General features: G+C 70.7%; 110 protein-coding genes, 1 tRNA gene, 1 pseudogene and 1 riboswitch (1 of these 113 cut by a window edge). Of the genes and pseudogenes, 59 read left to right on the top strand and 53 right to left on the bottom strand.

What is annotated here, in order from left to right:
* Positions 1-105: 105 nt before the first annotated feature.
* The 4 genes from thpR (at position 106) to BM333_RS01030 (ending at position 3,378) form a co-directional block, all read left to right on the top strand.
* Complete coding sequence (thpR, locus tag BM333_RS01045; RefSeq protein ID WP_092306394.1) at positions 106-645, top strand: RNA 2',3'-cyclic phosphodiesterase; 540 nt, start codon at positions 106-108, stop codon at positions 643-645.
* Positions 642-1,178, top strand: a complete 537-nt coding sequence (locus tag BM333_RS01040; RefSeq protein WP_092306392.1) for a GNAT family N-acetyltransferase — start codon at positions 642-644, stop codon at positions 1,176-1,178. The genes thpR and BM333_RS01040 overlap by 4 nt, the downstream gene beginning before the upstream one ends.
* Before the next feature lie 82 nt (positions 1,179-1,260).
* Positions 1,261-2,496: an NAD-dependent epimerase/dehydratase family protein gene (locus BM333_RS01035; protein WP_092306389.1), complete on the top strand. Its 1,236-nt coding sequence runs from the start codon at positions 1,261-1,263 to the stop codon at positions 2,494-2,496.
* Between the two features lie 6 nt (positions 2,497-2,502).
* On the top strand, positions 2,503-3,378 hold the full coding sequence (locus tag BM333_RS01030) for a Rossmann-fold NAD(P)-binding domain-containing protein (protein ID WP_092306387.1): 876 nt from the start codon (positions 2,503-2,505) through the stop codon (positions 3,376-3,378).
* 115 nt (positions 3,379-3,493) lie between these two features.
* Here BM333_RS01030 and BM333_RS01025 read toward each other — a convergent pair whose 3' ends face one another.
* From BM333_RS01025 to BM333_RS00980, 10 genes and pseudogenes are all read right to left on the bottom strand, one after another.
* Positions 3,494-4,105: a DUF1134 domain-containing protein gene (locus tag BM333_RS01025; RefSeq protein ID WP_092306385.1), complete on the bottom strand. Its 612-nt coding sequence runs from the start codon at positions 4,103-4,105 to the stop codon at positions 3,494-3,496.
* Positions 4,106-4,215: 110 nt separating this feature from the next.
* A complete protein-coding gene (gene pheT / locus BM333_RS01020) occupies positions 4,216-6,639 on the bottom strand; it encodes a phenylalanine--tRNA ligase subunit beta (protein WP_092306383.1) in 2,424 nt (807 codons plus the stop codon).
* Positions 6,636-7,058 carry a hypothetical protein gene (locus tag BM333_RS01015; RefSeq protein ID WP_092306381.1) on the bottom strand — a complete coding sequence of 141 codons (423 nt, stop codon included), beginning with the start codon at positions 7,056-7,058 and terminating at the stop codon, positions 6,636-6,638. The genes pheT and BM333_RS01015 overlap by 4 nt, the downstream gene beginning before the upstream one ends.
* A 26-nt stretch (positions 7,059-7,084) precedes the next feature.
* Positions 7,085-7,483 carry a hypothetical protein gene (locus BM333_RS01010; protein WP_092306379.1) on the bottom strand — a complete coding sequence of 133 codons (399 nt, stop codon included), beginning with the start codon at positions 7,481-7,483 and terminating at the stop codon, positions 7,085-7,087.
* Entirely contained in the window at positions 7,483-8,559 is a 1,077-nt protein-coding gene (pheS, locus tag BM333_RS01005; RefSeq protein ID WP_092306377.1) for a phenylalanine--tRNA ligase subunit alpha, read from the bottom strand. Before pheS ends, BM333_RS01010 begins: the two co-directional genes overlap by 1 nt.
* Before the next feature lie 90 nt (positions 8,560-8,649).
* A complete protein-coding gene (gene rplT, locus BM333_RS01000) occupies positions 8,650-9,003 on the bottom strand; it encodes a 50S ribosomal protein L20 (protein ID WP_092306375.1) in 354 nt (117 codons plus the stop codon).
* Positions 9,004-9,107: 104 nt separating this feature from the next.
* Entirely contained in the window at positions 9,108-9,305 is a 198-nt protein-coding gene (gene rpmI, locus BM333_RS00995) for a 50S ribosomal protein L35 (RefSeq protein ID WP_092306373.1), read from the bottom strand.
* Positions 9,306-9,431: 126 nt separating this feature from the next.
* Positions 9,432-10,764 (bottom strand): annotated as a pseudogene (locus BM333_RS00990) (MFS transporter).
* 93 nt (positions 10,765-10,857) lie between these two features.
* Positions 10,858-11,379 (bottom strand): translation initiation factor IF-3, encoded by a 522-nt coding sequence (infC, locus tag BM333_RS00985; RefSeq protein WP_092306370.1) that lies wholly within the window; start codon positions 11,377-11,379, stop codon positions 10,858-10,860.
* Positions 11,380-11,501: 122 nt separating this feature from the next.
* On the bottom strand, positions 11,502-12,467 hold the full coding sequence (locus BM333_RS00980) for a glycosyltransferase family 9 protein (protein WP_092306368.1): 966 nt from the start codon (positions 12,465-12,467) through the stop codon (positions 11,502-11,504).
* 72 nt (positions 12,468-12,539) lie between these two features.
* Here BM333_RS00980 and BM333_RS00975 point away from each other — a divergent pair, with 72 nt between their 5' ends.
* From BM333_RS00975 to BM333_RS00965, 3 genes are read left to right on the top strand one after another with little or no spacing between them, the layout of a single operon-like run.
* A complete protein-coding gene (locus BM333_RS00975) occupies positions 12,540-13,292 on the top strand; it encodes an alpha/beta fold hydrolase (protein ID WP_092306366.1) in 753 nt (250 codons plus the stop codon).
* Positions 13,293-13,315: 23 nt separating this feature from the next.
* Positions 13,316-13,537 carry a hypothetical protein gene (locus BM333_RS00970; RefSeq protein ID WP_092307539.1) on the top strand — a complete coding sequence of 74 codons (222 nt, stop codon included), beginning with the start codon at positions 13,316-13,318 and terminating at the stop codon, positions 13,535-13,537.
* Complete coding sequence (locus BM333_RS00965; RefSeq protein ID WP_092306364.1) at positions 13,524-13,760, top strand: hypothetical protein; 237 nt, start codon at positions 13,524-13,526, stop codon at positions 13,758-13,760. Before BM333_RS00970 ends, BM333_RS00965 begins: the two co-directional genes overlap by 14 nt.
* Positions 13,761-13,767: 7 nt before the next feature.
* Here the strand turns inward: BM333_RS00965 and galU are convergent, their stop codons facing one another.
* Complete coding sequence (gene galU, locus BM333_RS00960) at positions 13,768-14,646, bottom strand: UTP--glucose-1-phosphate uridylyltransferase GalU (RefSeq protein ID WP_092306362.1); 879 nt, start codon at positions 14,644-14,646, stop codon at positions 13,768-13,770.
* A gap of 55 nt (positions 14,647-14,701) precedes the next feature.
* Positions 14,702-16,516 carry a glutamine--fructose-6-phosphate transaminase (isomerizing) gene (glmS, locus tag BM333_RS00955; protein ID WP_092306359.1) on the bottom strand — a complete coding sequence of 605 codons (1,815 nt, stop codon included), beginning with the start codon at positions 16,514-16,516 and terminating at the stop codon, positions 14,702-14,704.
* A gap of 156 nt (positions 16,517-16,672) precedes the next feature.
* Here glmS and glmM point away from each other — a divergent pair, with 156 nt between their 5' ends.
* Together glmM and BM333_RS00945 are read left to right on the top strand one after the other, a co-directional pair.
* The gene (glmM, locus tag BM333_RS00950) at positions 16,673-18,022 is read left to right on the top strand and encodes a phosphoglucosamine mutase (protein ID WP_092306357.1); all 1,350 of its coding nucleotides are present in this window, start codon (positions 16,673-16,675) and stop codon (positions 18,020-18,022) included.
* Positions 18,023-18,063: 41 nt separating this feature from the next.
* A complete protein-coding gene (locus tag BM333_RS00945; RefSeq protein ID WP_092306355.1) occupies positions 18,064-19,137 on the top strand; it encodes a YeiH family protein in 1,074 nt (357 codons plus the stop codon).
* Between the two features lie 9 nt (positions 19,138-19,146).
* On the opposite strand, the gene BM333_RS00940 is transcribed toward BM333_RS00945, so the two are convergent.
* Positions 19,147-20,643 (bottom strand): phosphomannomutase/phosphoglucomutase, encoded by a 1,497-nt coding sequence (locus BM333_RS00940; protein ID WP_092306353.1) that lies wholly within the window; start codon positions 20,641-20,643, stop codon positions 19,147-19,149.
* Between the two features lie 180 nt (positions 20,644-20,823).
* Between BM333_RS00940 and gpmA the strand changes: the two genes are divergently transcribed.
* Genes gpmA through BM333_RS00920 form a run of 4 tightly spaced genes read left to right on the top strand, consistent with a single transcriptional unit; the run spans position 20,824 to position 24,753 of the window.
* Positions 20,824-21,543 carry a 2,3-diphosphoglycerate-dependent phosphoglycerate mutase gene (gene gpmA, locus BM333_RS00935; RefSeq protein WP_092306351.1) on the top strand — a complete coding sequence of 240 codons (720 nt, stop codon included), beginning with the start codon at positions 20,824-20,826 and terminating at the stop codon, positions 21,541-21,543.
* Positions 21,544-21,545: 2 nt separating this feature from the next.
* Positions 21,546-22,184, top strand: a complete 639-nt coding sequence (locus BM333_RS00930; protein WP_092306349.1) for a bifunctional diaminohydroxyphosphoribosylaminopyrimidine deaminase/5-amino-6-(5-phosphoribosylamino)uracil reductase RibD — start codon at positions 21,546-21,548, stop codon at positions 22,182-22,184.
* A 50-nt stretch (positions 22,185-22,234) separates the two neighbouring features.
* Positions 22,235-23,524: a pentapeptide repeat-containing protein gene (locus BM333_RS00925; protein WP_092306347.1), complete on the top strand. Its 1,290-nt coding sequence runs from the start codon at positions 22,235-22,237 to the stop codon at positions 23,522-23,524.
* Positions 23,521-24,753: a pentapeptide repeat-containing protein gene (locus BM333_RS00920; protein WP_092306345.1), complete on the top strand. Its 1,233-nt coding sequence runs from the start codon at positions 23,521-23,523 to the stop codon at positions 24,751-24,753. Before BM333_RS00925 ends, BM333_RS00920 begins: the two co-directional genes overlap by 4 nt.
* 57 nt (positions 24,754-24,810) lie before the next feature.
* Here BM333_RS00920 and BM333_RS00915 read toward each other — a convergent pair whose 3' ends face one another.
* A complete protein-coding gene (locus tag BM333_RS00915; protein ID WP_092306342.1) occupies positions 24,811-25,281 on the bottom strand; it encodes an Hsp20 family protein in 471 nt (156 codons plus the stop codon).
* Between the two features lie 256 nt (positions 25,282-25,537).
* On the opposite strand from BM333_RS00915, the gene BM333_RS00910 reads away from it, so the two are divergent.
* The 3 genes from BM333_RS00910 (at position 25,538) to BM333_RS00900 (ending at position 28,434) form a co-directional block, all read left to right on the top strand.
* Positions 25,538-26,365 (top strand): class I SAM-dependent methyltransferase, encoded by an 828-nt coding sequence (locus BM333_RS00910; RefSeq protein WP_092306340.1) that lies wholly within the window; start codon positions 25,538-25,540, stop codon positions 26,363-26,365.
* Between the two features lie 84 nt (positions 26,366-26,449).
* Entirely contained in the window at positions 26,450-27,361 is a 912-nt protein-coding gene (locus tag BM333_RS00905; protein ID WP_092306338.1) for a class I SAM-dependent methyltransferase, read from the top strand.
* The gene (locus BM333_RS00900; protein ID WP_092306336.1) at positions 27,358-28,434 is read left to right on the top strand and encodes an alpha/beta fold hydrolase; all 1,077 of its coding nucleotides are present in this window, start codon (positions 27,358-27,360) and stop codon (positions 28,432-28,434) included. Before BM333_RS00905 ends, BM333_RS00900 begins: the two co-directional genes overlap by 4 nt.
* 11 nt (positions 28,435-28,445) lie before the next feature.
* Here BM333_RS00900 and hisN read toward each other — a convergent pair whose 3' ends face one another.
* Both hisN and BM333_RS00890 read right to left on the bottom strand, forming a co-directional pair.
* Positions 28,446-29,231 (bottom strand): histidinol-phosphatase, encoded by a 786-nt coding sequence (gene hisN / locus BM333_RS00895; RefSeq protein ID WP_092306334.1) that lies wholly within the window; start codon positions 29,229-29,231, stop codon positions 28,446-28,448.
* A gap of 158 nt (positions 29,232-29,389) precedes the next feature.
* Positions 29,390-29,767 carry a helix-turn-helix domain-containing protein gene (locus BM333_RS00890; protein ID WP_092306332.1) on the bottom strand — a complete coding sequence of 126 codons (378 nt, stop codon included), beginning with the start codon at positions 29,765-29,767 and terminating at the stop codon, positions 29,390-29,392.
* A gap of 181 nt (positions 29,768-29,948) precedes the next feature.
* Between BM333_RS00890 and BM333_RS00885 the strand changes: the two genes are divergently transcribed.
* The gene (locus tag BM333_RS00885; RefSeq protein WP_092306330.1) at positions 29,949-30,206 is read left to right on the top strand and encodes a GlsB/YeaQ/YmgE family stress response membrane protein; all 258 of its coding nucleotides are present in this window, start codon (positions 29,949-29,951) and stop codon (positions 30,204-30,206) included.
* Positions 30,207-30,291: 85 nt separating this feature from the next.
* Here BM333_RS00885 and BM333_RS00880 read toward each other — a convergent pair whose 3' ends face one another.
* The 3 genes from BM333_RS00880 to BM333_RS00870 all read right to left on the bottom strand — a co-directional run bounded on the left by BM333_RS00880 (position 30,292) and on the right by BM333_RS00870 (position 35,170).
* Complete coding sequence (locus tag BM333_RS00880; protein ID WP_177221770.1) at positions 30,292-30,966, bottom strand: hypothetical protein; 675 nt, start codon at positions 30,964-30,966, stop codon at positions 30,292-30,294.
* A gap of 133 nt (positions 30,967-31,099) precedes the next feature.
* Positions 31,100-32,932 carry a translational GTPase TypA gene (gene typA / locus BM333_RS00875; RefSeq protein ID WP_092306328.1) on the bottom strand — a complete coding sequence of 611 codons (1,833 nt, stop codon included), beginning with the start codon at positions 32,930-32,932 and terminating at the stop codon, positions 31,100-31,102.
* Between the two features lie 180 nt (positions 32,933-33,112).
* Positions 33,113-35,170, bottom strand: a complete 2,058-nt coding sequence (locus BM333_RS00870; RefSeq protein ID WP_092306326.1) for an OPT family oligopeptide transporter — start codon at positions 35,168-35,170, stop codon at positions 33,113-33,115.
* A gap of 164 nt (positions 35,171-35,334) precedes the next feature.
* Here BM333_RS00870 and mutM point away from each other — a divergent pair, with 164 nt between their 5' ends.
* The 3 genes from mutM (at position 35,335) to BM333_RS00855 (ending at position 37,649) form a co-directional block, all read left to right on the top strand.
* Positions 35,335-36,198: a bifunctional DNA-formamidopyrimidine glycosylase/DNA-(apurinic or apyrimidinic site) lyase gene (mutM, locus tag BM333_RS00865; RefSeq protein WP_092306324.1), complete on the top strand. Its 864-nt coding sequence runs from the start codon at positions 35,335-35,337 to the stop codon at positions 36,196-36,198.
* An 81-nt stretch (positions 36,199-36,279) separates the two neighbouring features.
* The gene (locus tag BM333_RS00860) at positions 36,280-36,819 is read left to right on the top strand and encodes a DUF1697 domain-containing protein (RefSeq protein WP_177221769.1); all 540 of its coding nucleotides are present in this window, start codon (positions 36,280-36,282) and stop codon (positions 36,817-36,819) included.
* A gap of 41 nt (positions 36,820-36,860) precedes the next feature.
* Entirely contained in the window at positions 36,861-37,649 is a 789-nt protein-coding gene (locus tag BM333_RS00855; protein WP_092306320.1) for an enoyl-CoA hydratase-related protein, read from the top strand.
* Here the strand turns inward: BM333_RS00855 and BM333_RS00850 are convergent.
* The 5 genes from BM333_RS00850 to BM333_RS00830 all read right to left on the bottom strand — a co-directional run bounded on the left by BM333_RS00850 (position 37,636) and on the right by BM333_RS00830 (position 42,010).
* The gene (locus BM333_RS00850) at positions 37,636-39,717 is read right to left on the bottom strand and encodes a glycoside hydrolase family 65 protein (protein ID WP_092306318.1); all 2,082 of its coding nucleotides are present in this window, start codon (positions 39,715-39,717) and stop codon (positions 37,636-37,638) included. The genes BM333_RS00855 and BM333_RS00850 overlap by 14 nt on opposite strands.
* A gap of 62 nt (positions 39,718-39,779) precedes the next feature.
* Positions 39,780-39,998, bottom strand: a complete 219-nt coding sequence (locus tag BM333_RS00845; RefSeq protein WP_092306316.1) for a hypothetical protein — start codon at positions 39,996-39,998, stop codon at positions 39,780-39,782.
* 2 nt (positions 39,999-40,000) lie between these two features.
* A complete protein-coding gene (locus BM333_RS00840) occupies positions 40,001-40,201 on the bottom strand; it encodes a hypothetical protein (RefSeq protein ID WP_092306314.1) in 201 nt (66 codons plus the stop codon).
* Between the two features lie 38 nt (positions 40,202-40,239).
* Positions 40,240-41,412: a zinc-dependent alcohol dehydrogenase gene (locus BM333_RS00835; protein WP_092306312.1), complete on the bottom strand. Its 1,173-nt coding sequence runs from the start codon at positions 41,410-41,412 to the stop codon at positions 40,240-40,242.
* 28 nt (positions 41,413-41,440) lie between these two features.
* Positions 41,441-42,010: an SRPBCC family protein gene (locus tag BM333_RS00830; protein ID WP_092306310.1), complete on the bottom strand. Its 570-nt coding sequence runs from the start codon at positions 42,008-42,010 to the stop codon at positions 41,441-41,443.
* A 167-nt stretch (positions 42,011-42,177) separates the two neighbouring features.
* Here BM333_RS00830 and rpsT point away from each other — a divergent pair, with 167 nt between their 5' ends.
* From rpsT to gyrB, 5 genes are all read left to right on the top strand, one after another.
* A complete protein-coding gene (rpsT, locus tag BM333_RS00825) occupies positions 42,178-42,447 on the top strand; it encodes a 30S ribosomal protein S20 (protein ID WP_092306308.1) in 270 nt (89 codons plus the stop codon).
* A gap of 470 nt (positions 42,448-42,917) precedes the next feature.
* Complete coding sequence (gene dnaA, locus BM333_RS00820; RefSeq protein WP_245777098.1) at positions 42,918-44,330, top strand: chromosomal replication initiator protein DnaA; 1,413 nt, start codon at positions 42,918-42,920, stop codon at positions 44,328-44,330.
* Positions 44,331-44,528: 198 nt separating this feature from the next.
* Complete coding sequence (gene dnaN, locus BM333_RS00815) at positions 44,529-45,647, top strand: DNA polymerase III subunit beta (protein WP_092306305.1); 1,119 nt, start codon at positions 44,529-44,531, stop codon at positions 45,645-45,647.
* Positions 45,648-45,760: 113 nt separating this feature from the next.
* Entirely contained in the window at positions 45,761-46,885 is a 1,125-nt protein-coding gene (gene recF / locus BM333_RS00810) for a DNA replication/repair protein RecF (RefSeq protein ID WP_092306303.1), read from the top strand.
* Positions 46,886-47,060: 175 nt separating this feature from the next.
* Positions 47,061-49,484 carry a DNA topoisomerase (ATP-hydrolyzing) subunit B gene (gene gyrB, locus BM333_RS00805; protein ID WP_092306301.1) on the top strand — a complete coding sequence of 808 codons (2,424 nt, stop codon included), beginning with the start codon at positions 47,061-47,063 and terminating at the stop codon, positions 49,482-49,484.
* A gap of 6 nt (positions 49,485-49,490) precedes the next feature.
* On the opposite strand, the gene BM333_RS00800 is transcribed toward gyrB, so the two are convergent.
* Positions 49,491-49,925: a surface-adhesin E family protein gene (locus BM333_RS00800; protein WP_092306299.1), complete on the bottom strand. Its 435-nt coding sequence runs from the start codon at positions 49,923-49,925 to the stop codon at positions 49,491-49,493.
* A gap of 65 nt (positions 49,926-49,990) precedes the next feature.
* Complete coding sequence (locus BM333_RS00795) at positions 49,991-51,160, bottom strand: DNA cytosine methyltransferase (protein ID WP_092306297.1); 1,170 nt, start codon at positions 51,158-51,160, stop codon at positions 49,991-49,993.
* A gap of 73 nt (positions 51,161-51,233) precedes the next feature.
* Between BM333_RS00795 and BM333_RS00790 the strand changes: the two genes are divergently transcribed.
* Positions 51,234-51,716 (top strand): hypothetical protein, encoded by a 483-nt coding sequence (locus BM333_RS00790; RefSeq protein ID WP_092306295.1) that lies wholly within the window; start codon positions 51,234-51,236, stop codon positions 51,714-51,716.
* A 3-nt stretch (positions 51,717-51,719) separates the two neighbouring features.
* On the opposite strand, the gene BM333_RS00785 is transcribed toward BM333_RS00790, so the two are convergent.
* Genes BM333_RS00785 through BM333_RS00770 form a run of 4 tightly spaced genes read right to left on the bottom strand, consistent with a single transcriptional unit; the run spans position 51,720 to position 56,179 of the window.
* On the bottom strand, positions 51,720-51,992 hold the full coding sequence (locus BM333_RS00785; RefSeq protein ID WP_092306293.1) for a hypothetical protein: 273 nt from the start codon (positions 51,990-51,992) through the stop codon (positions 51,720-51,722).
* Between the two features lie 14 nt (positions 51,993-52,006).
* Positions 52,007-53,782, bottom strand: coding sequence for an ATP-binding protein (locus BM333_RS00780; RefSeq protein WP_092306291.1), 1,776 nt, complete (start codon positions 53,780-53,782; stop codon positions 52,007-52,009).
* Between the two features lies 1 nt (position 53,783).
* Positions 53,784-54,305, bottom strand: a complete 522-nt coding sequence (locus tag BM333_RS00775) for a TOL_0243 family YfiR-like periplasmic protein (protein ID WP_092306289.1) — start codon at positions 54,303-54,305, stop codon at positions 53,784-53,786.
* Positions 54,306-54,307: 2 nt separating this feature from the next.
* Positions 54,308-56,179 carry a TOL_0244 family TonB-dependent receptor gene (locus tag BM333_RS00770; RefSeq protein ID WP_177221768.1) on the bottom strand — a complete coding sequence of 624 codons (1,872 nt, stop codon included), beginning with the start codon at positions 56,177-56,179 and terminating at the stop codon, positions 54,308-54,310.
* A gap of 236 nt (positions 56,180-56,415) precedes the next feature.
* On the opposite strand from BM333_RS00770, the gene BM333_RS00765 reads away from it, so the two are divergent.
* Genes BM333_RS00765 through BM333_RS00745 form a run of 5 tightly spaced genes read left to right on the top strand, consistent with a single transcriptional unit; the run spans position 56,416 to position 58,272 of the window.
* Positions 56,416-56,739, top strand: a complete 324-nt coding sequence (locus BM333_RS00765) for an ArsR/SmtB family transcription factor (protein WP_092306285.1) — start codon at positions 56,416-56,418, stop codon at positions 56,737-56,739.
* Positions 56,736-57,167, top strand: coding sequence for an SRPBCC family protein (locus BM333_RS00760; protein ID WP_092306283.1), 432 nt, complete (start codon positions 56,736-56,738; stop codon positions 57,165-57,167). The genes BM333_RS00765 and BM333_RS00760 overlap by 4 nt, the downstream gene beginning before the upstream one ends.
* Before the next feature lie 22 nt (positions 57,168-57,189).
* Positions 57,190-57,405 (top strand): hypothetical protein, encoded by a 216-nt coding sequence (locus BM333_RS00755; protein WP_092306281.1) that lies wholly within the window; start codon positions 57,190-57,192, stop codon positions 57,403-57,405.
* A 4-nt stretch (positions 57,406-57,409) separates the two neighbouring features.
* Positions 57,410-57,832 carry a DUF1801 domain-containing protein gene (locus BM333_RS00750; RefSeq protein ID WP_092306279.1) on the top strand — a complete coding sequence of 141 codons (423 nt, stop codon included), beginning with the start codon at positions 57,410-57,412 and terminating at the stop codon, positions 57,830-57,832.
* Positions 57,833-57,852: 20 nt separating this feature from the next.
* Complete coding sequence (locus tag BM333_RS00745; RefSeq protein ID WP_092307535.1) at positions 57,853-58,272, top strand: DUF1801 domain-containing protein; 420 nt, start codon at positions 57,853-57,855, stop codon at positions 58,270-58,272.
* Between the two features lie 13 nt (positions 58,273-58,285).
* Here BM333_RS00745 and BM333_RS00740 read toward each other — a convergent pair.
* Positions 58,286-58,362 (bottom strand) — tRNA-Arg (locus BM333_RS00740).
* A 173-nt stretch (positions 58,363-58,535) separates the two neighbouring features.
* On the opposite strand from BM333_RS00740, the gene BM333_RS00735 reads away from it, so the two are divergent.
* Positions 58,536-60,290 (top strand): gamma-glutamyltransferase family protein, encoded by a 1,755-nt coding sequence (locus tag BM333_RS00735; protein WP_092306277.1) that lies wholly within the window; start codon positions 58,536-58,538, stop codon positions 60,288-60,290.
* A 77-nt stretch (positions 60,291-60,367) separates the two neighbouring features.
* On the opposite strand, the gene BM333_RS00730 is transcribed toward BM333_RS00735, so the two are convergent.
* Positions 60,368-61,243 carry a lipid A-modifier LpxR family protein gene (locus BM333_RS00730; RefSeq protein WP_092306275.1) on the bottom strand — a complete coding sequence of 292 codons (876 nt, stop codon included), beginning with the start codon at positions 61,241-61,243 and terminating at the stop codon, positions 60,368-60,370.
* A 152-nt stretch (positions 61,244-61,395) separates the two neighbouring features.
* Positions 61,396-63,282: a ribonucleoside-diphosphate reductase subunit alpha gene (locus tag BM333_RS00725; protein WP_092306273.1), complete on the bottom strand. Its 1,887-nt coding sequence runs from the start codon at positions 63,280-63,282 to the stop codon at positions 61,396-61,398.
* Positions 63,283-63,551: 269 nt separating this feature from the next.
* Between BM333_RS00725 and BM333_RS00720 the strand changes: the two genes are divergently transcribed.
* The 3 genes from BM333_RS00720 (at position 63,552) to BM333_RS00710 (ending at position 65,461) form a co-directional block, all read left to right on the top strand.
* Positions 63,552-64,316, top strand: a complete 765-nt coding sequence (locus BM333_RS00720; RefSeq protein WP_092306271.1) for a phosphatase PAP2 family protein — start codon at positions 63,552-63,554, stop codon at positions 64,314-64,316.
* A riboswitch (yybP-ykoY riboswitch) is annotated at positions 64,296-64,398 on the top strand. It overlaps the preceding gene by 21 nt.
* Before the next feature lie 95 nt (positions 64,399-64,493).
* A complete protein-coding gene (locus BM333_RS00715; RefSeq protein WP_092306269.1) occupies positions 64,494-65,057 on the top strand; it encodes a TMEM165/GDT1 family protein in 564 nt (187 codons plus the stop codon).
* Positions 65,058-65,095: 38 nt separating this feature from the next.
* Positions 65,096-65,461 (top strand): VanZ family protein, encoded by a 366-nt coding sequence (locus BM333_RS00710; RefSeq protein ID WP_092306267.1) that lies wholly within the window; start codon positions 65,096-65,098, stop codon positions 65,459-65,461.
* On the opposite strand, the gene BM333_RS00705 is transcribed toward BM333_RS00710, so the two are convergent.
* Complete coding sequence (locus tag BM333_RS00705; RefSeq protein ID WP_092306265.1) at positions 65,440-66,210, bottom strand: metallophosphoesterase family protein; 771 nt, start codon at positions 66,208-66,210, stop codon at positions 65,440-65,442. The genes BM333_RS00710 and BM333_RS00705 overlap by 22 nt on opposite strands.
* A gap of 78 nt (positions 66,211-66,288) precedes the next feature.
* Positions 66,289-67,068 carry a nucleotidyltransferase family protein gene (locus tag BM333_RS00700; RefSeq protein ID WP_092306263.1) on the bottom strand — a complete coding sequence of 260 codons (780 nt, stop codon included), beginning with the start codon at positions 67,066-67,068 and terminating at the stop codon, positions 66,289-66,291.
* Positions 67,069-67,249: 181 nt separating this feature from the next.
* On the opposite strand from BM333_RS00700, the gene BM333_RS00695 reads away from it, so the two are divergent.
* Positions 67,250-69,442: an ATP-binding protein gene (locus BM333_RS00695; RefSeq protein WP_218151400.1), complete on the top strand. Its 2,193-nt coding sequence runs from the start codon at positions 67,250-67,252 to the stop codon at positions 69,440-69,442.
* Positions 69,443-69,480: 38 nt separating this feature from the next.
* Here BM333_RS00695 and BM333_RS00690 read toward each other — a convergent pair whose 3' ends face one another.
* Complete coding sequence (locus tag BM333_RS00690; RefSeq protein ID WP_092306259.1) at positions 69,481-69,747, bottom strand: hypothetical protein; 267 nt, start codon at positions 69,745-69,747, stop codon at positions 69,481-69,483.
* A gap of 91 nt (positions 69,748-69,838) precedes the next feature.
* On the bottom strand, positions 69,839-70,471 hold the full coding sequence (locus BM333_RS00685) for a glutathione S-transferase family protein (protein ID WP_092306257.1): 633 nt from the start codon (positions 70,469-70,471) through the stop codon (positions 69,839-69,841).
* A gap of 214 nt (positions 70,472-70,685) precedes the next feature.
* On the opposite strand from BM333_RS00685, the gene BM333_RS00680 reads away from it, so the two are divergent.
* Both BM333_RS00680 and BM333_RS00675 read left to right on the top strand, forming a co-directional pair.
* On the top strand, positions 70,686-71,291 hold the full coding sequence (locus BM333_RS00680; RefSeq protein WP_092306255.1) for a hypothetical protein: 606 nt from the start codon (positions 70,686-70,688) through the stop codon (positions 71,289-71,291).
* A 220-nt stretch (positions 71,292-71,511) separates the two neighbouring features.
* The gene (locus BM333_RS00675; RefSeq protein ID WP_092306253.1) at positions 71,512-72,561 is read left to right on the top strand and encodes a ribonucleotide-diphosphate reductase subunit beta; all 1,050 of its coding nucleotides are present in this window, start codon (positions 71,512-71,514) and stop codon (positions 72,559-72,561) included.
* Between the two features lie 7 nt (positions 72,562-72,568).
* Here the strand turns inward: BM333_RS00675 and BM333_RS00670 are convergent, their stop codons facing one another.
* From BM333_RS00670 to BM333_RS00650, 5 genes are all read right to left on the bottom strand, one after another.
* Complete coding sequence (locus BM333_RS00670; protein WP_092306251.1) at positions 72,569-73,333, bottom strand: molybdopterin-dependent oxidoreductase; 765 nt, start codon at positions 73,331-73,333, stop codon at positions 72,569-72,571.
* Complete coding sequence (locus BM333_RS00665) at positions 73,330-74,064, bottom strand: cytochrome b/b6 domain-containing protein (protein ID WP_092306249.1); 735 nt, start codon at positions 74,062-74,064, stop codon at positions 73,330-73,332. The genes BM333_RS00670 and BM333_RS00665 overlap by 4 nt, the downstream gene beginning before the upstream one ends.
* Before the next feature lie 50 nt (positions 74,065-74,114).
* Positions 74,115-74,555: a hypothetical protein gene (locus tag BM333_RS00660; protein ID WP_092306247.1), complete on the bottom strand. Its 441-nt coding sequence runs from the start codon at positions 74,553-74,555 to the stop codon at positions 74,115-74,117.
* A 76-nt stretch (positions 74,556-74,631) separates the two neighbouring features.
* Entirely contained in the window at positions 74,632-76,089 is a 1,458-nt protein-coding gene (locus tag BM333_RS00655; RefSeq protein ID WP_092306244.1) for a sensor histidine kinase, read from the bottom strand.
* A 40-nt stretch (positions 76,090-76,129) separates the two neighbouring features.
* Complete coding sequence (locus tag BM333_RS00650) at positions 76,130-76,852, bottom strand: TVP38/TMEM64 family protein (protein WP_092306242.1); 723 nt, start codon at positions 76,850-76,852, stop codon at positions 76,130-76,132.
* A 117-nt stretch (positions 76,853-76,969) separates the two neighbouring features.
* Between BM333_RS00650 and rpmH the strand changes: the two genes are divergently transcribed.
* The 5 genes from rpmH (at position 76,970) to BM333_RS00625 (ending at position 81,084) form a co-directional block, all read left to right on the top strand.
* Positions 76,970-77,104, top strand: coding sequence for a 50S ribosomal protein L34 (rpmH, locus tag BM333_RS00645; protein WP_003164000.1), 135 nt, complete (start codon positions 76,970-76,972; stop codon positions 77,102-77,104).
* 128 nt (positions 77,105-77,232) lie between these two features.
* Positions 77,233-77,643, top strand: coding sequence for a ribonuclease P protein component (rnpA, locus tag BM333_RS00640; protein WP_092306240.1), 411 nt, complete (start codon positions 77,233-77,235; stop codon positions 77,641-77,643).
* Between the two features lie 4 nt (positions 77,644-77,647).
* The gene (gene yidC / locus BM333_RS00635) at positions 77,648-79,444 is read left to right on the top strand and encodes a membrane protein insertase YidC (RefSeq protein ID WP_092306238.1); all 1,797 of its coding nucleotides are present in this window, start codon (positions 77,648-77,650) and stop codon (positions 79,442-79,444) included.
* Between the two features lies 1 nt (position 79,445).
* Positions 79,446-80,087: a ribosome biogenesis GTP-binding protein YihA/YsxC gene (gene yihA, locus BM333_RS00630; protein WP_092306236.1), complete on the top strand. Its 642-nt coding sequence runs from the start codon at positions 79,446-79,448 to the stop codon at positions 80,085-80,087.
* Between the two features lie 37 nt (positions 80,088-80,124).
* Positions 80,125-81,084, top strand: coding sequence for an alpha/beta fold hydrolase (locus BM333_RS00625; RefSeq protein WP_092306234.1), 960 nt, complete (start codon positions 80,125-80,127; stop codon positions 81,082-81,084).
* Here BM333_RS00625 and BM333_RS00620 read toward each other — a convergent pair.
* Positions 81,081-82,067: an LLM class flavin-dependent oxidoreductase gene (locus BM333_RS00620; RefSeq protein WP_092306232.1), complete on the bottom strand. Its 987-nt coding sequence runs from the start codon at positions 82,065-82,067 to the stop codon at positions 81,081-81,083. The genes BM333_RS00625 and BM333_RS00620 overlap by 4 nt on opposite strands.
* Before the next feature lie 95 nt (positions 82,068-82,162).
* Between BM333_RS00620 and BM333_RS00615 the strand changes: the two genes are divergently transcribed.
* The gene (locus BM333_RS00615) at positions 82,163-83,521 is read left to right on the top strand and encodes an alpha/beta hydrolase family protein (protein WP_092306230.1); all 1,359 of its coding nucleotides are present in this window, start codon (positions 82,163-82,165) and stop codon (positions 83,519-83,521) included.
* On the opposite strand, the gene BM333_RS00610 is transcribed toward BM333_RS00615, so the two are convergent.
* The 3 genes from BM333_RS00610 to BM333_RS00600 all read right to left on the bottom strand — a co-directional run bounded on the left by BM333_RS00610 (position 83,518) and on the right by BM333_RS00600 (position 86,312).
* On the bottom strand, positions 83,518-84,456 hold the full coding sequence (locus tag BM333_RS00610; protein WP_092306228.1) for a pirin family protein: 939 nt from the start codon (positions 84,454-84,456) through the stop codon (positions 83,518-83,520). The genes BM333_RS00615 and BM333_RS00610 overlap by 4 nt on opposite strands.
* A gap of 12 nt (positions 84,457-84,468) precedes the next feature.
* Positions 84,469-85,755, bottom strand: coding sequence for an SMP-30/gluconolactonase/LRE family protein (locus BM333_RS00605; protein WP_143105741.1), 1,287 nt, complete (start codon positions 85,753-85,755; stop codon positions 84,469-84,471).
* Positions 85,756-85,823: 68 nt separating this feature from the next.
* On the bottom strand, positions 85,824-86,312 hold the full coding sequence (locus tag BM333_RS00600) for an Lrp/AsnC family transcriptional regulator (RefSeq protein WP_092306223.1): 489 nt from the start codon (positions 86,310-86,312) through the stop codon (positions 85,824-85,826).
* Positions 86,313-86,459: 147 nt separating this feature from the next.
* Between BM333_RS00600 and BM333_RS00595 the strand changes: the two genes are divergently transcribed.
* The 9 genes from BM333_RS00595 (at position 86,460) to BM333_RS00555 (ending at position 96,079) form a co-directional block, all read left to right on the top strand.
* The gene (locus BM333_RS00595) at positions 86,460-87,695 is read left to right on the top strand and encodes a thiamine pyrophosphate-dependent enzyme (protein ID WP_092306220.1); all 1,236 of its coding nucleotides are present in this window, start codon (positions 86,460-86,462) and stop codon (positions 87,693-87,695) included.
* An 82-nt stretch (positions 87,696-87,777) separates the two neighbouring features.
* The gene (locus BM333_RS00590; RefSeq protein WP_218151399.1) at positions 87,778-88,902 is read left to right on the top strand and encodes an alpha-ketoacid dehydrogenase subunit beta; all 1,125 of its coding nucleotides are present in this window, start codon (positions 87,778-87,780) and stop codon (positions 88,900-88,902) included.
* Between the two features lies 1 nt (position 88,903).
* A complete protein-coding gene (locus BM333_RS00585; protein WP_092306218.1) occupies positions 88,904-90,622 on the top strand; it encodes a 2-oxo acid dehydrogenase subunit E2 in 1,719 nt (572 codons plus the stop codon).
* 3 nt (positions 90,623-90,625) lie between these two features.
* The gene (gene lpdA, locus BM333_RS00580) at positions 90,626-92,023 is read left to right on the top strand and encodes a dihydrolipoyl dehydrogenase (protein WP_092306215.1); all 1,398 of its coding nucleotides are present in this window, start codon (positions 90,626-90,628) and stop codon (positions 92,021-92,023) included.
* A 175-nt stretch (positions 92,024-92,198) separates the two neighbouring features.
* Complete coding sequence (locus BM333_RS00575; RefSeq protein WP_092306213.1) at positions 92,199-93,260, top strand: substrate-binding domain-containing protein; 1,062 nt, start codon at positions 92,199-92,201, stop codon at positions 93,258-93,260.
* A gap of 112 nt (positions 93,261-93,372) precedes the next feature.
* Complete coding sequence (locus tag BM333_RS00570; protein WP_092306211.1) at positions 93,373-93,672, top strand: hypothetical protein; 300 nt, start codon at positions 93,373-93,375, stop codon at positions 93,670-93,672.
* Positions 93,673-94,380: 708 nt separating this feature from the next.
* Positions 94,381-95,094, top strand: a complete 714-nt coding sequence (gene trhA / locus BM333_RS00565) for a PAQR family membrane homeostasis protein TrhA (protein WP_092306209.1) — start codon at positions 94,381-94,383, stop codon at positions 95,092-95,094.
* Positions 95,095-95,150: 56 nt separating this feature from the next.
* On the top strand, positions 95,151-95,735 hold the full coding sequence (gene phaR, locus BM333_RS00560; RefSeq protein ID WP_092306207.1) for a polyhydroxyalkanoate synthesis repressor PhaR: 585 nt from the start codon (positions 95,151-95,153) through the stop codon (positions 95,733-95,735).
* Complete coding sequence (locus tag BM333_RS00555) at positions 95,732-96,079, top strand: hypothetical protein (RefSeq protein WP_092306205.1); 348 nt, start codon at positions 95,732-95,734, stop codon at positions 96,077-96,079. Before phaR ends, BM333_RS00555 begins: the two co-directional genes overlap by 4 nt.
* A 130-nt stretch (positions 96,080-96,209) precedes the next feature.
* Here the strand turns inward: BM333_RS00555 and BM333_RS00550 are convergent, their stop codons facing one another.
* Positions 96,210-96,653: a hypothetical protein gene (locus tag BM333_RS00550; protein WP_092306203.1), complete on the bottom strand. Its 444-nt coding sequence runs from the start codon at positions 96,651-96,653 to the stop codon at positions 96,210-96,212.
* A 103-nt stretch (positions 96,654-96,756) separates the two neighbouring features.
* Positions 96,757-97,485: a glycosyltransferase family 2 protein gene (locus BM333_RS00545; protein ID WP_092306201.1), complete on the bottom strand. Its 729-nt coding sequence runs from the start codon at positions 97,483-97,485 to the stop codon at positions 96,757-96,759.
* 79 nt (positions 97,486-97,564) lie between these two features.
* Here BM333_RS00545 and BM333_RS00540 point away from each other — a divergent pair, with 79 nt between their 5' ends.
* Entirely contained in the window at positions 97,565-99,241 is a 1,677-nt protein-coding gene (locus BM333_RS00540) for an ArnT family glycosyltransferase (RefSeq protein ID WP_092306199.1), read from the top strand.
* Positions 99,238-100,176: a hydroxymethylglutaryl-CoA lyase gene (locus tag BM333_RS00535; RefSeq protein WP_092306197.1), complete on the top strand. Its 939-nt coding sequence runs from the start codon at positions 99,238-99,240 to the stop codon at positions 100,174-100,176. The genes BM333_RS00540 and BM333_RS00535 overlap by 4 nt, the downstream gene beginning before the upstream one ends.
* Here the strand turns inward: BM333_RS00535 and BM333_RS00530 are convergent.
* Positions 100,167-101,057 carry an oxygenase MpaB family protein gene (locus BM333_RS00530; RefSeq protein ID WP_092306195.1) on the bottom strand — a complete coding sequence of 297 codons (891 nt, stop codon included), beginning with the start codon at positions 101,055-101,057 and terminating at the stop codon, positions 100,167-100,169. The two genes, BM333_RS00535 and BM333_RS00530, sit on opposite strands and share 10 nt — an antisense overlap.
* A 154-nt stretch (positions 101,058-101,211) precedes the next feature.
* On the opposite strand from BM333_RS00530, the gene BM333_RS00525 reads away from it, so the two are divergent.
* Positions 101,212-101,784, top strand: a complete 573-nt coding sequence (locus BM333_RS00525) for a hypothetical protein (protein ID WP_092306193.1) — start codon at positions 101,212-101,214, stop codon at positions 101,782-101,784.
* Here BM333_RS00525 and putA read toward each other — a convergent pair.
* A complete protein-coding gene (putA, locus tag BM333_RS00520) occupies positions 101,781-104,903 on the bottom strand; it encodes a bifunctional proline dehydrogenase/L-glutamate gamma-semialdehyde dehydrogenase PutA (protein ID WP_092306191.1) in 3,123 nt (1,040 codons plus the stop codon). The genes BM333_RS00525 and putA overlap by 4 nt on opposite strands.
* A 111-nt stretch (positions 104,904-105,014) precedes the next feature.
* Between putA and BM333_RS00515 the strand changes: the two genes are divergently transcribed.
* Positions 105,015-105,476 carry an Lrp/AsnC ligand binding domain-containing protein gene (locus BM333_RS00515; RefSeq protein ID WP_425425108.1) on the top strand — a complete coding sequence of 154 codons (462 nt, stop codon included), beginning with the start codon at positions 105,015-105,017 and terminating at the stop codon, positions 105,474-105,476.
* Between the two features lie 90 nt (positions 105,477-105,566).
* Entirely contained in the window at positions 105,567-106,652 is a 1,086-nt protein-coding gene (locus BM333_RS00510; RefSeq protein ID WP_092306187.1) for a glycosyltransferase family 4 protein, read from the top strand.
* Here the strand turns inward: BM333_RS00510 and BM333_RS00505 are convergent.
* On the bottom strand, positions 106,649-106,840 hold the full coding sequence (locus tag BM333_RS00505) for a hypothetical protein (RefSeq protein WP_092306185.1): 192 nt from the start codon (positions 106,838-106,840) through the stop codon (positions 106,649-106,651). The genes BM333_RS00510 and BM333_RS00505 overlap by 4 nt on opposite strands.
* Positions 106,841-106,984: 144 nt before the next feature.
* The gene (locus tag BM333_RS00500) at positions 106,985-107,179 is read right to left on the bottom strand and encodes a hypothetical protein (RefSeq protein ID WP_092306183.1); all 195 of its coding nucleotides are present in this window, start codon (positions 107,177-107,179) and stop codon (positions 106,985-106,987) included.
* Between the two features lie 250 nt (positions 107,180-107,429).
* Between BM333_RS00500 and BM333_RS00495 the strand changes: the two genes are divergently transcribed.
* Positions 107,430-107,669 carry a hypothetical protein gene (locus BM333_RS00495; RefSeq protein WP_092306181.1) on the top strand — a complete coding sequence of 80 codons (240 nt, stop codon included), beginning with the start codon at positions 107,430-107,432 and terminating at the stop codon, positions 107,667-107,669.
* 505 nt (positions 107,670-108,174) lie between these two features.
* Here the strand turns inward: BM333_RS00495 and thiC are convergent.
* On the bottom strand, positions 108,175-108,607 hold the 3' end of the coding sequence (thiC, locus tag BM333_RS00490; RefSeq protein WP_092306179.1) for a phosphomethylpyrimidine synthase ThiC. Its footprint extends 1,544 nt past the window's final position; 433 of the gene's 1,977 nt are visible here — the last part of the coding sequence; its start codon lies off the right edge, out of view — the gene reads right to left on this strand; the stop codon is at positions 108,175-108,177.

Here is a 108,607-nt window from a genome sequence, read left to right as displayed (position 1 = left end):
TGGGCCGGGTCATCCCGGCCTTTGCGCAAATATTGGTCGCGAGGGCGTCCTCTGCAAGGAAAACCGGACTTGGGCGGGGCGGTTGCAGCCGCTACCAAGGGTCGCATGATCCGCCTGTTTACCGCCCTGTCGATCCCCGAGGACGTGGCCGCGACCCTGGCCCGCCGTCAGACCGGTCTGCCCGGGGCGAAATGGCGCACGGCCGAGCAGCTGCACGTCACCCTCGCCTTCTACGGCGACATCGACGAGCGTCGGGCCGATGATCTGGCGGCGGAGCTCAGCCGGGCGGCGAGCGGCGGACCGTTCGAGATCGTCCTGTCGGGCGTCGGGGCCTTCGGCGACGGTCACCGCACCCACGCCATCTGGGCCGGAGTCGAGCCGAACGAGCGCCTGTCGGTGCTCGCCGGTCGCTGTCGCTCGGCCGGGGAGCGCGCTGGAGTCGCGACCGAGCGCCGGGAGTACCGCCCGCACGTCACGCTCGCCTACCTCAAGCCGCAGACCAACCCGGACCGGGTCGGCGCCTGGATCACCGGGCACAACCTGCTGCGCTCGCCGCCGATCCGCGTTGATCGCTTCGGCCTCTGGTCCAGTCGCCTGTCGCACGAGGGCAGCCAGTATCAGCTCGAACGGGAGTACCTGCTGTGACCGGACCGGTGATCCAGACCGAACGTCTCACACTTCGCCCCATCGCCCTGGAGGACTTCCCCCGCTGGGCCGAGATGATGGCCGATCCGGAGGCGGCGCGGTTCCTGGGCGGCGCTCAGCCGGCGGCGACGGCCTGGCGGGGGTTCATGACCATGGCCGGGGCGTGGAGCCTGACCGGGGTGTCGATGTTCTCGGTGATCGAGCGCGACAGCGGCCGCTGGCTGGGCCGCATCGGACCGTGGCGGCCGCACGACTGGCCGGGGACCGAGGTCGGCTGGGGCCTGCACCCCGACGCCCAGGGCAAGGGCTACGGGGTCGAGGCGGCGATCGCGGCGATCGACTACGCCTTCGAGGTGCTGGGCTGGACCGAGGTCATCCACTGCATCGACCCCGACAATCTGCCCTCCATCCGGCTGGCCGAGCGCATCGGCTCGTACAACCAGGGCCCCACCCGCTTGCCGCCGCCGTTCGAGCAGCTGGCGATCGAGCGCTGGGGCCAGACCCGCGAGGAATGGCAGGCGCGCCGCCGCTGACCGGGGAACCGCGCCTTAAGGTCACGCTTTGACGGGCGCCGTCGTTCCGCTAGGCAGGACCGAGGAAACGAAGAGGACGGACATGCGCGTACTGGTTCTGGGCGGCGACGGATTCTGCGGCTGGCCCACGGCTTTGCATCTGTCCGCCCGCGGCTGGGACGTGCTGGTCGTCGACAACCTCAGCCGCCGCAACATCGACAACGAGCTCGAGGTCCAGTCGCTGACCCCGATCCGCACCATGGGCGAGCGCCTCGCCGCGTGGAAGGAGGTCTCGGGCCGCACCATCGAGTTCGTCAACATGACGGTCGGCAAGGAGTTCGATCGTCTCGTCGCCCTGATCCGCGACTGGAAGCCGGACAGCGTCGTCCACTTCGCCGAACAGCGTGCGGCGCCGTATTCGATGAAGAGCGCGCGGCACAAGCTGTACACGGTCGACAACAACCTGAACGCCACCAACCACCTGTTGGCGGCGATCGTGGAGAGCGGGCGGGACGTGCACCTGGCGCATCTCGGGACCATGGGGGTGTACGGCTACACCACCGCCGGGCTGCGCATTCCGGAGGGCTATCTGAAGGTGACGGTCGACACCGACTTCGGCCCGGCCGAACAGGAGATCCTGTTCCCGCCGAACCCGGGCTCGATCTACCACATGACCAAGACGCAGGACGCCCTGCTGTTCCAGTTCTACGCCAAGAACGACGGGCTCAGGATCACCGATCTGCACCAGGGCATCGTCTGGGGCGCCCAGACCGAGGAGACGAAGCGCGACGAGCGGCTGATCAACCGCTTCGACTACGACGGCGACTACGGCACGGTTCTGAACCGCTTCCTGATGCAGGCCGCGGTCGGCTACCCGCTGACGGTGCACGGCTCGGGCGGCCAGACCCGGGCCTTCATCCACATCCAGGACACGGTGCGCTGCGTCGAGCTGGCCCTGAAGAATCCGCCGAAGTCGGGCGAACGGGTCAAGATCCTCAACCAGATGACCGAGAGCCGCCGCGTCCGCGATCTCGCCGCCATGATCTCGGACATGACCGGCGTCGAGGTGCACAATGTGCCCAACCCCCGCCAGGAGGCCGACGAGAACGAACTGGTGGTGGCCAACGACCAGTTCCGCGAACTGGGCCTGAAGCCGATCACCCTCGCCGAAGGCCTGATGCAGGACGTCACCGAGATCGCCCGCCGCTACGCGCACCGCGCGGATCTGTCGAAGGTGCCCTGCGTGTCCAGCTGGAACAGCAAGCGGGCCGAGGCCCTTGCGAGCGAGCCGCCGGCGGTCGCCTCGGTGACGGCCGCGGCTCACGCCCGCTCGGCCTGAGGCGCGATGAGCTCACCCCCCGCGTCCCTGCAGCTGCTGGTCTTCGGCGGCGGCTGGCTGGGCCTCGCCGCCGCCCGCGAGGCGGTGCGGCGCGGCGGACGCGCCATGCTGACCAGCCGCGACCCCGCCCGGCGCGAGGCGCTGGCCGGCGAAGGCTTCGGTTCGCTCGACCCGGACGACGCGGCGGCGCTGGACCGGGCCGTCGCGGAGGCCACGGCCGTCCTCGTCACCGCCCCGCCCGAAGGCGATGGCTGTCCGGGCCTGAAGCGGCTCGTCCCCGCCCTGACCCGCACCGGCGCCTATCCCGACTGGATCGGCTACGTCTCCTCGACAGCCGCCTACGGCGACCGCGCCGGCGGCTGGGCCTTCGAGGACGATCCGCTCAACGCCGCCTCGTTGGAGGGCGCGCGGCGGGTGCGGGCCGAGCGCGACTGGCTGGACGCCGGACGGGGCATGGGCCTCACCGTGCAGATCTTCCGCCTGCCGGCGCTCTACGGCCCGGGCCGCTCGCCGCTGGACCGGCTGCGCGACGGTTCGGCGCGGATCGTCCGCAAGCCGGGCCAGATCTTCAACCGCATCCACGTCGACGACGCCGTGGCCGGCTTCTTCGCCTCCATGGCCCGCCCGCACCCCGGCCGCGCCTACACCCTGTGCGACGACGAGCCGACGCCGGCCGACGTTGTCATGGAAGGGGCCGCCCGCCGGCTGAATCTGCCCAATCCGCCGGAGGTCTCGCTGGACGATCCTTCGGTCAGCGACGCCATGCGCCGCTTCTACCGCGACTCGAAACGCCTCTCGAACGCCCGGGCCAAGGCCGAGCTGGGCTGGCGGCCGCGCTACCCGAGCTGGCGCGAGGGGCTGGAGGCGATGTTGGGTGGCTAGTGGCTAGTGACGAGTGGCTGGTGGGCAGCGCGAAGTCGTGCAGACGCGGGCGCCCATGCGCCTGACTCACAGAAAGTTCGGTCAGCCACCGGCCACCAGCCACCAGCCACTTCCCTCAGAACGGCAGGATGTTGCGCTGGCGGCTGTAGGCCATGGTGCCGACGTTGGCGCCGAGGCGCAGGCCGACGCCGGTGCGGATCGGGGCCAGGACGATGCCGTCGGCGCGCTGGTAGTTCACGCCCAGACCGCCGACCAGATAGGCCGAGCCTTCCACGCCGGGGTAGCGGCGGTAGATCATGTCGGGGTGGAACAGGCCGTAGACCAGGGTGAACACCCGGCTGCCGTTGCCGCCGACGTCCCAGCCGATCGAGATGCCCTGCCAGAACACCTCCTGAGAGGCCGACAGGTCCTTCATGTGCAGGGCGCCGCGGCCGTAACGCAGGCCGACGCCGACCGCGCCCGCGGCCTCCTCGCCGGCGATGTAGGCGGTCGGCCGGTCGCCCTGGTCGGCGAAGATGCGTTCGATCGCCCCGCCGATGGCCTCGGCCGCGATGCCCAGCTCCCGCGAGCCGGCGGCGACCAGTTCGTCGGCGGTGTAGGCGGGCGCCGTCTGGTCGGAGCGGATCGGATAGTTGGGGTCGGCCGGCCCGTTCGAGGCGCAGGCGGACAGGCCGGTGGCGCCGGCGCTGGCGGCGAGGCCCGAAAGGATCATCTGGCGGCGATGCATGCTCTGGCTCCGAAGGCGGGACGGTCCGCCCGACTCCCGCGGGCGCTCGACGTCACCGTCGCCGCTCTTTGAGTCAGCCTTGCGGCGGCGAGGTTAACCAGACCTTACGGTCACCCCCGGAGCGTCGCCCCCACCATGCCGGCCGCCGTCACGATCTTTGTCGACAGCGCCTCGATGTCCGCCTCCGCCAGCGTCGCCTCGCGCGGCTGCACCACCACCTCCAGCGCCACCGACTTCATGCCCTCGGGGACCCCCGGGCCGCGGTAGATGTCGAACACCCGCACTTCCGCGATCAGGGCCTTGTCGGCCCCGGCGACCGCCCGAAGGAGGTCGCCGGTCGCCCGGCCCTCCTCCACCAAGAAGGCGAAGTCGCGGGTCAGGGGCATCAACGGGGCCAGTGAGGCCGAACCGCGCGCCTTGGACGCCTTGCCGCGCGGCTCGGGCACGGCGTCCAGCACGATCTCGAAGGCCAGCATCGGGCCGTCGGCGTCCAGCGCCTTGAGCACGCGCGGATGCAGGGCGCCGAACTCCGCCATCACGTTCTTCGGGCCCAGCTGCAGCCGGGCCGAACGGCCGGGGTGCCACCAGTCGCGGTTCTGGCCCTGGACCAGTTGCAGCGAGGCGACCGGCGCACCCAGCTCGTCGAGCAGGGCCATCAGGTCGCCCTTCAGCGCGAACAGGGCGTCCTCGGCCGCCCCGCCCCAGTGGCGCGGCGATTTCGGCGCCAGAAGCCCGGCGATGACGGTGCGCTGACCCGTCGGGCTGTCGTCCAGATAGATCGGGCCGATCTCGAACAGGGCCGCGTCCGGATGGCCGCGGGCGGCGTTGCGGGCGGCCGCCTCGATGAGGTTGGGCAGGGCCGACGGGCGCATGCAGTCGAGGTCGGCGGCGATCGGGTTCTCCAGCGCCAGCCGGTCGCCGCCGCCGCCGAACAGGGCCGCGGTGGAGCGCTTGGTGAAGGACCAGGTGACCGCCTCGGCGTAGCCCATGGCGGCCAGCGCGCGGCGGGCGGTCCGCACCCGCGCCTGCCGCGGGTTCAGCACGCCCCTCGCCGGCGCTCCGAGGTCGGGCAGGGGCGTCGACGGCAGTTCGTCGTAGCCCTCGATGCGGGCGATCTCCTCGACCAGATCGGCCGCCCCCTCGACGTCGCGCCGCCACGAAGGCGGGGTCACGGTCCACGGGGCGCCGCGGCGCACCTCGAAGCCGAGCGCAGCGAGGATTTCCGCGATGCGGTCGTCGGTCAACGACAGTCCGGTCAGGGCGGCGACGCGCGCCGGGTCGAAGGCGAAGCCGGCGGGATCGGCGGGGGCCTGTCCGGCCAGCACGATCTCCGAGGCCTCGCCGCCGCACAGGTCGAGGATCAACCGCGTGGCCAGCTCCAGTCCGGGCACGACCGAGGCCGGATCGACGCCGCGCGCGAAGCGGTACTGGGCGTCCGAGTTCAGGCTGAGCGTGCGGCCGGTCTGGGCCGTGACGATCGGGTCGAACCAGGCGCTCTCGACGAAGACGTCGACGGTCTCGTCCGAACAGCCGGTCGACTCCCCGCCCATGACCCCGCCCAGGCCGATGGGCCGCTCGCCGGCGGCGTCGGCGATGACGCACATCGACGCATCGACCGCGTAGGTCTTGCCGTCCAGCGCGATCAGATGCTCCGGCGTGCCGGCGGCGATGCCCGCGGCGGCTTCCGAGGTCTGCCCGCCGCGCACCACGATCTCGGCCCCGACCAGCTTCGCCATGTCATAGACGTGCAACGGCCGGGCGCGGTCGTAGGAGACCAGGTTGGTGATGTCGACCAGCCGGTTGATCGGCCTGAGCCCGATGGCGGTCAGCCGGTGCTGCAGCCAGTCGGGCGAGGGACCGTTCCTGACGCCGCGGATGACCCGACCGGCGAACACGGGGCACATCTCCGGCGCCTCCAGGCGCACCGAGACGGGCGAGGGGAAGGTTCCGGCCACCGGCTCGATGGCCGGCGTCTTCAGCGTCCCCACCCCGGCGGCGGCGAGGTCGCGGGCGATGCCGGCGACGCCCAGCCAGTCGGACCGGTTGGGAGTGACCTCGAAGTCGATAACCGGCTCGGCGCCGAACACGCCGGCGGCCGGCTGGCCCACCTGCAGGTCGTCGTCCAGCTCGAGGATGCCATCGCTCTCGGACGACAGCTGCAGCTCCGCAGCCGAACACAGCATGCCGTGCGAGACCACGCCGCGCACCGGCTTCTCGACGAGGGTCACGCCGAGGCCGGGCACATAGGCGCCGATCGGGGCGTAGATGGTGGTCAGGCCCGCGCGTGCGTTCGGCGCGCCGCAAACGATCTCCTTCATGCCGTCGACGGTGTCGACCTGGCAGACCTGCAGCCGGTCGGCGTTCGGGTGCCGCCCGGCGGACACGATGCGCGCCACCGTGAACGGCGCCAGCGCCGCCACCGGGTCATGGACCTCCTCGACCTCAAGGCCGGCCATGGTCATCGCTTCGGCGACGGCGTCGATCTCCGCCGCCGTGTCGAGGTGTTCCTTCAGCCAGGAGAGGGTGAACTTCACGCCTTCGAACCCCCGGTCAGGCTGGACAGCGACTTGATGCCCGCCAGCTCCTCCAGCAGCTCGTCCGACCCGGTGAAGCCGACCTGGGCGAAGCGGCAGCGCACGAAGCGGCAGTTCGACATGCCGATCACCCCGGCCAGCTTCTCGCGGCTGACCGGCCGGTAGAGCAGGTTGCGCATGTCCGAGGTCGCCCCCATGGCGCAGCTGTCGAAGGTGGTGCCGTTCATCACCGCCATCACAGCCGGGCCCTCGATCAGGCAGTCGGTGAAGGTCTTGCCGTCGATCACGGGCTGGCCGGCGTTCCAGTGCTGCACCGCGAGCGAGGGCAGCCACACCGCCTCCTTCTCGAAGCTGGTCCGGGCCACCAGGGCGCGGCCGGCCGCTTCCTCGGCGGACATGGTCTCGGGGGTGTCGGTCATGGAGGTATCCTCGATACGGTTCGCGCTTAGTCGACGGTCCGGACCTGCTCGACCAGGGCGTTGAGCAGCTGATCGGCGCCGGTGATGCCGAGCGAGAAGAACTGGCAGTTCCTGAAGGTGCAGTCGCGCACCGGGATGGCCCCGATCGCCGTCTTGCCGTTCAGCGACCGGAACAGCATGCCGCGCATGTCGCCGCCGGTGGGGCCGAAGTTGACGCCCTCGAAGTGGGTGCCTTCCAGCACCAGCATCAGCGCCGGTCCCTCGATGGTGCAGTCGGTGAAGGTGCGACCCTCGATCACCGCCCCGCCGCCCGAGGTCACGCTGGCGCGGTAGAGATCGAACAGGGTGAAGCGCCCGCCGGTGATGTCCTTCGCCAGCGGGTCCAGCTGGCGCGTTTCCGTCGGGGCGGCCCGGGGGTCGGTCATCACGAGAGTCCGCTGGCGGGATTGGGAGCCTGGAAGGCCGAGAAGCCGTAGTGGGCCAGCCACCGGGTGTCGGCCTCGAACATCGGGCGCAGGTCGGGGATGCCGTACTTCAGCATGGCCAGGCGGTCGACGCCCATGCCGAAGGCGAAGCCCTGGTATTCGTCCGGATCGATGCCGCAGTTGCGCAGCACATTGGGGTGGACCATCCCGCAGCCGAGGATCTCCATCCACCCGTCGCCCTCGTTCAGCTTCAGCTCGCCGCCGGAGCGGTCGCAGCGGATGTCCATCTCGGCCGAGGGCTCGGTGAACGGGAAGTGGTGCGGCCGGAAGCGGGCGTCGACGTCGTCGACCTCGAAGAAGCGGGCGACGAAGGTCTCGAGGGTCCACTTCAGGTGGCCCATGTGCACGCCCTTGTCGATCACCAGGCCCTCGACCTGGTGGAACATCGGCGTGTGGGTGGCGTCGCTGTCCTTCCGGAAGGTCCGGCCCGGGGCGATGATCCGGATCGGCGGCTTCTGGCTCTGCATCGTCCGCACCTGCACCGGACTGGTGTGGGTGCGCAGCACCTTGCGCTCGCCGGTCTCCGGATCGGGCGTCAGGAAGAAGGTGTCGTGCATCTCCCGCGCCGGGTGTTTGGGCGGGAAGTTCAGGGCGGTGAAGTTGTGGAAGTCGTCCTCGATGTCGGGACCTTCCGCCACCGCGAAGCCCATGTCGGCGAAGATGGCGACCATCTCGTCCATCACCTGCATGGTCGGGTGCACGCTGCCCTTTCGGCGCGGCCGCGACGGCAGGGTCAGGTCGACGTGTTCGGCCTTCAGCCGGGCGTCCAGCTCGGCCGCCTCCAGCTCGGCCTTGCGCGCCGCCAGCGCCGCCGACACCCGGTCGCGCAGGCCGTTGATCATCGGCCCGCGTTCGCGCCGCTCTTCCGGGCTCATCGCCCCCATGCCCTTGAGCAGGCCCGAGATCGAGCCCTGTTTGCCCAGCGCCGCGACGCGCAGCTCCTCCACCGCGGCGGCGGTCTCCGCCGCCCCGATGGCGTTGATCAGGTCGAGTTCAAGCTGGGCGAGGTCGGTCATGTCGGCCTGTCGTCTAGCGGCTGCGGCGGAAAGCAAAAAGCCCCCCGGCGCGCGCCGGAGGGCTTTTGCGTCTTCCGTCTCCGGAAAAGCTTACGCCAGCGCGGCGCGGACCTTGTCGGCGACCGCCTTGAAGGCGGCTTCGTCGGCGGCCATGGCGGCGAGCACCTTGCGGTCCAGCTCGATGCCGGCCTTGCCCAGGCCGTGGATGAACTGGCTGTAGGTGAAGCCTTCCAGACGCGCGGCGGCGTTGATGCGCTGGATCCACAGGGCGCGGAAGTTGCGCTTCTTGGTGCGGCGGTCGCGGTAGGCGTACTGCCCGGCGCGGTCGACCGCGGCCTTGGCGGCGCGGATGGTGTTCTTGCGGCGGCCGTAGAAGCCCTTGGCCTGCTTCAGGACCTTCTTGTGCTTGGCGTGGGACGTAACGCCCCGGGTGACGCGAGCCATGATTTTTCTCTTCGAGAACCCCTATCGCTCGCGCCGCGGGCGCTCGCTGCATGAGGGGCTTTGGTTCAAACTGATGCGGTTGGAGATCGAGATGCGTGCGCCGATCAGGCGTACGGCATGTAGGACTTGATCTTCTTGGCGTCGGCGTCCGACATCACCGCGGTGCCGCGGTTCTGGCGGATGTACTTCGAGTTGTGGCTGATCAGCCGGTGGCGCTTGCCTGCCACGCCGGCCTTGACCTTGCCGCTCGCCGTCAGTTTGAAGCGCTTCTTGGCGCCCGACTTCGTCTTCAGTTTCGGCATTTTCACTCTCTCTTTTGAGAGGGCTACCGCCCTTCGGGCTGCTTGAGCCCAAGTTTGGAGACCCTGATTTAGAACCGCCCAGGCATGCCTGTTCGCCCGGCGGTCCGGTACGCGAAGGCGCGGCTTCTAGTCGAAGCGGGCCCGGAAGGCAAGCGGAGTCCGGGTTTGCGCGGCTTCCGCGAGGACGGCCGCCTCGCGTCGCCGGAAGGCCCGGCCGGCGTTGAGCGCCAGCACCGCCGCCGGCACGGTCAGGGCGGCGCCGACGAGGAAGGGCCAGTCGTGGCCGAGCACGGAGTACAGCGTCCCGGCCGCGATCGGGCCGAAGATGCGGGCGATCGACCCCGAGGCCATGTTCAGTCCCAACATCGCCCCCTGCCGGTCGGCCGGCGTCGAGCGGCTGATCAGGGCCGACACATTGGGCATGGCCAGCGACATGCCGGCGGCGCCGACCGCCATGACGATCGGGATGATCCAGCCCTGCACCACCGGTAGGGTCCACAGGCCGAGGTCGAGCGATACGGCGGGGAACCAGGCCACCGGCGCCACGACCTGCGCCACCAGCGAGCTCCCGAACAGCAGCATGCCGAAGGCCAGCACCGGCGCCTCGCCGAAGCGCCGCGCCAGCCGGCCGGCGAAGAAGCCTTGGTTGAGGGTCGAGACGATGCCCACGATCATGAAGGCCAGGCCGATCTCGCGCGCGTCCCAGGCGTACCGGTCCCCGGCCCACAGGCCGAACACGCTCTCCATGGCCGAGAAGCCGGCCATGTAGACGAGGGTGACCAGCAGCACCCGCGACACCACCGGATTGGCGCGCGCCTCGTGCAGCCCCGCGAGGAAGCGTGTGCGCGGGACGGACGGATCCGCCTTGGCCCGGCTCTCGCGCAGGAAGACGATCACGCCGACGGCGGCCAGCGCCGCCAGCCCCGCCGCGGTGAAGATCGGAAGCTGATAGCCCAGCCGTCCCAGCTGCGGCTGGGTCAGGAGCCCGCCCAGCCCCGGTCCGACGATGAAGCCCAGCCCGAAGGCGGCCCCGATCAGCCCCATCCGCCCGGCCGCTTCTCCGGCGGGGTGACGTCGGCGACATAGCCCTGGACGGTCGAGATGTTGCCGCCCCAAGGCCGGTGAACAGCCGCACCGCGATGGCCAGCCAGATGTTCGGCACGAAGGCCAGGGCCAGATAGCCGGCGGCGTTGGCGACGAGGGTGACCAGCAGCACCGGCTTGCGTCCGATGCGGTCCGACAGCCGTCCCCAGAACGGCTCGGCGAAGAACTGCCCCAGCGAATAGGCCGAGAACATCAGGGTGATCTGCCACGCCGCCGCGTCGAGGCTCAGCGCGAAGAACGGCAGCAGCGGCACCACCAGGCCGAAGCCGACCAGGTTGATGAACACCACGGAGAACAGCACAGCCAGCGCCGGCGCCTGGGGCTTGGACGGGGGCGGCGCGGCGGGAGGGGGCATGAGGCCAGCTTAGCCGGGAACGACCGCGCCGGAAACGAAAACGCCCCGGCCGTTTCCGACCGGGGCGCATCATGTTCCGTCTGAACCCGAAGCCTACCTCGGCGCCAGGATCATGATCATCTGCCGGCCTTCCATGCGCGGCGCGTATTCGACCTTGGCCACTTCCTCGAAGTCGGCCTGGACCTTGTTGAGCAGCTTCATGCCCAGCTCGGGGTGGGCCATTTCGCGTCCACGGAAGCGCAGGGTCACCTTGACCTTGTCGCCCTCCTCGAAGAAGCGCGTCATGGCCCGCGCCTTCACGTCGTAGTCGTGCTGGTCGATGTTCGGCCGGAGCTTGATCTCCTTCAGCTCGACGACCTTCTGGCGTTTGCGCGCCTCGGCCTTCTTCTTCTGCTCCTGGAAGCGGAACTTGCCGTAATCGAGGATCTTCGCGACCGGCGGGTCGGCGGTGGCGACGATCTCGACCAGGTCCAGCCCGGCCTCCTCGGCGGCCTCGAGGGCGGCGGAGGTGGGCATGACCCCCTGCTTCTCGCCGTGCTGGTCGATGAGCAGCACGCGGGGGGCGCGGATATCCTGGTTCATACGCGGCCCGTCCTTTACGGGCGGCGCTTGCATGGGACGGCGAATGGGCGTCGTTTCCTTATGTGGTCGAAGAAGGCGTGTTCTGACGAGGCGAAGCGCGCGACGGATCGCGGCGTTCCCCTCGGGTGGCTATATGACCGCGAAAGCCCCGTTCTTCAAGGTTGGACGGGCTTTTCCGGACCGATGAAGGCGTCGTGCAGATCGATCACGGCGGAAAAGACACGCTCGACGGTCAGGTCCTCGATGGGCGCGAATTCGCCGCGCGTCTCGTTGGACGCCACCGTCCGCGTGCGCGCGCCCCACGGGCCGTAGAGCCACCACTCGGTCGGCCCGAACAGGCCCAGGGTCGGCCGGCCCAGCGCCGCCGCCACGTGCATCAGGCCGGAATCGTTGCCGACGAAAAGCGCCGCCCGGTCGATCGCCGCGGCCGAGGCGAGGATGTCGCCCTTGCCGACGAAATCGATCGCCCGCTCGCCCGCGGTGTCCAGCGCGGGAGTCGCCGGCGGCCGGTCGCCTGGCCCGCCGACGGGCATGAAGCGCCAGCCGGCGAAGCGCGGCTCCGCCATCAGTTTCTCGACCAGCCGGCCCCAGCGATCGGCCGGCCAGCTCTTGCCGGGCTGATGGGCGATGGGGGCGAGGGCGAGGACGGGACCGGGACCCGCGCCCCCGGCGAGCTGCGGGTCGATCACCGCCGCCGCCTCGGCCCGGGCGCGATCGTCGAGGAAGATCTCCGGCTCCAGCGGCGTCTGCGAGCCCATCAGCCGCGACACCATCTCGACCTTGCGCAGGCCGGTTTCCCACGAGCGGTTGTAGACCACCCGCCGCCGCGCCGGCACGAGGTAGCTGAGCGCCGAGCCGCGGATGTCGATCGCCATCTCCCAGCGGGTTCCGACCGCCTGCTTCCACAGGTCCAGCCAGTGTCCGGCCAGCTTCTTCTTGTCGAGGACGATGACCCGCTCCACCCCCGGGGCCGAGCGGAAGAAGGGCGCGGGCGGTCGCCCGCAGGCGACGGTGATCCGCGCGCCCGGGATCTGCCGCCCGATCTCGCGGATCACGCCCGAGGAGATGACGCAGTCGCCGATGCGGTTGGAGGTGACGAACAGGACGTTCTTGTCGGACACGCTGGTATCGGCCTTCGCTTCGTGGGTCAGGGTTGGCTATCAGTCCCCGACCGAATTCGCGAGAGGAACGGCATGGACGACATCGAACGCCTGGCCCGGCCGGACGGCGAGACCCTTGCGCTGAAGCGGGTGCGGGGCGCGGCCCCGACGGTGCTGTGGATCGGCGGGTTCCGCTCGGACATGGAGGGGACCAAGGCGCTGGCGCTGGATGCGGCCGCCCGCGAGCGCGGCTGGGGCTACGTCCGCTACGACCATTTCGCCCACGGCGTCTCCTCGGGCGACTGGCGGCAGGCGACCATCGGCCGCTGGCGTGAGGACGCCATCGCCCTGGTCGACAGCCTGGAGGGCCCGGTGATCCCGGTCGGCTCGTCCATGGGCGGCTGGATCGCCCTGCTGCTGGCTCTGGCCCGCCCCGAGCGGCTGCACGGCCTGGTGCTGGTTAATCCCGCGCCGGACTTCACCGACCGGCTGATGTGGCCGGGGCTTCCGGACCACCAGCGCCAGACCATCCTGCGCGACGGCGAGACCCTGATCACCGAGGAAGGCCTCGGCGAATACGTCCTCACCCGCCGCATGTTCGAGGAGGCGCGGGACTGGCTCGTGCTGGACGGCCCGATCCCGATGCGGGCTCCCGTCCACATCCTGCAGGGTCGCGCCGACGACGTCGTGCCGTGGCGTCATGCCGCCCTGATCGCCGAACGGCTGAGCGGCGGCGACGTGCGGCTGGACCTGATCGAGGGCGGCGACCACCGCCTGTCCTCGCGCCGGGATCTCCTGCGCCTCGTGGAGGCCATTGAACGGATGCGCGCAGCGGCGCTTATATGAAGCGGACCTGCAAGGAGAACGCCATGCGTATCCCGATCGCCTGCGCCCCTCTCGCCCTCGGACTGGCCCTGTCAGCCTGCGCCACGGGGCCGGGCACGGACCACTACAATGAAGAACTGCGCCGTCTGGCGGCCGACTGCGAGGCCCGTGGCGGCATCCTGTCGCCGACCGGCAGCCAGTCGGGCCGGCCGCAGCTCGACAACGTCTGCCGGATCACGGGTCAGACCGGCCGTGTTCCGGGTTGAGGCCGCCCGGCGGACCGCCGCCGCCGCGGCGGCCTTGCTGCTGACGGGATGCGCCACGGGCGCGTCCGTCGGCTCGACCGCCGAACGTCTGGCCGAACTCGAGCAGGCCTGCCGCGCCCGTGGCGGCGTGCTCGTGTCGTCCGGCGGGCCGCCGACCGGCCGGCCCGAGGTGGACAACCATTGCCGTATCGTGGGCGGAGCCACGCGCCTTCCCGGCGGCTGAGGCGAACCTAGAGCAGGGCCTCGACCGCCGCGCGCGCCGCCGCCCCGAGATCCGGCCGCTTCAGCGCCAGGGCCACATTGGCGCGCAACAGGCCGATCTTGTCGCCGCAATCGTGGGTCACGCCTTCGTACTCGACCGCCGTGAAGGACTGGGTCTGCATCAGCTTCGCCATGCCGTCGGTGAGCTGGATCTCCCCGCCCGCCCCGCGCTCGGTGTTCTCCAGAATGGCGAAGATCTCCGGCTGCAGGATGTAGCGACCCGAGATCGACAGGTTCGACGGCGCCTCGCCGCGCGGCGGCTTCTCGACCATGCCCTTCATGCGGATGCGCCGTCCGTCGCGGGACTCCGGATCGACGATGCCGTACTTGTGCGTCAGGTCGTGCGGCACCTGCTCGACGCCGATGACGTTGCCGCCGACCTCGGCGTAGACGTCGGCCAGCTGCTTCAGGGCGCCCGGCTGGGCGTCGACGATGACGTCCGGCAGGATCACCGCGAACGGCTCGTCGCCGATGATGTCCCGGGCGCACCAGACGGCGTGGCCCAGCCCCTTGGGCTGCATCTGGCGGGTGAAGCTCATCTCGCCGGCGCTGGCCAGCTCGGCGTTCATCATCTCAAGGATGTCGGTCTTGCCCTTGGCCTCCAGCTGGGCCTCCAGCTCGACCTGGTGGTCGAAATAGTCCTCGATGGCCTGCTTGGCCCGGCCGGTGACGAAGACGATGTGCTCGATGCCCGCCTCGCGCGCCTCCTCGACGATGTAGCTCAGGATCGGCCGGTCGACGACGTTGAGCAGCTCCTTGGGCGTGGTCTTGGTGCCGGGCAGAACCCGGGTGCCGAGGCCGGCGACGGGCAGCACGGCCTTGCGGAGGCGGCGGTGGGTCGAGGTCATGCGATATCCTGAACAGCGAAGGCGGCGAGCCTAACGCATCGGAACGCCGAAGCGATCACTCCACGGTGACCGATTTCGCCAGATTCCGCGGCTGGTCGACGTCCGTGCCCTTCTCCACCGCCGTGTAGTAGGCCAGCAGCTGCACCGGAATGGCGTAGACCAGCGGCGCGATCAGCGGGTGGCAGTCGGGCGCGTCGATGCGGCTGATCCCGGCCCCGTGCGGATCGGGCGCGGCCTTCGGCGCGATCATGATCACCGGCCCGCCGCGCGCCGCCACTTCCTGCAGGTTGGAGGCGGTCTTCTCGAACACCTCGTCCAGCGGGGCGAGGGCCACGATCGGGGTGAGCTCGTCGACGAGGGCGATCGGCCCGTGCTTGAGCTCGCCGGCGGCGTAGCCCTCGGCGTGGATGTAGCTGATCTCCTTCAGCTTCAGCGCGCCTTCCATGGCCAGCGGGAACATCGCGCCGCGGCCGAGGAACAGCACGTCGGTGGCCTTGGACAGCTCGTGGGCGACGCCGCGCAGGGCGCCGTCCATCTGCACCGCCTCGGCGATAAGGCGGGGCGCCTCGAACAGCGCCTTGACCAGTTCGCCCTCGATCAGCGGGTCGATCCGCCCGCGCTGCACCCCGGCGGTGACCGCCAGCGCCAGCAGGGCCGCCACCTGGGCCGTGAAGGCCTTGGTCGAGGCGACCCCGATCTCGGGGCCGGCGTGGGTCGGCCAGACCACCAAGGCCTCCCGGGCCATCGACGACGAGTGCACATTGACCAGGGCCGCCGTCTTCAGCCCGTTGGCCTTGCACCAGCTCAAGCTGGCCAGGGTGTCGGCGGTCTCGCCCGACTGGCTGACCGCCACCGCCAGCGTGCCGGGCGCCACGGCCGGGTTGCGGTAGCGGAACTCCGAAGCGATCTCGACGTCGCAGGGCAGGCCGGCCAGACGCTCGAAGGCGTAGCGGCCGATCTGGCCGGCGTAGAAGGCGGTGCCGCAGGCGACGATCTGGATGCGGTCGACGGCGGCGAAGTCGATCTCGCCCGGCTTCACCCTGCCGTTCACGAAGTCGAGGTAGTGCGACAGGGTGTGCTGGACGCTGTCCGGCTGCTCGTGGATCTCCTTCTCCATGAAGTGCCGGTACTCGCCCTTCTCGACGAGGGCGGACGAGGCCGAGACCTGCACGATCGGACGATCCACCGCCTCGCCCGAGGCGTCGAACATGCGCGCGCCCGAGCGGTCGACGGCGACGTAGTCGCCCTCTTCGAGGTAGCTGATCTTCTGGGTGAACGGCCCGACGGCCAGGGCGTCCGAGCCCAGGTACATCTCGCCTTCGCCCCAGCCGACCACCAGCGGGCTGCCGCGGCGGGCGCCCATGATTAGCCCGTCCTCGCCCTCGACCAGGACGGCCAGCGCATAGGCGCCGGTCAGCCGGTCCAGAACCGTCTTGAAGGCCGCGACCGGGTCGTTGCCGCCGTTCAGGGCGCGGTCGAGCAGGTGGGCGACCACCTCCGTATCGGTCTGGCTCTCGAACACCCGGCCCTCGGCGGCGAGCTCGCCCTTCAGCTCGGCGAAATTCTCGATGATGCCGTTGTGCACCAGGGTTACCCGGCCCGCCTTGTGCGGGTGGGCGTTCTCGGTGGTCGGCGCGCCGTGGGTGGCCCACCGGGTGTGGCCGATCCCGATCGTCGACTCCAGCGGATCGGCGGCCAGAACCGTCTCCAGTTCGCGGATCTTGCCCTTGGCGCGGCGGCGCTCGATGCGACCCTCCACGAGGGCCGCGACCCCGGCGGAGTCGTAGCCGCGATACTCCAGCCGCTTCAGGCTGTCGATCAGACGGGGAACCGCCGGGCCGGTTCCGGTCACGCCGATAATGCCGCACATATGCCTGTTCCCACTCTGAGTTGCTCGGCGCGCCCCTCGCGCCGCCCGAAACTTCGGGCGACCTGCCCGCCGGCAGGGTTTATGTGATTGACGCGCGGAATGGCATCTGAAAAGCCGTTTCGCAAGGTTACGCTTGCAGAGACAGGAACTTACAACGTGGGCGAGAGACGCTATTTCGGCACCGACGGCATTCGCGGACGGGCGAACACCCACCCGATGACCGCCGAGGTGGCCCTGCGCGTGGGCCTGGCCGCCGGCCGCATGTTCATGTCCTCGGACGACCGTCGCCACCTCGTCGTCATCGGCAAGGACACCCGGCTGTCAGGCTATATGATCGAACCGGCGCTGGTCGCCGGCTTCTCCGCCGCCGGCATGGACGTGCGCACCTTCGGGCCGCTGCCGACGCCGGGCGTGGCCATGATGACCCGCTCGATGCGCGCCGACATCGGGGTGATGATCTCGGCCTCGCACAACTCCTACCTCGACAACGGCATCAAGCTGTTCGGTCCTGACGGCTACAAGCTGTCCGACGCGGTCGAGCTGAAGATCGAGTCGATGATGGACCAGGCGCTGGACGCTGATCTGGCCCCGCCCGACGCCCTGGGCCGGGTCAAGCGCATCGACGACGCCCAGGCGCGCTACGTCGAGATCGCCAAGGCCAGCTTCCCCAAGGGTCTCAGCCTGCAAGGCCTTCGCATCGCCGTCGATTGCGCCAACGGCGCCGCCTACAAGGTCGCCCCGACCACCCTTTACGAGCTCGGCGCCGAGGTCTGCGCCGTCGGCGTCGAGCCGAACGGCCTGAACATCAACGCCGAGTGCGGCTCGACCCATCCCGACGCCCTCGCCGAGGCGGTGCGCATGTACCGCGCCGACATCGGCATCGCGCTGGACGGCGACGCCGACCGGGTCATCATCTGCGACGAGAAGGGGCAGGTCGTCGACGGCGACCAGATCATGGCCATGGTCGCGCTCGACTGGGCCCGCCGCGGCCTGCTCAAGGGGGGCGGCCTCGTCGCCACCGTCATGTCCAACCTCGGGCTGGAGCGCCGGCTGCAGGCCGAGGGCCTGACCCTGGAGCGGACCAAGGTCGGCGACCGCTACGTCATGGAGCGGATGCGCGAGAAGGGCTTCAACCTGGGCGGCGAACAGTCGGGCCACATCATCCTGCACGACTACGCCACCACCGGCGACGGCCTGATGTCGGCCCTGCAGGTGCTGGCCGTGCTGGTCGAGAGCGGCCGGCCGATGAGCGAGCTGGCCAAGCAGTTCGACAAGGTGCCGCAGCGGCTGGAGAACGTCCGCTACAGCGCCGGCAAGCCGCTGGAGAGCGAGGCGGTCAAGGCCGCCATCGCCGAGGCCGAGGCCCGTCTCGCCGGCGTCGGTCGCCTGCTGGTCCGCCCGTCAGGCACCGAGAAGCTGATCCGCGTCATGGCCGAGGGCGACGACGAGGCGCTGGTGAAGTCTGTGGTCTCCGACGTCGCGGCAGCGGTGAAGGCGGCGGGGTAGGGCGGCTCGACCGCGCCCCCGCTCCGGCGCAGTCTCTCCCGATGATTCCCGCTCCCGCCCCGGCTGACCGGCGGTCCCCCGCGGCCTACGTCCTGGCCCTGTTGCCGGGCCTGCTGCTGTGCGCCGCCGTCACCGGCGCGGCGCTCGGCGTCGAGACGCTGGAACTGCGGCTGTTCGGGCGGGCGTGGCTGGACGCGGTCGTTCTGGCCATCCTCATCGGGGCCGCGATCCGCACCGTCTGGACGCCGCCGGAGGCCCTGCGGCCCGGCGTGGCCTTCAGCGCCCGCACCCTGCTGGAGATCGCGGTGGTCCTGCTCGGCGCCTCGATCAGCGCGGCGACGGTGATGGCCATCGGTCCCGGCCTGATGCTGGGGGTGGTCGGCGTGGTCGCCGTCGCGATCGCGGCGGCCTACGGCCTCGGCCGGCTGCTGCGCCTGCCGCACCGGATGGCGATGCTGATCGCCTGCGGCAACGGCATCTGCGGCAACTCCGCCATCGTCGCCGTGGCCCCCGTCATCGACGCCGAGCCGGAGGAGGTGACCGCCGCCATCGCCTTCACCGCCGTGCTCGGGATCGCGGTGGTGCTGCTCCTGCCGCTGCTCGCCGCGGCGCTGGAGATGGCGGAGCTGCCATACGGGGTCGTCGCGGGCCTGACCGTCTACGCCGTCCCACAGGTGCTTGCCGCCACCATGCCGGTGGGCGCGCTGGCGACCCAGACCGGGACCCTGATCAAGCTGGTGCGCGTGCTCATGCTGGGCCCGGTGGTGCTGGCCCTGTCGCTGGCCGTGGCGGCGCGGGCCGGGCAGGGCGGCTCCGGAAGCACGCTGACCCGCCTGCGCGCCGTGCCCCTCGGCCGGCTCGTGCCATGGTTCATCGTCGGCTTCCTGCTGATGATGGCCGCGCGCTCGCTCGACCTGATCCCGGCCGCCGCCCTTCCGCCGATGGACCAGGCGGCCACAGCCCTGACGGTGATCTCCATGGCCGCGCTGGGCCTCGGCGCCGACGCCCGCGCCGTGGCGCGCTCCGGCCCGCGCATCGCGGTGGCCGTCACCCTGTCGCTGCTGGTGCTGCTCGGCCTGGCGCTGGCCCTCGTTTCGCTGCTCGCCGTGGGCTGAAGCGTCGCCTCAGATTTCCTGGTTGTAGGCGCCGATCTCGCCGTACTTCGCCAGCCGCGGCTTCACCTCGTCGCGGAACAGGGCGCGCATGTCGTCCTCGGAGCGCATGCTCTCGACCACCACCACCAGCTCCGGCTTGTTCGACGAGGCGCGCACCAGCACCCATGAGCCGTCCTCAAGGTGCACCCGCACGCCGTTCACGGTGATCGCCTCGACGATCCTGCGCCCGAGGATTTCGCCGCCAGAGGCCGCAAGGTCCTCGTACTCCTTCACGATCCGCTCCAGCACCTCGTACTTGAGCTCGTCGTCGCAGTGCGGGCTCATGGTCAGGCTGGTCCAGGCGTCCGGCAGGGCCGCCTTCAGCTCGCTCAGCTTCTTCCCAGGATTGCGGTCCAGCATGGCCAGCACGGCGCCCGCGGCCACGATGCCGTCGTCGTAGCCATGGCCCAGCGGCCCGGCCATGAAGAAGTGGCCCGACTTCTCGAACCCCGCCAGCGCCCCGACCTCGGCGGTCTTGCGCTTGATGTAGGAGTGGCCGGTCTTCCAGTAGATCGTCTCGGCCCCGTTGGCCTTCAGCACCGCGTCCGTCTTGTACAGGCCGGTCGACTTCACATCGACGACGAAGGTCGAGTTGGGATGCAGCTTCGACAGGTCGCGGGCCAGCATCAGGCCGATCTTGTCGGCGAAGATCTCCTCGCCGGTGTCGTCGACCACCCCGCAGCGATCCCCGTCGCCGTCGAAGCCCAGCGCCAGATCGGCCCCGGTCTCGCGCACCTTGTCCGCCATCTGGACCAGCATGGCGTGGTCCTCGGGGTTCGGATTGTACTTCGGGAAGGTGTAGTCGAGCTCGGCGTCCATCTCGATCACCTCGGCCCCCATGCGGCGCAGGGCCTCGGGCGCGAAGGCCCCGGCCGTGCCGTTGCCGCAGGCGGCGACCACCCGGATCGGCCGGCTCAGCTTCACCTTGCTGATCTCCTCGAGGTAGCGCTCGCGGAAGTCCTCGACCCGGGTCAGGGTCCCGCCGCTCCGCGCCTTGCCCTCGCCGCCTAGCACGATGTCCTTCAGCCGCCCGATCTCGTCCGGGCCGAAGGTCAGCGGCGGATTGGCCCCCATCTTGACCCCGGTCCAGCCGTTCTCGTTGTGGCTGGCGGTGACCATGGCCACGCACGGGGCGTCGAGGGCGAACTGGGCGAAATAGGCCATCGGCGACAGGGCGAGGCCGACGTCCAGCACCTCCATGCCGCCCTCGAGCAGGCCCAGCGTCAGGGCCTGTTTCACCGCCAGGGAGTAGGAGCGGAAGTCGTGACCGACCACGATGCGCGGCGTCTGGCCGATCTCGTGGATGTAGGTCGCCAGCCCCAGGCCCAGCGCCTGGATGCCCAGCAGGTTGATCTCCTTCTCCAGGATCCAGCGCGCGTCGTACTCCCGGAAGCCCGTGGCCTTGACCAGCGGTGTGGTCTCATAGGCGGCGGTGTTCGGGCGAAGGTCGGCGCGGGGTTTCTGCATCGGAGATCCTGATCTGCCGGAGGTTGCTTGAAGCGAAGCTTTCGCCTTCTAGCCTCCCGTGGGTTGGCGCCGCAACAACGCCGCAGGGCCCGCACGGGTCCCGGGAACCCGCCGCCCCGCCGAAGCTTGACCCTTCCGGACCCCGGGCCTACCCCGTCGCGGTCGCCCACGGAGACCTGCATGCCCCGACTGATCCTGCTGCGCCACGGCCAGAGCCAGTGGAACCTCGAGAACCGCTTCACCGGCTGGGTCGACGTCGACCTGACGGCCGAGGGCGAGGCGCAGGCGCGGCGCGGCGGCGAACTGATCGCCGAGGCGGGCTTCAGGCCCGACGTGATGTTCACCTCGGTGCTGACCCGGGCGAAGCGCACCGGCGCGCTGGCTCTGGACTCGGCCGGCCTGAAAGACGTGCCGGTGGTCGAGGACTGGCGGCTGAACGAGCGCCACTACGGCGGCCTCACCGGCCTGAACAAGGCCGAGACCGCCGAGAAGCACGGCGCGGACCAGGTGAAGATCTGGCGACGCTCCTACGACGTGCCGCCGCCGCCGTTGGCCGCCGGCGGCGAGTACGACTTCGCCGCCGACCCGCGCTACGCCGGCCAGACCATCCCGGACACCGAGAGCCTGAAGACCACGCTGGACCGGGTGCAGCCCTACTGGGACGCCGAGATCGCGCCGCGGCTCAAGGCCGGCGAGGACGTGCTCATCGCCGCCCACGGCAACTCGCTGCGCGCCATCGTCAAGCTGCTGTTCCGGGTGCCGGACGACGCCATCGTCGGGGTCGAGATCCCGACCGGCAATCCGCTGGAGATCGATCTCGACGGCGAGCTGCGGCCGACCGCCGCCCGCTATCTCGACGCCGACCGGGCCCAGCCCCTGCCGGCCCTGCCGGAAGCCTGAACATGACCAGCCCGAAGCAGGTTTCCGACGATATCCGCTTCATGGGGCGGGCCATCGCCCTGGCCAAAGGCCGCATGGGCCAGACCTGGCCCAATCCCGCGGTCGGCTGCGTCATCGCCCGCGACGGCGAACTGGTCGCCGAAGCCGCCACCGCGCCGGGCGGCCGTCCCCACGCCGAGGAGCAGGCCGTGCCGGCCGCTGGAGATCGCGCCAGGGGGGCTGTGGCCTACGTCACCATGGAGCCCTGCGGCGCCCGCTCATCGGGCCGGACCTCCTGCTCGCACTTCCTGATCGAGGCGGGCGTGACGCGGGTCGTGGTCGCCGCCGTCGATCCATCGCCCTTCGCCTCCGGCCGCGGCGTCGAGCGGCTGGAGAAGGCGGGGCTGGAGGTCGAGACCGGGCTTCTCGCCCAGGAGGCGGCGGTGCTCTACGAGGGCTACCTTCACCGGGTCGAAACCGGTCGGCCGATGGTCCGCATCAGCGACGATGGCGACGGCTTCGACGCCCGCTTCGCCGCCTCGCCCAAGGCCGATCTGGCCACCGAGCTGAAGCGCCTCGGCGAGGCCGGCTACACCCGCCTCTGGGTCGCCCCCGGCGAACTCGCCGACGCCCTGCGCGAGCAGGGACTGCTGACGGCCTGATCCGCCCCGCGGGAACCCTTCCTTAAGCGGGAGCGTGCCAATCTGGCGCAATGTCGGGCAACGCCGCGCAGACCATCGTCAGAAGGCGCATCGAGCAGGCCGAACTGGACGCCATCTGCGCCCGGCACGACCGTCTTTGGCAGGCCCGGCCCGGCGGCGCCCGCGCCGTCTTCGCCTGGATGGATCTGTCCGGCCTGTCGCTGGCCGGCCGCAACCTCGCCGACGCCGACTTCGCCGCCGCCTGCCTGATCGGCTGCGACCTGACCGGGGCCAAGCTCGACAACGCCACCTTCTTCGGCGCCGACATGCAGGACGCGGTGCTGGCGGACGCCTCGATGCGCCGCGCCGACCTCCGGGGCGCGTGCCTCCGGGGGGCCGACCTGACCGGCGCCGACCTGTTCGAGGCCGATCTGCGCGAGGGCGCCATCGCCGCCGCCGACGCGCGGCTCGGCTTCCGGGTGATCGAGGCGCGCAGCCACAAGGAGACCGAGGCCCAGGGCGCCTGCCTCGCCGGGGCCAACCTCGAGCGCTCCAAGCTGACCGGCGTGGTCGCGGTGGCCGCCGACTTCACCGACGCCGTAATGAAGGACTGCAAGCTGGTCCGCGCCAACCTGAAGCAGGCCAGCTTCCGCGGCGCCGACCTTGCCGGGGCGGACCTGTCCGGAGCCGACCTGTCCGGAGCCGATCTCCGCGACGCCGTGCTGGTCGGGGTGAAGGCGACGCTCTGGCGGACGGACGGCGCCGACATGTCCGGCGCGCTCACCGACAACCGCTCGGCCGGCGCGCCGGTGGGCAAGATGCCGGCGGCGGAAATGCTGGCCGAACACGCGCAGTGGTGTGAGACCGGCGGCGCGGCCGGCTGCCCGTCCGTCTTCGACGGCGTCGACCTCCGGGCCCTCGGCTCGATCCGCGGCTACAACCTCACCGCCCTGTCGGCCAAGGGCGCCGTGTTCTACGGCCTCGACATGGAGGGCGTGCAGCTGCAGGGCGCCCAGCTCGAGGAGGCCGACCTCCGCTCGGCCAATCTCCGCGGCGCCGACCTGCGCGGCGCGCGGCTGAAGCGGGCCCGACTGAATGGCGCCGATCTCCGCGAGGCCCAACTGGGGCCCCTGCTGATCGCCGTCGACCGCCTGCTCCCGGCCGACCTGACGGGCGCCTGCCTCAGGGGGGCGGATCTCTCGGGCGCCGAGCTGAAGCGCGCGAACCTGACCGACGCCGACCTGACCCGGACGGTCCTGCGCGGCGCCTGCCTGAAGCAGACCGTGCTCGACGGCGCGATCACCCGCGGCGCCCGGGGCCTGGAGACCCAGCCTCCATTCGACCTCGAGGCGGCCGGATGACCTTCGTACGCCGGGCCCTGAGCCAGGGCGAACTGGACGTCATGGCGGCGGCCCACGAGCGGCTGCTGGCGGGCCGGCCCGGGGGGCGGCGGCTGTCGCTGAAGTTCGCCGAACTCAACGGTCTCGACCTGTCCGGCCGCGACCTGCGCGACGTCGACTTCACCGGCTGCGCCCTCGAGGATGCGAAGCTCGTCGCCGCGCGTCTGGACGGGGCGGTGCTGTTCTGCTGCGACCTGCGCGGCGCCGACTTCAGCCGCGCCAGCATGGTGCGAGCGGACCTGCGCGGGGCGAGCCTGCGCGGGGCCAGCCTGATGGGCGCCGACCTGACCCGCGCCGACTTCCGCGAGGGGGTGCTGGCCGTCCCGCACGCCACGCGCGGCCTCGCCGCCATGCGCCACGAGACCCGCCGCGGCGTCGCCGACGGCGCCACCTTCGCCGGCGCGACCCTCAACGGATCCCTGCTCGACGGCGTGACGGCGTTCCGGGCCGACTTCTCCGACTGCTCGATGAAGGGCGCGACGCTGACGGGGGCCAACCTGCGCGACGCCAACCTGAGCGGGGCCATGCTCGAGGACGCCGCGGTGGACGGGGCCAACCTGTCCGGGGCCCAGCTGAAGGGGGCGGTGCTGACCGGCGTAGCGGTGGAGCGGGCCAGAACCGAGCGCGCCGATCTCACCGGCGCGCTGCGCGCCCCGACGGCGGAAGCGCTGGAGCAGGCCGCGACGCTGCTGGAGCGGGCGCTGGACGCCAACGCCTGGGCCGAGAGCGGCGGCGTGCTCGGCGCGCCGGCCAACTTCGACGGCCTAGATCTGCGGCCGCTCGGCGACCGGCTGCGCGACCTCAAGATGCCGGGCCTGAGCGGCCGCGGCGCCTGTTTCGTGGGCATGGATCTGCGGGGGGTGGCGTTGCAGGGCGCCTGCCTCGAGGACGCCGACCTGCGCGGCTGCGACCTTCGCGGCGCGGATTTGCGGGCCGCCCGCATGAGCCGCGCCTTGCTGCACAAGGCCGATTTGCGCGGAGCCCTGCTTGAGCCCCTGCCGCTGGGCGGCGGGCGAACCGCGCCAGCCGTGCTGCACGGGGCCGGACTTCGCTACGCCCGGCTCGAAGGGGCCAGCCTCGCCGGGGCCCGGCTCGACGGGGCCGACGTCTCGGGCGCCCGGATCGACCCCGGCGCCCTTGACGAGGCTCAGCTCCTGTCGCTGGCTCCCGCGCCCGCCGCGGCGGCCTGAATTGAAAAAGGGACGGCGCGTGCAGCGCCGTCCCTCGTCACCTCTTGGCTGGAAGGCTCAGGCCGCCCGGGCCTTCTTGCCTTCGATCAGCGGCTGGGCCGAGCCCGTGCCGATCTCGATGCGACGCGGCTTGAGCGCTTCCGGCAACTCGCGGGCCAGCTCGATCGACAGCAGGCCGTTGACCAGATCGGCGCCTTTCACCACCACGTAGTCGGCCAGCTGGAAGCGCCGCTCGAAGTCGCGCTCCGCCAGGCCGCGGTGCAGGAAGGTCCGCTCGCCGCCATCGTCATTGGCGGACTTGCGGCCCGTGACCGTGAGCAGGTTCTCCTTCACCTCGATGTTCAGCTCGTCGGGCTTGAAGCCGGCGACGGCGATCTCGATGCGGTAGGCGTTCTCGCCCGTGGTCTCGATGTTGTAGGGCGGCCAGCCGTTCTCCTGACTGGTGCGCGCGGCGCTCTCCAGCAGGCTGGCCAGTCGGTCGAAGCCGACGGCCGAACGGTAGAGCGGCGAGAAGTCATAGGTACGCATGTCATCCTCCTGAGGATCAGCAAGGTTGAACCGGCCCCGCGGTTTGAGCCCGGACCGGCGGTGGGGGTTCGGCCCGCCCGGCCCGTATGCGGCGCCGGTCGTTCCGGAGGACCCGAAGTGGCGTCCTCGCCCATGGATTTGGGGCGCATCCGGCTCGCGTCAAGGGCGCGTCACGCCGCCTCGCCCCGGTGATGCCGCTTGCCCCGTCGCCCCGGCTCGGTAAGGGTTGCGGACCCGATTTTCCGGAGCCCGATCCATGCGCCTCCTCGCCCTCGCCGCCGCCGCGGCGCTCGCCCTGCCGGCCGTCGCCTCCGCCCAGGCCCTGCCCGCCATGCCGTCCCTCGACGAGACCCCGGGCCAGCGCACGGCCCGCCGCGCGGCCATGCGACCGCCCGAACTGCAGGAGGACGCCGCCCTGCAGGCCGCCGTCGCCTCCGAAACCCGCCCCGCCGCAGACCGCGCCCGCGACGCCTTCCGTCATCCGTTCGAGACCCTGACCTTCTGGGGTCTGCGTCCCGGTCTCACGGTGGTCGAGATCGAGCCGGGCCGCGCCGGCTGGTGGCGCAACATCCTCGAGCCGTACGCCGCCGCCACCGGCGGGACCTATGTCCCGGTCAACCGTCCCCTGGAAGGCATGGGCGTGGAGGACGGGACGGCCGACATGATCATCGTCGCCCGCGCCCTGCACAACTGGCACCGCAGCGACCGGACCGCGCCGTACATGCAGGCCTTCTTCAAGGCGCTGAAGCCCGGCGGCGTGCTGGCCATCGAACAGCACCGCAGCGCCGAGGGCCTGAACCCCGACGACACCGCGCCGACGGGCTATGTGTCCGAAAGCCACGTCATTCACGCCGCCCGGGCGGCCGGGTTCGAACTGGATGCGCGCAGCGAACTCAACGCCAATCCGGCCGACGATCACGACCATCCGTACGGCGTCTGGACCCTCCCGCCCACCCGGGTCAGCGCCCCGCGCGCCAACGTCGCCACCGACCGCCCGACGCCGCTCACCGATGCGGAACGGGCCGAGTACGACGCCATCGGTGAAAGCGACCGGATGACGCTGCGATTCCGCAAGCCGGGCTGATGGAGCGGCTTTTGACCCGGCGCGGGAACAGGGTTAAGCCCGGGGCGTCGGGGCGGGCGTACTTCTGCCCCGCGGGGGTCGTGCATGGGTGAGAAATTGGACGGTTGGCGCCTGACGCCGTCGCGCCGGCGTGTTCTGTCAGGTTCGGCGGTCGCCGCCCTTGTGGCGCTCACCGGCTGCGGCCGCCGCGAGGAGACCGCCGAGCCGCCGCCCGAGCCCACCGGCCCGCCCAAGGGCTCGCTCGAATGGGCGGTGCAGGGGCCGTGGCGGGCGCAGGATCGGGACCGCGATCTGTGGCGGCATCCGATGGAGACGCTGCGCTTCTTCGGCCTGCAGCCGCGCATGACGGTGATCGACTTCTGGCCCGGCAGCGGCTGGTACACCGAAATACTGGCGCCCTATCTGGCGGAAGGGGGCGGCAAGTACATCGCCGCCGGATTCCAGACCGGACCCGGGGCCGATCCGGCCCAGGTCGCCCTGATGGCCGCCTTCCAGGAACGCTTCGCCAACGACCGGACTCTGTACGGCGAAATCGAACTCAGCGCCTTCGGGCCCACCTCCGGCCCCGTCGCGCCGGCCGGCACGGCCGACCTGGTCCTGTTCATGCGCAACATTCACGCGTGGATGGCGGCCGGCATCGCAGAAAAGGCGTTCGCCGACGCTTGGGCCGCGCTGCGTCCGGGCGGCGTGCTCGGGGTGGAACAGCATCGCCTGGGACCGGACGAGGACCAGGATCCGGCGGCGGCGAACGGCTACGTGCAGGAGGCGTTCGTCCGGCAGCTCGCCGCCGAGGCGGGCTTCGCCTTCGTCGCCGCGTCCGAAATCAACGCCAATGAAAGGGATACCAAGGATCATCCATTCGGCGTCGACACCCTGCCGCCCATGCGCCTGACCGCGCCGCGGGGCTCGCCGCCCGACCCGACCTTCGACCGTACGAAGTACGACGAGATCGGCGAAAGCGACCGCATGACCTTGAGATTCAGGAAACCCGAGTGAGCCGAGCCGCCGCCTACGCCGCCAACGCCCCGCTGATGGGAGTTCCCGGCGCCTCGGCGCCGCCCGGCGGCGCGGGCGAGTGGTTCCGCGGCGCCGGCGGCCTGCGGTTGCGCGCCGCCTTCTGGACGCCTTCGGCCCTCGTCGCGCGCAAGCCCCGCGGCACCGTGGTGATCAGCCCCGGTCGCACGGAACCGATCGAGAAGTATTTCGAACTGATCGGCAATCTGCTGGCCCGCGGCTGGTGCGTGCTGGCCCACGACTGGCGCGGCCAGGGGCTGTCCGCCCGGTTGCTTCCCGACCGGCTGAAGGGGCACGCCCGGGCGGTCGAGGAGTTCGTCGACGACTACGCCCGCCTGCTCGAGGCCTTCGAGGACCGCGCCCCCCGGCCATGGGTGATGATCGGCCATTCGATGGGCGCGACCCTGAACCTGCTGACCCTCCAGGGCGGCGAGGAGCGCTTCTCGGGCGCCCTGCTGACCAGTCCGATGCTGCGCATCCGGACCGGCAAGCGGTCGATGTGGTCGGTCAAGCTGGCGGTGCGCTGGAACCTGCGCCACGGCAAGGCCGGCGACTATGTGCTCGACGACCCGGACGATCCGTTCGACCACACCTTCGAGAAGGACGCTCTCACCACCGACGAGACCCGCTACGAACAGTGGCGGCAGCAGCTCTACGCCTGCCCCCATCTGGCGGTGGGCGGACCAACCTGGGGCTGGCTGGCTTTCGCTCTCGACGCGGGAGAGCGGGCGCTCAAGCCCAAGGCGCTGAAGTCGGTCCGGATTCCGGTGGCGGTGGTGCAGGCCGCGGATGACGATCGGGTCTGGAAGCAGACCAACAAGTGGGCGGCGAAGCGCCTCGGCCGCGGTCGCTACGTCGAGGTTCCGGGGGCCCGGCACGAGGTCGTCATGGAGACCGACGACAAGCGCGCCGTGCTGCTCGAGGAGTTCGACGCCATGGCCGCCTACGTCTCGCCGGTCGAGGATCTGGCCCCGACGACGGCCCCGGCCGCCCCGGCGACCGCGCCGGATCTCGGTATTCCGCCCGAAACCTCGCCGACGCCGACCGCCGCCTGACCACCGGTCGGCTAGAGGGCCGCGCGGCGCAACGAGACCAGCGCCTGCTCGCGGATGCGGGCGTCGCCGACCGCGAGGATCTGGCCGTTGCCGTCCGGCGCGCCGCCGCGCCAGTCGGTGACCTCGCCGCCGGCCGCCTCGATCACCGGAACGAGCGCGGACCAGTCCCAGACCTTCAGCCCGCTCTCGGCCACCAGATCCACCCGTCCGGCCGCCAGCATCGCATAGGCGTAGGCGTCGCAGCCCAGACGCGCCAGCCGCGCGGCGGCCCGGACCTGGGTCCAGGCACCCAGCTCGGGGCCGGTGAACAGGTCCGTGTCGGTCGTCGCGATGACGGCGTCCGTCAGCTGCCCGCACGAGCGGGTCTCCAGCCGGGTCTCGTCCGCGCCCTTGAGCAGGCGGGCCCCCGACGGACCGCCGATGAAGATCTCGTCGAGGTAGGGCTGGCCGATCACGCCCACGGTCGGCCGCCCGGCCGCGCGCAGGGCGATGAGGTTGGTCCATAGCGGCAGGCCGGCGATGAAGGCACGCGTGCCGTCGATCGGGTCCAGCACCCAGACGTGCTCGGCGTCGGGCCGGTCCTCGCCGTACTCCTCGCCCACCACGCCATGAGCGGGGTAGCGCGCCTCGATCAGACGGCGGATCGCCGCCTCGGCCTCACGGTCGGCCTGGGTCACCGGGTCGAACCCCGCGACCCCGCCCTTGTCGCTCTCCTCGCAGGGATTGCGGAAGTAGGGGAGCGACACCCGGGCGGCCTCGCGGGCCAGCTCGACGGCGAACAGTTCGTACTCGGTCATGGGAACCAGTGGCTGGTGGCTGGTGGCTGGTGGTTGGTGATTAGTGACATGGCGGCATCCTCGCCAGCGTCACCGTTACTCCCCGCAGCCGGAACGAGAGCCGCCCAACCACTAACCACCAACCACCAACCACCAACCACCAGCCACCGGCCACGTCTTCAGGCCGCCTCGCCCTCGCTGTGCAGCGACTTGGCGAGGTCGAGCAGCCGCCGGCGCGGCTTCTCGTCGAGCTGGTAGTAGGCCTGGATCAGGTCGAGCGTTTCCTTGCGGGAAAACATCTCTCCGCCCTGGTTGGCGGCCTCCCGGCGCTCGATCGCCTCCTCGAGGCCGTCGTAGAAGTAGCTGACCGGCGACTCCAGAGCCTCGGCCAGCTGCCACAGGCGGGCGGCCGAGATGCGGTTGGCGCCGCACTCGTATTTCTGGATCTGCTGGAAGCGGATGCCGACCTGGGCGGCCAGCTGCTGCTGGGTCAGGCCCAGCAGGCGGCGGCGGCGACGCAGGCGACGTCCGAGGTGAAGGTCGATGTCTGAAGCCATGATCCCGGTTCCCCTTGCGCCTGTCCCGAAGCGGGACGGCTCGCCCTTCACGCGGCAAGCGGCGTGCCGGGCTCCCTCGTCGGGGGAGAACGATCGAGCAGCGTTCGGCCACGCTTCCGCAACCGTTACGCTGGCGGCGCATTAAGGCCGCATCGACCATCGCCTTGGAAGGAGCGCGAGTATGAGTGGATTTGGCATCATCGCCTGGATCTTGATCGGCATCGTCGCCGGCTGGCTGGCGGAACAGATCATGGGCCGCAATCATGGCCTGCTGACCAACCTGATCGTCGGCGTCGTCGGCGCCCTGATCGGCGGCTTTCTCTACAACACGCTGCTGGGCGGCGACGCCGGGGGCAACTGGATCATCGGCATCATCGTCGCCACCGTGGGCGCGATCATCCTGCTGTTCCTGCTGGGACTGGTGAAGCGACGCGCCTGACGCGAGGTTTCGCCGGATGAAAGAAGGGCGGCTCCGCGAGGAGCCGCCCTTTTCCATGGTCGGGATCAGGTTTCCATGGTCGGGATCAGGCGTCCGGCTCTTCGTCCGTCGGCTCTTCGTCGGTCGAACCGTCGTCCGGAGTCTGACCCGGGGCGCCGGCCGCGGCCTGACCGTGGTTGGCGTGATCCGGCGGCGTGCCCTCGCCCGGCGCGGGCGGCTGGTCGGGCGACGGGGCGGTCGCGGGCTCCGCCGGCTGGGCCGGTTCGGCCGGTTGCGCCGGTTCAGCCGGTTGGGCCGGTTGCATCGGCTCCGACGGATCCGCAGGGGTCGCCGGCGTGGCCGGAGTCGCGGGCTGGGCCGGCGTGGCCGGGTCCGGCGGCGCGGCCTCGGTCTCGGTCGGAGCGGCCTCGGTGATCGCCGGGGCGGCCATGAAGTCGCCGCTGCTGAAGTCGACCACGATGGCGTCGCCGTCCTGGCGGATGCCGCCGATCGGCACGCCGCGCAGCTGTCCGTCCGACCCGCGCACGGTCAGCTCCTGACCGCTCGGGCCGTTGCGGACCCCTTCGAGGCGGCCGAGCTCGGCGCCGGCGGAATCACGAACCACCGAGCCGGGCTGAAGCGTCAGCTGCTGCGGCTGGGCGGCCTGTTCGGCGGCCTCGGGGGCCGGCGGAGTTTGCGGGGCCGTGCTGTCCTGGGCGATCGCCGGAGCGGTCATGAGGAACAGGCCGGCGACCCCCGTGAGGAGCGCGGTCTTACGCATGTTGTCAGCCTTGGTCTGGCGCGGGCATGGCGCCCGCGGTCAGACAACTCGCGCTGTTTCGGTTCGTTTCGGCTGCCCCGAAATGACCTTGGCCTCGCCGGAATTGGCCGATTTCCGCTCGACGAGCGCCCGATCAGTCCTCGCGAACGCGCTTCTTGCGGAAGCTCGGGTTCAGCACCGCCTTGCGCAGGCGGATCGACTTCGGCGTCACCTCGACCAGCTCGTCGCTCTCGATGTAGGCGATGGCCTGTTCCAGCGACGGGCGGCGCGGCGGGGTCAGGCGCACGGCCTCGTCCTTGCCGGCGGCGCGGACGTTGGTCAGCTGCTTGCCCTTGATCGGATTGACGTCGAGGTCGTCCGAACGGCTGTTCTCGCCGATGATCATGCCCTGGTAGGTCTTCTCGCCGGCGCCGACGAACATCACGCCGCGCTCCTCGAGGTTCCACAGGGCGTAGGCGGCCGTCTCGCCGTCGGAGTTCGAAACCAGCACGCCCTTCAGGCGGCCCTCGATCGGCCCCTTGTGGGGTTCGTAGTGGCTGAAAACGCGGTTCAGCACGCCGGAGCCGCGGGTGTCGGTCAGGAACTCGCCCTGGTAGCCGATCAGCGAGCGCGAGGGGCACATCAGCTGGATGCGGGTCTTGCCCGCGCCCGACGGCCCCATGTCCTTCAGCTCGGCCTTGCGGGCCGACAGCTTCTCGATGACCACGCCGGTGTATTCGTCGTCGACGTCGATGACGACGTCCTCGATCGGCTCCAGCCGCTCGCCGTTCTCGCCGGTCTGGTAGACCACGCGCGGCCGGCTGATGGAGACCTCGAAGCCCTCGCGGCGCATGTTCTCGATCAGCACGCCCAGCTGCAGTTCGCCGCGGCCGGCGACCTCGTAGGCGTCCTTGCCGCTGGTCTCGGTGACGCGGATGGCGACGTTGCTCTCGGCCTCCTTGAGCAGGCGATCGCGGATGACGCGGCTCTGCACCTTGTCGCCCTCGCGGCCCGCCAGCGGGCTGTCGTTGACGCCGACGGTCATCGAGATGGTCGGCGGGTCGATCGGCTGGGCGTCCAGCGGCTCGGTCACCTCCAGCGCGCAGAGGGTGTCGGCCACGGTGGCCTTGGACATGCCGGCGATGGCGACGATGTCGCCGGCCTCGGCGCCCTCCTCGACCGGCTGGCGCTTGAGGCCGCGGAAGGCCAGCACCTTGGTGATGCGACCCTGTTCGATCTGCTTGCCGTCGCGCGACAGGGCCTTGATGGCCATGCCGGGAACCGCCTTGCCGCTCTCGATGCGGCCGGTCAGCAGGCGGCCGAGGAACGGATCGCTCTCGATCAGCACGTTCAGCATCTGGAACGGCTTGTCGACGTTGCGGGCCACCGGCGGCGGCGGGACGTGGTCGACGATCAGGTCGAACAGCGGGGCCAGGTTGTCGGACGGCTGGTTCAGGTCCAGCGTCGCCCAGCCGTTGCGGCCCGAGGCGTAGATGTGCGGGAAGTCCAGCTGCTCGTCCGAGGCGCCGATGGCCGAGAACAGGTCGATGGTCTCCAGGTGCACCCGGTCGGGATCGGCGTGGGCGCGATCGACCTTGTTGATGCACAGGATCGGCTTCAGCCCCATCTTCAGGGCCTTGGTCAGCACGAACTTGGTCTGTGGCATGACGCCTTCCTCGGCGTCGACCAGCAGCACGCAGCCGTCGACCATGCCGAGGATCCGCTCGACCTCGCCGCCGAAGTCGGCGTGGCCAGGGGTGTCGATGATGTTGATCCGCGTCTCGCCGGCCTTGCCGTTCCACAGCACCGAGGTGGCCTTGGCGAGGATGGTGATGCCGCGCTCGCGCTCCTGGTCGTTGGAGTCCATGGCGCGCTCGGTGGTCGCCTCGTTGGCGCGGAACACGCCCGACTGGGCCAGCAGCTGGTCCACCAAGGTGGTCTTGCCGTGGTCGACGTGGGCGATGATGGCGACGTTGCGCAGGTTCATTTCGGACTCGGGCGGACTGTGTTCGGTCGCGGAATGGTCCGCGCCGCTGCAGGTAGGGGCGTGATTGCGGGAAAGGCGCGCCTCTTACAGGCGCGAACGGCGAAACGCCAGTGCGCGGGGAACACGCACTGGCGTCGCCGGGACGTATGGCCGCCGAAAGCGGCGGGTTGAGGGCGCCCCCTAGACCTTCGCCGACCGGCCGCGGACCCACAGGTACAGGCCTGCCGTCAGGGCGATGAACGCCGCCAGTCCGGCCATCATCGCGGGCCAGGCCGCGCCCTCGGGCAGGACCACGGCCCATTCGCCGTTCTGGGTGGCCACGATGATCCCGGCGTTGAGCACGCCGAACAGGCTCTCGCCGACGATCAGGCCCGAGGCGAGCAGCACCCCCATCCGCCGGCCGACGTCGGCGAAGCGGGTCTTGCGGATGCCCTTCTCGTAGATCCAGCCGGCCACGGCGCCGACCACCAGCATCGTGGTCACCGCCGCCGGCAGGTAGAAGCCGATCCCCACGGCCAGCGGCGGCAGCTTGACGCGGCCCTTGCTGGCGCGGGTCAGCACCTCGTCGAGGATGATGATCACCACCCCGATGGCGCCGCCGAGGCCGATCAGGTCCCAACGGAGGTCGCCGCCGATCACGCCGCGCGCCAGCGCCGAGATCAGCGTCGCCTGCGGCGCCGCCAGGGTGGTGGCGTTCTCGGCGATGGCCGGCGGCCCGCCCTCGAAGCCGAAGGCCTGGTTGAGCAGGTTGAGGATCAGGGGGATGACCAGCGCCCCCGCGCCGACGCCGACGATCAGCGCCGTCTGCTGGCGCCACGGCGTCGCCTCGACCAGCTGCGCCGTCTTCAGGTCCTGCAGGTTGTCGTTGGCGATGACCGCCACGGCGAAGACCACGGCGGTGACGATCAGGGCGAAGGCGATGATCGACGGATCGGCGGGCAGGCCGGCCAGCGCCAGCACGCCCAGCATCAGCAGCGAGGCGATGACCACCGCGAGGATGCCGACGCCCGACACCGGGCTGTTCGACGAGCCGATCAGGCCGGCCATGTAGCCGCAGATCGCGGCCACGGCGAAGCCGATGATCACCACATAGACCAGGCCCCCGCCGACCAGCAGCCAGGTCGATCCGGCGAGGGTCGGCGAGCTCTGCGCCAGCCAGGCCAGCAGGCCGGCGATGCCGACCAGGCAGGCCACCGAGATGGCTCCGACGAGGTTGATCGGAATGTCCTGCTCGACGCGGGCCAGCGTCTCGCCGCCCTTGCGCCGGGACTGGGCCGCCAGCGCCGAGGTCAGCCCGCCGACCAGCGGCCCCGCCAGCTTCATCAGCGTCCAGATGGCGGCCACGCCGATCACCCCCGCGCCCATGAAGCGGACTTCCTGTCCCCAGACGGTCCCGGCCAGCTCCTCCGCCGGCGCGCCGGCGGGCAGGGTCGAGGCGATCGAGGGGATGCCGTTGGCGGTCAGCCACGCCACCGTATCGGGCGAGGTGAGGATCGGCACCGCGATCTCCCAGGCCAGGATCAGGCCGAACAGCTGCGCCAGGCCGACGGTCAGGCCGATCAGGTGGCCGGCCCCGAGCAGGGCGAACTGCATGCCGAAGCCGATGCCGGTCGCCCCGCCGCCCAGCGCCGCCGGCAGCTTGACGAAGCGCGCCGCCTCGGCCGCGAACAGCCGCGCCGCGACGCCGATGGCGTAGGCGGCAGAGACCACGGCGCCGGCGATGACGACCCACAGCCCGGCCTTGTTCTCGCGCACCGCGCTCTCGGACTGCTCGGCCCCGCGCGAACCGACCTTCAGCACCTCGGCGGCCGCGCGGCCTTCGGGGTAGGGCAGGTCGCTGTTGACCACCAGCGCGCGGCGCAGCGGGATCGAGAAGGTCACCCCCAGCACGCCGCCGAGGGTGCAGATCAGCACCGACTCCCAGAAGGGGAAGCCCGTCCACCAGCCGATCATCACCAGCCCGGGCAGGACGAAGATGATGGCGCTCATCGAGCCGCCCACCGAGGCGACCGTCTGCACCGTCATGTTCTCCCAGATGGTGGAGTCGCGGAACGCCCGCAGCACGGCCATGGAGATCACCGCCGCGGGGATGGCCGAGGCGAAGGTCAGGCCGACCAGCAGGCCCAGGTAGGTGTTGGCGGCGGTGAAGATCACCGCCAGCAGGCAGCCCAGCGCCAGGGCGCGCAGGGTCAGCTCGATGCGCTTGCCGCCGGCGGGCGTCGCGGGTGTGTCGCTCATGGGTCCCTCTCCCGGTGTCGGCGCGGAGGAAAGCGCGAAACGGCGAAGCCGCCAAGCAGGTTCTGGGTTCCAGGGCCGAGGTTTCAGGGTAGTTGGTTTCCACCCCCGCCAGTTCCGGACGCCCCGAGCCCCTGATCCCTGCAACCTGGAATCCAGCGCCTCTCATGCCTGAACTGCCCGAAGTCGAAACCGTCCGCCGCGGCCTGGAGCCGGTGCTGGAGGGCGCACGCCTGACCCGGGTGCGGCAGAACCGGCCGGACCTCCGCTTTCCCTTCCCCGAGCGCTTCCGCGAGCGGCTGGAAGGGGCGACGGTCGAGCGCCTCGAGCGCCGCGCCAAATACCTGCTCATGCCCCTGTCGACCGGCGAGACCTGGGTGACCCACCTCGGCATGACCGGGCGTTTCACGCTGGACGGCGACCAGATCGGGGAGTTCGAGGAGACGGCGCCCGCAACGGGAAAGCACGAACACCTCAGCCTGTGCGCCGTCCGCGACGGCCGCGCGACGCGGGTGGGGTTCGCCGACGCCCGCCGCTTCGGCTTCATGGGCCTGATCCCGACCGAGGCCGTCGAGACCCACCCGTGGTTCGCCGGCCTTGGCCCCGAGCCGCTGGGCAACGCCTTCTCCGGGGCTCATCTGGCCGAGGCGTTCCGCGGCAAGAAGCAGAACGTCAAGGTCAGCCTGCTGGACCAGCGCATCGTCGCCGGCCTGGGCAACATCTACGTCTGCGAGGCCCTGTTCCGCGCCCGCGTCTCGCCGCTCACGGCCGCGGGCAAGGTCTCCCGGCCGCGGCTCGAGACCCTCGCCGCCGAGGTCCGCAACGTGCTGAACGACGCCATCGCCGCCGGCGGCTCGACCCTGCGGGACTTCGCCAACGCCGAGGGCGGACAGGGCTATTTCCAGCACCGCTTCGACGTCTACGGCCGCGAGGGCAAGCCCTGCGCCGGCGACGGCTGCTCCGGCGTGGTCAGACGCACGGTGCAGGCTGGCCGCTCCACCTTCTGGTGCCCGTCATGCCAGAAGCGGTGACGGGTGACGGGTGATTGGTGATTGGCGCCGCCGCCGACATGCCGTCTGATGGCCACCAGCCACCAGCCACCAGCCACTCCCATGCACCGCATCATCCTCTTCCGCGGCATGAACACCGGCGGCGTCCGCGCCCCGGTCGCGGAGCAGCGCGCCATGGCCGTGGAGATGGGGCTGGCGAACCCGCGCACCCTGCTGGCCAGCGGCAACCTCGTCGTCGACAGCGACCGCGATCCCCGGTCCCTGGAGGCGGAGGTCGAGGCCGCCATGGAGAGACGCTTCGGCCTGACCCTCGCCGCCGTCGTCCGCACGCCGGAGCAGTGGGCGGGCCTGATCGCCGCCAACCCCTTCCCGGACGAGGCGAAGGCCGCGCCCTCCAAGCTGCTGGTCATGCTCATGAAGGACGGGATCCGGCCCGGCGTCCTCGATGCCCTGCGCGCCTTCTCCGGCCCCGGCGAGCGCGTCGAACCGGCCGACGGCGCCCTGTTCTTCTGGCATCCCGAGGGGATCGGCCGTTCGAAGCTGGCGGAGAAGGCCCAGCCGCGCCTGATCGGCGTCGGCACCGGCCGCAACTGGAACACGGTGCTCAGGCTGGCGGATATGGTCGGCCTTCCGTCCCGCTGACCGGCTCGCTATGCAGGCCGCCTGACGAGGAGACCCGCCCCATGGCCGACACCTATGCGAACCTGCTGATCGAACGCCACGCCGACGGCTATGCGGTCGTCACCCTGAACCGGCCCGAGGCGCTGAACGCGCTCAACACCGCTCTCTTCCAGGACCTCGCCGACTTCCTCGACGCGGTCGAGCACGACGACAGCGTGCGCTGCCTGGTCCTGACCGGCTCGGGCGACAAGGCCTTCGCCGCCGGCGCCGACATCAAGGAGATGGCCGACCAGTCCTACGCCGACATGTACAAGGCCAACTTCTTCTCGCTCGGCCACGACCGCATCACCCGCTTCCGCAAGCCGATCATCGCCGCGGTCAACGGCTTCGCCCTCGGCGGCGGCTGCGAACTGGCCATGCTGTGCGACTTCATCGTCGCGTCGGAGAAGGCGAAGTTCGGCCAGCCCGAGATCAACCTCGGCGTCGCCCCCGGCATCGGCGGCTCGCAGCGCCTGACCCGCCTCGTCGGCAAGTCCAAGGCCATGGACATGATGCTGACCGCCCGCATGATGGACGCCGCCGAGGCCGAACGCGCCGGCCTGGTCTCCCGCGTCTTCCCCCACGAGATCCTGCTCGACGAGGCCCGCGCCATCGCCGCGAGGATCGCCGCCCAGAGCCCGCTGGCGGTCATGGCCAACAAGGAGATGGTCAACGCCGCGCTGGAGACCACCCTGACCCAGGGCGTCCAGTTCGAACGCCGCCTGTTCCACAGCCTCTTCGCCTTCGAGGACCAGAAGGAAGGCATGAGCGCCTTCGTGGAGAAGCGGAAGCCGGCGTTCAGGGGGCGGTAGCGAACATCAGCTCCGCCCGTTCCGCGCCCTGCCGCGCCCGCAGGCGGCAGGGGCGGCCGCGCACCCACAGGCGGTCGCACTCGATGGCCTCCCAGCCGGCCGGCAGCACCACCGGCCGCGACGGCCACTGCTCCGGGTCGGCGTCGGTCACCTTCAGCCCGGGAAGGCCGAACAGCAGGCCGGTGACGAAGCCGCCCATGTTGGCGAAGAACGGCCCCGTGGCGACGCCTTCCGACGGGAGATCGAGGCGGTACTCGAGCGTCTGCTGGAAGCGGCCGTACTGGTAGAGGCCATAGCCCTCGTCGAGCAGCTTCAGCGACAGGTCGCGATCCCCGGCCCAGGCGGCCCAGGCGCCGTACAACGCCGGAAGCATGGGGGATCCGACGTAGTCTCTCCATAGCCCGAGGTAGAAGGCCAGGGTCCGGCGCCTGGTGTCCTCGTCGACGTCGGCCCAGAACGGGAAGAACCCCATCAGCGGCGAGGGCGTCGCCCCCTTCTCTTCCGACGACCGGTAACCGTCGTGCGAGGCGATCACGCCGTCCGCCCGCATCGGCAGATGCAGCCCTTTCGCTACGGTGCGCCAGCTGTCCGGAGGGGGCAGGTCCATGGCCTCCGCCAGTCGCGCGGCCCGTTCAAGCAGGATCCGCGCCGCCATCAGGGTCATGGCGTCGTTGTCGTCAGTGTCCTTGCGCTCAGCCGGCCCGCCGCCCCCGCGAAGGTCGTAACCCGCCCGTCCGCGGTCGACCCGGTCGACGAACCAGTCGGCCACGCCCGACACGACGGGCCAGGCCCGCTCCCGGAGGAAGCGGACGTCGCCGGTCACGTCGGCATACCAGGCGAAGGCGCGGGCGACGTGAAGATTGATGTGGTCCTCGCGCGCCGCCGCGCTCGCGCCGCCGGGCGCCGCCTCCTCGCCGGCCAGCGGCCCCGCCTCCCACGGGAACTGGACGCCCAGCCGCCCGAGCAGCTGGGCGTTTCGGCGCGCGGCGGGCAGGCCGCGGAATCGGTACTCCAGCATCGCCCGCGCGGCGTCCGGCTGCATCAACGCGAGAGGCGGAATCGCGAACGCGTCCACGTCCCACATCACATGTCCGAAATAGTAGTGGTGGTCCCGCCAGGTCGCGAGACCGTAGATGGACGTCGAGGACGGCGACGAACTGTGCACCGAGCTGTTCAGATAGAAGAAGGCGGCGTCGGCCATGGCCTGCCATTTCGGCTCGGCGCCCACCAGGCGGATGCGACCCCGCCAGAGGTCGCGCCAGACCGCGCGGTTCCGGCGCCTCAGCTCGTCAAGGCCCAGCTCTCCGGCCATGGCGACCATGCGGACGGCCTGGCGGTGCGGCTGATGGTGCATGACGTCCGGGACCAGGCTGGTCAGGACATGAAAGCGCAACGGACGACCCTTGGCCGCCCGCTGCGTCCACGTGGTCGACAGCGGCCCCAGCTGGTCCCACGGCTCCTGCGTCCGCTTCGCCTCGTGGCCCACGGAGGTCGTCATCGCCAGGCCCAGCCGGCCCAGCGCGCCCTCGGACTCCCACAGGATCGAGCCGTCGCAGACCGGCTCCGTCTCCCCGGGCGTATCCAGCCGCCGCTCCAGCATCCGTCCGCGCAGGCCGTCGACGTCGAGCCGCGACCGCACCATCAGGTCGCAGGCGGCGTCCACCTCCACCGTCACCTGCTGGCAGACGACGGTCGGGTGGGTGCGGCTGGCGAAGGTGACGATCTCCACCTCGGCCCGCCTTTCCCTGATGCGCACGGCGAGCCGGCTGGTCAGCTCGCCGGTGGCGAAATCGTAGGCCTGCTCCAGCGGCTCCACCGCCTGCGGCTGGTCGGACGCCCACAGGCCGTCGAGGGCGATGTCGCCGCCGAGAGGGTAGGGCCCGGCCGCCGCAGCCTCGACGCGCGTCTCGTGATGCTCGCCGGCGAAGCCGGAGACGATGCACATCCCCGCCTGCCACGGGTTCTCGCGCACGCGCAGGCCGACCAGGCCGTTGGAGACATAGGCCGGCAGGTCAGCCCCGCGGGGGCCGCGCGCCGGCGGCGGACTGATCGGAAGGTGCGGGTCCATCGGCTCAGACAACGCGGGCGATCAACCCGCGTTGCAGGCCCGGCCGCCCCCGGGGCGCCGGCTCAGACGATCCGGTCCGGATGCGTCTGCGTCCCCGGCGGGCGGGCGCCTTCGCTGACCTCCTGATAGGCGTCGTCGGTCTCGTGGATGGCGAGGACGCTCTCGCCCTCGGCCATCAGCGGCGCGGCCGCGTCGGCGGCCTGCACGTCGGTCTTGGAAGGCACCTTGAGGACGCGGCTTTCGCCGCCCTCGCGGCCCACGGTCACGCGATAGATGCGCATGCTCAGTCTCCCGTCCCGAAGCCGCCGGGCCCGCCGGCGCCGGCCGCGCCCTCGCCGCCGGTGGCGGGCTGCGGCTCGGCCTTGCCGGGAGGGGCTCCGCCCTGGTCCGGTCGCCGGTGGCCGGCCGAACCGCCGGTGGCGGCGTCGGTCGGGTCCGGCGGGCGGTCGTTCTGGCTGATGTCGGTCTGCGGCTTGTCGGTCATGGCAGGGTCCTTTCGCTGTAGGGAGAACGGCCGCGCCGTCAGTGCGGTTTCAGGACCACCTTGGTCCATTCGTTCTGGCTGGAGTGGAAGTTGCGGTAGGCCTCGGGGCCCTGCTCCAGCGGCAGCCGGTGGCTGATCAGGTCGGTGGTGTCGACCTTGCCCTCGAGGATCATCTGCAGCAGCTGCGGCAGATATTTCTGCACGTGCGTCTGGCCGGTCTTGAGGGTCAGCCCCTTCTGCATGAAGGCGCCGATCGGCAGCTTGTCGCCGATGCCGCCGTAGACCCCCGGCACCGACACCCGCCCGCCCTTGCGGCAGGCCATGATGGTCTCGCGCAGCACGTGCTGGCGGTCGGTGCCCAGCTTCGTCTCCTGCTTGACCGCGTCGATGATGTTGTCGGGCGCGAAGCCGTGCGCCTCCATGCCGACCGCATCGATGCAGGCGTCCGGACCGATGCCGGCGGTCATCTCGGTCAGGGCCTCGCGCACCTTGACCTCATGATAGTTCAGCACCTCGGCGCCGTTCTTCTTCGCCAGCTCCAGACGGCGAGGATGGTGGTCGATGGCGATGACCCGTCCCGCGCCCATCAGCAGGGCGCTCTTGATGGCGAACAGGCCGACCGGCCCGCAGCCCCAGATCGCCACCGTGTCGCCCGGCTCGATCCCGGCGTTCTCCGCCGCCATCCAGCCTGTCGGGAAGATGTCCGACAGGAACAGCACCTTCTCGTCCTCGATGCCGTCCGGGATGACGATCGGGCCGACGTCGGAATAGGGGACGCGGGCGTACTCGGCCTGGCCTCCGGCATAGCCCCCGGTCAGGTGCGAATAGCCGTAGATGCCAGCCATCGGATAGCCGTAGGCGATCTCGGAGGCGTCCGACTTGTCGGCGGGATTCGAATTGTCGCAAGCCGAGTACTGCTGCTTGCCGCAGAAGAAGCACGAGCCGCAGGAGATGGTGAAGGGGACCACCACCTTCTGGCCGCGCTTCAGGGTCGAGCGCGGGCCCACCTCCTCGACCACGCCCATGAACTCGTGGCCGAGGACGTCGCCGTTCGACATGCCGGGGATGACGCTGTCGTAGAGGTGCAGGTCCGAGCCGCAGATGGCGGTGGCGGTGATCCTGATGATGGCGTCGCGGGGATTGATGATCTGCGGATCCGGGACGGTGTCGACCTGGATGTTGTGTTTTCCGTGCCAGGCGAGGGCGCGCATGAGGGGCTCTTTCGTTCGGGGAGGGGGCTCAGGGGTGGCGGTCGGCGCGCGGCGCCGCGTCGGGGGCGCGGGAGGTCGAGACCTCGCCGGTCTCCATCAGCTGCTTGAAGCGGCGCAGCTCGCGGCGGGCCTGCACCCGCGGTTCGCGCTGCATGACCTTGGCGACCACCTTGCCGAGCGCGCCGGCGGGCGGGTCGTAGCTGATGAACACGCGCACCTCGGTGCCGCGCCCGAAGGGATTGTCGCGGAACTCGATCCAGCCCTCGTGATCGATGTCGCTCTCCTCCAGCGATCGCCAGGCGATGTACTCGCCGGGCCGGTCCTCGGTGATCTCGCTGACCAGCTCGATCTCGCTGCCCGCCGGGCCGGCCACCAGCCAGCTGGAGCGGTCGTCCTCCAGCAGCTCCACCGACTTCACGTTCTCCATGAACAGCGGCAGGTTCCGGACGTCGCGCCAGAAGTCGTACAGCTCGCGCCGCGGCCGGTTGATCATGGCGGCGCGGATGCTGGCGGCGTCGAACTCACCCTCCACCCGATCCTGGTCGAGGAAGGCGGGCGAGGCGACGTCGGCGTCGGTCGACAGGGGTTGTTCGGACATGTCGGCTCCTTTCGGTAGAAGCCAACCCCGGGCCACGGCGATCGTTCCGCGCCGCCGCCAGACTCGCCTTGAACCGGTCGGGGCTTTCCGCTATAGCCGCGCGCTCTTGAGATTTTCCGCGCCGTGGACGGTGTTCCGCGGCGTTTTCCGTTCGATAGGTTTACCCGATGGCCAACAACCCCGGCGCCAAGAAGGCGATCCGCAAGATCGCCGCCCGGACCGAAGTCAACAAGGCGCGCCGCACCCGCGTGCGCACCTTCCTGCGCAAGTTCCAGGAAGCCGTCGCCGGCGGCGACGCGGGCGCTGCGAAGACGGCTTTCGTCGAGGCCCAGTCCGAGCTGATGCGGGCTGTTTCGAAGGGCGTGGTTCACAAGAACACCGGCTCGCGGAAGGTGTCCCGCCTGGCCGCCCAGCTGAAGAAGATGTCGGCCGCCTGATCTGTCGGCTACCGGACGGAGCTTCACTGTTCCGTCATGGGATTTTCGAGTGATTTCAACGGCGAGGGCGCTTCGGCTCCCTCGCCGTTTGCATGCGCGCCGCTAACCTTCACAGGGCCTATCGGTGCTCGCCCCTGTGGCGAAAACCCGATTTTTCGAGGCCGTCACGGCCTTTAGCGGAGTCAACAATTTTAACTTCGAATCGACTCGCGAATCAGCGTTGACGCCCCCCTCGCCCGGCGTAAGTTTGAGGTCTGACGCACTTCCATCCCCACACGGATGAAGACGGCGCGGGACCTGGTTTCGCGGCGGCGTGAGATGTCTGATCGAGAGAACGACCCCGACCGGGGCGGCCTGCGCCGCACCCGACAGGAGAAGTCGTCCCTGCGTCAGGGCGTCTCGAAGAGCGTCCGGTGATGGATTTCAAGCGGGTGGGCTGACCGATGATGGGGGGCGCGAGGATGGCGGGCATGACGGATCCGGATCGCATCTGGACCGAGGCGGCGGGACGTCTGCGCGGCGAGATCGGCGAGGGGGCGTTCAGCTCCTACATCGCGCCGTCGGCCGTGCGGGTGGACGGCTCCGGGCAGCTCATCCTGGTCACCCCGACCGCCTACGCCCGCGACTGGGTGCGCAAGAACGCCCTGCGCCGCATGAACGAGCTGTGGCTCGGCCTCGACGGCCTCAACCGCCGGCTGGACGTCCGCTGCCGCGCCGAGATGGGCTCGACCCCGCCCGCCTCCCAGGTGGCCGCCGGCCGCGCTCCGGCCCATTCCGGCAATGTCGTCTCCATGCCCATGGCCACGGTGGCCCCGGTCGCCGACGGCGCCCGCGCGGTGCGCGCCGCCGGCCTGCAGGAACGACTGACCTTCGACAGCTTCGTGGAAGGCCAGGGCAACGCCTTCGCCCTCGCCATCGCCCGCCAGGCCGCGGCCTGGGCCGACGGCCACTTCAACCCGATCTTCTTCTGCGGCCCCTACGGCTACGGCAAGACCCACCTGCTCAACGCCATCGCCTGGGAGGCGCAGCGCCTGCGGCCGGACGCCAAGGTGGTCTACCTGACCGCCGAGCGCTTCCTGTCGACCTTCGTGCGGGCCATGCAGGACCGTTCCACCGCGGCCTTCAAGGACAGCCTGCGCGGCGCCGACATGCTGCTCATCGACGACGTCCAGTTCGTCGGCGGCAAGGCCTCGACCCAGGAAGAGCTGCTCTCGACCCTCACGGCCCTGATCGAGGACGGCAAGAAGATCGTGCTCTCGGCCGACAAGCCGCCGATGGCCCTGACCGAGGTCGAGCCGCGCCTGCGCAGCCACCTGGCGTCGGGCCTGACCTGCCCGGTCGAGCCGGCCGATCGCAGCCTCAAGCTGGCCGTGGCCCGCAACCGCATCGAGGCCCTCGCCCGCCTCGGCGTCGTCTCCGGCGAGGTTCGGGCCGAGGTGCTCGAGCACCTCGTCGACCGCACCCCCGGCTCGATGCGCGAGCTCGAGGGCGCGGTGAACACCCTCGCGGCCGTCGCCGGCGCGCGCCTGTCCACTCTCGGCCTCGACGAGACCCAGGCCCTGCTCGGCTCCGCCCTGCGCGGCGGCCCCGAGCGCCGCATCACCGTCGACGAGATCCAGAAGACCGTCGCCGAGCATTTCACCCTGAAGCAGGCCGATCTGCTCAGCGAGCGCCGCACCCGCTCGGTGGCCCGCCCGCGCCAGATCGCCATGTATCTGTGCAAGCAGCATACGACGCGCTCCTATCCCGACATCGGCCGCCGCTTCGGCGGGCGCGATCACACCACGGTCCTGCACGGCGTGCGCAAGATCGAGGAGCTGATGGCCCAGGACGACCAGATCGCCCGCGACGTCGAGGCGCTGACGCGCAAGCTCAGGGGATAGGGTCCGGATTCCAGGGCTGGGGATCAGGGGCCCTTGCGCGTGGTGGTCGGGATTATCCACATCTCGTGGGACAGCGTCCCTAGCCCGCGGCGCCTGGACCCCAGCCCCTTCCTTGCCCCGCACGGCCAATCCGCTAGTGTCGCTGGCCCATAGTGTGCGGGGCGGCCTCTGAGTCGCTCCACGGGGCGAGACCACCACATGCAGCTGACCATCGAACGTTCCGCGCTCCTGAAGGCCCTCGGGCACGTCCAGAGCGTGGTGGAACGGCGCAACACCATCCCGATCCTGTCGAACGTGCTGCTGAGCGCCGGGCGCGACCGCCTGTCCTTCGCCGCCACCGACCTCGACATGGAGATGGTCGACGAGGCCGAGGCCCAGGTGAACGTCGAGGGCCAGATCACCGCCCCGGCCCACACCCTGTACGAGATCGTCCGCAAGCTGCCCGACGGCGCCGAGGTCTCGCTCAGCTACTCCGGCGACGATCCGCGCCTGGTGGTCCAGGCTGGGCGTTCGAAGTTCAACCTGCCGGTGTTGCCGGCCGGCGACTTCCCGGTGATGTCGACCGACACCTCGGGGACCCGCTTTACCCTGGCCAAGGAAGATCTGGCCCGGCTGATCGACAAGACCCGCTTCGCCGTCTCGACGGAGGAGACCCGCTACTATCTGAACGGCCTCTACCTCCACACCGTGGCCGAGGCCGGCATTCCGCTGCTGCGCGCCGTGGCCACCGACGGCCACCGCCTGGCCCTTGCCGAGACCCCGGCGCCCGAAGGCGCCGCTGGCGGTCCCGGCGTCATCGTGCCGCGCAAGACGGTCGACCAGGTCCGCCGCCTGCTCGACGACGGCTCCGGCCCGGTCGAGATCATGGTCAGCCCGCAGAAGATCCGCTTCGAGTTCGGCCAGGCCAGCCTGACCTCCAAGGTCATCGACGGCGCCTTCCCCGACTACATGCGCGTCATCCCCAAGGGCAACGACAAGCAGGCCGACATCGACAACGCCGTCTTCGCCTCGGCCGTCGACCGCGTCGCCACCATCTCGGCCGAGAAGAGCCGCTCGGTGAAGCTGGCCTTCGAGCTGGACCGCGTGACCCTGACGGTGCGCAACATGGAGGCCGGGCAGGGGGTCGAGGAGGTCGAGATCGGCTATTCCGACGAGCCCTTCGAGATCGGCTTCAACGCCCGCTACCTGCTCGACGTCGCCGGCCAGATCACCGGCGAGACCGCCATGTTCAAGTTCGCCGACCCGGCCTCGCCGACGCTGGTGCTCGATCCGGGCGACCCGGGCGTTCAGTACGTGCTGATGCCGCTGCGGGTGTAGTGCGGTGATTGGTGGCTGGTGATTGGTGATTGCTGGATCGCCGCCGTACCTGATCGGACGGCGGCGATGACGCGTTCGCCACCAGCCACCAACCACCAATCACCGACCACCTCGTGATCAGCTCCCTCGCCCTCACCGACTTCCGCTCCTACGCGGCGGCGACCCTGTCCATCGAGGCGGCGTCGGTGGTGCTTCACGGGCCGAACGGGGCGGGCAAGACCAATGTGCTGGAGGCGCTCAGCCTGTTCACGCCGGGCAAGGGCCTGCGCGGCGCCTCCGCGCCCGAGATGGGCCGGCGCGAGCCGGGCGAGACGACGGGCCGGGCCTGGGCGGTCGCCGCCGTGCTCGACGACGGCCAGCACGAGACCCGGCTCGGCACCGGGGTCCTGTCCCCCGGCGGGGCCCGCCGCATCGTGCGCATCGACGGCGAGACCGCGCCGCCCGGTCGGCTGCTCGACCACCTGCGCCCGGTCTGGGCCACGCCCGAGCAGGACCGCCTGTTCTCCGACGCCCGCGCCGCCCGGCTGAAGTTCTTCGACCGGCTGGTCTTCGCCGCCGATCCCGACCACGCCGCCTCGGTGACGACCTACGAGAAGGCCCTGAAGGAACGCCTGCGTCTGCTGGTCGACGGCGCCGAGGGGCGCGAGGCCGACCCCCTGTGGCTCGACGCTCTGGAAATCCGGCTGGCCGAGTCCGGCGCCGCCGCCGCGACCGCCCGGGCCTCGGCGCTGGCGACGCTGCAGACCGCCATCGACGCGCGCGGGGACCGGCCCTTCCCCCAGGCCGACCTCGGCCTGACCGGCGAGGCCGAGCGGATGGCGGCCGAAGGCGCCGACGCCGACGCCATCGCCGCCCGCCTGCGCGAGGGCCTGCGCGCCGCGCGCGCCCGTGACGCCGCCGCCGGCCGTTCCCTGTTCGGGCCGCACCGCTCCGACCTCACCGCCCTGCACCGCGAGAAGAACCGCCCCGCCGCCGAGGGCTCCTCGGGCGAGCAGAAGGCCCTGGTGCTCAACCTCATCCTCGCCCAGCTGACCCGCCTCGCCGGCCAGCCGGCCGCCCCGATCCTCCTCCTCGACGAGGCCCCCGCCCACCTCGACGCCGCCCGCCGCGCCGCCCTGTTCGACGAGATCGAGGCGCTGGGTCTTCAGGCCTTCCTCACCGGCACCGAACGGGCGCTTTTCGAGGGTCTGGAGGGGCGCGCCCAGTTCGTCCGGGTGGAGGCCGGGCGGTTCGGCTGAGCCGCGGCTTCCGCGACCTCGGGAAGCCCCGCTTTTCCTCGCAATTCCCGCCCGAATTCCTATATCTTGCGGGCATCGGCGCGGACCGGATTCGCGCCTTTCCCGCCGTCCTTCCGAGGCGGTCCCAGAACCGCCTTTCCGGGCCCCGTCGCGGGCCGTCTCACCGACCGAATTGATGACCGACCAGACCATCCCCTCGCCGGAATACGGCGCCGACTCGATCAAGGTGCTCAAGGGCCTCGACGCGGTGCGCAAGCGCCCGGGCATGTACATCGGCGACACCGACGACGGTTCGGGCCTGCACCACATGGTCTACGAGGTGGTCGACAACGCCATCGACGAGGCCTTGGCCGGCCACGCCGACCTGGTCCAGGTCATCCTCAACGAGGACGGCTCGGTCACCGTCACCGACAACGGCCGCGGCATCCCGACCGACATCCACGAGGGCGAGGGCGTCTCGGCGGCCGAGGTCATCATGACCCAGCTGCACGCCGGCGGTAAGTTCGACCAGAATTCCTACAAGGTCTCCGGCGGCCTGCACGGCGTCGGCGTCTCGGTGGTCAACGCCCTGTCCGACTGGCTGAAGCTGGTCATCTACCGCAAGGGCAAGCGCCACGAGATGCGCTTCGAGCGCGGCGACACGGTCGAGAGCCTGCGGGTCACCGGCGACGCCCCGATCCGTGAGGACACCGGCCAGCCGCTGACCGGCACCGAGGTCACCTTCTATCCCTCGGTCACCACCTTCTCGCACATCGATTTCGACCTGAAGACGCTCGAGCACCGCCTGCGCGAGCTGGCCTTCCTCAACTCCGGCGTGGTCATCAAGCTGGCCGACCACCGCGGGGCCGAGCCGTTCGAGGAGATCCTGCACTACGAGGGCGGGGTCGAGGCCTTCGTGCGCCACCTCGACAAGTCCAAGTCTCCGCTGCTCAAGGACGTCATCGTCATCCGCGGCAAGAAGGAGGGCATCGAGCTCGATCTCGCCCTGTGGTGGAACGACAGCTACCACGAGACCATGCTGTGCTTCACCAACAACATCCCGCAGCGGGATGGGGGCACGCATCTGTCGGCGTTCCGTGCGGCGCTTACCCGGGTGATGGGCAGCTACATCGACGCCGCGGGCGCGGCCCGCAAGGAGAAGGTCTCGGTCTCGGGCGAGGACGCCCGCGAGGGCCTGACCTGCGTCCTCTCGGTCAAGGTGCCCGACCCCAAGTTCAGCTCGCAGACCAAGGACAAGCTGGTCTCCTCCGAGGTCCGGCCCGCTGTCGAGGGGCTGTGCTCGGAGGGCCTGTCGACCTGGTTCGAGGAGCACCCGACCGAGGCGAAGCAGATCGTCGCCAAGATCGTCGAGGCCGCCGCCGCCCGCGAGGCCGCGCGCAAGGCGCGCGAGCTGACCCGGCGCAAGACCGCCATGGAGATCAGCTCCCTGCCCGGCAAGCTGGCCGACTGTCAGGAGCGCGATCCCGCCAAGTCCGAACTGTTCATCGTCGAGGGTGACTCGGCCGGCGGCTCGGCCAAGCAGGCCCGCAATCGCGAAAATCAGGCGGTGCTGCCGCTGCGCGGCAAGATCCTCAACGTCGAGCGCGTCCGCTTCGACCGCATGCTGTCGTCAGAGACCATCGGCACCCTGATCCTGGCGCTGGGCACCGGCATCGGCCGCGACGACTTCAACATCGACAAGCTGCGCTATCACAAGATCATCCTGATGGCCGACGCCGACGTCGACGGCGCCCACATCCGGACCCTGCTGCTGACCTTCTTCTTCCGGCAGATGCCGGAGCTGATCGAGCGCGGCCACGTCTTCATCGCCCAGCCGCCGCTCTACAAGGTCTCCAAGGGCAAGCAGCACCGCTACATCAAGGACCAGGCCGAGATGGACGCCTACCTCATCGAGGAAGGCTCGGCCGAGGCGACCCTGGAACTGGCCGACGGCGAGCAGCGCGCCGGCCTGGACCTGCAGAGCCTGGTGCGCGAGGCCAAGGCCTTCCGCGCTGGCGTCGACCGTCTGTCGCAGCGTGCGCCCGCCTTCGCCATCGAGCAGTCGGCGCTGGCCGGCCTGTTCGACGAGGACGCCGATCCGACCGCGCCCGGCCGCGCCGCCGCCCGCTTCGACCTCTACGCCGAGGAAGGGGACGGACCCTGGTCCGGCGGCCCCGGCGCCCAGGGCGCGGTGGCCTTCGAGCGCGTGCGCCGCGCGGTGACCGAGAAGGTCGTGCTCGAGGAGCCGCTGATCCGCTCGCTCGACGCCCGCCGCCTGGCCGAACGCGCCGCCGCCTTCGAGGGCCTGTTCGACAAGCCGGCGCTGTTCCGTCGCAAGGACAAGGTCGTGACGATCCGCGGCCCGCTCGACCTGCTCGACGCCGTCCTGGACGCCGGCAAAAAGGGCATCGCCATCCAGCGCTACAAGGGTCTGGGCGAGATGAACCCCGAGCAGCTGTGGGAGACCACGCTCGACGCCAACGCCCGCACCCTGCTCCGCGTCGAGGTCGAGCACGAGGACGAGGCCGCCGACCTGTTCGCCAAGCTGATGGGCGACGTGGTCGAGCCGCGTCGCGAGTTCATCCAGGAGAACGCGCTCGACGCCGCCGTCGACGCCTGATCGCGTTCAGGGTCGGCCGGCGTCGATGAAGGCCCGTATCGTGGGCCAGGTCGGCGGGTCGGCCCGGGAGCCGTCGCAGGCGATCTGCTTCAGGAAATCGGGCTGGGTGTTGGCCCGGATGGGCTCCCAGTCCGCGCCTTCTTCCGGAAAGCGGTCCAGCTCGGCCCCGTCCGGGCCGATCTCCACCACGCCTGCCGGGCGCCAGCGGTTGCGGTCGCACTGGAACTCGTAGGTCTCCAGAGAGTGGCTGTAGTCTCCCGCCTCGGCCCGCAGCGGCACCATGGCGATCACCACCGAGGTGACCCCGTCCGTGCTCGCGATGCTGTCCACATCGGCCATGAACACGTTGTTGGCGCTGCGCGAGTAGGCGTTCCAGTTCTCCGCCGCCGCCGGCCCCGCCGCGACCAGCAGGGCCGTCGCCCCGATCACAATACGCTTCATCGATGACCTCCCCAGATCGTCGCTCGCCATGATGCGCCGACGGACGCGCTTGGCAAGGGGAGGGGTCAGGCCGCCCGCGACAGCGCCTCGCCGCATCTCACCAGCGGTTCGAACAGCCATTGCGCCAGGTGCCGCACGACCGGCACGGCCACCCCGTCGCCGGCCAGGTGGCAGGCCGCGCTGTGCGAGGCCGGCAGACGATAGCCGTCGGGCAGACCCATCAGCCGCGCCATCTCGCGCGCCGTCATCAGCCGCGACCGTACGCGCCCGTCCTCGACGATCAGCAGGGTCTGGCGACTGGATCCCCCGCCGGGCGTGCGCAGGCAGCCGGCGAGGTCGAAGCGCACCTCCGCCCGCTGCGCCTTGCGGCCGTCAGGCGTCGTCCGGGTGCGTCGGTACAGGGCGCCGACGCGGCGTCCGCCGGCGGCCCGGGCCGCCTCGACCTTGGCCCGGTTGACCGGTGTCATCAGCTCAAGGAGCCGGCGGGTCTGTGCGTCCGCATGCCACCGCAGCGACGCCCCGTCCGCCTCGACCAGGTCGGCCAGCGTCGGCGTCGCCGCGGTCGGGGCGGGCAGCCGCCACCAGACCATGCGCTCCGCCGTCTCCCGCGGCAGCCGGGCGGCGGCGCGAACCAGCGTCGGCGGGTGGAACGGCGCCTCCGGCCCGTCCGCGAGCAGGGCGGGATCGATGACGACGTCGCCGCGCACGCCGATCACGAACAGCCGCGGCCGCGACTGCGGCAGGAAGCGGTCCGCATTGATCACCAGCGCGCCGAACACATAGCCCGCCTCGGCCCAGGCCCGGCACAGGACCTCGAAGTCTCGCCCCCCGCGCGAGGTCAGCGCCCCGCAGACGTTCTCGATGGCCACGACGCGGGGCGCGCGCCCCTCGGCCGCCAGCCCCTGCGCCAGATTCCAGAAAGTGTGAAAGGTCCCCGACCGCGCCCCCGCCAGACCGGCGCCGGCGCCGGCCAGCGACAGGTCCTGGCACGGAAAGGAGCCCCACATCAGGTCGGCCGTCCCCGGCAGGTCCGCCGGCGTCAGGGCGCCGATGTCCCCGACCCTCAGCTCCGCGTCCCCCCAATTGGCCCTGTAGGCCGCCGCCTTGGCCGGGTCGATGTCGTTGGCGAACCGGCAGCGCCAGCCCTCGCCCAGCCCGGCCCGGACCATGCCGCCGCCGGCGAAGAACTCGTAGACGCCGGGCGCGTCGAACGGACAGGGCGGCGATTCGACCATCCGCGCAGGCTGCGGCCTAGCAGGCGCCAAGTCCATCGCGGAACCGCGGGCGGCCGCCGTCCGCTGTGCCGCCATGGCTCCGCGTCTGAAGGTCTTCACCTGGTCCGACGGCTTCCATGCCTTCACTGTCGCCGCCAGCTCGCGCCCCAAGGCGCTGGCGGCGTGGGGCATGGAGCGCGACATCTTCGCCAGCGGCCTGGCGCGCGAGATCCGGGAGGGCCCGGACTACGAGGCCGCGCTCGCCCGCCCCGGCGAGGTGATCGAGCGTGGACTGGCGGTGGATGTCGGCGAGGCGGCGCCCCGTCGCAAGAAGGCCCGGCGCGCCGCGACCGGGAAGCGCAAGGGGCCCTCGCCGGCGGCTCGCGAACGCGTCCGTTCTCTCGAGGCGGAGCTCAGGGCGCTGCAGCGGGAGCAGGCGGCGGCGCGGCGGGACCTCGAAGCCGAGGCGGCGCGCGTCGCCCGCGCCCTCGAACGCCTGACGCTGGCCCAGGGCCGCGAGCGCGACCGGCTGCAGGCGCGCCTCGACAAGGCCCGCACCGCGCTCGGCAAGGCGTGATGGTCAGGCCGGGCAGGCCGCCACGCAGTTGTTGTACTGGTACTGGGCGTAGCTGACGCAGGGCCGGTAGAAGCCGCCGCGGAAGCCGCCCGCGAGGTCGGCCGCGAAGCAGCGCGCGTCCTCCGCCTCGAAGGTCGCCTGGCAGGCCGCGACGCAGTTCGCGTCCTGCGCGACGCGGGTCATGGCGAAGGCGGCCGTGGCGCCGGTTTCGCCGCCGGCCCCGGCGAGCGTGGCGACGCCGACGGCGGCGGCGAACAGCAGACGTTTCAACAACATGGAACTCTCCCCAGCTACGCTTGGAGATCGTCCCGGTGGTCGCCGGGTTCCCTCACCTTCGCGTGACCGCCCGCGCTCGCCAGCGCGGCCGCCAGCGTCCCGGCAAGCTCGTCGAGACCGTATGGCTTGCTCAGCAACCTGAAGCCCGCCTTGTTGGCCGTCGCCGCCGCCTCGCTGAACCCGGTGGTCAGGATCACCGGCAGGCCGGGCTTGAGGCTTCGCAGTTCCGTAGCCAGGCCCAGACCGTTCAGGTCGCCGGGCATGACCATGTCGGACAGGATCAGATCATAGCGGCGGCCGCCGCGCACCAGCTCCAGCGCCGCATCGCCGGTGGCGGCGCGTTCGTGGGTGTAGCCGAGATCGGCCAGCATCCCCTCCACGCCGGCGGCGACCGCGTCGTCGTCCTCGACCAGCAGGATGTGGCCGGCCCCGGCCGTCGCCGGGACGGTCGCCCGCGGCTCCGCGGTGGCCGGCATGGCCTTGTCGGTCGCCGGCAGGCAAAGACTGAAGATCGCGCCGCCGTCGGCCGGAGACGCCACGGTGACGCTCCCTCCGGACGAGCGGGCGAAACCGTAGACCTGGCTCAACCCCAGACCCGTTCCCTTGCCGACCGCCTTGGTGGTGAAGAAGGGTTCGAAGATGCGGCCGATCAGGTCCGGCGGGATGCCCACGCCGGTGTCGCGCACCTCGACGCAGACCGTCTCCCCCCGGGGGCGCACCGAAATGCTCAGCGTGCCGCCTTCGGGCATCGCGTCGCGGGCGTTGACCGCCAGGTTGAGGATGGCCAGCTCCAGTTCGCCGACGTCGACCTCGATCGGCTTCAGCGGCCGTCGCACGTCGATCTCCACCGCGATGTCCTCGCGCAGCGATCGCTCCAGCAGGATGCGCATGGACTCGATCTGCTCGCCGGCGTCGATCACGGCGGTGCGCAGCGGCGTCTGACGCGAGAAGGCGAGCAGTTGCCGGGTCAGGCCGGAGCCGCGGTCGACCGCCTGCCGCATGCCGTCCATCAGGGTCCGGCGGCGTTCCGGATTATCGCTGCGCTGCATCAGGTCGATGGCGCTGGAGACGACCATCAGCAGGTTGTTGAAATCGTGGGCGACGCCGCCGGTCAGTCGGCCGATCGCCTCCATCTTCTGGCTCTGGCGCAGGGCCTCCTCGGCCTTCTCGCGCTCGACCATCTCCTCCTGCAGGCGCGCGTTCGCCTCCGCCAGCTCGGCCGCCCGCGTCGACAGGCTGCGGTTCGCCCGACGCAGGGCCGACTGCGTCAGCGCCAGCACCGCAATCAGCAGGGCGGCCAGGGCCAGCACCAGCATCATGCCGGCGTAGCGCGAGAACCGCTGGCTGGCGGGGGTGTCCATCAGGCGCAGACGGGCGGTGCCGAGCGTCTGTCCGCCTTCCGTCACCGGCCGCACGACGTACAGACGGCCGTCCTGGAACTGCGTCGTCTCGGGCCTGGGCGTCGCCGTCGCCGGGATCGTCTCGCCGGCGCGGGCGTAGCTGGCGACCAGCCGGTTGTTCTCGTCATAGACGGCCGCGGCCAGCACGTTGGGATTCACCTGTACGGCGTCGACGTAGTCCTGGGCGGCTTCGGCGTCGTCGAAGGCGAGGGCCCCGCTGACCGCCGAAGCCAGCAGATCGGCCTGGGCGCCGGCGTCGCGCGCCAGCTCGACCTTCATCGCCCGCTCGTGGGTAATCGAGACGAACACCCCGACGACCAGCAGCACCGCCAGGCAGGCGAGGGCGACAAGCGGAACGCCGCGTGTGCGGATGGCCGAGACCCAGGTCATCTCAGCCGCGCCCCCGCACATCCACGGCCAGGTTGAGCAGGCGCGAGCTGAGCTGCAGGCGTGCCTGTTCGGCCGCGACCTTGTCGATGTGGAAGCGGACCCGGTTGCTGGAGATCACGAAGTGGATCATCGCCCGCCGCGCGGTCACGGCGGAGTCGCTGACCACCAGCACGGCCGCCCCGGTTTCCGGCGCCTCCGCGCCCCGCCCGAGGTAGACGATGTGGCAACCGGTCACGGCCGACCTGTCGCCGAGCCGGCGCAGGGCGATCCGCCGCCCGTGGGCGGTCTGGGCCGCCGCCGCGGTTTCCAGCGCGCGTCCGAACGGATCTCGCCCCGCCACGCACAGCGTCAGCGGCGCGGAGGCCGAGGCGAACGCCGACGGCGGCCACTCCACGAAGGCGGCGAACCGGACCAGGTAGTTGGCCTTGACCTGGTACTCGAGGGTCTGTGCGCGGGCCATCCCGGCCTCGCCGAGCAGGACGAGGGCGGCGAGGGCGCCCGCGATGGCCTGTCGGCCGGCCACGGTCAGAAGCCCGCCCTGAGGGTCAGGTAGGCGCTGCGCCCAAGCACCCGCTGCCGGCCGGGATCGCCGGTTTCCAGGCGGGTGTCGTTGATCAGGTTGGAGCCGGTCAGGGCCAGCTCGACGCCGTTGTCGAAGCGCCAGCCGAGGCGAAGGTCGGCCTCCACGTAACCGTCGACGCCGGACGCCGCCAGCTCATCGACCGCCCGCAGATGGACGTCCAGCTCCAGCCGATCGGTCAGCTGTGCGCGCGAGTTGAGAAGCACCTGCCACGACGGGTCGTCGCCCACCGACGCCAGGCTGGAGATGTCGGTCTCGCCCGGCTTGAGACGGAACTCCTTGTCGAGGGTGACCACGCCGAGGTCGAGGCGCCAGCGTGGCGACACCTCGTAACTGCCCCAGGCCTCGATCCCGCTGGTGTGGCCTTCGCCGCCGTTGGCGAACCGCAGCGGCAGGATCGTCGCCGGATCGGGCGCGACGGTCCGCAGGTCCGTATAGTCGTGATAGAAGGCCGACACCGACAGGTTCAGATTACGCGCGGGCCGGGCCCGATAGCCGAGCTCGTAGGCGGTCAGGATCTCCGACTGGAAGCTCCCGCCGACCAGGAAGCCGGGCAATGTCAGGTCGCGGTCGATCCGGCTGGCGGTGCGCGCGGCCCGCGAGACGGCGCCCCAGAGCAGCGATCCGTTGTCGAGGCTCCACGCCAGCCGGGCGTTCGGCAGCACCTCCACGCCGGTGAAGCTGCTGTCCTCGACCTTCACCCCGAGCGTCAGGACCAGGTCGTCCCGCAGCGAGATCTGGTCCTGCACGAACAGGTTGCCCAGCGTGATGTCGCGGCTCGCGGGCACGAGCGTCGCCGCGCCGGGCGGGCTGGTCAGGGTGTTCTCGACCCAGCGGTGGCCGCCGCCCCAGACGATGGCGTGCCGCCCGAGGTCGATCGCCTGCTGCAGCGACACGTCCCAGGTGCGCACCTCCTCCTCGACCGGGCCGTTCACCCGGTCGGCCCGGTCGTAATAGGCCTGCACGTCGATGCGGCCGTAGTCGCCCAACTGCCGTCCCCAGCGGCCGAGGGCGAAGCCGCCGCGCAGCGCCACGTCGCCCGGCGACTCGTGATCGTACACGTCGCCCTGCAGCATCCAGTCGCCATGGCCGTTGGACCAGTCGACCCGTCCCCCCGCGCGGATGCCGGCCGCGGCGTCCAGGCCCGATCCGCCGCCCACCATCTCCGTGTCGCTGCGGTCGAAACCGGTCAGGAAAAGCCGCCATGCCCCGGCCTCGCCGAGGGCGCCGCCGTGCCGCAGGCTGAGCGTCCGGTCGTCCGTCCCAACCCCCGCCGAGATGGCTGGACCCTGCGTGTCGCGCGCGGAGCGGGTGGTGATGTTGATCACCCCGTTCACCGCATTGGCGCCGTACAGCGCCCCGCCCGGGCCGCTGATCACCTCGATCCGCTCGATGTCCTCCAGCACCAGGCCCTGGGCGTCCCACAGCACCCCGGAGAACAGGGTGGTGTAGATGCTGCGCCCGTCGATCAGCACGAGCAGCTTGTTGGCCGTCTCGAACGAGTTGAAGCCGCGCGCGGTGATGGCGTAGTCGACCGAGCCGACCCGCTGAACCTGCAGGTTCGGCGCGAGCCGCAGGACCTCGGGCAGGCTCGCGGCGCCCGACCGCCGGATGTCGTCGCGGGTGATCACATAGACCGATGCGGCGGCGCCCGACAGCTGTTCCGGCCGGCGCGACACCGAGGTGACCTGGATGTCGGCCAGCTGCTCCAGCGTCAGTCCGCTCAGATCCTGCGGCTGCGGCCCCTGCGCATCGGCTGCGGCCTCGCCTCCCGCTCCCAGAACACTCACGGCAGCGAGGCCGGCGACGATGGACATAGGCGACTTTCCCCTCGGCGAGCCCGTTTCAAAGGTTTCTGCCGTACAGGGACAACCGCGCACAGCGGCAAAGGTTGCGGCCGCCGATGCGGCTCCCGTGGGCGCCGGACTGCCGCGAACGGACCGCGACGTCAACGCCGCGCCGGGCCGGCCCAGACAATCCGGCTCCGCCCGACCTTGACGACGCATTCCTCCGTGGTTATGGATTGATCTATAGCTGTAGGGTTATCGATCGTATGGCGGATACCCCCGACGCCCTATTCCGGACGCTGGCCGACCCGACCCGGCGGGCCATCTTCGAACGGCTCTGCCGCGACGGCGAACAGACCGTCGGCGCCCTGACCGGCGCCGCAGGGGTGTCGCAGCCGGCGGTCTCCAAGCACCTCGGCGTGCTCAAACAGGCGGGGCTGGTCCGCGACCGGCCGGAGGGCCGGCGCATCCACTACAGCGCCCGCCCCGGCGCCCTGGTCCCTCTGATCGACTGGACCCGGCGGATGGAAGGTTTCTGGGAAGCCCGACTCGACGGTCTCGAGGACCTTCTGAAGAGGATGGACCAATGAACGACGCCCCGCCTGCATCCCGCTCCGTCGTCGTCGAGCGCGACTTCCCCTGGCCCCCGGAAAAGCTCTGGCGCGCCCTCACCCAGCCGCACCTGATCGAGGCGTGGCTGATGAAGAACGATTTCGCCCCCGTCGTGGGGCACCGCTTCAACCTGCGCGGCGACTGGGGCGGGGTGCTGGATTGCGAGGTCCGCCTGGTCGAGCCGGAGCGGCGCCTGTCCTACACCTGGGACTTCACCCACGAGGATCCCGCCTTCGACCTCAGAAGCGTGGTGACCTTCACCCTCGAACCGACGGCGGCGGGGACCCGGTTGCAGGTCGAGCAGGTCGGCTTCCGTCCGCAGCAGAAGCAGGCCTTCGGCGGCGCCCGCGCCGGTTGGGCCCGGTTCCTCGACAAGCTGGACGAGGTTCTCTCGACCGAAGATTGATGGCTGCAGAAAGGAGGCCGACGTGGCTCTCGGCAAACGGATTCGATGGTTTCACCGCTGGGTATCGGCGATCTTCGTCGCCTGCGTCATCGCGGCGACGGCGGCCGCCGCGACCGGCCAGGATACGGGAAGCCCCGTCTTCTACGCGCCGCTGGCGCCGCTCCTCGTGCTGACGCTCACCGGGCTGTACCTGTTCGTGCGTCCCTGGCTCGGCGCCCGCGTCCCGGGCCGGGAGTGACGGCATGTCCGGCGGTCCCCGTGAAAAACCCGTCCTCCTCTCCGGCGGCAATCCGCAGATCGCCAAGGGCTACGGCGACGCCCCGGTGCAGGCGTGGATCGCGGCCGCGCCCGGCTGGAAGGGCGAGGTCTGGCGCCGCCTCGACAGGCTCATCGAGGACGCCGTTCCGGGGGTGCGCAAGGCGGTCAAGTGGAACTCGCCGCTCTATGGGGCGGAGGAGGGGACCTGGTTCCTCGGCGTCCACGTCTACGCGCGCTATCTGAAGGTGAGCTTCTTCCGCGGCGCCGGACTGGAGCCGCCGCCGCCGGTCGGCTCGAAACAGAAGCACGTCCGCTACCTCCACATCCACGAGGACGAAGCCTTCGACGAAGCGCAGTTCGTCGACTGGGTGCGGCAGGCCAGCCGCCTCCCCGGCGAGAAGATGTGAGCCCGAACCCGACGGAGATCATGACCATGTCCGACGCCGCGGAAGAGGAATCACCGGCCCGCCTCATCGACGCCAGGATCGCCGCCCTGGGCGACTGGCGCGGCGCCGCGCTCGCCCGCGTCCGCGCCCTCATCCACGAGGCCGATCCGGCGGTCATCGAGACGGTCAAGTGGCGCGGCGTTCCGGTGTGGGAGCACGCCGGCATCCTGTGCACCGGCGAGACCTACAAGGCGGCGGTGAAGCTGACCTTCGCCCGCGGCGCCGCCCTGCCGGATCCGGCCGGCCTGTTCAACGCCAGTCTCGAGGGCAACGACCGTCGGGCCATCGACATCCGCGAGGGCGAGACGCTCGACGCCCCCGCCTTCCGCGCCCTCATCCGCGCGGCGGTCGAGCTGAACCTGTCGAAAGGCACGCCGAAGACGCGCCGCAGGTCAGTCTGAGCGGGAAGGAAAATGGCGCACCCGAAGAGATTCGAACTCCTGACCCCCAGATTCGTAGTCTGGTGCTCTATCCAGCTGAGCTACGGGTGCGCACGGCCGCGAACGGCGAGGGCGGGTCTCTAGCGCACGGGGGGAGAGGGGGCAAGTCCCGAACGGCGGGTTTTGCGCGACGTTCTCGCGGCGAGGCGGGCGGGGCTTCCGCTCGGCGGCCCGCCGCGCCAAGGTGCGCCGCTTTTCCCCCGATCGCCTCGCCGAGGATCCCGATGACCCCAGCGCCCTTCCGCCGCCTCCGCACCCTCACGGCCGCCGTGCTGGCATGCGGACTAGCGCTGGCGGGCTGCGCGAGCGGCGCGCCGGTCGGCCCCGGATCGCGGACGCACGCGGCGCCCGCCCCGCCGCCGGCCCGCGGCCCCTTCGTCGCCGCGGCCAATCCGCTGGCCGTCGAGGCGGGGATGCGGGTGCTGCGCGAGGGCGGCTCGGCGGTCGACGCCGCCGTGGCGGTGCAGGCGGTGCTCGGCCTGGTCGAGCCGCAGTCCTCCGGCCTCGGCGGCGGCGCCTTCATGATGCTCTACGACGCCTCGACCGGCGAGGTGACCAGCTACGACGGACGCGAGACCGCCCCCGCCGCGGCCACGCCCGAGCTGTTCTACGAGAACGGCCGCCCGCTGCCCTTCCCGGAGGCCGTGCTCAGCGGCCGCTCGACCGGCGCCCCGGGCGCGGTGGCCATGCTGGCCATGGCCCAGGCCGAGCATGGCCGGCTGGCGTGGTCCGCCCTGTTCGCCGACGCCGAACGCCTGGCCCGCGACGGCTTCGTGGTCAGCCCGCGGCTGGCCGGATTCATCGCGGCGACGCGCGGCCAGGCCCGCACCCGCTGGGCGGACGCGTACTTCACCAGGGCGGACGGCGACCGCTACGTCGCCGGCGACGTGCTGCGCAATCCGGCCTACGCCGACACCGTGGCCGAGATCGCCGCCGGCGGACCGGAGGCCTTCTACCGGGGCCGCATCGCCGACGAGATCGTCGCCACCGTCGGCGCCGGGCCGCGCCCCGGCGCCCTGACCCACGCCGACCTCGCCGCCTACCGCCCGATCGAGCGGGGCGCCCTGTGCCGGCCGTACCGCATCTGGGTGATCTGCGTGCCGCCGCCGCCGTCCTCCGGCGTCGCCGTGCTGCAGCTGCTGCTGATGGCCGAGCACAGCCCGACCCTCCTCGAGGGACCCGACAGCGCCGACGCCTGGACCGCCTTCGCCCAGCTGCAGCGGCTGATGTACGCCGACCGCGACCGTTACGTCGGCGACCCCGGCTTCGTCCGCGTGCCGGTCCAGGGCCTGCTCGACCCCGACTATGTCGCCGGCCGCGCGGCGCTGGCCCCCACCCTGACCGGCGCCGCCGAGCCGGGCGCGCCGCCGGGCGGGGTCTTCGCCGGCCCCGACGCCACGCGTGAGCCGTCCGGCACCTCGCACTTCGTGATCGTCGACGCCGGGGGGAACGCCGTCAGCATGACCACCACGGTGGAGAGCGTGTTCGGCTCCGGGCGCATGGCCGCCGGCTTCTTCCTCAATAACCAGCTGACCGACTTCTCCTTCAGCCCGACCCGCCCCGACGGGGCCCCGGCCGCCAACGCCGTGGCGCCCGGCAAGCGGCCGCGCTCGTCGATGTCGCCGGTGCTGATCCTCGATCGCGACGGTCGCTTTCTCGGCGCGCTCGGTTCGCCGGGCGGGACCTCGATCCTCGCCTACAACGCCCGGGCGCTGATCGCCGTACTCGACTGGGGGCTGCCGATGCAGGCCGCCTTCGACCTGCCCAACCTGGTCGCCCGCGGCGACGGCTTCGGGGCCGACACCGAGCGCTTCAGCCCGGACCTGCGCGCGGCGCTGGCGGCCAACGGCATCGAACTGGAGCCCAACGACAGCGAAACGTCCGGCCTTCACGGCGGCCTCTGGCGCCAGGGCCGCGACGGCGCCTGGGGCTGGGACGGCGGCGCGGACGACCGGCGGGAAGGGACAGTCAGGTTCTAGGTTCTAGTTTCTAGGTTCTAGTGGGGCTCTCGCGCCTAGCCCCTAGCCCCTAGCCCCTAGAACCTGGAACCTCATCCCTACTCGGGCTTGATCGACAGCTGGAACGCCACCAGCCCTTCCGACACGTCGGTGTCGACGCCGTGGCCGGCGCGCAGGCCCTCGGTCTCGATCTCGCGATAGACCAAGCCGAACGAGCTGTGGATCGGGCCGCGGCGCATGGCCACGCCCAGCGAGGCGTCGCCAAGGAAGGCGCCGGAGTCGTGGCTGACGCCCGAGCGGGCGAAATCGCCGTCGCGGGTGCGGGCGAAGTTGTAGCCCACCGCCCGGCCCGAGCCCGCCGCGTACAGGTACCAGCGCGGACGGTCGCCGAAGGCGTCGGCCCCGTCGGGCACCAGCCGGTCGAGGTCCGGTCCGATGCGCAGGGTGGCCCCGGCCTCGGCGGCCCGACCACGGCTGCCCACCCCGACGCCGACATGCGGCGTCAGGGTCACGTCCAGCCCCGACTCGGTGCGCGCCAGCGTCTCGGTCCAGCCGCGGGTGTAGGTCAGGTCGTAGTGCTCGGCCTCGACGGCGGCGCGGTCCAGCGGGCCGGGGGGCAGGGGCGAACCGTCGGCGCGGCGCAACCGGCCTTCGGTGCGCAGGCTCAGCCGGTCGCTGAAGCCCTGGCTCTCGAAGCGCACGGCCCTCCTGGATACGGCCCAGGGCGACCCGGCTTCATCGGCACGCCCGTAATCGCCGCGATCCCAGGCGTAGGCGGGTTCGCGCCCGTCGATGTCGGCGAAAGCGTCGTCGTGACTGAGGCGGGTGAGAAGGCCCGAGACCGTCGTCGGCCGTTCGGGCGTCGTCCACGGGTCGGGCAGGGCGACCTGACGGGCGGCGGCTCCGCCGGCGACCACGGGGGTCGCGGCGACCGCGCTGACCAGGATTCCGGCGACGAACGCCACTGCACGCATCAACGGTCCCCTCAGTCCGTTAACGGATTCGACCCTGCACCATCGGGGCCGTCCCGCCAACTGACATTTTCATGCCACAGAACTGCCTCGACGAACGGCAGCGCTGTGGGTGGGTTCCATACGGCGTCGCTTGGCCGCCGGGCGTCAGCCGGTCACTGGCAGGCCAGGCACTCGTCGTAGTCGGTGCGGGCCACGGCGAAGAGGTCGGGCTGGTTCGGATCCACCTCGGGCTCGCCGGACTTGTCCTCGCCGCCGGCGAAGGCGGCGCGCTGCACCGACTTTGAGCGCAGGTAGTAGAGCGACTTCACGCCCCGCTCCCAGGCCGACCAGTGCAGCATGTGCAGGTCCCACTTGTCGACGTCGCCCGGGATGAACAGGTTGATCGACTGGGCCTGGCAGATCTCGGGCGCGCGGTCGGCCGACAGCTCCACCACCCAGCGCTGGTCCAGCTCGAAGGCGGTCTTGAACACGGCCTTCTCCTCGTCGGACAGCTGCTCGAGGTGCTGCACCGACCCTTCGTGCTCGAGGATCGAGCTCCACACCGCCTCGGTGTCGATGCCCTTCTCGCCCAGGATCTTCTCCAGGTACGGGTTCTTCACGGCGAACGAGCCCGACAGGGTCTTGTGGGTGTAGATGTTGGCCGGGATCGGCTCGATGCCGGCGCTGGTGCCGCCGCAGATGATCGAGATCGAGGCGGTCGGCGCGATCGCCAGCTTGTGGCTGAAGCGCTCCATCACGCCGCGCTCGGCGGCGTCCTCGCAGGGGCCCTTCTCCTCGGCCAGCAGGCGGCTGGCCTTGTCGGCCTCGCGGCGCAGGTGCTTGAACAGCCGCATGTTCCACGACTTGGCCATGGCGCTCTCGAAGGCCACGCCCTGCTGTTGCAGGAAGGAGTGGAAACCCATCAGGCCCAGACCCACCGAACGCTCGCGCTTTGCCGAATAGACCGCCGCGGCCATGGCCGGCGGCGCGCGGCGGATGAAGTCCTCCAGCACGTTGTCGAGGAAGCGCATCAGGTCCTCGACGAAGCGCGGCTCCTCGCGCCACTCCAGGAACTTCTCGGCGTTGACCGACGACAGGCAGCAGACCGCGGTGCGGTCCACGCCCAGGTGGTCCCGGCCGGTGTGCAGCATGATCTCGGCGCACAGGTTCGACTGCTTCACCGACAGGCCCAGCTCGCGCTGGTGCGGGGCCATCTGCCGGTTCACAGTGTCCGAGAAGATCAGGTAGGGCTCGCCCGTCTGCAGGCGGATCTCGAGGATCTTCTGCCACAGGGTGCGGGCGTCGACCGTCTTCATGACCTCGCCGGTCTTGGGCGACTTCAGTTCGAACGGCTTGCCGTCGCGCACCGCCTCCATGAAGGCGTCGCTGATCGAGATGCCGTGGTGCAGGTTCAGGGACTTGCGGTTGAAGTCGCCCGAGGGTTTGCGGATCTCGAGGAATTCCTCGATCTCCGGGTGGTGGACGTCGAGATAGACCGCCGCCGAGCCGCGCCGCAGCGAGCCCTGCGAGATGGCCAGGGTCAGCGAGTCCATCACCCGGATGAACGGGATGATGCCCGAGGTCTGGCCGGCGCCCTTGACCTTCTCGCCGATCGAGCGGACGCCGCCCCAGTAGGTGCCGATGCCGCCGCCGTTCGAGGCCAGGGCCACGTTCTCGTTCCAGACGTTCTGGATGCCGTCCAGGCTGTCGCCCACGGCGTTGAGGAAGCAGCTGATCGGCAGACCGCGGTCGGCGCCGCCGTTGGACAGCACCGGCGTGGCCGGCATGAACCACAGCTTGGACATGTAGTCGTAGACGCGCTGGGCGTGCTCGGCGTCATCCGAGAAGGCCGTCGCCACCCGGGCGAACATGTCCTGGTAGGACTCGCCCTTCAGCAGGTAGCGATCCTCCAGCGTCTTCTTGCCGAAGTCGGTCAGCAGCGCGTCGCGCGAGCGGTCGATCTGGATCGAGGGCACGAGCGAAAGATGGGGTCGCTGACCCGCCTCGGCCGCCTCGATCCCCTGGAATTCCACCGTCTTCAACGCTTCGCCGCCGGCCATCGGATATCGCCCTGAACAAAATCGAGAAAAGGACTGCCTGCGCCGCCGACCACAGCATCTAGTGGCCGTAGCGCTCCCCAAGCCCACATATGGGGCGCAGATGGCTAACCAACCGTCAACGGGCTTGACGATCACTTTCTGGGCGAATCGCGATCAAGGCGGGGGATGAGCCTGTGGACGGCCCACGACGAGGGCATGACGCCGGCCCGGAATTATTCATCACGAACGCGTGAGTGGAACGTCCCACAAGCGGGACCGTTTGCCTCGCCATGAACCGCGCCGCCGCCCTCGATCTCCTGCGCCGGACCCTGCGTCTGGCGCGCGCCGAAATCGCCGCCCTCGCCGCCCTCACGATCATTGCGCTGGGCGTGATGACCTTCATCGAGATCGCCGACGACATGACCGAGGCGGACGGCCGCGCCATCGACGAGGCGGTGCTGCTGTGGCTGCAGCCGGTCCCCGGCGAGCCGCGCGGCCCGTGGTGGCTGCACGAGGCCGCCGCCGACCTGACCTCGCTCGGCGGCATCTCCGTCCTGGCCCTGTTCGCCCTCATCGCCTTCGCCTTCCTGCTGATCCAGGGCAAGCGCCTGTCGGCGGCGCTGCTCGCCCTCGGACTGGCCGGCGGGGTCGGTCTCAGCGAGGGGCTGAAGGCCCTGTTCGAACGCGAGCGTCCGCCCGCCGCCTACCAGGCGGTGGAGACCCTGAACGCCAGCTTCCCCTCCGGCCACGCCCTGCTCGCGACCGTCTTCTACCTCAGCCTCGGGGTGATGCTGATCCGCGTCCTGCCGCGCCGTCGGCTCAAGGCCTTCGCGCTTGGGGCGGCCATGCTGATCGCCGCCCTGGTCGGCCTCACCCGCATCTATCTCGGCGCCCACTGGACCTCGGACGTCGTCGCCGGCTGGTGCGCCGGCGCGGCCTGGGCCATGGCCCTGTGGCTGGTCGCCTGGGCGGCGCAGCGATGGCAGGCCCGCCACGCCGGCGGCTTGCACGACGCCCCGCCCGCCGCTACAGACCCCGCCGTCATCGGGGAGTAGCCGCCCGCGCCTGTCAGCGGGGTTCGCGTCAACACACTTTCCCTCGCCCGGAGGGAATGGCGCGATCGGACCTTCGGGTCCTGGCAAGACCGCTGGCTTCGCAGGGCGCTTCCACGCGGGGGTCCGGCTGCGAACGCCACAGGTCCGTCCGCCGAGGCCCCCGCGCACGAAGAAGTCTTGGACGCCTTCCTGATCTCGACCGGCCTCGTCTCCATCGCGGAGATCGGGGACAAGACCATGTTGCTGGCCATCGTGCTGGCCGCCGCCTGGCGCCGGCCGCTGCCGATCCTGCTCGGCATCCTCGCCGCGACCCTGGGCAATCACCTGTTCGCCGCCGCCGCCGGCGCCGTGCTCTCGCACTGGATGCACGGTCCCTGGGTGCGCTGGGTGGTCGGCTTCGCCTTCCTCGGCTTCGCGGCCTGGGCCCTCATCCCCGACCGCTTCGACGAGCGCCCCGACACCACCGAGAAGACCTTCTCCGGCGTGTTCTGGACCACCGCCGCCGCCTTCTTCGTCATCGAGATGGGCGACAAGACCCAGGTCGCCACGGCCATGCTCGCCGCCCAGTTCCAGTCCGTCGTCGCCGTCGTAGCCGGCTCGACCCTGGGCATGATGCTGGTCAACGGCCCCGCCGTCTTCCTCGGCGAGGCGGCCGCGCGCCGCCTGCCGCTGCGCTGGATCCGCGTCGCCGCCGCGCTCGGTTTCGCCGCCACGGGGGTGTGGGTTCTGGCGACCGGCTGATATAGACCGGCTCCTCCCCCGGACCTTCCGAGCCCTCCATGTCGCATCTGCTCCGCCTCGTTGCGGTCGCCATCCTCGTCGTCTCCCTGACCCTGATGATCGGCCCCTTCGGAAACGTCGAGGCGGCCAGCGGCGTCTGGGACAAGGGCGCCCACTTCGTGGTGTTCGGGCTGATCCTGTGGAGCCTGGGGGTGCTGTTCCGGCGGCTGCCGCGGACCGTCGCCGCCCTTCTGGCGCTGGCCCTCGGGGGTGCGGTCGAGGTGGTCCAGGGGCTGGTCGGCCGCGACGCCAGCTGGGGCGACCTGCTCGCCGACGCCCTCGGCATCGCCGTCGCCCTGCTGCTCTGGGCCGTATGGCGCGGCTTCCGCCCGCGCGCGGCGTTTCAGACCTCGAACACCCGGTAGGGCGTCTCGCCCAGGGTCCGCAGCACCGGCAGGGCGACGTTGTAGACCGGCGTGCCCTTGTTGGTCCGCCCCTCGGCCGCCCCGCGATGGGCGTGGCCGTGCACCACCAGGCTGATGTTGTCGTAGCGGTCCACCGTCTCGCCCAGCCGCGACGAGCCGAGGAAGGCGTGGATCTCCGGCGGCTCGCCCATCACCGTGTCGACCACCGGCGAATAGTGCAGCACCACCACCGACCGCTCGGTGCGCAGCATGCGGATCGAGTTCTCGATCACATTGGCGTCGTCGACCGCCTCCTGCACGAAGCGCTTGATCGAGTCCTCGCCGAACGAGCTCAGCATGTAGCGGCCGAAGCCGCCCACGAACCCCTTGCCCCCGGCGAAGCCGACGCCGTCGATCTCGTAGGACTGGCCGTCGAGGATCTTCACCCCGGCGTCGCACAGCATGTCCTTGACCTTCTCGGGCTGGCCGCACTCGTGCTCGTGGTTGCCCAGCACCCCGACCATGGGGATGCGGCAGTGGCGCAGGTCCTCGAGCAGGATTTCGACCTCGCGGGTCTTGCCGAAGTTCGTCAGGTCGCCGCACAGGCACAGCACGTCGGCGTCCTCGTGCACCCGGTCGAACAGGTCCCGGTGCGGCGCGTCGTGGCGCTCGCCGACATGCAGGTCGCCGACCGCCGCCACCCGCAGCTTCTTCGACGGGCCCGGCTCCAGCCCCGGCTGCGGCGTCTGCGGATCGGGGTGGTCAGTCATCCAGGCTCCTTCCGGCGCTCAGGCGGCGCACCCGTCATCCCCGCGCAAGCAGGGACGCGCGCCGCGCGACAGCGCCTCTCAGTCAATCGGTTCATGGCGTTCCTCGAGCCCCTTGCCGACCACGTCGCCGAAGCCCCATTCGGTGATGTCGGCGATGTAGTCGCGTGGACTGAACAACCGTCCGCGGCACACCCTGATCCGGGGGGCGGGCAGGTCGACCTGGGCCTGCAGCCGCTCGGTCAGCTCGGCGATCAGCCAGCGCGGCGTCTTGTCGCGCTCGGTGGGGTAGGCGAAGCGGAAGTTCAGCAGGTGCGCCAGCAGCACCTCCCAGTACAGGTCCATCTGGTCCAGCAGGCTCTTCCAGTCGATGGCGTCGGCCTGCTTCAGGATGACGTGGTTCACGTCCGCCCCGTCGTAGCGGTAGCGGTCCTGGATGAAGACCTTGGACAGGATCAGCGCGGTGGGCGGGGTGATCCCCACGCGGTGGCCGTAGACCTCGATGACGTCGTCGCCGAACCAGCTGTCGTTGACCGCGATCGTCCCGTTCGACATGGCGAAGATCACATCGAAGAAGTGCTTGTCGTCCTTCCACACCTTGGCGATCCAGCGCTCGTCCTCGACGTCCGTCCGGAAGCCGCGGGCCTGGAAGTAGGCGAGGATGCGCGGGTAGTCCCCCGGCTTGCAGAAGACGTCCAGGTCCTTGGTCGGCCGCCGGATGCCGGTATAGGCCGTCACCGCATAGGTCCCCGAGAGCAGGAAGGGGATGCCGCTCTCCTTCAGCAGACCCAGAGCCTCCTCGTAGAAGGCGACCGCCTCCGGAGGCGGGCTGAAGCTGGGGTCGGGAACGGTGTCTGACATCGGAATTCGCACTCTCCGCGACGCGGGAGGCGGCGCGGTCGGGGAAACGGCCCCGCTCCCGCGCCGGTTCCTCGCCCGACAGCGGCGCCGGCGCAGCGCTCCATTTTGTTTACGGATTTCGCGCTAGGGGTGTCGCGTCGGGTATGAGCCGGGAGGAATCCGGTTGAGGGGTCGTTGGCGTTTGTTCAGGCATGAGGCGGGCCGCGTCGCGGGGCCGCCCGCGTGGGCCTACGTCGTCCTGTTCGCCGTCTCCCAGTTGCTCGGTCACTGGAGCGTCGCCACCTACGGCGCCGTCGTCGTCTGGCTGTCCAACGGCATCATGGCCGCGGCCCTGCTGCAGCTTCACCGGCGTCCGGCGATGCTGGTGCTGGCCGCCTGCTTCGGCATCAACCTGCTCAGCAACAGCGTTCGGGGCGATCCGGGAGCCTTCCTCTGGATCAACCCGCTGCTCAATCTCGGCGAAGCCTCCCTCGCGGCCCTGCTGGCCCGTCGCTACTGCGGGGCGGCGCTCGACATGCGCCGGCCGCGCCGCCTTGTCCGCTTCGCCGGTTGCGCCGCCAGCGCCGTGGCGGTCACCAGCCTCGTCGGCATGGGGCTGCTGTGGCTGCTGCGGGAGCCGCCGGCGGCGGTGTGGTTCTTCCAGCTGCAGAAATTCTTCGTCATGGAGCTGATGGGGCTGCTGCTGGTCACGCCCATCCTCCTGCTGCTCGCCCGCCGTCATCGCTTCGCGGGGCTCGGCCGCGCCCGGTGGCCCGAGGCGACCACCCTGATGGCCCTGATGGTTTTCGTCACCACCTGGGTCTTCTGGCAGACCGACTCTCCGCTGCTCTTCCTCACGCTCATGCCCATGCTGCTGATCGGCCTGCGGCTGTCGCCCACCATGACAGCGGCGGCCCTCATCGTGCTGGCGGCGCTGAGCGGCGTGGCGACCCTGACCGGGCAGGGCCCGGTGCATCTGGTGCGGCTCGACGAGGCGCCGGGTCTGGAGTCGATCCCGCCGATCTTCCGCCAGCTGGGCGTCTACAATCTCTACATCCTGACCATGGTGGCGACCGTGCTGCCGCTCAGCACGGTGATGACCGAGCGCCGGCGGCTCGAGGCGCGGCTGCGCGCCCGCACCGCCGCGGCGCACGAGGCCCGCCGCCGGGCCGAGGACGCCGCCGCCGCCCGCTCGCGCTTCCTGGCCATGATGAGCCACGAGATGCGCACGCCCCTCAACGGCGTGGCCGGATTCGCCGACCTGCTCGCCGGCCGCCCGGGACTTGACCCGGAAGCCGTGCGTCACGCCCGCCAGATCCGCCAGTCCTCGGACGCCCTGCTGAAGCTGGTGGAAGACATCCTCGATTTCGCCCGTGGCGACGACGCCGTCGCCCCGGAGCCGGTGGATCTCGCCGCGGTCGCGCGCGACGCCGCCGCTCACGGTCAGGACGCGGCCGACGCGCGGGGCGTGCTGCTCGTGGTCGACAACCGCCTGCCGCCGCGCGCCCGCTACATGGCCGATCCGCGCGCCCTGCGTCAGGCCATCCACCCGCTGGTCGCCAACGCCCTCAAATTCACCGCCGAAGGCGAGATACGGATCCGCCTCGACCGGGCCGCCGACGGCGTGACCGTCCAGGTGTCGGACACCGGCTGCGGCATCCACCCCGACCTCCAGCCGCGTCTGTTCGAGGCCTTCGCCCAGGGCGACGCCTCGATCAGCCGGGTCCATTCCGGCGTGGGCCTCGGCCTCGCCCTGGCGGCCCGCCACGTTCGCCGCCTCGGCGGCCGCATCGAGGTGGACAGCCGTCCCGGCGAGGGCTCCACCTTCACCCTTCACCTGCCGCTGCCGCGCGCCGCCGACGCGCCCGAGCCGACGCCGGTCGCCGGGCCGGCGCCGGCCGCGGAAGCCGTCTGCGCCGCTTCCCCGCCAGCGCCTGCGCCAGTGGCTGCGCCGGCGGCGGACTCGCCGGAGCGGGAGGACGCGGAGGACCGGGCGCCGCGCGTGCTCGTCGTCGACGACCACCCGGTCAACCGCGAGGTCGCCCGCATCATGCTCGAGGCCCTGGGCTGCGAGGTGGCCGAGGTCGCCGACGGGGTCGAGGCCGTGGACGCCGTGCGCGACCTCCCGTTCGACCTCGTGCTTATGGACGTCCGCATGCCGCGCATGGACGGCCTCGAGGCGACCCGCCAGATCCGGCTGTTGCCCGGGGAACCCGGGGACCTGGCCATCGTGGCCATGACCGCCGACGCCATGCCCGAGGACGTCGAGCGCTGCCTCGCCGCCGGCATGAACGCCCACCTCGCCAAGCCGATCAACCAGGCCGGCCTCTTCGCCGTGGTCACCCGCGCCCTCGCCGGCGACCTCCCGACCGCCCGCCTGCCCGTGGCGGCCTAGGGCCTGGGGATCGGGGTGAGGTCGCCGTCGGGCGGATCCTACCGATAGATCTGATCTCCGACGCCCAGCCGCAGCACCCGACCGTCCTGGATCGAACAGGTCACGGCCGGACGCGCCGCTGTCGCTGACCATCTGAGCTCGCATTCGGTGGTGTCGGCGATCCAGTCGGCTTCATCGGGCGCTCCCAGGGCGACATCATGCCGGAAAGCGAACGCCTGGCAGGTCTGCGCCGGGGTAGCGGTTGCGGCGCAGGCGGCGAGACCGGCCGTGGCGACGGCGATCAGGGACAGACCCGGCGTTTTCATTTCGGCGTTTCCTTGGGCTGGCGGAACACTCACGCGGCCGCCGCGCCACCGCAACGGCCGGATCAGGACACGCCGGGCGCACCAGGCCCATCTACCCCGGAAACCGCTCCGCCCAGAACGCCTCCAGCTCCGGCAGCGCATCCACACGCTCCACCACCGCATGCATCCGCGGCGCGACCTCCGCGAAGCGCTTGCGCCGCGGCGTCCACCGGCTGGCCACGGCGACATAGAGGTCCAGCACCGTCAGTTCCTCTCCCAGCAGGAATCGGTCTGGCGTGATCTGGCTCTCCATCGCGGCCCAGCAGTCGGCGATGCGCCCGGCCGTCCGTTCCTTGATCCGCGCCTGCGCCGCGGGATCGTCGCCGCCCAGCCGCGCCGGGTCGTCCCTCACCCAGAACATCGAGTAGATCGAGGCGGGCACGAAGGTCATCCAGCGCATGAACTGCCCGCGCCGCGGGTCGCCCGGCTCCGGCGCCAGGGCCGCCTCCGGATGCTGCTCGGCCAGCCAGATCAGGATGGCGGCGCTCTCTGTCAGGGTCTCGCCCTCCGGCGTCACCAGCACGGGAATCTGCCGCATCGGATTGACCGGCGCGACCTTGTCGCGCTCGGCCTCGTCCTGCCAGGTCACGGCCTCGACCACCTCGAAGGGCGCGCCGATCAGGGTCAGCGCCGCCTCCACCGGGACCGAGCCCGAACCGGCGGCGCCATAGACGGTGTAGGTCATGGGGGTCCTCCTCGTTCAGCCCGAGCATGGCCCGGATGCGCCGCCGGCGCGTCCCTGAAAACGTTACGCGCGGGACAAGGCCTGTTTGTCGCTTGAGCGCCGGGCGACATTAACTCTCGGCCCGGCTCTTCGGAAAAAGTGCCGCCTTCTCTGATCTCTACGCAATCAGATTCGTGAATCTCCGGCGCCCGCCGGGAAGGGGTGACAATGGCGCATGAGAGTTCCCCCCGACGCTCCCACCCCACCCGACCTTCCCGAGACCGCCGAGTTCTGGCGCCGGATCCACGACGACTTCGTCGCCGGCATGCCCGCTGCGCTGGTCGCCCGTCGCTACGGCGTCTCCGAGCGCACCGTTCGCCGCAAGGCCGCCGAGGGCGGGTGGCGGCGCTGCGACCACACCGTCGCGACCGAGCCGCCGTCGCGGCGTCGCGGCTATCTCGATATCCAGGCCGCCGCCGCCCGTTTCCCCGAGTTCGCGGAGGTCCAGGAGGCGAACGCCGTCGACGCCGCGCTTCTTCTGTTCACGCCGGACCAGCGTTACCTGCGCCAGTTCGCCTTCAAGCGCGCTGCGGAGTGCGCGGCCATGGACCGGGCCTCCGAGGCGGTGGTCTGGATGCGTCTGGTCCAGCAGCTCGACCGGTCTGGCGCCCGCATCGAGGACGAAGCGATCGACGCCAGCGAGGCGGACATGCTCCGCGTCGCCCTCCTTCGCCGGATGTCGGACGACACCCGTATGAAGATCGCGGCCGCCGAAGAGGCCGCCCGCAACGGCGACGGCGCGAGCGAGGGCCGGGCCGGGGCGGAGGGGGAGGCGTCGTGACCTCGACCCGTGTCACGTTTGGCAGGTTTGGCGCCCCGAAACCGTGCCACGGCCCCGCCCGGCTTATCCCCGGCTCATCCCCAGAAACAAGGCGCTCGACCACCACATCTAGCGGTCGCGAAAAATGTGATCGCAATATAGCCGCATTCCGGCTTGGCGCCGGGCCGGTCCGGCCGCATGGTGGGCGTCGCTCCTTTCGCCTTCCAGTCCGAGTCGTCCGATGAACGCGCACGTCCAGATCACGCCCTCCAGGCCCGGTCTCCTGACCCCGTCGGCGGCCTACAAGCCGTTCCGCTACCCGTGGGCCTTCGACATGTGGAAGAAGCAGCAGCAGGTCCACTGGCTGCCGGAAGAGGTGCCGCTGGGCGAGGACTGCAAGGACTGGGCGGCCAATCTGACCGACGCCGAGCGCAACCTGCTGACCCAGATTTTCCGCTTCTTCACCCAGGCCGACATCGAGGTCCAGGACAACTACATGGAGCGCTACGGTCGGGTGTTCAAACCGACCGAGGTCAAGATGATGCTGGCGAGCTTCGCCAACATGGAGACCGTCCACATCGCGGCCTACGCCCTGCTGCTCGAGACCATCGGCATGCCCGAGAGCGAGTTCGGGGCCTTCATGGAATACGAGGCCATGCGCGACAAGCATGACTTCATGGGCCGCTTCGGGGTCGACACCGACGCCGACATCGCCCGCACCCTGGCCATGTTCGGCGGCTTCTCCGAAGGCCTTCAGCTGTTCGCCTCGTTCGCGATGCTGATGAACTTCCCGCGCCAGAACAAGATGAAGGGCATGGGCCAGATCGTGTCGTGGTCGGTGCGCGACGAGAGCCTGCACTGCGAGGGCATCATCAAGCTCTACCATGCCTTCAACAAGGAGACCGGCGCGGTGACGAAGGCCGTCGCCGACGACATCGTCGACTGCTGCAAGACCGTGGTCGACATGGAGGACAAGTTCATCGACCTGGCCTTCGAGATGGGGCCGGTGAACGGCATGACCCCGGACGACATCAAGGCCTACATCCGCTTCATCGCCGACTGGCGCCTGCGCCAGCTGCAGCTGCCCGAAGTCTACGGCGTCAAGGACAACCCGCTGCCCTGGCTGCAGGCCCTGCTGTCCGGCGTCGAGCACGCCAACTTCTTCGAGGCCCGCGCCACCGAATACTCCAAGGCCGCCACCAGGGGCGCCTGGCACGGCCCGGAAGGCGTCTGGGGCAGCTTCGACGCGATGATGAAGCGCCGCAAGGAAGAGGCTGTCGCCGAGGGCTGAGGCCGCCTCAGATTCCGGCGTACCATTCGTAGCCGCGGTCCTCCCAGTAGCCGCCCTTGCCGCGGCCGATGTGGGAGAAGCTCGCCACCGCCTCGATGCGCCGGATGTACTTGGCGTGCTTGTAGCCCAGCTGCCGCTCCACCCGCAGGCGGAGCGGCGCCCCGTGCCGCACGGGCAGGGGCTGGTCGTTCATCCGCCAGGCGAGGATCGTCTGCTCGTGGAAGGCGTCGTCCAGGCCGATGCTCTCATAGTAGCGCTCGCCCCCGGGCCTCTGGTCCAGGGCGTCGAAGCAGTCGAAGACGATGAAGCGGGCCTCCGGCCGCAGTCCGGCGCGGTCCAGAACCGCCGACAGCCGCGTTCCCGTCCACTTGCCGATCGAGGTCCAACCTTCGACGCAGTCGTGCTTGGTGATCTGGGTGCGCGTGGCCATCGCGGCCAGCTCGACCAGCGACAACGACAGCGGACGCTCCACGAGGCCGGCGACCTGCAGCCGGTAGCCGCGGAAGCCGTCGGCCCGCAGCCGCCGATACTCCGCGTCGGCCGGGTCCACCGAGCCGTTAGCCCGGAAATCGGGAGAGATGTCCCTCTCGGCGTACTCGGGGGCCAGGGCGTTCCGCACCAGGGCCCGCTGTGCGCGCCGGGTGAGCGGTTCGGCGCCTTGCAGAACGCCCTGGGCCCGGGGTGATCCGGAGACCGCGTCGCAGGCGGTGAGCAGCGGGAGGCCTGCAAGCAGGCCGCCCACGACAAGCTCGCGTCGGTCTGTGTCGGTCACGACTCATCCTCCCTTGTCGGCTCGCGGATCACGTACCAGCCGGTGATCATCGCCCTCAGATGGTTGGCCGGCCCCGAAAGCAGCACCAGCAGCACGTGCACCACGGTGAACAGGACCAGGCCGGCCGCCGAGAGGAAGTGCAGCGTCCGCGCCGACTGGCGGCCGCCCAGCAGCTCCAGCAGGCCCGGCAGCGCCGCGTTCATCGCCGGCGACATCGCCAGGCCGGTCGCCAGCATCAGCGGCAGCAGGCCCAGCAGGACCGTGAGGTAGCTGAGCTTCTGGATCACATTGTAGCGGCGCGCCGCCTCGCCTTCGGGAAACCGCAGGCGCGCGTGCTCCCCGAGGCTGCGGCCGAGGCCGGCGAAGTCCTCGCGCGTCGGCTCCAGCACCCGCCGGACCCGGCCGCTCAGCACCACCCAGACGAGGTAGAGGGCGCCGTTCAGCACGAACAGCCAGGCGAAGAAGAAGTGCCAGCGACGCCCCAGGGCCAGGTCGCGCCAGCTCGGCAGCGTGGCCCAGCCGGGAATGTCGGGAAAGCTGACCCACGGATCGGCGAAGGTCGAGGCCAGGCCCCAGTAGAGGTGCGGATGCGCCTTCAGGATCTGCAGCCCGCTCATGACCAGCACCGCGATGCAGAGCGCGTTGACCCAGTGGGTGACGCGCACCAGCCACGGATGACGATAGGTCGCCGTCCGTCCCGGGCCGAGCGTGCGGTCGGCGACTGGGCTCATGGTCGCCGAGTATGGCGCCGCCCCGCCCCCGCCGCCACCGTGCGTTCAGCCTACTTGGGCGCCGTCGGCGGAGCGGTCACGCAGGGGCGGCCGCTGGCCCGGCAGCGGGCCACCTCCGCCTCCCACGCCGCCCGGTCGCGTTCCCACTGCGCCCGCGCCGCCTCCGCCGCCGCGACGTCGGCCTCCCACTGGGCCCGGGCCGTCTCGGCGGCTGCGGATTCCGATCGCCATTTGGCGTTCTCCGACTCCCAGGCGGCCTGCGCCTCGGCCTCGGTCTGCGCCGCGGTCTGGTTGCGGGCCGCGATGTCGGCGTTCAGTCGTGCGGTCGCCTCCACCTCGGCCGGGTTCTGTTCCGCATCCGGAGCGCGGTGATAGGTGTCGCCGCGCATGCGCAGCCATTCCGCCGAGCCCGGAACCGCCTGCGGCGTCTGGGCGAGGGCGGGAGCGGCGAGGGTCAGGGCGAGTGCCCCGGTCAGGACGATGCGGTGCATGGGCTTCTCCTCCAGTCATTCCGGCCCCAAGGGCCGTGCGGCGGACTCGACTCCTGATAACGCCGTTCCGGCGCGCTCAGTTCGGCAACCTCAGCTCGAAGACCGTCCCGCCGGGACCGGTCTCGACGAGGGCGAGGGAGCCGCCGTTAAGCTCGGCCAGCTCGCGGGATATGGTCAAGCCCAGACCGCTGCCGCCGGACGCCCGACCGCTCACGAAGGCTTCGAACAGCCGGTCCGAAAGCCGCGGCGGAATGCCCGGCCCGTCGTCGGCGATCCGGAGCGCGCATTCGGCGTCCCGGACCTCCGCCCCGACCCGCACCGTCCCGCGCCCCGCGCGCCCGGCGTCGCCTTCGATAGCCTGCCGGGCGTTTCGCATCAGGTTGACCAGAATCCGGTGCAGCTGTTCGGGATCGGCGCTGACCGTGCAGCGGGCGGGCAGGCTCTTCACCAGCCGCACTCCGTCGGGGGTCAGCCCGGCGTCTTCCGCCGCCGCGGTCACCGCCGCCGCCAGCGGCAGCCGCGCGGTCTGCGGCGGAGGCTCCTCGCTGCGGCCGTACTCCAGCACGTTGCGCGACAGGGCCGCAGCCCGGCCCAGCGCCCGCTCCAGCCGCGGCAGGGCCTTGGCCACCTGCGGGTCCGGCGACGCCGCCAGCCGCTCCGACGCCATCTGGGCCGAGGTTAGCATGTTGCGCAGGTCGTGATTGATCTTGGCCACCGCCTCGCCCAGGGCGACCAGCCGCGCCCGCGACCGCAGCGACTGCCGAACCTCCTCCTGCATGCGCGACAGTTCGCGCTCGACTCGCCCGATCTCGTCGTGCCGATCGCCGGGCGGGTCGCCGGGCGCCTCCGGATCGCGGGCGAACCGCTCGATCGAGCGCGTCACCCGTCGCAGCGGCTGCAGCACCAGCACCGCCAGGCCGGCGTAGAGCAGCCCCCCCGCCACCAGCGAGATCAGCAGCGAGGTCAGCAGGCTGTTGAGCAGGAAGGTGCGCAGCTCCTGCTTCAGCGGCTCGGCCGGGGCGAGGATCTCGATGAAGTCGCCGGAGCGGTAGCGCGGCCGGGCCTGGACGCGGATCGAACGATCCGGGTGGCCGAACAGGGTGCGCCACGGGTCGATCAGCCGGGTCACCGGCCGGTCCCGCCGCAGATCGATCAGCTCGGGCGTGCGCGGCAGGTTGGGCGCCTGCAACAGCAGTCGCCGCACGCCCTGGTCGCCGACCACCACGGCCTGCACCCCGCCGATGGCCAGCAGCTGGTTGGCCGTCTCATCCTCGACGGCGGAGTAGGGCAGGGCCTCGACGCCGACCGAGGCCAGCTCCGCCGACTGCAGCCGGTCCAGCAGCCAGCGCTCGTGAAAGCTCGCCGCGCTCGGGGCCACGATCAAAACCTCGACCACCGCCGTGAAGGCGAAGGTGAGCAGCAGCAGCCGCCACGCCAGGGCGTCCGGCGCGTGGAAACCCAGACGCTCCCGCCAGTCCGCCGGCGCGCCGAGGCGGCCTCGCAAGTCGCTCAGCAGGGCGCGGGGACCGGTCATGGGACGCCCAACGCAAAGCTCGTGCCGAAAGCTGCGCCGCTCACGTCGCCCGCCTCCGCGTCAACGCCTTCTGGACGGCCTTCAGCGCGAACGGCAGGACCACGGCCAGCACGAAGACCCCGGCCATCGGGGCCCAGAAGCGGGCGAACAGCGCCTGGAAATCCGGGTCCGGATTCTCGGCCAGGAGGACGTTCAGCCGCGCCCCGATCCAGCAGTAGATGGTGTGCGCCGGCAGCAGGCCGATCACCGTCGCCAGGGTGTAGGGCCGCAGCTTCACCGCCATCAGCCCCGCCGCCACATTGATCATGTGGAACGGCACCACCACCGCCAGCCGGGAGCCGAGCACGTACCAGAAGGTGTCGCGGTCGATGGCCGAGCAGACCGCCTGCATCAGGCCCCGGTCCCGCTCCGCCCGCTCGCGCAGGCTGCGCCCCAGCGCCGTGCGCGTCACCCCGTAGACGATCAGCGCCCCGGCCGTCGCCGCGATCGAGGTCGCCACGCCCCCGACCCAGGGTCCGAACAGGTAGCCGGCGGTGATGGTCACGAAGAACACCCCCGGCACCACGCTGGCGGTCAGCACGGCGAACACCGCCATCAGGATCAGCAGGCTCAGCAGGTAGTTCTCGGCCGTGTAGTTCCGCAGGGCCTCGCCGTGCTCTCGCAGGGTGTCGAGGGACAGATAGCGGTTCCAGCCCATGCCGAAGATCAGGGCGATGACGCCGGCCAGCACGATCAGGGGCAGGAAACGCTTCAGCCGGTCCATTCTCTCTCCGCGGCCCGCCGGCGTTGACTCGGCCGGCTGGTCCCCTTATACGCCCGCCCTTCCTGCGGCGGACGTCTTTCCGTCGCCCGTAAAGACCACAAGAGTGAGGAGCCGACCGTGAAGCGGACCTATCAGCCGTCGCGACTCGTGCGCAAGCGCCGTCACGGCTTCCGTTCGCGGATGGCCACCAAGAACGGTCAGAAGATCGTCGCCCGCCGCCGCGCCAAGGGCCGCAAGCGCCTGACGGCCTGATTCCTTCCGTTCCTCCCCGCAGGGGAGGGGACCATCCGAAGGATGGTGGAGGGGGCACGGCCCGAACGCCGGTGGACGGTTTTCCGCTCCACCGCTTCGCGGTCCCCCTCCCCCGATGGGGGAGGACCATGGATCAAGTTCCCGCAATCGAGCGCCTGAAGTCGCGGCCCCAGTTCCTGGCGGCCGCGAAAGGCAATTCCCAGGCCCGGGGCGCCGTGGTCGTCCAGCGCCTCGAGCGCGGCGACGGCGACCCCGTCATCCGGGTTGGTTTCACCGCCACCCGCAAGATCGGCGGCGCCGTGGTCCGCAACCGCGCCAAGCGCCGCCTGCGCGAGGCCGCGCGCGCGCTGGTCCCCGCCCATGGCGTCCCCGGCAGCGACTATGTCTTCATCGCGCGCATGGGCACGGCCGACCGTCCATGGGAGCGTTTGCTTGACGATGTGAAATCGGCGCTTACAAGGCTCGCGACCCCGCGAACGGCGCTCGAAGACGCGCCCCCAACGTCTCGCCCGCCCACGTCCGCCGGCCAGGATTCCTGACTCCATGCCCCCTCAAGACAACAGCCGCAACACGATCCTCTTCGTCGTGATCGCGGCCATCATGCTGCTCGGCTACAGCTATTTCGTCATGCAGCCGCAGGCGGAGAAGCGGCGCGCCGCCCAGCAGGCCGCGGCCGAGCAGACCACCTCGTCGCCGGTGACGACCCCGTCGCCCAGCGCCGCCATCTTCACCACCGACCGCACCGCGGCCATGGCGACCTCGGTCCGCGTGCCGATCGAGACGCCGAAGCTGCGCGGCTCGCTGTCGCTGACCGGCGCCCGGATCGACGACCTGTTCCTGACCGACTACCGCGAGCGCCTCGACCCGGACTCTCCGGCGGTCGAGCTGTTCCGCCCGGAAGGCATGCGCCACGCCTACCAGGCCCTGTTCGGCTGGAACGGCCCAAACATCCCGGGCGGCGTGCCCGGCAAGACCACGCCCTGGCGGCTGACCGAGGGCGCCACCCTGACCCCGACCACCCCGGTCACCCTGGTCTGGGACAACGGCGCCGGCCTGCGCTTCACCCGCCGCATCTCGGTCGACGACAGCTACATGTTCACGGTGACCGACACGGTCGCCAACTTCTCGGCCCAGCCGGTCACCCTCGCCCCCTGGGGTCGGGTCGAGCGCCAGGGCGTGCCGGACGAGCTGGGTCGCAACCAGATCCTGCACGAAGGCGCCATCGGCACCTTCGGCGCCGGCGACCGCTACACCACTGAACAGCTGAAGTACGGCGGCTGGATCAAGAAGCCGGTGCAGGAGCACGAGTCCACCGGCGGCTGGCTCGGCATCACCGACAAGTACTGGATGTCGGCCCTGATCCCCCCGCAGGACGAACGCATCGAGGCCGCCTTCCGGGTGTCCGGCGAGCAGCGTGAATCCGCCACCCACTCGGCGACCATGCTGGGCGAAGCCCACACCATCGGGCCGAACCGCCAGATCACCGAGACCACCCGGCTGTTCGCCGGCGCCAAGCGCAACGAGGTGCTGGCCGCCTACGAGAAGTCGCTGGAGCTGCCGCGCTTCATCTACGCGATCGACTGGGGCTTCCTGTTCTTCCTGACCCGGCCGATCTTCATCATCATCGAGTTCTTCTACGGCATCCTGGGCAACTTCGGCCTCGCCATCCTCGCCCTGACCCTGGTCGTCCGCCTGGTCATGTTCCCGTTGGCCAACAAGGCCTACGAGAGCATGTCGAAGATGCGGAACCTCCAGCCGAAGATGGAGGAGATCAAGAAGAAGTACCCCGACGACGCGCCCAAGCAGCAGCAGGAGCTGATGGCGCTGTACCAGAAGGAGAAGATCAACCCGCTGGCCGGCTGCCTGCCGCTGCTGCTCCAGATCCCGGTCTTCTACGCCGTGTACAAGATGCTGTTCGTGACCATCGAGATGCGTCACGCGCCCTTCTTCGGCTGGCTGCAGGATCTCTCGGCCAAGGATCCGACCACCATCTGGAACCTGTGGGGCCTGATCCCCTGGGATCCGGCCGTGGTGCCGCTGCTCGGGCCGCACCTGACCGGGACCTTCTCGCTCAGCATCCTCGCCATCGTCTACGGCCTGACCATGTGGCTGCAGATGGCCATGAGCCCGCCGGCGCCCGATCCGATGCAGCGCCGCCTGTTCCAGCTGATGCCGATCGTCTTCACCTTCATCATGGCCACCTTCCCGGCCGGCCTGCTGCTCTACTGGGGCTGGTCGAACGTCCTGACCATCGTCCAGCAGTACGTGATCATGCATCGCCTGAAGGCCGAGAACCCGATCGACACGTTCTTCGCGCGGCTGAAGAAGGCGAAGGCCTAGGGTGGAGGACTTCACCCCCGAGGAACTGGAGCAGGCGCGCATCCTGTTCGCGCGCCCGGCGACCTTCGTCATGGGGTGCGCGAAGATCGAGCAGCTGCCGGAGCCGGACCTGCCGGAGATCGCCTTCGCCGGTCGCTCGAACGTGGGCAAGTCCAGCCTGATCAACGGCCTCGTCGGTATGTCGAAGCTGGCGCGGGCCTCCAACGAGCCGGGCCGCACGCGCGAGGTCAACTTCTTCGATCTGGACGGCCGGCTGCGGCTGGTCGACCTGCCCGGCTACGGTTGGGCCAAGGCCTCGAAGGCGACGGTGAAGAAGTTCCAGGACCTCGGCCGCGACTACCTGCGCGGCCGCGTCACCCTGAAGCGGGTCTACCTCCTGATCGACGCCCGTCACGGCCTGAAGAAGGTCGACGACGAGGCGCTGGACGCGCTCGACCTCGCCGCCGTCAGCTACCAGATCGTCCTGACCAAGGCCGACAAGCTCAAGAAGGGCGAGGGCGAGAAGATGGTCGCCGCCACCCTCAAGGCCGTCGCCAAGCGCCCCGCCGCCTACCCCGCCGTGGCCCTGACCTCGGCCGAGAAGGGCGAGGGCCTGCCGGAGCTCCGCGCCGAGATCATGCGCACCACGGGCGTCAGCCTCTAGGCTTGCCAGCCTCCCCGGCCGATGGTCCGCTGGCGGCATGCCCCAGCGCCACATCCGCACCGACCGCCTGACCCAGCAGATCCTCGAGGCCGGCTCCGGGCCGCTGGTGCTGCTGGTCCACGGCTTCCCCGAGCTCTCGATCAGCTGGCGCGCCCAGCTCGAGGCGTTGGCCGCGGCCGGCTTTCACGCCGTCGCCCCCGACATGCGCGGCTACGGCGGGACGGAGAAGCCTGCCGATCGCGACGGCTATTCGATCCTCCATCTCGTCGGCGACATGGTCGATCTGGTCCGGGCGCTGGGGCGCGACCGCTGCACCGTCGTCGGCCATGACTGGGGCGCGGCGGTCGCCTGGCACTGCGCCCTGATGCGGCCCGACCTGTTCACCGCCGTCGCCGCCCTGTCGGTGCCGTTCCAGCCGCGCCGGCCGAAGGGGCCGCCCACGGCCGCCATGGCGGCCCTTTCGAAGCGGGCCGGCCTCGGCGACCTCTACATCAGCCGCTTCCAGGCCAACGACGCCCACCTCGTCTTCGACGCCGATCCGGCGACCGCCCTGCGCAAGATGTTCCACGCCTACGACGGCGCGACCCCGGCCGACCGCCAGTCGACCGGCTTCCTCGCTCCCGGCGAAAGCCTCATCGGCTCCATCCCCGACGATGTCCCGCTGCCGCCATGGATGAGCGATCCGCATTTCGCGGAATACGTCGCCGCCTTCGCCGCCGGCGGCTTCCGCGCCCCGCTCGACTGGTACCGCTGCCTCGACCTGAACTGGGCGCAGACCGCCTTCCTGCAGGACGCCCGGGTCCGCGTTCCGGCCGCCTTCATGGTCGGCGAGCGCGACCCCGTCCGCCGCTACGCCGGGGCCCACGAGGCGGCGATGAAGGACTGGATCCCCGACCTCCGCGTCCAGCGGGTCCTGCCCGGCGCCGGCCACTGGATCCAGCAGGAGCGCCCCGATGAGGTGAACGCCTTCCTGCTCGACTTCCTGCGCGGCCTCTAGAGCCCCTTCGCCGCCTTCGCGGTGATCTCCAGGCTGCGCAGCCGCGCCTCGAGGTCGTGGATCATGCCGGTGACCATGACCTCGTCGACGCCGGTCAGGGCGATGAACTCGGCCAGTTTCTCCCGCACCGTCGCCTCGCCGCCGATCGCGGCATAGGTCAGCCGGCTCTGCACCGCCGCGATCTGGCGTGCGTCCAGCACGGCGGCGATGTCGTCCACCGGCGGCTTCAGCCGGCCCGGCTTGCCGGTGACCACCGCCGCGAACGACTGCTGCATCGAGGTCGACAGTCGCCGCGCCTCCTCGTCCGTCTCCGCCGCGATGACGTTGATCGCCGCCATGGCGTACGGCCGTTCCAGCTGCGTCGACGGCCGGAAGCCCTCGCGGTAGACGCGCAGCGCCTGCAGCAGCATCTCCGGGGCGAAATGGCTGGCGAAGGCGAACGGCAGGCCCAGCTGCGCCGCCAGCTCGGCGCTGAACAGGCTGGAGCCCAGCAGCCAGATCGGCACTTTCGAGCCGGCCCCCGGCCAGGCGGTGACCCGCTGCCCCTCGACCGGATCGGCGAGGAAGGCCTGCAGCTCCATCACGTCGCGCGGGAACTGGTCGGCGGCCTCGAAATAGCGGCGCAGCGCCCGCGCCGTCGCCCCGTCGGTCCCCGGCGCCCGCCCCAGCCCCAGGTCGATGCGGCCGGGGTGCAACGCCTCCAGCGTTCCGAACTGTTCGGCGATCACCATGGGCGCATGGTTGGGCAGCATCACCCCGCCCGACCCGACGCGGATGGTCTGCGTGTTCGCCGCCACGTGCGCCAGCGCCACGGCGGTCGCCGCGCTGGCGATGCCGGGCATGTTGTGATGCTCGGCCAGCCAGAAGCGGGTGAAGCCCAGCCGCTCGGCGTCGCGCGCCAGTTGGGTGGTTTCCAGCAGGGCGCGGCGGGCGTCGCCGCCCTCCACGATGGGCGACAGGTCGAGCACGGAGAAGGCGGTCATCCGTCACAGGTCGGGTTGCGGAGCGGGGATTCAAGAGCCCTTGGCGCACCCCGCGCCCAGCGGCTACGGTTGCGCTTCCAGATCAAGGACTGCCGATGAACCTTCTCACCGCCCTGCTCGCTGCCGCCGTTGTCGCTCCGGTCGCGCCCCAGGACCCGGCCTCGCTCGCCGGCGTCTGGGAGGGGCGGATCAACGTCGGCGGCCAGTCGATCCGCATCGTCTTCCGCGTCGGCGCCGACGGCAACGCCGTGATGGACAGTCCCGACCAGGGCGCACGCAACATCGCGGTGGACCGGCCGACGGCGGAAGGCGGTGTTGTCCGCTTCGTGGTTCCGGTCATTCGCGGGCAGTTCCAAGGGAGCCGCTCGGAAGACGGCGAGACCCTGACGGGGGTGCTTTCGCAGGGCGGCGCCACCCTGCCGCTGGTGCTCAGCCGGACGGCGGAGACGGCGACCCTCGCCGCGCGCCCCCAGACCCCGACACCGCCCTTCCCCTATCGCGCGGAGGAAGTGGCCTTCGACAATCCGGAGGCGCCCGGCGTCCGTCTGGCGGCGACCCTGACCCTGCCGCAGGGAGCCGGGCCCTTCCCCGCCGCCATCCTGATCACGGGAACCGGGCCGCAGGACCGCGACGAAACCATCGAAGGACACAAGCCCTTCGCGATCTGGGCCGACGCACTGACCCGCCGCGGCGTCGCCGTCCTGCGTTACGACGACCGCGGGGTAGCCGGCTCGACCGGCGTCTTCGCCGCCGCCACCCAGAGGGACTTCGCCTCGGACGTGAAGGCCGCCCTGACCTGGCTCGTCGCCCGACCCGAGATCGACGCGGCGCGCATCGGCCTGATCGGTCACAGCGAAGGCGCGACCTTCGCCGAGCTGGCCATCGAGGACGGCGCCCGGCCCGCCTGGCTGGTCGCCCTGGCCGGACCGGCGCTGTCCGGCGGCGAGACCATCACGGCGCAGGTTGAGCAGATCGCCCACGCGTCTGGCATGCCGGCCGAGGCCGTGGCCCGGAACGTCGCCTTGCAGCGGCGTCTGATGCAGACCCTCGCGTCCCACGCCGAAGACGCAGACGCCGCACGGCTCGCCCTCGAACCATTGCTGCTGGAGAGCGGCCGGTCGCCAGCCGAGGCCGCACAACTCGCCACGGCGATGTCCGGCGACTGGTACCGCGGCATGGTCGCCCTCGATCCGGCCGACGCCATTCGCGCCATCCGTGCGCCGATGCTGGCCGTCTTCGGCGGCAAGGACCTGCAGGTCCCCGCCGATCAGAACGCCGCCGCCCTGTCGCGCCACAAGCCGGACGCCGAAGTGGTGGTCCTGCCGGGCCTGAATCACCTGTTCCAGCCGGCGGAAACCGGGCTGCCGACCGAGTACGGCCAGATCGAAACCACGCTGGATCCCTCGGTGATCGAAACGGTCGTCGACTGGGTCGCCGCCCGCTCCGGCCTCTAGACCGGGTCGGTGGGATCCGGCTTCACCGGCGCCGGGGCCGGTTCCGGGGTCGCCGGCACGTCGGGCAGGGGGATGAACTCCTGATCGTCGTCCTTCGGCAGGGCCATGCGGCCGGCCTTCCAGTCGGCCTTGGCTGCGTCGATCTTCGCCTGCGACGATGAGACGAAGTTCCACCAGATGACCCGCGGCCCGACCGGCTCTCCGCCCAGCACCATGACCGTCGCGGGCGTCAGCGCCTTGATGGTCGGCTCCGCGGTGGGCTCCAGCACCACCATCTGGCCGCCGCGGAACACCCGGTCACCGATCTCGACCTCGCCCTTCACGACGTACAGCGCCCGCTCGGCGTAGCCGCCCACCCCGCGGCCGGGCGGCGGCGCCGTGCGCACGCCCTCGGCCAGCTCCCAGTGCACATAGAACAGCGGCGACGACACCGGCGCCGCCGCCTTTGCCCCGTACGCCTCGCCGGCCACCAGGCGCGCGAACAGCCCGCCGTTCTCGTAGGAGGGCTGGCCTTCCTCGCCGTGGTGATGGAACGACGGGTCGACATCCTCCGCCTCGGTCGGCAGCGCCACCCAGGCCTGCATGCCGTGCATCGGACCGCCCCGGCTCTTCTTCAGCGGGTCGGTGCGCTCGGAGTGGACGATGCCCCTGCCGGCGGTCATCCAGTTGACCTCGCCGGGCCGGATCGGCTGCGTCGCGCCGGTGGAGTCGCGGTGCAGGATTTCGCCCTCGAACAGGTAGCTCAGGGTCGACAGGCCGATGTGCGGATGCGGCCGCACATTGATCGCCTCGGCCCCCGCCGCGAACTCGGCCGGCCCCATCTCGTCCAGGAAGATGAACGGCCCGACCATGCGCCGGGCGTGGAACGGCAACACCCGCCCGACCTCGAACCCGCCCAGGTCCTTGCGCCGGGCCTCGATCACCATCTCGATCATTGTCTGTCCCCCTCAGTCGAGCCGCAGGCGGGAGATCAGGGCCGGTTGCGGCGCCGGCGTGCGCAACGCCCCCTCCCCGTCGAAATCACTCCACTGCGACCGCGATACGAACACCAGTTCACCGTCGTGGACCAGACCCGTCGTCGGCTCGTCGATCTGCGGTAGGTTGGCGGCGAGCACCTCGACCGCCTCGATCCGGCTCCAGGCCGCGTCCGGGACCAGCTTCAGCACCCGCTGCGGCGCCGTACCGTTCTGCAGCGAATAGAGGACGCGGCCGTCAGTAATCAGGCCGTCGAGACCGATCAGACTGGCGCTCGAGGGCGCCGGCAGGCGGATGGCCGCGCCGCTGGCCCGGTCCACCCGCCACAGTCCGGAGGAGTAGTCGGCCACGATCAGGGCGGCGCCGTCCGGCGTGACCGCCATCCCTTGGGGCGACCGCATCTGACCGGCGGGCAAAAGCACCTCCAGCCCATCGCGTCCGGGCCTCAGTCGGAACAGGTCTTCGCCCGCCACATAGACCGTTCCGTCCGGTCCCAGCGTCACATCGCCCAGCATCCGACCTGCCGGCGCCGGATGGCGGGCCAACACCCGTCCGCTGGCCGCGTCGATCTTCAGCAGGGCGCTGGCGAGGGGCGGCGCGTCGCCTGGCCGCCCCTGCGCCGCCGGCGGCAGCGGCGCGCTGGCGGCCCACAGCACGCCGGCCGCCGGGTCCATGGCCAGCCCGAGTACGCCGCCGATCTCTCCGTCGGGCTGGAGAAACGGCGAGGTCGCACCGGCTTCGTCCAGCGCCACGATCGTCCGATCCCTGACCATGGATGCGAGCCAGCGCCCGCGCTGCTCGTCCCAAACCACGCTCTCGACCAGCCCCCCGCCCGGAATCGCCGCGAGGGGCGCCAGCCGATCGGCGCCGACGGGCTCCCGGTTCTCCTCCACCGTCGCCGCCAGGGCCTCGAATCCCGGCTGACCCCGCAGCTCCCCCAGCGCCGGATCGCCCCCGAGGTTCATCGACAATCCCGTGGCTGCATAGCGCTGCGCCATCGCCATCGCCTCCGCGTGTCGCCCGGCCGCGACGGCCAGCCGGAGCCGCATCAACATCAGGCCCGGGTGGTTGGAGATGCGCTCGTCCGCCTCGGCCAGCCGCGCCGACGCCGTCGTCAGATCGTCGGCGTTCGCCGCCGCCACGCCCTCAGCGCGCAGTCGGTAGAACGCGGCCACGTCGGTCTCAGCCGCCGCCTGCGCCAGAGCTTGCGTAGGACCGGCCAGTAGCGCGGCGAGTGCGATGGCGGCGGCAAGGCGCATGACGATCCCCCCGGCCGGGCCACAACCATCGGCGCGGCCTCAGACAGTTCAAGGATCGGCAATGTGGCTCAGTTGACGTGCGGCGTCACGATCCCGAGGGGGAGGGCGGTCACGTTCTTCACGCCGCGGGTGACGATGTGGCTCTCGCAGTCGGAGACGATGCCGAGGCTGAGCAGCTTCTCGCGCAGGAACTTGTCGAAGGCGTGCATGTCCGAAGTGACGATGCGAAGCACATAGTCCTCGCGGCCGGTGATGGTGGCGCACTGCACCACCTCCGGCCAGCCGGCCACGGCCTGTTCGAAAACGTCGAGATTGTCGCTCGACGGCAGGTTCAGCTTGACGATGGCGTAGACCTCGAAATCCAGCCCCAGCTTCGCCGCGTCCAGCAGGGTGACGCGCTTGCGGATCAGGCCGGAGTCCTCCAGCCGCTTGATCCGCCGCCAGCAGGGCGAGGCCGACAGGCCGACCCGCTCCGCCACCTCGGCCACCGACAGGCCGGCGTCCTGCTGCAGGATATCGAGGATGCGGGCGTCGACGGGATCCAGCTCGTCAGCCAAGGCGTTTCTCCAGCTAAGGTATTCGCGCAATAAAATACCGGCAAACCGCCAGACGCAAGGTCGAAATCAAGCGAGCCTTCCCGCGCGGCCCGTGCTAGATGCGCGCTCAGAGGAAACGCGGTCGGATCAACCGGACGGCAGGACGGAATGAAGAAGCCCAACACGCAACCGCTCAGCCTGCGGGTGCCCGAACCCTCGGGCCGCCCGGGCGACAAGCCTGACTTCAGCCACCTGAAACTCGATGCGCCGGGCGCGGTCGAGCGGCCGGCGGTGTCGACCACGCCGTTCGACATGCGCGACCACGCCTTCCGGCTGGTCCGGGTGCTCGACGACGACGGCCATGCGGTCGGTCCGTGGAACCCGAAGCTCGACGCGGAGACCCTGCGTCGGGGCCTCAAGGCGATGATCCTGACCCGCGCCTTCGACGACCGCATGCACCGCGCCCACCGTCAGGGGAAGACCAGCTTCTACATGAAGTGCACCGGCGAGGAGGCCATCGCCGTGGCCCAGGGCATGATCCTCAGCCGCGAGGACATGGGCTTCCCCACCTACCGCCAGCAGGGTCTGCTCATCGCGCGCGGCTATCCGCTCGTCGACATGATGAACCAGATCTATTCGAACGCTTCCGACCCGATCAAAGGGCGGCAGCTGCCGATCATGTACTCCTCGCGCGAGTACGGCTTCTTCACCATTTCGGGCAATCTCGGCACCCAGGTGCCCCAGGCCGTCGGCTGGGCCATGGCCTCGGCCTACAAGGGCGACGACCGCATCGCCATCAGCTGGATCGGCGACGGGGCGACGGCCGAGGGCGATTTCCACAACGCCCTGACCTTCGCCGCCGTCTATCGCGCGCCGGTGATCCTCAACGTCGTCAACAACCAGTGGGCCATCTCGTCCTTCATGGGCATCGCCGGCGGGCTGGAGACGACCTTCGCTTCGAAGGCCATCGGCTACGGCCTGCCGGCCCTGCGCGTCGACGGCAACGACTTCCTCGCCGTCTGGGCCGCGACCCAGTGGGCCGAGGAGCGCGCCCGCACCAACCAGGGCGCGACGGTCATCGAGCTGTTCACCTACCGCGGCGCGCCGCACTCGACCTCGGACGACCCCAGCCGCTACCGCCCCGGCGACGAGCACGAGAAATGGCCGCTGGGCGATCCCGTCGCCCGCCTGAAGCAGCACCTGATCGCCTTGGGCGAATGGTCCGACGAGCAGCAGGAAGCGGCCGAGAAGGACGCCGTCGAACAGGTTCGCGCCGCCGGCAAGGAGGCCGAGGCCATCGGCACGCTGGGCCAGTCGCGCCCCTCGGTGAAGACCATGTTCGAGGAGGTCTACGCCACCGAGGACTGGCGCCTCGTCGAACAGCGCCGCGAGGTGGGGGTATGAGCCAGAAACAGCGCCGGGCGCTCTTCTACATTCTCGTCGCCCTGATCCCCATCGTGACCATCGCAGGACTGTGGCTGAGCCGATGAGCGAGCAAACCACCTTCACCGAAGCCGACCGCGTCGACGGCATCGAGCCCGACATGGCCGACCAGAACAACGCCCCGGCCTCCGACGCGCCGGGCAACGGCGTGCAGCCGATGAACATGATCCAGGCCCTCAACTCGGCCCTGGACGTGAAGATGGCCGAGGATCCCGACGTCCTGTCGTTCGGCGAGGACGCCGGCTATTTCGGCGGCGTCTTCCGGGTCACCGACCACCTGCAGAAGAAGCACGGCCTGACCCGCAGCTTCGACGCCCCGATCAGCGAATGCGGCATCGTCGCCGCCGCCATCGGCATGGGCGCCTACGGCCTGCGGCCGGTCGTCGAGATCCAGTTCGCCGACTACATCTACCCGGCCTACGACCAGATCGTCTCCGAGGCGGCCAAGCTGCGCTACCGCTCGGCCGGCATGTTCACCTCGCCGATCACCGTCCGCAGCCCCTACGGCGGCGGCATCTTCGGCGGCCAGACCCACAGCCAGTCGCCCGAAAGCCTGTTCACTCACATCGCCGGGCTGAAGGTGGTCATCCCCTCCAACCCCTACGACGCCAAGGGCCTGCTCACCGCCGCCATCGAGGACGACGATCCGGTCATCTTCTTCGAGCCCAAGCGCCTCTACAACGGCCCCTTCGACGGCTGGCACGAGAAGCCGGTCAGCCCGTGGAAAGCCCAGGCGCTGGCCCAGGTCCCGACCGGCAAGTACGTCGAGTCGATCGGCAAGGCGCGGGTGATGAAGGAAGGCTCCGACGTCACCATCCTCTGCTACGGGACCATGGTCTGGGTGTCGCTGGCCGGGGCGGAGCACGCCGGCGTCGACGCCGAGGTCATCGACCTGCGCACCCTCGTGCCGCTCGACATCGAGACCATCGAGGCCTCGGTCAGGAAGACCGGCCGCTGCGTCATCGTCCACGAGGCCCCGAAGACCTCCGGCTTCGGCGCCGAGCTCAGCGCCCTGGTGCAGGAGCGCTGCTTCTACCACCTCGAGGCCCCGATCGCCCGCGTCACCGGCTGGGACACCCCCTATCCCCACGCCTTCGAGTGGGAATACTTCCCCGGCCCCGAGCGGGTCGCCGAGGCGCTGAAGGCCACGATGAAGGGAGGCCGCTGAGATGGGTCGCTATGTCTTCAAGCTGCCCGACGTGGGCGAAGGCACCGCCGAGGCCGAACTGGTCGGCTGGCACGTCAAGGTCGGCGACGCGGTCGCCGAGGACCAGATCGTCGCCGACGTCATGACCGACAAGGCCACCGTCGAGATCACCTCGCCGGTCGCCGGCACGGTCTCCCGGCTGCACGGCGAGCCCGGCCAGATGCTGGCCGTCCGCGGCCCGCTGGTCGAGTTCGAGGTCGAGGGGGCGGGGAACAGCGATGACGCGCCCCCCTCGGAGCCCGATGCGCAGGCTCCGGTCCCCCCGGCGGGGGGGCAGCGCGCCGAAGTTCCTCCCCCGCAGGGGGAGGGGGACCATGCGAAGCATGGTGGAGGGGGCGAGTCCGCTTCCGCCCCCGGCGCCAACTACGTCTTCAAGCTCCCCGACGTCGGCGAGGGCACCGCCGAGGCCGAACTGGTCGGGTGGCGCGTCGCGGTCGGCGACGCGGTCGAGGAGGACCAGATTCTCGCCGAGGTCATGACCGACAAGGCCACCGTCGAACTGACCTCCCCGGTGGCCGGAACCGTCGTCGCCCTGCACGGCGACGAGGGCCAGCAGATCGCCGTCGGCGGCCCGCTGGTCAGCTTCCAGGTCGAGGGCAAGGGCAACATTTCTTCTCCCCTCCCCCTCGAGGGGGGAGGGGCCGGGGGTGGGGGTGGAGGCGCATCGCGTCAGGACGTGGCGCGTGAGGCTCCGTCGAAAGCCAGCCCACCCGCGTCTTCCTCGAAACAGCCTGCCACCACCCCCACCCAACCCTCCCCCTTCAAGGGGGAGGGCTCACGGCAGCTCTCCGACCGCAACCAGCGCCCCCTCGCCTCGCCCGCCGTGCGCCAGCGCGCGCGCCAGCTCGGCGTCGAGCTCCAGTACGTCCCCGGCTCCGGCCCCGCCGGCCGCATCGAGCACGGCGACCTCGACGCCTTCCTCGCCTCCGGCGGCCGCCCCGCCGCCCCGGCCGGCGCCGGCGCGACCCGCGTGCGCCGCGAGGGCGTCGAGGAGATCAAGGTCATCGGCCTGCGCCGCAAGATCGCGGAGAAGATGCAGGACGCCAAGCGGCGCATCCCGCACTTCATGTACGCCGAAGAGGTCGACGTCACCGAGCTGGAGGCCCTGCGCCAGCACCTCAACGCGACCAACAAGGGGACGGACAGGCCCAAGCTGACCCTGCTGCCGTTCATCGCCACGGCCCTGACCCGGACCCTGCCCGACTATCCGCAGATCAACGCCACCTATGACGACGACGCCGGCGTGCTGTACCGCCACGCCGGGGTGCATCTGGGCATCGCCGCTCAGACGCCCAACGGCCTGATGGTGCCGGTGGTGAAGAACGCAGAGGCGCTGGACGTCTACGGCCTGGCCGAGGAGATCGCCCGCGTCTCGTCCGCCGCCAAGGCCGGCAAGGCGACGCGCGAGGAGCTGTCAGGCTCGACCATCACCATCACCTCGCTGGGGCCGCTGGGCGGCATCGTCCACACGCCGGTGATCAACCACCCCGAGGTGGCCATCGTCGGCCCCAACAAGATCGTCGAACGGGTGGTGGTGCAAGACGGCCAGATGGTCGTGCGCAAGATGATGAACATCTCCTCGAGTTTCGACCACCGCATCGTCGACGGCTACGACGCCGCGGAGTTCATCCAGAAGATCAAGGCGCTGCTGGAGCACCCGGCGGTGCTGTTCATGGACTAGACCGTGACTGAAACCCTCACCACCAAAGTCCTCATCATCGGCGCCGGCACCGGCGGCTATGTCGCCGGCATCCGTTGCGGCCAGCTGGGGCTCGACACCGTGCTGGTCGACGGCGGCGACGGCCTCGGCGGCACCTGCCTGAACGTCGGCTGCATCCCGTCCAAGGCCATCATCCACGCGGCGCACAAGTTCGAGACCGTGGCCAAGGCCGCCGACGGCGGCACCATGGGCATCACGGCCAGCAAGCCGGCCATCGACCTGAAGCAGACGGTCGAGTGGAAGGACGGCATCGTCCGCAAGCTGAACGCGGGCGTCGCCGGCCTGCTGAAGAAGGCCAAGGTCAAGGTAATCAACGGCTGGGCCACCTTCTCCGACGCCAAGACCTGCACGGTGAAGACTGGCGACGGCGACATCGTCATCAGCGCCGAACACGTCATCCTCGCCACCGGCTCCGAGCCGGTCGAACTGCCCTTCCTGCCCTTCGGCGGCGACGTCATCTCCTCGACCGAGGCCCTGTCGCTGGACAAGGTCCCCGGCAAGCTGGTCGTGGTCGGCGGCGGCTATATCGGCCTCGAGCTGGGCATCGCCTTCCGCAAGCTGGGGGCCGAGGTCGCCATCGTCGAAATGGCCGGCCGCCTGCTGCCGCTCTACGACAAGGCCCTGACCGATCCGGTCGGCAAATGGCTGGAGGCCCACGGCGTCGAACTGCACCTCGGCGCCAAGGCAGGGTCGTTCGAGAAGGGCCAGCTCAACGTCACGACCAAGGACGGGCAGGCGGTCAAGCTCAAGGCCGACAAGGTCCTCGTCACCGTCGGGCGCAAGCCCCGGACGAAGGGCTGGGGTCTGGAGAACATGGGCGTGGCCATGGCCGGTCCGTTCGTGAAGATCGACGACCGCTGCGCCACTTCGATGCGCAACGTCTGGGCCGTCGGCGACCTGACCGGCGAACCCATGCTGGCCCACAAGGGCTCGGCCCAGGGTGAGATCGTCGCCGAGATCATCGCGGGTCATGACAAGCGCTTCGACCCCGTCAGCATCGCCGCCGTCTGCTTCACCGAGCCGGAGATCGTCTCCGCCGGCCTCGGCCCGCTGGACGTTGAGGGCCGCGACGACGTCATCCAGGCGGTCTTCCCGTTGATGGCGCTGGGCCGCGCCCTGGCTATCGAGGCCGGCTCGGACGGCGGCTTCGTCCGCGTCCTGGCCTCCAAGACCGACCACCGCCTGCTCGGCGTCCAGGCCGTCGGCCAGCACGTCTCGGAACTCTCGAACAGCTTCGCCCAGATGCTGGAGATGGGCGCCCTGCTCGAGGACGTCGCCGGAACCATCCACGTCCACCCGACCATGGGCGAGGCCTTCCACGAAGCCTCCCTGCGCGCGCTGGGGCACGCGATCCATATCTAGGAGAGGGCTTGGGTCGTAGGAATCAGGAACTAGTCGGTCGCGCTTGTTCTGACGTCCTTTCTGATTCCCGATTCCTGCTCCCTCGTCCGTCGCCGAACCGTCACACCTCCGCCGGGCGAACCGTCACAGTCCTCTGGTCTAAGCGGCCGCGAACAAGGCCTGTCCGGAGATCGACATGACCCGCACCCTCCTCGCCGCCGCCTCGGCGGTCGCCCTCCTCGCCCTCGGCGCCTGCGGCCAGGGCGGCGGCGCTAACCAGACCCGCGACGGCATCTGGGCGGCCGGCTCGTCGACGGTCTTCCCCTTCGCCACGCGCGTGGCCGAGAACTTCTCGCGCACCGCCGGCGGCGCCGCGCCGCGGGTCGAGTCGCTCGGCACCGGCGGCGGCATCAAGGCCTTCTGCCAGGGCGTCGGCCCGACCACCCCGGACATCGCCAACGCCTCGCGCCCGATGAAGGCCTCGGAGTTCGCCGAGTGCCAGAAGAACGGCGTCACCGAGATCGTCGAGATCAAGATCGGCTACGACGGGATCGTCGTCGCCACGGCCCGCAATGGCGGCAGCTTCGACCTGCGCCTGCAGGACCTCTATCTGGCCCTCGCCAAGGAAGTCCCCGGCGAGGGCGGCGCCTTCGTCGCCAACCCGGCCACGACCTGGAACCAGGTCAACCCGGGCCTGCCCGCCCAGCGCATCCAGGTCTACGGCCCGCCGCCGACCTCGGGCACCCGCGACGCCTTCCTCGAACTGGGCATGGCCCCGGGCGCTGAGCGCATCCCGGCTCTCGCCGCCCTGTCGGAGTCCGACGAGGACCGCTTCGAAACGCTGGCCCACACCCTGCGCGAGGACAACGCCTGGATCGACTCGGGCGAGAACGACAACGCCATCGTCCAGACCCTGACCCGCACCCCCGGCTCGCTGGGCGTGTTCGGCTTCAGCTTCCTCGAGCAGAACATGGACACGGTGAAGGCCGAGACCATCGACGGGATCGCGCCCTCGGTCGAGACCATCGCCGACGGCTCGTACCCGCTGGCCCGCAGCCTCTACATCTATGTGAAGAAGCAGCACGTGGGCGTGATCCCCGGCCTCGAGCAGTTCGTCATGGAGTTCATGTCCGAGGCCTCGGCCGGCCGCGGCGGCTACCTTCAGGATCGCGGCCTGGTGCCGCTGCCCGCTGAAGAGCTCGCCGCCCAGCGCGCCGTCGCCAACGCCCTGACGCCGATGTCGGCCCCGGCCAACTGAGGCCTCGCCATCGGACGCTGAAGGCCCCGGCTCCGGCCGGGGCCTTTGTCGTTTGCGGGAACGCTCTCCGCCTTCGACCGGTTGTCAGACGCCAGTCCCTGAGGAGAGGTCCGTGACCCAGACACCCCCCGGCGGCCCGCGCCGCTCGCCCCGCTTCAATAGCCTCGTCGTGCTCGGCCTGGTGCTGCTGTTCGTCGCCGCCGGCGCCTTCGTCTGGATGCGCTGGAGCGCCGACGCGGTCACCGCCGCCGACGAGGCCGGTGAGGCCATGGTCCAGCCCGCCGAACTGCCGCCTCCCGACGCCGGCGCCGTCCCCGCCGAGCCTGGAGCCACCGGCGTCGGAAACGCTGTCGCGCCCGAAGATGAACGCGGCCTCGACCCGGCTCCCGGCGCGCAGCCGGTCGAGCGCTGACGACCGGAGCAGTACTCCCGGCCCTTCTCCGGCGCCGGGAGTTAATGTTTGAATCCCCTATCTCGCGCAGATCGCCCGTTGATTTGCTTCAACAATGAGGGGCAGGCAGCGTCATTTCCCCGCCATGGGAAGAACCGCCCCCACACTGCCCCATCCCGTCGGTGGGGAGGGCGTCGGATCCACGACCTCGACGACGGCGGGCTGTGGTCGAGCGATGAAGCCGGGGTGGAGGAGAGTCCCGGGGGCCTCGTGGACGTCGAGTGGATGGCGTCCCTTGCTCGCCGCGCGCCCAACAAGGCGGGGTCGATGCGGACATGATCCGGAAAGTCCTGCCTCCCGGCGACGCCGCAAGGCCGAACCGGCGAGTCTTCAAGGCCGGAACAGGGCCGCCAGTCGGCGGGGTGAACGGAAAACGACCACGCGGGGCGCAGGCTTCCGCCGAATACGGTCACCCAAACTGCACCGACCGGGCGAAGGCCCGGCGCCCCGCTCCCTTCCCGCCCGTCCTGCTCCCGCAGGCGGCGAAGAGTCATGCGCGATCGCACCCTCTCGGGAAGAGGGCGGTGGAAACCTCCCGGAAAGGAGTCGTGACGCTTTTGCCGCATACCCCCGCCAACCTTCGCTTCCGGGCGCCCGATTCACCGGCCCGTGACCATGTCCGCGATACGGTGTCGGAACGAAGCGGCGAGGTACGGCTTTGAACAGGCCATGCTCATGCAACTGAAAAGGCTGGCGAAGCACGTCTGCACGCCCGACGAGCTCGACATGGTCGAGCACTACCGCACCGACGCGGAGAAGACAGCCGACCTCGTCGTCCACGTCGTCGGCCTGACCCTGGCTGCGGTCGGCGGCGTCGTGCTGGCGGTGCTGGCGGCGCTCTATTCCGGCGTCGGGGCGGTGGCCGCCACCGCCGTCTACGCCCTGTGCCTGATCGGCATGCTGGCCGCCTCGACGGTCTACAACCTGACCCGTCCATGCCCCGCCCGGCCGGTGCTGCGTCGCCTCGACGAGGCGGCCATCTTCCTGATGATCGCCGGCAGCTACACCCCCTTCACCACCCAGCGTTTCGAGGGCGCGTGGGCGATCGGCTTCACCCTGCTGGTGTGGGCCATCGGCCTCGGCGGCGCCTTCGCCAAGGTCATCCTGCCGCGCCTGTCGGACGCCATCTGGAGCGCCGTCTATGTGGCCTTCGGCTGGCTGGCGGTGATCGCGCTGAAGCCGATGATGGACACCGTCCATCCGCTCGCCCTCGCCCTGCTGGTCGCCGGCGGCCTGATCTACACGGCCGGCGTGTTCGTCTTCATCAGTCCGCAGGTGAAGTTCCGCCGCGCCATCTGGCACGGCTTCGTGGTCACCGGCGCCACCGTGCACTGGGCCGCGGTCCTGGTCGGCGTCGTCCTCGCCCCCGGCGGCCTCGGCTAGACTTTCGCAGCCGCAGCGCGGAAACTGACGCGGCGCAACAGCTTGGGGGACGACGGGTGGCTGACAGGAAGTCCGCGAGCGACGAGACCGTCGTCATCAAGAAGTACGCCAACCGGCGCCTCTACAACACCGCCAGCAGCGCCTACGTCACCCTCGACGACCTCGCCCGCATGGTCCGCGAAGGCGTGGACTTCGTGGTCTATGACGCCCGCACCAACGAGGACCTGACCCGGCAGATCCTCACCCAGATCATCTTCGAGGAAGAGAGCCGCGGCGAGGCCCTGCTCCCGGTCCAGTTCCTGCGCCAGCTGATCGGCTTCTACGGCGGCCAGATGCAGGGCGTCCTGCCGGGCTACCTCGAGATGTCGCTCGACAACTTCTCGCGGCAACAGGAACAGATCCGCAGCCAGTTCACCAAGGCCTTCGGCGCCACGCCGGGCGCGGGCCTGCTCGACGAGATGGCCCGCCGCAACATGGCTCTCTTCTCCGAGGCGATGAAGATGTGGCCCGGCTTCGCCGCCGGCGCTCCCCGCCCGGAAGAGCCGCCGAAGGCCGCCGCCGGGGGCGACGACGCCCTGGCCGAGATGCGTCGGCAGATGGACGAGATGCGCGCCCGCCTCGACAAGCTGTCGAAGCCATGACCGACGAGGTGGCCCCTGTCGCCCCGGTCGGAAGCCGCGACCGCCGCGCCGCCGAGCGCCGGGCGGCCGAACGCCGGGTCGCCTCCGCCTCGCGCGCCCTGGTTCCGGCCGCGCCGCCGGAGGAAGCTGCCGGGGAGGCGGCAAGAGCTGCCTCGCCCCCGCCCTCCGATCCCGGAGCCGCGGTCTTTGCGGCCCAGCTGATGGGCCAGACCGGCCAGCGGCGGGGCCTCAAGGGCGGCCCGCCGGTGCTCGACGCCGCCCGCGCCGCCTATCTCGAAACCCGGTATTCCGGCGCCGCCGACCGACGTCCGAAGCCCGGCCGTACGGAGGACACCGACATCTGAAGCTGCGGCATGGTCCTTGCTGAACCCCCGGGGTTCACGCCCGTTTCCGGACCGCCGCCAATGCTCAGCTTCCTGACCCGCACCATCGACGTGACCGTCGTGGCCCTTATCTTCGTGGCCTTCAGCTGATCTAGGCCACGCCGCCGAAGTCGAGGTCCTTGCGGGCCGAGATGATGGTGACGATGAACCCGGCCAGCACGTCCAGCATGACCATCACCACGATCAGGAAGAAGGTGGAGGTGGCGAAGCCCTTGATCAGCAGGAACTCCACCAGCACGGCGACGAACAGGATCATCGACAGGGCGTGATTGACGATCGCCACCTTCTGGCTCGACGTCGATTTCAGCAGTTCGAAGAAAAGCAGGATCAGGCTCAGCAGCAGGATCAGGTCTCCCGGCCCGACGTTCCAGCTGGTTCCGGAGGCCATCGGGATGGAGAACATCGGATCGCGCAGGATGGCGTCGGCCCCGCCCGCGGCCATCGCCGCCTCGCTGCCGCCGCCGATCAGGCTCGACAGCACCACGATGTTGTAGAGCACCACCGGGATCAACAGCAGCGGCAGGGCGATCAGCATGACCAGGCTCCGGCGGCGGACGGCCCCCAACGGCCGCGCTTGTTAACGATGCATACCCCGGTTCGCTCCATACGGCTACGGCCGCTCCCCCGGGAGGCGAACCTCAGAATTCGCTGACTGCGCCCGGCCTGCGAGACCGCCGCTTCAGCCACATCACGCCCAGCAGGTCCGAAAGCGACGCCACGAGCCGTCCCCAATTGGTGTACTTGGACCGGCCCGTCTCCCGGTGCCGGTGCCCGACGTCGATATAGCGGTTCTCGAATCCCTCGCGGATCACCAGGGCCGGCAGATAGCGGTGAACGTGATCGAAGTACGGCAGCCTCAGAAAGACGTCGCGCCGGAAGGCCTTGAGCCCGCAGCCTGTATCGGCCGCGTCGTCCGCCAGCAGGCGCTTGCGGATGCGGTTCGCCCAGCGCGAGGCCCAGCGCTTGGCCTCGGTGTCCTGACGCCGGGCCCGAACCCCGCCGACCAGCGCCACGTTCGGGGGGGAGGCGGCCAGCAGGTCGACGAGCTTCGGCGCATCGGCAGGCGGGTTCTGGCCGTCTCCGTCGAGCGTGACGATGATCGGTCCCCGCGCCGCCAGCACACCGGTCCGCACCGCCCGGCTCTGCCCGGCGTTCGATGCGTGGCTGAGCACGCGCAGCATCGGCAGTTCCGGCATCAGCGCCCGGAGCTCGGCGAGCGTGCCGTCGCGTGATGCGTCGTCCACGAAGAGCATCTCGAACGATCGCCCGGCGAAGGCCGCCGCGATCTCGCGCGCCAGGGGGCCGGCCGCGCCCTCCTCGTCATGAACGGGAACGACGACGGAGATGTCGGGAACGGTTTCGGTCATGGCGGCTGTCTAGCGGGTTTCGCAGCCGCGCGGGAGGGATGGCTGACGTCTCAGGAACGGCCGTGATAGGAAGCTGCACATGACGCGCCCCGATCTCGACCGCTACATCGCCGGCTGGCGGGGCCCGCTGATGGCCGCCCTCATCGCCCTGCTGGCAGGGCTGCCGGTGCTGGCCCTGCTGCCGCCGCTGGACCGGGACGAGAGCCGCTACGCCCAGGCCACGTCGCAGATGCTGGAGACGGGCGACTACGTCGACATCCGCTTCCAGGACGAGCCGCGCTGGAAGAAGCCGGTCGGAATCTACTGGATGCAGGCGGCGGCGGTCGCCGCGACATCGGGCGTCGAGAGCCGCGCCATTCAGCCCTACCGCATCCCTTCGATCCTCGGCGCCATGCTGGCCGCGGCGGCCTGCGCCTGGGTCGGGGCGGCCATGTTCGGCGCGCGCGCCGGCTTCCTCGCCGGCGCCATGCTCGGCGCATCCTTCCTGCTGTCGAGCGAGGCGGGAATCGCCAAGACCGACGCCATGCTGTGCGGCGCGGTGACCCTGGCCATGGCGGCGTTGGCGCGGATCTATCTCGCCACCCGGGCCGGAGAGCCGCCGAAGCGGCCGCACAAGCTGCTGTTCTGGTCCGGGCTGGGGCTTTCGATCCTGGTCAAGGGCCCGATCGGCCTGGTGGTCATCGTCCCCGCCATGCTGCTGCTCTCCCTGTGGGACCGGAACCTGACGTGGCTGCGCCGGCTGGGCTGGGGCTGGGGCCTGCCGCTGGTCGCCCTGATCGTCGGTCCGTGGGCCATCGCCATCACCATCGCCACCGACGGGGGTTTCTGGCGTGAGGCCATCGGCGGCGACCTGGCGCCGAAACTGGCCGGTGGTCACGAGAGCCACGGCGCGCCGCCGGGAACCTACCTCGGCCTCATCGCCCTGACTTTCTTCCCCGCCACCCTGCTGCTGCCCGCGGCCGCCGTCGCCGCGTGGACCCGTCGGGCGGAGCCGGCCATCCGCTTCCTGATCTGCTGGCTGCTCCCGGCCTGGCTGATCTTCGAGCTGACGCCGACCAAGCTGGTACACTACAACCTGCCGGTCTTCGGGGCGCTGGCGCTGCTGGCGGCGGGGGCCCTGACCCGCCCCGTCGGCCGCTGGCCGCGCTACATCGGCGCCGCGCTGACGGTGCTGGTGGGCGTCCTGCTCGCCGCCGCCGTCGTGGCCGGCCTGACCGAGTTCGGACGGTCCACCGCCCAGACCTGGGCGACCATCACCATCGTCTTCTCCGTGCTGGCGGGGCTGATCGGGGCCTTCCTTCTGCTTCACCGCGCCGCCGTGCCGGCGGTCATCGCCTCGCTGGCGCTGGGCGTGGTGGCGCACGGGGCGCTGGCGGGCACGCTTCGTCAGCTGAAGCCGCTGTCGGTGTCGCCGCGCCTGCAGCAGGTGCTGGAGCGGGCCGACCTGCACCCGCGCCAGGGGCGACCCGGCCCGGTGGCCATCGCCGGGTTCCACGAGCCCAGCTTCGTCTTCCTGACCGGCCGCGACACGGAACTGACCGATGCGGAGGGCGCCGCGCGGGCGCTGGCCGAGGGCCGACCGGCGATCGTCGAGGAAAGGCAGGCCCAGCGCTTCCGCGAAGCGGCGGCCCGCCGGGGCGTGACCGGTCGCTCGGTGGGCGTCGTCGACGGGCACAACTACTCCCAGGGGGACGACGTCCGCCTGACTGTCTTTGCGCCGCCCGACGCAGCGCTGCCGGGGGAGCCGCGACGATGAGCCGGCCGATCACCATCGTTGAGGTCGGTCCCCGAGACGGACTTCAGAACGAGCGCATCGTGCTGGAGCCGACCGTGCGCGCCGAACTGGTGCGGCGGCTGGAGGCCGCAGGGGCGCGGCGCATCGAGGCGGTCAGCTTCGTGCATCCGAAATACGTGCCGCAGATGGCCGGGGCGGAGGAGGTCATGGCCCTTCTGCCGCCGGCCGCCGGCCGCAGCCGCATCGGCCTCGTCCTGAACGGCAAGGGCTACGACCGGGCGCTCGGGACGCCCGTGGACGAGGTCAATGTCGCCATGTCCGCGACCGACGGCTTCGGGCTGAAGAACCAGGGCCTCACCGTGGACCAGCAGGTCGGCATGCTGGCCGACATCGTCGCCGGCCGGCGCAACGCCGAGGGCGAGCCGGGCGCGGCCCCGGCGCTGACAGCGACCCTGTCGTGCGTCTGGGGCTGCCCCTTCGACGGGGAGGTGTCGACCGGGCAGGTCGAGGATCTGGTCGGCCGCATCGCCGAACTCGGCGTCGGCGAGATCGCCCTGGCCGACACCATCGGCGCGGGGGACCCGTGGAGCGTGACGCGCAAGGTGGAGGCGGCGCGGCGCGCTGCGCCCGACGCCGTGTTGCGCCTGCACTTCCACGACACCCGGAACACCGGCCTGGCCAACGCCCATGCCGGCGTGGAGGCGGGCATCGACGTGCTGGACGCCTCCGTCGGCGGCATCGGCGGCTGCCCCTTCGCGCCCGGCGCGACCGGCAACATCGCCACCGAGGACCTGGTCTATATGCTCGAACGGGCCGGTTTCGAAACCGGCTACGACCTCGACGCCCTGATCGCAGTCGCCCGCTGGATCGGAGAGAAGATCGGCCGGCCTGCCCCCAGCGCCCTCAGTCGAGCCGGCGGCTGGCCGCGAAGCACGGCTGACGCCGCTCAGCGATAGGGCGTCTCGAACGCCCAGCGGATCGTACGCGCGACTCCGCGCGTTCCGGTTCGCACGAGGGGACGGGCCGGCAGGGGCGAGGACAGGCCGTGCATTCGCCGCGCCCAGCCGGGCAGGAGATCCACGCCCGCCTGCAGCACCAGGGCGCGGAAGGGCCGCGCCGCGGGGTCGCCGCCCTCGCGGGACAGCAGCAGGCGCGCCACCTCGCGGGTTCGCTCGTCGACCCGCAGCCGGGGCCGCAGGGCGCGGATCAGAGCCTGGGCTTCGGCCTGGGTCCGGGGCAGCGGATCGGCGCCGAGTCGTCGGCCGACCTCGGCCATTTCGGCGAAGTAGCGGTCGCGGTCGGCCCGGGACATGCCGGGCTCTCCGTAGCGCAGCCAACCGTTCAGGAAGCTGGTCGCCTCGGTGACGTGCACCCAGGCCAGCAACTCGGGATCGTCGGCCGCGTAGGGCGTTCCGTCGGGCAGGGCGCCGGCCACCCGCCCATGGATGCGCCGCACGCGATCGATGACGGCCTCCGCGTCGTCTCGCCCGCCATAGGTGGTGACGGCGATGAATCGGGCGGTGCGGCGCAGGCGGCCGTGCATGTCGGCGCGGAAGTTGGAATGGTCCCAGACCCCGGCCAGCACCGCCGGATGGAGCATCTGCAGCAGCAGGCCGGAGACGCCGCCGACCAGCATGCCGGTGACGTCGCCGTGCACCCGCCACGCGACCGAATTCGGCCCGAACAGGCCATCCGGGCGCCGCGCCACCGGTCGTTCGCCCTTCTCCGGATCGTTGAACATCCGGACAACCCCGCCGGCTATGGCGCGCCGGACGGGACGGGCCAGCCGGCCAGGCAGTGGATCGGGCGACAGGGGCGGGCGGATCTGGCCGGTCATCTCGGCTCAATGCTCTCACAACCGGCGTGGCTCCACGAGGCGACGGCGTGACGCGCCAGCGCGCCGCAGATTTCAGCGGCCGCTCAGAACTCGCTCATGACCCTCACGCCCGTCGGTGCGAGCTTTCACAAGCCAACCGAGGGAGATGAAGACAATGACGATGCAGACGGAAAACGGCCGCGGACGCGGCGGGGCGAGTTGGTGGCGGGTGCTGCCGTGGGTCGGGGCCTCGGCGCTGCTGGCGGCGCCGGCGGTCGCGATGCGGATGGGCGCCGACGTGCAATGGACGGCTTTCGACTTCATCGTCGCCGGCGTCATGCTGGCCGTGCCGCTGACGGTGTTCGAACTGGCCGTGCGGGCCAGCGGCAGTCTGGCCTATCGCGCAGGCGTGGTCGTGGCGCTGGGCACCGCCTTCCTGATCACCTGGTCGAACCTGGCCGTCGGCATCATCGGCAGTGAGAACGACCCCATCAATCTGATGTTCTTCGGGGTCATCTTCGTAGCCATCGCCGGCGCCTTCCTCGCCAGCTTCCGCGCAAGGGGGCTGGTCATCGCCATGACCGCGGCGGCGGCGGCGCAGGCGGCGACGGCTGTGGTCGCCCTGGCGGGCGGCCACTTCACCTTCGTCATCGTCGGCTTCTTCATGACCGGCTGGTTGATGTCCGCCTGGCTGTTCCGCCGGGCGGCGGAGGAGGAGGCGCGGTCGGCGCCTCCCGAACCGCTCTAGAGGTTGAGCAGCGCCGGGTCGCCGCCCTGGGCGGAGATGTTGTTGCTGATCGCCTTTTCGGCCGCGTAGCGGATCAGGCTGTACGGCCCGCCGGCCTTGGGGCCGGTGCCGCTGAGGCCCTCCCCGCCGAAGGGCTGGACGCCGACCACCGCGCCGATGATCGAGCGGTTGATGTAGACGTTGCCGGCCGGGACGAGGCGGACGACCTCGTCCGCGAAGGCCTCGATGCGGCTGTGCACGCCGAGCGTCAGGCCGTAGCCGCGGGCGGCCAGCTTCGCCGCGGTTTCCCTCAGCTTTGCCGGGTCGTAGCGGCAGACGTGCAGGATGGGGCCGAACACCTCGCGCTCGAGATAGTCAGGCGTCGGGACCTCGGCGATGGTCGGGGCGAACAGGTGGCCCTTCTCGCTGCCCGCCGGCAGTGCGGCGCGGGCGACGATCTTCGCGTCCCCTTCCAGCCGCTTCAGGTGATCCTCGAGCATCTTCTTCGCGTCGGCGTCGATGACCGGGCCGATGTCGGTGGAGGGATCGGAAGGATCGCCGACGACCTGGGCCGCGAGGGCGCCCTTCAGCCCCTCGATCAGGGCGTCGGCCGAGTCGTGCGGAACGTAGAGCAGGCGCAGGGCCGAACAGCGCTGGCCCGAGGAGCCGAAGGCCGACAGGATCACGTCGTCGATGACCTGCTCCTTCAGCGCCGTGGTGTCGACGAACATGCCGTTCAGTCCGCCGGTCTCGGCGATAAAGGGAATGATCGGGCCGGGACGGTTCGCCAGCGAGCGGTTGATGGCGGTGGCCGTGTCGGTCCCGCCGGTGAAGGCGACGCCGTCGATGCCGGGATGGGCGACCAGCTTCGCCCCGACGGTCTCGCCGCGGCCCGGGACCAGGGCCAGCAGGTTCGGGTCGAGACCGGCCTTGCAGTAGAGGCGCACCGCCTCGGCGGCGATCAGCGGCGTCTGCTCGGCGGGCTTGGCGAGCACCGCGTTGCCGGCGGCCAGGGCGGCGGCGATCTGGCCGGTGAAGATGGCCAGCGGGAAGTTCCACGGGCTGATGCAGGCGAACACGCCGCGGCCGTGCAGCACGAGGGAGTTCAACTCGCCGACCGGTCCCTGCAGCGGTTGCGGACCGCCGAAGTCGCGCTCGGCCAGCATGGCGTAGTAGCGGCAGAAGTCGGCCGCCTCGCGCACCTCGGCGACGCCGTCGTTCAGGGTTTTGCCCGCCTCGCGCGAAAGCAGGGCGACCAGCCGGTCCATGTCGGCTTCCAGCGCGTCGGCCATGGCGCGAAGCACCGGGGCGCGGCCGACGCCGCCCTTGCGATCCCAGGCGATCTGGGCCCGGGCCGCGGCCTCGACCGCAGCGTCGAGATCGGCCTCGGCGGCCTCGGAGACATGGCCCAGCACCTGGGTGGTGTCGAAGGGATTGGTCACGGCCTGCGGATGGGTCCCGACGCGCAGCTTGCCGCCAATGATCGGCCCGGAGGTCAGCTTTTCACTGTCGACCTTTTGCAGGGCCAGGGCGTGGCGCTCGCGGTCGACGGCCTGGGAGTAGTCGCGGCCCAGCGAGTTCTGGCGGTCCATGTACATGTCCTTGGGAGTCGGGATCTTCGCGTGGCGGTCGGGGTGGGCCTCGACGGCGGCGATCGGGTCGGCGGCGACGGCCGAGGCCGGCACCCGCTCGTCCAGCAGGGCGTGGACGAAGGAGGAGTTGGCGCCGTTCTCGAGCAGCCGGCGGACGAGGTAGGGCAGCAGGTCCTCGTGGCCGCCCACGGGGGCGTAGGCTCGCACCGTCACCGGGCCGAAGGCGTCTCGGGCGGCGTCGTAGAGGGCCTCGCCCATGCCGTGCAGGCGCTGGAACTCGATCTTCACGCCGCGGTCCGAGGCCATCCGGTGCACGGCGGCCAGCGAATGGGCGTTGTGAGTGGCGAACTGGCTGTAGAGATGCGGCGCCGCCTCGATCATCTGCCGCGCGCAGACGAGATAGTTCAGGTCGGTCGCCGCCTTGGTGGTGAACACCGGATAGTCGACGCGGCCGAACTGCTGGGCGCGCTTCACCTCGGTGTCCCAGTAGGCCCCCTTGACGAGGCGGACCATTAGCCGGCGACCGGAGGTGCGGGCGAGTTCGGCGATGCGACGGACGGCCTCTGGACCCCGCTTCTGGTAAGCCTGCACCGCCAGGCCGAGGCCCTCCCAGTCGCCCAGCTCCGGCTCGTGCGCCAGCCGGTCGAGCAGCTTCAGCGACAGGGCCAGCCGGTCCGCCTCCTCGGCGTCCATGGTGAAGTTGATGTCGTGCTTCGCCGCGATCAGGGCGAGCCGCTTCACCCGCGGATAGAGCTCGTCCCAGACGCGGGTTTCCTGGGTCGCCTCGTAGCGGGGCGACAGGGCCGACAGTTTGACCGAGACGCCGTGGCCGGCCTCGGGGCCCTGTCCCTTCGCGGTCCTGCCGACGGCCTCGATGGCGTCGGCGTAGATCTTCTCGTAGCGCTCGGCGTCGGCGGCGGTGCGGGCGCCCTCGCCGAGCATGTCAAAGCTGCACAGCCAGCCCTCGCGGTCGGCCCGCTTCAGCGCGGCCTCGATGGTGCGGCCGACCACGAACTGCTCGCCCATGATGCGCACGGCGGCGGCGACCGCCTCGCGGATGACCGGCTCGCCGAGCCGGCCGACGATGCGCTTGAGGAAACCGGGCAGGTCGGTCTTCGCTTCCTCATCGACATCCACCAGCTTGCCGGTCAGCATCAGCCCCCATGTCGAGGCGTTGACGAACAAGCTGTCGGACTGGCCGAGGTGGCTGGCCCAGTCGGCCGAGCCGATCTTCTCGGCGATCAGCCGGTCGCGCGTGTCCTCGTCAGGGGTGCGAAGCAGGGCTTCCGCGAGACACATCAGGGCCAGACCCTCGCGGGTGCCGAGGCTGAACTCCTGCAGGAAGCTCTCGACCACCCCCTGCTTCTTCTGGCTGCGGCGCGCGCCCTCGACGAGGGCGACGGCGCTGTCGACCACCGCGGCGCGTTCGGCGGCGTCGAGCGGCGTGCGCTGGAGCAGGCCGCGGACGACGACCCCTTCCTCGGCGAATTTCCCCTCATCGAGGGAGTCCCAGTGGCCGACGCTCGAAGGAAGGAAGGCGCTCGTCATGGGCTTTCGGGGTCCTGATTGCCTCGGGCATATATGGCGGACCCTGCCGAATGTGTATCGTATCATGCGCCGCGAAACCGGCGATCCTTCGGAAAGGCCGGCATTTTGGCGATGAATGATCTGGATCCGGTCGACCGTCGCCTCCTCCGCGCGCTGCAGGAGGACGGACGACTGTCGAACGCCGAGCTGGCGCGACGCTGCAACCTGTCGGCGGCGGCTTGTTTCGAGCGGGTGCGACGGCTGCGCGAGCGCAGGGTGATCACCGGCTACGCGGCCCTGATCGATCCGGCCAAGGTCGGGCGGGGGCTGCTGATCTTCGTCGAGGTGCACCTGGACCGGACCACCGGCGAGGTATTCGACGCCTTCGCCGACGCCGTGCGTCGCCAGCCCGAGGTGTTGGAGTGCCACATGGTGGCTGGGGGCTTCGACTATCTGATCAAGGCGCGGGTCGGCGACATGGACGCCTACCGGGCCTTCCTGGGCGACGTGCTGGTCAGAATGCCGGGGGTGCGCGAGACACGAACCTACGCGGTCCTGGAGGAGGTGAAGGCGACGACAGCCTTGCCCCTCTAGGCAGTCTGTCAGGCTACGCCGCGTCTCGCCAACGTCGCGGGGAGGCGCTAGACCGTTCCCCCGATCAACAGGCGGAGCCTTCCGGCCCACATGCGCATCGTTCTGGCCACCGACGCCTGGGAGCCCCAGGTCAACGGCGTCGTCCGCACCCTGTCCCGGATCACGGCGGAATGCCGCGCCATGGGACACGAGGTGGAGGTCATCGAGCCCAGCCAGTTCAAGACCATCCCGTGCCCGACCTATCCGGAGATCCGGCTGGCGCTGGGGGCCGAGGAGGAGATCCGGGAGCGGCTGCGGGCCTTCGAGCCGGAGGCGGTGCACATCGCCACCGAAGGGCCGATCGGCATCGCCACGCGGCGCATCTGCGTGGAATGGAAGCTGCCGTTCACGACCAGCTACCACACCAAATTCCCCGAGTACGTCTCGGCGAGATTCCCGATCCCGGTGCAGGTCGGCTACGCCTACATGAAGTGGTTCCACAAGCCGTCGGGGCGGCTGATGGTGGCGACGCCGACGCTGCGCGACGAGCTGACGGCGCACGGCTTCCGCAACGTCTCGCCGTGGACCCGCGGGGTCGACACCGAGCAGTTCAATCCCGAGCTCGCGCCGATCTACGACGAGCTGGGCGGCGAGGACTGGCCGCGGCCGTTCTGGCTGAACGTGGGCCGGGTGGCGGTGGAGAAGAACATCGAGGCCTTCCTGGCGCTGGACCTGCCGGGCACCAAGATCGTCGTCGGCGACGGGCCGGCGCGGGCGGAGCTGCAGGAGAAGTACCCGGAGGCGAAATTCCTTGGCGCGCGGTTCGGGGAGGAGCTGGCGCGCTGCTTCCGGGACGCGGACGTGTTCGTCTTCCCGAGCTGGACCGACACCTTCGGCCTGGTGATCCTCGAGGCCATGGCCACGGGCACGCCGGTGGCGGCCTATCCGGCGCACGGGCCGATCGACATCATTCCGGGCTCCAACGCCGGGGCCATCGACAAGGACCTGAAGACCGCCTGCCTGGAGGCGCTGAAGTGCGACCGGAAGGCCGTCCGGGCCTATGCCGAGAAGTTCAGCTGGCGGGCCTCGGCGGAGCAGTTCGTCGAGAACCTGCAGCCCTATCCGGAGCCCGAGCGGGGCCGGTTCTGGCGGCGGCTGCGGCGGCTGGCCCGGCTGAGGAAGCGGGCGGCGGCCTAGCCGTCGCCGTCGCGGTCGAAGCCCTCGACGTGGCGGCCGCGGCGGCGCAGGTCGACGTAGCTGAATTCCTGGGTCAGTAGCAGGCGCATGCGGGCCAGCTCGCGGGCCTCCTCGACGTCGACGGCGTCCAGCGGCTCCTCGACCGGCGGGCGGCCGACGCGGTGCAGGCGCAGGCTGTAACGCGACATGACGGTCTCCCTCACTGGTGCGAACGACGAGCGGAGGGGGCGCGGAGCCCCGATCCGCACTGGCATGAGATACCCGTGTCAGGCGAATGTCGAATCACGAGACCCGTGATCCCGCCGCGGCCGTGCGCCGCAGGCCGGGCGGGGTCAGGCGAGGCTGTCGCGCTCCAGCACCTCGAGCGCCTGGCCGGCCTGGTGCAGTTCGACGCGGCTGTAGTCGCGGGTGAGCAGCAGGCGGACCCGGGCCAGTTCGCGGGCCTGGGCCAGGTCGATGACGTCGAGGGGTTCGTCGACGGGAGCGAGGCCGGCCAGGTGATGCAGACGCAGACTGAATTTGGACATGGGAACACTTCCGTCGGATTGGAGCGGGAGTTTTCGAACGACCCCTCGGCAAGGGGGTGGACCAATGTCTCTCAGCCGCGACGCGCTCGGAAAGACAAGCCAGGCTCGCGGTCCGCAAGTGATAGCCGGTCGCAGGCGGAAAGTCCAATCTTTGCAGCAATGTACGGCGGCGGACACGGGGCCGGACCGACCCCGGCGGAACGCGGCGGGCCCGGCGGTCGTTGTTTTTTCCGAACCCGGAGAGGACCCCATGCGCACCCGTCTCGCCATCGCCGCCCTGATCTGGCCGATGATCCAGGGCGTGCTGTTCGGCCTCGGGCTGATCGCCCTGCTGGCCGCGCCGCTGAACCCGTCGGAGCTGTTGACCGCCGTGTGGTGGATGATCGGCCTGACCTTCCTGGTCTCGACGCCCGTCGCCTGGGGCATGGCCCCGTGGCTGCGGATGCGCGACCGGCCGCATCCGCGCCGCCTGACCCGTCCGGGGGCCTGACACCCGGCAGCCGGGCTCACGGGTCGGGGTCCGGCGGCGTCTTGCGATCGACGAAGCCGCGGCCGGGTCGCCGGCGAACGGAAAAACACCGTCCGAAGCGTCCGATGCGTCCGCGTCGTCGACAGCGGATGGCGCGACGTCGGGCGGGGGGCCAGCCGCCGCGCGGGCCCTGCCTTCGATGATCGCCGCCGCCGCCTGGGAGCCCCTCGGGACCGAGAACACCACGTCGGGCTGCGGCTCGTCGTCGTCGGACGGGTCCTCGCCGAGGTCCCGCGCGGTCATGCGGCCGACGGGAACCCGGTCGTCCTCGGCCGGGTCCTCGGCCTCGCGCAGCAGGTGCTCGTCACGGGCCAGTTCGTGCGCCATCTCGTCGGCCTCGGCGTCCATGATCTGCCGCACCCGGCGCCAGCGCACGGCGACCCCTCACCTAGGTCGGCAGCGGCGCCCCTCCACCGCTTCGCGGTCCCCTCCCAATCGCTGCGCGACGGGGACGAGACGTGGGCGTCTAGACCTTGATCTCGATCTCGCCGCCCCCGGCCCTGAACCGCTCCGCCATCTCCCGCATCCCCGCCTCCGCATCGACCGGGCCAAGGCTCGCCCCCGCATCATTCTGCCCCCGCGCGGCCTCGCGGATATCCTGGCTGATCTTCATCGAGCAGAACTTCGGGCCGCACATGCTGCAGAAGTGGGCGGTCTTGTGGGCCTCCTTGGGGAGAGTCTCGTCGTGGTATTCGCGGGCCGTCTCGGGGTCGAGCGAGAGGTTGAACTGGTCTTCCCAGCGGAACTCGAAGCGGGCGCGGGACAGGGCGTCGTCCCAGGCGCGGGCGGCGGGGTGGCCCTTGGCGAGGTCGGCGGCGTGGGCGGCGATCTTGTAGGTGATGACGCCGTCCTTGACGTCCTGGCGGTCGGGCAGGCCCAAATGCTCCTTCGGCGTGACG

It is taken from the genome of Brevundimonas viscosa, from assembly GCF_900116065.1.
GTDB classification, from domain to species: domain Bacteria; phylum Pseudomonadota; class Alphaproteobacteria; order Caulobacterales; family Caulobacteraceae; genus Brevundimonas; species Brevundimonas viscosa.
Note: the sequence above shows the minus strand (reverse complement) of the source record. Positions and strands in the feature narration are given on the sequence as shown.

What these genes read in the sequence shown, in the direction of transcription:
- BM333_RS00595 (WP_092306220.1), top strand. Translation starts at nt 86,460, where the DNA reads ATGAAGAAGCCCAACACGCAACCGCTCAGCCTGCGGGTGCCCGAACCC.
- BM333_RS00725 (WP_092306273.1), bottom strand. Translation starts at nt 63,282, where the DNA reads ATGGCCGGCGGCGAAGCGTTGAAGACGGTGGAATTCCAGGGGATCGAG.
- BM333_RS00500 (WP_092306183.1), bottom strand. Translation starts at nt 107,179, where the DNA reads ATGTCCAAATTCAGTCTGCGTCTGCATCACCTGGCCGGCCTCGCTCCC.
- typA (WP_092306328.1), bottom strand. Translation starts at nt 32,932, where the DNA reads ATGAACCTGCGCAACGTCGCCATCATCGCCCACGTCGACCACGGCAAG.
- BM333_RS00790 (WP_092306295.1), top strand. Translation starts at nt 51,234, where the DNA reads ATGGCTCCGCGTCTGAAGGTCTTCACCTGGTCCGACGGCTTCCATGCC.
- BM333_RS00625 (WP_092306234.1), top strand. Translation starts at nt 80,125, where the DNA reads ATGCCCCAGCGCCACATCCGCACCGACCGCCTGACCCAGCAGATCCTC.
- BM333_RS00860 (WP_177221769.1), top strand. Translation starts at nt 36,280, where the DNA reads ATGCACCGCATCATCCTCTTCCGCGGCATGAACACCGGCGGCGTCCGC.
- BM333_RS00655 (WP_092306244.1), bottom strand. Translation starts at nt 76,089, where the DNA reads ATGACCGGTCCCCGCGCCCTGCTGAGCGACTTGCGAGGCCGCCTCGGC.
- rpmI (WP_092306373.1), bottom strand. Translation starts at nt 9,305, where the DNA reads ATGCCGAAACTGAAGACGAAGTCGGGCGCCAAGAAGCGCTTCAAACTG.
- BM333_RS00975 (WP_092306366.1), top strand. Translation starts at nt 12,540, where the DNA reads ATGGACGACATCGAACGCCTGGCCCGGCCGGACGGCGAGACCCTTGCG.
- BM333_RS00795 (WP_092306297.1), bottom strand. Translation starts at nt 51,160, where the DNA reads ATGGTCGAATCGCCGCCCTGTCCGTTCGACGCGCCCGGCGTCTACGAG.
- mutM (WP_092306324.1), top strand. Translation starts at nt 35,335, where the DNA reads ATGCCTGAACTGCCCGAAGTCGAAACCGTCCGCCGCGGCCTGGAGCCG.
- BM333_RS00550 (WP_092306203.1), bottom strand. Translation starts at nt 96,653, where the DNA reads ATGCTGATCGCCCTGCCGCTGCTGTTGATCCCGGTGGTGCTCTACAAC.
- putA (WP_092306191.1), bottom strand. Translation starts at nt 104,903, where the DNA reads ATGACGAGCGCCTTCCTTCCTTCGAGCGTCGGCCACTGGGACTCCCTC.
- dnaN (WP_092306305.1), top strand. Translation starts at nt 44,529, where the DNA reads ATGCAGCTGACCATCGAACGTTCCGCGCTCCTGAAGGCCCTCGGGCAC.
- BM333_RS00650 (WP_092306242.1), bottom strand. Translation starts at nt 76,852, where the DNA reads ATGGACCGGCTGAAGCGTTTCCTGCCCCTGATCGTGCTGGCCGGCGTC.
- BM333_RS00850 (WP_092306318.1), bottom strand. Translation starts at nt 39,717, where the DNA reads ATGGACCCGCACCTTCCGATCAGTCCGCCGCCGGCGCGCGGCCCCCGC.
- BM333_RS00905 (WP_092306338.1), top strand. Translation starts at nt 26,450, where the DNA reads ATGGGTGAGAAATTGGACGGTTGGCGCCTGACGCCGTCGCGCCGGCGT.
- BM333_RS00765 (WP_092306285.1), top strand. Translation starts at nt 56,416, where the DNA reads ATGGCGGATACCCCCGACGCCCTATTCCGGACGCTGGCCGACCCGACC.
- rplT (WP_092306375.1), bottom strand. Translation starts at nt 9,003, where the DNA reads ATGGCTCGCGTCACCCGGGGCGTTACGTCCCACGCCAAGCACAAGAAG.
- BM333_RS00835 (WP_092306312.1), bottom strand. Translation starts at nt 41,412, where the DNA reads ATGCGCGCCCTCGCCTGGCACGGAAAACACAACATCCAGGTCGACACC.
- BM333_RS00535 (WP_092306197.1), top strand. Translation starts at nt 99,238, where the DNA reads ATGAGCCGGCCGATCACCATCGTTGAGGTCGGTCCCCGAGACGGACTT.
- BM333_RS00505 (WP_092306185.1), bottom strand. Translation starts at nt 106,840, where the DNA reads ATGTCGCGTTACAGCCTGCGCCTGCACCGCGTCGGCCGCCCGCCGGTC.
- BM333_RS00760 (WP_092306283.1), top strand. Translation starts at nt 56,736, where the DNA reads ATGAACGACGCCCCGCCTGCATCCCGCTCCGTCGTCGTCGAGCGCGAC.
- BM333_RS00920 (WP_092306345.1), top strand. Translation starts at nt 23,521, where the DNA reads ATGACCTTCGTACGCCGGGCCCTGAGCCAGGGCGAACTGGACGTCATG.
- BM333_RS01015 (WP_092306381.1), bottom strand. Translation starts at nt 7,058, where the DNA reads ATGACCGACACCCCCGAGACCATGTCCGCCGAGGAAGCGGCCGGCCGC.
- BM333_RS01035 (WP_092306389.1), top strand. Translation starts at nt 1,261, where the DNA reads ATGCGCGTACTGGTTCTGGGCGGCGACGGATTCTGCGGCTGGCCCACG.
- BM333_RS00575 (WP_092306213.1), top strand. Translation starts at nt 92,199, where the DNA reads ATGACCCGCACCCTCCTCGCCGCCGCCTCGGCGGTCGCCCTCCTCGCC.
- BM333_RS00615 (WP_092306230.1), top strand. Translation starts at nt 82,163, where the DNA reads ATGAACCTTCTCACCGCCCTGCTCGCTGCCGCCGTTGTCGCTCCGGTC.
- BM333_RS00690 (WP_092306259.1), bottom strand. Translation starts at nt 69,747, where the DNA reads ATGAAAACGCCGGGTCTGTCCCTGATCGCCGTCGCCACGGCCGGTCTC.
- BM333_RS00880 (WP_177221770.1), bottom strand. Translation starts at nt 30,966, where the DNA reads ATGCGTAAGACCGCGCTCCTCACGGGGGTCGCCGGCCTGTTCCTCATG.
- infC (WP_092306370.1), bottom strand. Translation starts at nt 11,379, where the DNA reads ATGCAAGCGCCGCCCGTAAAGGACGGGCCGCGTATGAACCAGGATATC.
- BM333_RS00620 (WP_092306232.1), bottom strand. Translation starts at nt 82,067, where the DNA reads ATGACCGCCTTCTCCGTGCTCGACCTGTCGCCCATCGTGGAGGGCGGC.
- BM333_RS00735 (WP_092306277.1), top strand. Translation starts at nt 58,536, where the DNA reads ATGACCCCAGCGCCCTTCCGCCGCCTCCGCACCCTCACGGCCGCCGTG.
- BM333_RS00925 (WP_092306347.1), top strand. Translation starts at nt 22,235, where the DNA reads ATGTCGGGCAACGCCGCGCAGACCATCGTCAGAAGGCGCATCGAGCAG.
- BM333_RS01030 (WP_092306387.1), top strand. Translation starts at nt 2,503, where the DNA reads ATGAGCTCACCCCCCGCGTCCCTGCAGCTGCTGGTCTTCGGCGGCGGC.
- galU (WP_092306362.1), bottom strand. Translation starts at nt 14,646, where the DNA reads ATGACCTCGACCCACCGCCGCCTCCGCAAGGCCGTGCTGCCCGTCGCC.
- BM333_RS00940 (WP_092306353.1), bottom strand. Translation starts at nt 20,643, where the DNA reads ATGCAGAAACCCCGCGCCGACCTTCGCCCGAACACCGCCGCCTATGAG.
- BM333_RS00745 (WP_092307535.1), top strand. Translation starts at nt 57,853, where the DNA reads ATGACCATGTCCGACGCCGCGGAAGAGGAATCACCGGCCCGCCTCATC.
- BM333_RS00930 (WP_092306349.1), top strand. Translation starts at nt 21,546, where the DNA reads ATGACCAGCCCGAAGCAGGTTTCCGACGATATCCGCTTCATGGGGCGG.
- BM333_RS00585 (WP_092306218.1), top strand. Translation starts at nt 88,904, where the DNA reads ATGGGTCGCTATGTCTTCAAGCTGCCCGACGTGGGCGAAGGCACCGCC.
- BM333_RS00545 (WP_092306201.1), bottom strand. Translation starts at nt 97,485, where the DNA reads ATGACCGAAACCGTTCCCGACATCTCCGTCGTCGTTCCCGTTCATGAC.
- BM333_RS00770 (WP_177221768.1), bottom strand. Translation starts at nt 56,179, where the DNA reads ATGTCCATCGTCGCCGGCCTCGCTGCCGTGAGTGTTCTGGGAGCGGGA.
- BM333_RS00915 (WP_092306342.1), bottom strand. Translation starts at nt 25,281, where the DNA reads ATGCGTACCTATGACTTCTCGCCGCTCTACCGTTCGGCCGTCGGCTTC.
- BM333_RS00720 (WP_092306271.1), top strand. Translation starts at nt 63,552, where the DNA reads ATGAACCGCGCCGCCGCCCTCGATCTCCTGCGCCGGACCCTGCGTCTG.
- BM333_RS00610 (WP_092306228.1), bottom strand. Translation starts at nt 84,456, where the DNA reads ATGATCGAGATGGTGATCGAGGCCCGGCGCAAGGACCTGGGCGGGTTC.
- BM333_RS00785 (WP_092306293.1), bottom strand. Translation starts at nt 51,992, where the DNA reads ATGTTGTTGAAACGTCTGCTGTTCGCCGCCGCCGTCGGCGTCGCCACG.
- BM333_RS00945 (WP_092306355.1), top strand. Translation starts at nt 18,064, where the DNA reads ATGATTCCCGCTCCCGCCCCGGCTGACCGGCGGTCCCCCGCGGCCTAC.
- rpsT (WP_092306308.1), top strand. Translation starts at nt 42,178, where the DNA reads ATGGCCAACAACCCCGGCGCCAAGAAGGCGATCCGCAAGATCGCCGCC.
- BM333_RS00515 (WP_425425108.1), top strand. Translation starts at nt 105,015, where the DNA reads ATGAATGATCTGGATCCGGTCGACCGTCGCCTCCTCCGCGCGCTGCAG.
- BM333_RS00885 (WP_092306330.1), top strand. Translation starts at nt 29,949, where the DNA reads ATGAGTGGATTTGGCATCATCGCCTGGATCTTGATCGGCATCGTCGCC.
- BM333_RS00840 (WP_092306314.1), bottom strand. Translation starts at nt 40,201, where the DNA reads ATGACCGACAAGCCGCAGACCGACATCAGCCAGAACGACCGCCCGCCG.
- BM333_RS00685 (WP_092306257.1), bottom strand. Translation starts at nt 70,471, where the DNA reads ATGACCTACACCGTCTATGGCGCCGCCGGTTCGGGCTCGGTCCCGGTG.
- rnpA (WP_092306240.1), top strand. Translation starts at nt 77,233, where the DNA reads ATGGATCAAGTTCCCGCAATCGAGCGCCTGAAGTCGCGGCCCCAGTTC.
- BM333_RS00710 (WP_092306267.1), top strand. Translation starts at nt 65,096, where the DNA reads ATGTCGCATCTGCTCCGCCTCGTTGCGGTCGCCATCCTCGTCGTCTCC.
- BM333_RS00800 (WP_092306299.1), bottom strand. Translation starts at nt 49,925, where the DNA reads ATGAAGCGTATTGTGATCGGGGCGACGGCCCTGCTGGTCGCGGCGGGG.
- gyrB (WP_092306301.1), top strand. Translation starts at nt 47,061, where the DNA reads ATGACCGACCAGACCATCCCCTCGCCGGAATACGGCGCCGACTCGATC.
- BM333_RS00590 (WP_218151399.1), top strand. Translation starts at nt 87,778, where the DNA reads ATGAGCGAGCAAACCACCTTCACCGAAGCCGACCGCGTCGACGGCATC.
- BM333_RS00855 (WP_092306320.1), top strand. Translation starts at nt 36,861, where the DNA reads ATGGCCGACACCTATGCGAACCTGCTGATCGAACGCCACGCCGACGGC.
- gpmA (WP_092306351.1), top strand. Translation starts at nt 20,824, where the DNA reads ATGCCCCGACTGATCCTGCTGCGCCACGGCCAGAGCCAGTGGAACCTC.
- hisN (WP_092306334.1), bottom strand. Translation starts at nt 29,231, where the DNA reads ATGACCGAGTACGAACTGTTCGCCGTCGAGCTGGCCCGCGAGGCCGCC.
- dnaA (WP_245777098.1), top strand. Translation starts at nt 42,918, where the DNA reads ATGACGGATCCGGATCGCATCTGGACCGAGGCGGCGGGACGTCTGCGC.
- BM333_RS00910 (WP_092306340.1), top strand. Translation starts at nt 25,538, where the DNA reads ATGCGCCTCCTCGCCCTCGCCGCCGCCGCGGCGCTCGCCCTGCCGGCC.
- BM333_RS00845 (WP_092306316.1), bottom strand. Translation starts at nt 39,998, where the DNA reads ATGCGCATCTATCGCGTGACCGTGGGCCGCGAGGGCGGCGAAAGCCGC.
- BM333_RS00530 (WP_092306195.1), bottom strand. Translation starts at nt 101,057, where the DNA reads ATGACCGGCCAGATCCGCCCGCCCCTGTCGCCCGATCCACTGCCTGGC.
- BM333_RS00665 (WP_092306249.1), bottom strand. Translation starts at nt 74,064, where the DNA reads ATGAGCCCAGTCGCCGACCGCACGCTCGGCCCGGGACGGACGGCGACC.
- BM333_RS01025 (WP_092306385.1), bottom strand. Translation starts at nt 4,105, where the DNA reads ATGCATCGCCGCCAGATGATCCTTTCGGGCCTCGCCGCCAGCGCCGGC.
- BM333_RS00605 (WP_143105741.1), bottom strand. Translation starts at nt 85,755, where the DNA reads ATGCGCCTTGCCGCCGCCATCGCACTCGCCGCGCTACTGGCCGGTCCT.
- BM333_RS00890 (WP_092306332.1), bottom strand. Translation starts at nt 29,767, where the DNA reads ATGGCTTCAGACATCGACCTTCACCTCGGACGTCGCCTGCGTCGCCGC.
- BM333_RS00680 (WP_092306255.1), top strand. Translation starts at nt 70,686, where the DNA reads ATGAGAGTTCCCCCCGACGCTCCCACCCCACCCGACCTTCCCGAGACC.
- thpR (WP_092306394.1), top strand. Translation starts at nt 106, where the DNA reads ATGATCCGCCTGTTTACCGCCCTGTCGATCCCCGAGGACGTGGCCGCG.
- BM333_RS01010 (WP_092306379.1), bottom strand. Translation starts at nt 7,483, where the DNA reads ATGACCGACCCCCGGGCCGCCCCGACGGAAACGCGCCAGCTGGACCCG.
- BM333_RS00830 (WP_092306310.1), bottom strand. Translation starts at nt 42,010, where the DNA reads ATGTCCGAACAACCCCTGTCGACCGACGCCGACGTCGCCTCGCCCGCC.
- BM333_RS00780 (WP_092306291.1), bottom strand. Translation starts at nt 53,782, where the DNA reads ATGACCTGGGTCTCGGCCATCCGCACACGCGGCGTTCCGCTTGTCGCC.
- BM333_RS00705 (WP_092306265.1), bottom strand. Translation starts at nt 66,210, where the DNA reads ATGACTGACCACCCCGATCCGCAGACGCCGCAGCCGGGGCTGGAGCCG.
- trhA (WP_092306209.1), top strand. Translation starts at nt 94,381, where the DNA reads ATGCTCATGCAACTGAAAAGGCTGGCGAAGCACGTCTGCACGCCCGAC.
- BM333_RS00555 (WP_092306205.1), top strand. Translation starts at nt 95,732, where the DNA reads ATGACCGACGAGGTGGCCCCTGTCGCCCCGGTCGGAAGCCGCGACCGC.
- BM333_RS00870 (WP_092306326.1), bottom strand. Translation starts at nt 35,170, where the DNA reads ATGAGCGACACACCCGCGACGCCCGCCGGCGGCAAGCGCATCGAGCTG.
- BM333_RS00675 (WP_092306253.1), top strand. Translation starts at nt 71,512, where the DNA reads ATGAACGCGCACGTCCAGATCACGCCCTCCAGGCCCGGTCTCCTGACC.
- BM333_RS00750 (WP_092306279.1), top strand. Translation starts at nt 57,410, where the DNA reads ATGTCCGGCGGTCCCCGTGAAAAACCCGTCCTCCTCTCCGGCGGCAAT.
- BM333_RS00730 (WP_092306275.1), bottom strand. Translation starts at nt 61,243, where the DNA reads ATGCGTGCAGTGGCGTTCGTCGCCGGAATCCTGGTCAGCGCGGTCGCC.
- yidC (WP_092306238.1), top strand. Translation starts at nt 77,648, where the DNA reads ATGCCCCCTCAAGACAACAGCCGCAACACGATCCTCTTCGTCGTGATC.
- BM333_RS00510 (WP_092306187.1), top strand. Translation starts at nt 105,567, where the DNA reads ATGCGCATCGTTCTGGCCACCGACGCCTGGGAGCCCCAGGTCAACGGC.
- BM333_RS00700 (WP_092306263.1), bottom strand. Translation starts at nt 67,068, where the DNA reads ATGTCAGACACCGTTCCCGACCCCAGCTTCAGCCCGCCTCCGGAGGCG.
- glmS (WP_092306359.1), bottom strand. Translation starts at nt 16,516, where the DNA reads ATGTGCGGCATTATCGGCGTGACCGGAACCGGCCCGGCGGTTCCCCGT.
- BM333_RS00970 (WP_092307539.1), top strand. Translation starts at nt 13,316, where the DNA reads ATGCGTATCCCGATCGCCTGCGCCCCTCTCGCCCTCGGACTGGCCCTG.
- BM333_RS00660 (WP_092306247.1), bottom strand. Translation starts at nt 74,555, where the DNA reads ATGCACCGCATCGTCCTGACCGGGGCACTCGCCCTGACCCTCGCCGCT.
- BM333_RS00495 (WP_092306181.1), top strand. Translation starts at nt 107,430, where the DNA reads ATGCGCACCCGTCTCGCCATCGCCGCCCTGATCTGGCCGATGATCCAG.
- pheS (WP_092306377.1), bottom strand. Translation starts at nt 8,559, where the DNA reads ATGACCGACCTCGCCCAGCTTGAACTCGACCTGATCAACGCCATCGGG.
- BM333_RS00525 (WP_092306193.1), top strand. Translation starts at nt 101,212, where the DNA reads ATGACGATGCAGACGGAAAACGGCCGCGGACGCGGCGGGGCGAGTTGG.
- BM333_RS00540 (WP_092306199.1), top strand. Translation starts at nt 97,565, where the DNA reads ATGACGCGCCCCGATCTCGACCGCTACATCGCCGGCTGGCGGGGCCCG.